Origin of the sequence: Dokdonella ginsengisoli, assembly GCF_042652785.1 — a bacterium.
Taxonomy (GTDB): domain Bacteria; phylum Pseudomonadota; class Gammaproteobacteria; order Xanthomonadales; family Rhodanobacteraceae; genus Dokdonella_A; species Dokdonella_A ginsengisoli.
Genome location: NZ_JBHSHD010000015.1, coordinates 1 through 112,406, shown reverse-complemented (window position 1 = coordinate 112,406; position 112,406 = coordinate 1). Strand labels below are relative to the sequence as shown.

Below are 112,406 nucleotides of genomic sequence, written 5' to 3'. Positions count from 1 at the left end.
CTGTACCCGAACGTCGATTTCTATTCCGGCATCATCTACAAGGCGCTCAAGCTGCCGACCGAGATGTTCACGGTGATGTTCGCGATCGCGCGCACCGCGGGCTGGGTCGCGCACTGGCTCGAGCAGCACCTGGATCCGGAAACCAAGATCGGCCGTCCGCGCCAGATCTACACCGGCTCGCCCAAGCGCGACTACGTCGCGATCGGCAAGCGCTGACGGCATCCGCACCGCGAAGCGGGGCTCAGGCGAGCCCCGCCGGCGTGGGTAGCGGCGGGGCTAGGGACGGTCGTCCAGCAGGGCCTGTACCGCGGCGAGCGCCGCGCGCTGCATCGGCTTCTCGCTGATGCGATCCAGCGGCGCCTGGCGCAGCCGATCGTAGGGCAGGACGGTCACGTCGATCGCACAGTCGTCGGCGCTGAACAGGAACACCGGAAAGTCGCCGCTCGCCTCGCGATCGAGCCGGAGCCGGCGCGTCTGCGTCTCGAACGGAATGCCCTGCTCGAGCAGGCGGGCCTCCACTTCCAGCAGCTGATCGCAGTACAGGTGCAGGCACACGGCCGAGTGCTCGTCGGCGGTCCCCTCCAGCACGGCGCCGACCAGCCGCGGCTCGAAGCGCGCGAAGAAACGCATCGCCTCGCGGGCGACCTCGCGCAGACGACGCAGGGTCTGCGCCTGATCCTCGGCGTGGAACAGGCGCTGGTGCTCGCGCAGCGCCTCCTCGATTTCGCGATTCCTGGGCAGGCTGGCCTCGTCGAAGATGCCCAAGCGCTCGGCAGCCTTGAGCTTGGCCTGGCGATAGTCGCGCAGGCCGCCTTCGCTGATCAGGCGTGCCGCCTCCACCGCGATGCGCCGCCGCTGTTCGTGAGTGCGGCCCTGCGCCTGGCTGGCATGCCGGCCGTTCATGTCAGAAGACGTCGTAGGCGGGCTGCTCGTTGCTCGAGTCTTCGGTCTGCGGCGGCTGCTCGGCCAGTCGCGTGGCGTCCTCGGTCTTCATGACCTCGAGGATCGCGCCGCCGTCTCCGGCACCGGCGAGATAGCCGCTGGCCGGATCGATGCGCACGCGCGTGACGCCGGGCGGCATGTCGAACGGCTGCTCGGGAACGTCCTTGAGCGCCGAACGCATGAAGTCGATCCAGATCGGCAGAGCCGCCTTCGCGCCGAACTCGCCGCGCCCCAGCGAACTGAAATCGTCGAAACCGACCCAGCAGCTGACCGCCAGCCTCGAATTGAAGCCGGTGAACCAGGCGTCGCGGTGATCGTTGGTCGAGCCCGTCTTGCCGGCGAGGTCGTTGCGCTTCAACACCATCGCGGCGGAGCCGGTACCGCGCCGGACCACGTCGCGCATCAGCGAAGCGACCAGATAGGCGTTGCGCGGATCGATCGCGCGCGGCGCGAGATGCGGCTGTCCGGGCGTCGCCGCGGTCGTCGTCGCATGCGCGCTGCCGATCGGATTCAGCGCGGACGTGGCCGAGGCCTGCGGCGGTGGCGCGGAAGCCGTGCCGGCGAGCTGGCGTTCGGCGCAGCTCGCGCAGGCCACGACGGGGTCGGCGCGGTAGACGACCTGGCCGTCGCGGTCGGCGATCTCGGTGATGTAGTAGGGATCGACCAGGTAGCCGCCGTTGGCGAACACGGCGAAGCCGCGCGCCATCGCCAGCGGCGCGACCGCGGCGGTACCGAGCGCCATCGACAGGTTCGGCGGAATCTGATCCGGCGTGAGGCCGAAGCGCGTGATGTATTCGCGCGCGTAGCGCACGCCGACCGCGTCGAGCAGGCGCACGGAGACGAGGTTGACCGACTTCACCAGCGCCTCGCGCAGCCGGATCGGTCCGCGGAAGGAGTCGTCGTCGTTCTTCGGCGTCCACATGCCGTCCGGCTTGGACGGGTCCGGGAACGATACCGGCGCGTCGTTGAGAACCGAGGCGGGCGTGAAGCCGTGGTCGAACGCGGCCGAATAGAGGAACGGCTTGAAGCCGGAGCCCGGTTGGCGCGCGCTCTGCGTGGCTCGATTGAATTTGCTGCGCAGGAAACTGAAGCCGCCGACCATGCTCTCGATCGCGCCGTCCTCGGGGTTCAGCGCGACGATCGCCGCTTCCACCGTCGGGATCTGGGCGAGCCTCCAGTTGCCCTCGCCGTCGCGCTGCAGGCGCACGACGTCGCCGCGCTTGAGCACGTCGGACACGCTCTTGGGCGCCGCGCCGCGGCGGTCCTCGTCGATGCGCGGACGCGCCCACTCGATCGTGTCGAGCGCGAGCGAGACGCTCTGGCCGTCGGCGAGCTGCAGCGTCGCGTGATCCTTGGCGGATTCCGTGACCAGGGCCGGCAGCAGGCCGGCGAGCGGCCGGTAGTCGACCAGCGCCTGGTCCCACTGCTCGCGCGCCGCGTCGGCGGCGAGATCGACGTGCGCCTCGGCGCCGCGCCAGCCGTGGCGGCGGTCGTAGCTCATCAGCGCTTCGCGCAGGGAGCGGTTGGCGGCTTCCTGGGACGGAGAGTTCAACGTGGTCCTGACCACGTAGCCGTCGGTCAGCGCGTTGTTGCCCAGCCGCTCGATCGCCTCCTGGCGCACCAGCTCGGCGAAATACGGTGCATCGACCTCGACGGGTGCCTCGTGGGCCTGCGCCAGGTCCGGCTCCTTCATCGCGGCCTCGTAGTCGGCCTGGCTGACGAAGCGATTCTCGATCATGCGGCCGAGCACGTAGCCGCGGCGCTCGAGGGCGCGCTGCGGGCGGCTGAGCGGATTGCCGGTGGAGGGGAATTTCGGAATCGAGGCGAGCATCGCGCACTCGGCCAGATCGAGCTGGTCGAGCGTCTTGCCGTAGTAGAACTCGGCGGCGGCGGCGATGCCGTAGGAGCGGTGGCCGAAGAACGCCTTGTTGAGATAGAGCTCGAGGATCTCGTCCTTGCTCAGCGCGTTTTCGATGCGGAAGGCGAGGAAGATTTCCGACAGCTTGCGCGTGTAGCTGACTTCCGGACTCAAGAAGAACATGCGCGCGACCTGCTGCGTGATCGTGCTGCCGCCGGCCACGTGCTTGCTGCCGGTGCTGAGTGTGAGCCAGACCGCGCGCAGGATGCCGCCGAGGTCGATGCCGCGGTGCGTGTAGAAGTCGGCGTCCTCGGCGGCGAGGAAGGCGAGCTTCAGGCGCTCGGGGACGTCCTGGATGCGAACCGGCGTGCGCTTGGTCTCGCCGAAGGTCGCAATCAATTTGTCGTCGGCAGACTTGATCCTGAGCGGCACCTGCAGGCGCACGTCCCTGAGCGTCTCGACGGAGGGCAGGCGCGGCGCGATCAGCCAGTAGGCGGTGCCGATCGCCAGTCCGCCGAGGAGGACGCCGGCCAGCGCCAGATAGAGCGCATAGCGCAGCAGGCGGAGGAAGAGGGTCATGCAGGGTTAAGGACTTGTGATGTCAGTCAAAGTAAGTGCGCTAAGTGCCGGAGTATAGATTGTATGTCTCTCGCGCGGACCGGCCCGCAAGGGCGATGGGAGCCATGTTCCACGAGAAGGCCACGGATTTCGCTCAATTTTGCCATACGTGACGGCGGTCGTTGAAAATTAGTTAACACTTGTATCTAATGTGGTAGCGCATCTTTCGCTCGTAAGCGCGCGTGGGAAGGGGGAAAAGTGGCCTTGTTCACACCGAAAGCGCCGCCGTTGATCGGCGTCGATATCAGCTCGACTGCGGTCAAATTGCTTCAACTGGGGCAAACGGGCCAGCGTTATCGCGTAGAGCACTACGCGGTCGAGCCGCTGCCGCCGAACGCCGTCGTCGAAAAGAACATCGTCGAAGTCGAGGCTGTCGGCGAAGCTATCCGGCGGGCCCTGAACCGTTCCGGTGCGAAGACCAAATTCGCCGCCGCCGCGGTCGCGGGATCGGCGGTGATCACCAAGATCATCCCCATGCCGGCCGACCTGTCGGAAGACGACATGGAGGCGCAGATCCAGGTCGAGGCGAACCAGTACATCCCGTATCCGATCGAGGAAGTCAGCCTCGATTTCGAGATCGTCGGTCCGATCAAGGACAACCCGGACATGGTCAACGTGCTGCTGGCGGCATCGCGCACGGAGAACGTGGACCTGCGCGTCGCGGCGCTGGATCTGGGCGGGCTGGGCGCCAAGGTCATGGACGTCGAGGCGTTCGCCATGGAGAACGCATTCCGCCTGATCGCCGACCAGCTGGCGGTGCCGAAGGACGCGGTCGTCGCCGTGGTCGACGTCGGCGCGACGATGACGACGCTGATCGTGCTGAAAAGCCAGCGCACGATCTATTCGCGCGAACAGGTTTTCGGCGGCAAGCAGCTGACCGACGAGGTCATGCGCCGCTACGGCCTCAGCTACGAGGAGGCGGGTCTGGCCAAGCGCCAGGGCGGCCTGCCCGAATCCTACGAGATCGAGGTGCTGGAGCCGTTCAAGGAGGCGATGGTCCAGCAGATCAGCCGCCTGCTGCAGTTCTTCTTCGCCGGCAGCGAGTACAGCCGCGTCGACCAGGTGGTGCTGGCCGGCGGCTGTGCCTCGATCCCCGGCGTGGCCTCGATGGTCGAAGAGCACCTGGGCGTGCCCTGCGTGGTGGCCAATCCGCTCGCCAACATGTCGCTGTCCAGCCGCGTGCAGGCGCAGACGCTGGCGCAGGACGCTCCGGCACTGATGATCGCCTGCGGGCTCGCGCTGCGGAGTTTCGGCTGATGGCAAAGATCAACCTACTGCCCTGGCGCGCCGACCGACGCAAGCTGCGCGAGCGCGAGTTCTACATGATGCTGCTCATGACCGCGGTCGCGGCGTTCGCCGTGCTGTTCGCGGCGATCTACTGGATGAGCCATCTGATCGAAAACCAGAACCAGCGCAACGCTTACCTGCAGGCCGAGATCAAGGGTCTCGACAAGAAGATCGAGGAGATCAAGGAACTCGACAAGACGCGCTCGCAGCTGCTGACGCGCAAGGAAATCATCGAGCAGCTGCAGTCGAACCGTTCGCAGATGGTGCATCTGTTCGACGAGCTGGTGAAGACGATTCCGGACGGCACGCGCCTGGCGACGATGAAGCAGGTCGGCGACACGCTCACGCTCGAAGGCATCGCTGAGTCCAACGCGCGCGTCGCCTCGTACATGCGCAACATCGATGCTTCGCCGTGGATGGGACGCACCGACCTGCGCAAGACCGAGAACAAGGCCGACGCGAAGGACGGCAACAAGAAGCTTCCCTACGCGTTCTCGCTCGACGTCAAGCTGCGCAAGCCCACCGACGCGCAGGGCGACGGCCAGAACAAGACCGACGACGCGACCAAGGCGGCGCCGGCGGCGGGCGAGAAGACGGGCGAAGAGAAGAAGCCGGCCGATCTCGGCGCGCAGCTGGACGCCGCCGCGTCCAAGCTGATGGACAAGCAGGCACCGGCCGCCGAGGGCGCGCCGAAGCAGGCTCCGACGTCTCCGGCTGCGGGAGACAAGAAATGAGTTTCTTCGACGATCTGCGCAACCTGGATCGCAACAACGTCGGCGGCTGGCCCAAGTCGGTCAAGATCTTCTTCGCCACGATCATCGTCGTGCTGATCCTGTTCTTCGGCTGGTATCTGAAGATCAGCGGCCAGCAGGACGAACTGGAAGGCCTGCGCAAGAAGGAAATCACGCTCAAGAAGGACTTCTCGGACAAGCAGGCGAAGGTCGTCAATCTCGAGGCCTATCGCAAGCAGCTCGACGACATGAAGGAGATGCTGCAGACGATGCTGCGGCAACTGCCGAGCAAGACCGAAATGCCGGACCTGCTGAACGACATCTCCGACGCCGCGCTGGGAGCCGGCATCGAGACGCAGCTGTTCCAGCCCGGCGGGGAGATCATGAAGGATTTCTACGCCGAGAAGCCGATCCAGCTGAAGATGCTCGGTACCTATCATCAGTTCGGCACGTTCATCAGCAGCGTCGCAGCGCTGCCGCGCGTGGTGATCCTCACCATGCACGACGTTTCCCTGCGCCCGATAAAGCCCGCCGCCGGTGCGACGAAGGCCGCGGCGGCCGCGGCGAAGGAAGTTTCGCCGGACCAGTTGATGCTGGAGGGTACGGTCAAGACGTACCGCTATCTCGACGACGAGGAAGCCGCGGCGATCCAGCGTGCGGCGGAAGCGGCCAAGCCCAAGCCGAAGGGCAAGCCGGCGGCGAAGAAGCCGGCGGAGGAGAAGTGACATGACGATCTCCACGCCAACATTTCGCATCGCCGTGACGCTCGTCTTCGCGGCCGCTTTCGCCGGCTGCACGCCTACCGACGACCTGCGCCAGTGGGTCACGCAGGAAAAAGCCAAGAAAGGTGCGCCGCTGCAGCCGCTTCCGGTGATCAAGACCTTCGAGACCTTCACCTACGACTCGCAAGATCGCCGCAATCCGTTCGACCTGAGTGCCGAGGAGCAGGAGCAGTCGGCGGCCAGCGGACCGCAGCCGGACCAGAACCGGACGCGCGAGCCGCTCGAGTCGTTTCCGCTCGACGGCCTGAAGATGTCCGGCACGCTGGGGCTTGCGAAATCGATGGAAGGCCTGGTGCGCGATCCGGACGGCGTCGTCCATCGCGTGCGCGTGGGCAATTATCTCGGACAGAACTACGGCCGCATCATCGCCATCGCCGAGGAAAAGATCGACCTGGTCGAACTGATCCCGAATGGCTCGGGCGGCTGGATGGAACGAGCGGCCACGATGGCCCTGGGCGACGGCAAGCAGTAGCGATCCAACGGGGGACCAGATCAGATGAGTACCAAAGTCATGACAAAGCCCGCGTCCGGATCGGTGCATGCGTCGATGCGGCCATGGTTGTTGCGCATCGCAGCCGTGTTCGGCTTCGCGCTGGCCGGCGCCGCGCAGGCGGAGAACGTACTGGAGGACATCAGCTACAGCGCCCTGCCGGGAGGCAAGGTGGAGCTGTCGCTGAAGTTCGCGCAACCGGTCGGCGCGCCGCAGGTGTTCTCGACGGAGGCTCCGCCGAGCATCGCATTGGACTTCCCCGATGTGCGCAACGGTCTCAGCAAGCGCCGCATCGACATCGGCGCCGGCGCCACCTCCGGCGTGTCGGCGATCGAATCCGCCGGGCGCACGCGCGTGGTCGTCGATCTGTTCCGCGTCGCCGGCTACGACACGCGGGCCAACGGAAACACGCTCGTCGTCTCGGTCAACAACGGCCTGATCGGCAACACCAGTGTCGCCGCTGCGGCCGGCAAGGCCGATCCGACCAAGGCCGTCCGCGCGGCGAACGAAGTCGAGGTTTCCAACGTCGACTTCCGCCGCGGCAAGAACGGCGAAGGGCGCGTCGTCGTGAGCTTCAGCGGCCCCGGTGCGGCGGCGAACCTCAAGCGCGAAGGCGGCACGATCCTGCTCGATCTCGTCAACGTGAAGCTGCCGCCCGCGCAGGCCAAGCGGCTCGACGTGCTCGATTTCGCCACGCCCGTGCAGTCGATCGACGCGCGCGTGCGCGGCGGCGGCGTGCGCATGGAAATCGTCGCCAAGCAGCCGTTCGAGCAGCTCGCCTACCAGACGGGCAACGAATACGTGGTCGAGGTCGCTCCGAAGAAGGACGACCCCAAGGTGAAAGGCAAGAACGCCGAGCCCGAGTACAGCGGCAGCCGTGTCACCTTCAACTTCCAGGACATTCCGGCGCGCTCCGTCCTGCAGCTGATTGCCGACGTGTCCGAGCTCAACATCGTCGTCGCCGACAGCGTGCAGGGCAACGTCACCCTGCGTCTGATCAACGTGCCCTGGGACCAGGCGCTCGACATCGTGCTGCAGGCCAAAGGCCTGGACAAGCGCAAACGCGGCAATGTGATCTGGGTGGCTCCGCAGAAGGAGATCGCCGAGCGTGAGGAAGCGATCGCCGACGCGCGCATGAAGCTCGAAGACAAGGAAGCGCTGGTCTCCGACTTCATTCCGATCAGCTACGGCAAGGCGAAGGACATCGCCGCGCTGCTGACCAAGGATGCGCAGACCAATCAGGCGGGAGGTGGCGCGGTAGGCGGTGGACAGGGGCAAAGCATGCAGCGGGGATTCCTGTCTCCGCGTGGCAGCGTGACCTTCGACGACCGCACCAACACCCTGCTGGTCAGCGACATTCCGTCCAAGATCCAGGAAATCCGCCAGCTCGTCGCGGTGCTCGACCGGCCAGTGCAGCAGGTGCTGATCGAGTCGCGCATCGTCATTGCTACCGACAGCTTCGCGCGCGAGCTCGGCGTCAAGTTCGGCGTCAGCGGCGGCTACCAGGACAATAACGGCAATGTGATCAGCACCGCGGGAACCGCGCGTGGTACCGATGCGATGAGCAACGTCGTGTTGAACAACCGGTTCAACGGTCCGAGCCGCGGTCTGCCGAACGTGGCGCCCGGCACGATCCCGAGAACGACGGGCTCGACCAGCGGCATCGCGGTGCCGAATCTGAACGATCGTCTCAACGTCAATATGCCGGTTACCAATCCGACCGGTAGTTTCGGCCTCGCAATTCTGGGCGCCGACTATCTGCTCGACCTGGAGCTCTCGGCGGCGCAGACCGAAGGTCGCGGTGAAGTGATCTCGAGCCCGCGTGTGATCACCGCGAACCAGCAGGAAGCCGACATCAAGCAGGGCCAGGAGGTCGGCTACGTGACGTACCAGAACTCCGGCGCCGGCGGACTCGGCACGGCCACGGTGCAGTTCAAGGAGGCCGTGCTCGAACTCAAGGTCACGCCGACGATCACCGCCGATGACCGCGTCGTGCTGAATCTCAACGTGAAGAAGGATGCGATCGCCGGATACATCGACAATCCAGGCGGCGGCCGCGTGCCGACCCTGGACAAGCGCGAGATCAGCACCGAGGTGCTGGTCGACAACGGTCAGACCGTCGTGCTCGGCGGCGTCTACGAGGTCGACAAGTCCGAATCGCTCGACAAGGTGCCGATGCTCGGCGACCTGCCGGTGCTCGGCAATCTGTTCAAGAGAAACGGCCGTAGGGACACCAAGGCGGAACTCCTGATCTTCGTCACGCCGCGGATCCTCAACGACAGCCTGAAATAGTTGTGAGCCAGCATGCCGTGCAGGCATGTCGGCGAGCGGAAAACCCAAGCGAACCCTGAATGCAGTCCTGGAGAACCTCATGAAAGTTTTTGGCAAGACCCTTGGGTTGCTGCTGGTCAGTCTTGCGCTGACCAGCTGCGGCGGCGGAGGCGGCAACGGCGGTTCGTATTCGCCGCCGCAGAGCGGATCGATCACGCTCAGCGCGACGACGACGAATCTGCCCGTGAACGTCTGGGGCTACGTTCCCACGCAGTACGGCAATCCCACGCAGGCCGAGGTCACGATCACCTGGCGCAATGCAGACGGGACGCTCGTCACCGGCAAGGACATCGCCGTCAGCATCGCACCGACCAATGTCGCGGCGCTCTCCTGCCTCGTCGACGGTGACGCCTGCCGCGATGGCAACGCACTGTTCGGCTCGATTCCGATCAAGGGCATCAACGGCCAGGCGACGATTTTCGTCAACGCCACCGATACGGCTGGAACGGCGAATTTCACCGTCTCCGCCGTCGATCCCACGACCAGCCGCACCGTCAGCGCAAGCCTCCAGTTCAAGGTCACCAGCGGCGTCGGTCCGCTTCCGGCCACGGTGACGCTGGCTCCGACGCCGTCGGCCGTGTATCTGCCGAGCTCCGGCGGCAGCAGCAACTCCGCGATCAGCGCGACGGTCAAGGACGGCTCCGGACAGCTCGTTCCCGATCCGGCCAGCGGCAACAACGGTTTCGACAACATCCAGTTCGACCTTGTCGGCGAGACGGGTGACGCCATCCTGAGCAGCAACTCCGTATCCGGCCCCTCGTCCGGCAAGTCGGTGACTTCGCACACGGTGCACGGTGTCGCCACGGCCTCGTTCCAGGCCGGAAACGCGACGCCGCAGGGTCCCGTGCAGGTTCGTGCCACGGTGGACCGCGCCGACAACAACGTGACGAACGGCGTCCAGGATCCGGTCACCTTCACCACCTCGGTCGTGGTGTCGGACGGCAAGCTCTACAGCCTCGAGCTCACCTCGCCGGTGTTCGCACCGAACCTGCCGGGCATCACGATCAACTCGGTGTCGGGCAACGTGAGCGCGGACGACCAATCGCAGATTCCGCCGGACCCGGATGCGACCCTGACGCTGACGATCACGGCGCTGGCCAAGGATCGCCAGGGCAACCCGCCGATCCCGGGCACGGCGATCCGCTTCGGCCTCGTTGACGAACCGGTCGGTGCGCCCGGCAGTGCGGACGACAACCGGTTCCTGCTGTCCGGCCTCGACGGAAATCCGAAAGAGGGCGGCAACCTGTTCACCGCGCCGACCGGGCAGTTCAGCACGGCTGGAGTAAACGGAGCCAATGCCGGTGACGCGCTGCTCGTATTCGGCCGCGCGGTCGAAGGCAACGCCGATCTCGAGAGCGCGGTGACGGTGACCTCGGTCAACGGTGCCACCAGCCTCAACGTGACGCCGACGTTCAACTACAACTATCGCAACGATGCTCCAATCGATACCGGCTCCATCCTGCCGTACCTGATCGGTCGCGCGATGCACGGCAACATCACCACCAGTGCGACGACCGACGAAAGAGGCATCGTCCACGCGAAGCTGAACTACACGGTCAACACCGTCGGCAACGTCCTGGCGATCTGGGCGCAGGGTGATGGCATCGACCGGGTGAACGACGGTCCGCGTCGCGTCACCGCCGCCGGAACGCTGGTCTATCCGGGTGTCGCGCCGGCGACGATCTCCGCTTCGCCCGATCCGATCATCGGCGACACGACGGACCAGGTCACGGTCTGCGTGGCTGACGCACTCGGCATCCCGCTGCGTGGCCTGCAGGTCTCGTTCCAGTTCGATCTGGCGGCGGGTACCGGCTCGGTCGACGGACAGAGCGGCAGCGGTACGTTCACCAATCTCACCGACCTCAACGGCTGCTCGACGGGCACCGTGGTGACGACCGGGGTGCCGGCGACGCCGGCGGACGGCCCGAACAGCAAGCTGAATCTGGGCGCGGCGGGACAGACCACCAGCGTCGGCATCGTGGTGGACGTCGCCACCTTGCAGGTCGCGCCGAACTCGGTTTCGGTTCCGACGGCAGGCCGCACCACCGTGATCACGGTCACCGCGCGGACGGCCGATGGAACGGCGGTGCCGGGCGCGGTCATCACGGGAACGTGCAGCGCATCGGGTGGTGATGGAGCCGCCATCGCGCTGTCGCCGGGAACCGCAACGACGGGCGGTGCCGGCACAGCCGCCTTCACGGCCGCGGCGACGAAGTTCGTCAAGCCGGGCGATCCGCCGGTAACGGGTACCGGCCAGTGCGTGTTCAGTGCCGAAGGCACGAACAACGCGACCGTCCAGTTCAATGGCGTGTCGACCTGCGAGGATGTCAGTCCGCCGGATCCCGCCTGCGGGACCTGATCACCTCCGGATGATCTGACGAAGGGCCGCAGTCATGCGGCCCTTCTTTTTTGTGTACGATCCGCGCGTTGCCGGATCGCAGCTTCCGCCGGCGCCGAGCGGATTCGGGGGAGTCGCGCCGTGCAGTCCTACAGCGTGCGGTTCAGGACCGGCGACATCGTCTTCGCCGAAGGGGATCCGCCGCACGGGGCATTCCTGATCGAATCCGGCCGCATCGAGATCAGCAGCTCGCAGTTCGGTGAACGGCGCGTCCTCAGCAACCTCGGCCCGGGCATGCTGCTCGGCGAAATGGCGGTCATCGACGATTCGCCGCGCACGGCGACGGCGCGCGCGCTGACCGATTGCACGCTGACGCCGATCGACGCGCGGCAGTTCGCCGAGCGGCTCGCCGCGGCCGACCCGATCGTGCGTGCGCTGCTGATGAGCCAGCTGTCGCGCTACCGGTCCACGCTCGCCACGCTGAGCGGCGACACTTCCCCGTCACGTCACGTCGCACCGGCCGCTTCCAGCGACGCTTTCGCGCTGGACAAGATCCGTCTCGAAAGCGAACTGCGCGCGGCGCTGGATCGCGGCGAGCTCGAGATGCGTCTGCAACCGATCGAGGAGATCGCCGGAGGGCGGGTGGCCGGTTACGAGGCACTGGTCAGGTGGCGGCACCTGCAGCGCGGCGACGTCGCGCCGGCGGAGTTCATCCGTCTGGCCGAGGAGACCTCGCTGATCGTCCCGATCGGTGACTACGTGCTCGAACGCGTATGCGAGATGCTGGCCGAACTGCGTCGGCGCGGCCGCGAACCGCTGCCGTTCATCGCGCTGAACCTGTCCTCGCGCCAGCTGGAGGATCCGCTGCTGGTCGACCGCATCCTCGCCCGTTTGCGCGCGCACGAACTTCCGCCCGACCGGCTGAAGCTGGAGATCACCGAGAGCCTCGTGCTCGATCACGTGCGCATCGCGGCGCTGCTGGCGCGTTGCCACGAAGAGGGCATGCACGTCGCACTCGACGACTTCGGCACCGGCTATTCGAACCTGGGCGCGCTGCTGACGCTGAATTTCGACCAGATCAAGCTCGACGGCAGCTTCGTCCGGGCCTTGGACACGTCGCGCGGTGTCGCTCTGGTCGGCGTCGTCGTGGCGACGGCCCGGGCGCTGAACTGCGATCTGGTCGCCGAAGGCGTGGAGACGCGCGCGCAGCGCGAGGTCCTGCAGCGCCTGGGCTGCGGCTATGCGCAGGGCTGGCTGGTCGGCAAGCCGCTGGCGCTCGCCGAGGTGCTGAACGGGAACTGAGACATCCTCCACGGCCGGACAGGCAGCTGTCGCGCCGCAACTTATCGCCTCCGCCGCGGTCCCAGAGCCCGCACTCCGGCGTGCGATCATTACCGCAAACCACGACCGACCCCCATGGACATGCCTGAACCTACCACGGCCTCGGCCGCTTTCTCCGCGCTGCGCAACGAACTGGGCCAGTGCATCGTCGGCCAGGAAGCGCTGATCGACCGTCTGCTGATCGCCCTGCTCGCCGACGGCCATTTGCTGGTCGAAGGGGCGCCGGGTCTGGCCAAGACCACCGCGATCAAGGAACTCGCCGCGCGCATCGAGGCGGATTTCCATCGCGTCCAGTTCACCCCGGACCTGCTGCCGGCCGATCTCACCGGCACCGAAATCTACCGCCCGCAGTCGGGCGCGTTCGAGTTCCAGCGCGGTCCGATCTTTCACAACCTGATCCTCGCCGACGAGGTCAATCGTGCGCCCGCCAAGGTGCAATCGGCGCTGCTCGAAGCGATGGGCGAGCGCCAGGTCACCGTCGGACGCGACACGTACGCGCTGCCGAAGCTGTTTCTGGTGATGGCGACGCAGAACCCGATCGAGCAGGAAGGCACCTATCCGCTGCCGGAGGCGCAGCTCGATCGCTTCCTGCTGCACGTGCGCGTCGACTACCCCAAGGCGGCGGCGGAAGCGGCGATCCTCAAACTCGCGCGCGAGCGCGCCCGCGATGCACTGGCCGTTCCACCTGCGCCGGTGCGTCTGTTGAGTCAGCAGCAGGTGTTCGCCGCGCGCAGCGAGGTGCTCGACCTGCATCTGGCGGCGCCCTTGGAGGAATATCTCGTGCAACTGGTGCTGGCGACGCGCGATCCGTCGGCCTACGGCAGCGAGCTGGTGCGCTACGTCGCGTTCGGCGCAAGTCCGCGTGCGACGATCGCCCTGGACCGCTGCGCGCGCGCACACGCCTGGCTGGCCGGACGCGACTACGTGACGCCGGAAGACGTGCACGCGATCGCGCCCGACGTACTGCGGCATCGCGTGCTGCTGAGCTACGAGGCCGAAGCCGAGGGTGTGGGCGCCGACAAGATCGTCGCGCTGCTGCTCGAGCGGGTGCCGTTGCCGTAATGAAGCCGGGAATCGGGAACCGGGAATCGAGGAGCGGACGCAGTCCGCGAGTCGACCGCAATCCCGTACACGGTTCCCGCCGCCGAATCAGGGATCGATGACGTTCATGGCCGCCCCCGTTTCCGCAAGCACCCGCGTCGCGCTCGACGAGCTGATCTCGCTCGCCGCGCTGGCGCACGGCGCAAGCCTCGCACGCAGCCGGCGCAGCCCGGCGCTGCGCTCGGGCGGGAATACGTCGCGGTGGCGTGGGCGCGGCGTGGATTTCCGCGAGTCGCGCATCTACCAGCCTGGCGACGAGATCCGTCACATGGACTGGCGCGTCACCGCGCGCAGCGGCAAGCCCCATACCAAGCTTTTCGAAGAAGAACGCGAGCAGGGGCTGCTGCTCGCGCTGGATCTCAATCCCGGCATGCGCTTCGGCACCCGTGTGCGCTTCAAGAGCGTGCAGGCGGCGCGCGCCGCCGCCTTGCTCGCCTGGATGGCCTCGGCCGCCGGCGATCGCGTCGGCGCGCTCGGCTTCGGCGGCGGCATCGACGGCGAGGTCAAGCCCGCCGGCGGCCGTCGCGGCGTGCTGCGTGTGCTGCGCGCCCTGCGTGACTGGGATACAGCCGCCGATGCCGCGACGCAGGAATCGCTGGGGCGCGGGCTGTCGCGCGTACGTCGCCTGCTGCGTCCGGGCATGCGGCTGGTCCTGCTGACCGACGGCTTCAGCACGGATGCCGAAGCGGCGCGGCTGATGCCGCAGCTCGCCGGCCGCCACGACATCGCGGTCGTCGTATTGCGCGACGCTCTCGAGCTGAGCGCGCCGCCGCCGGGGCGCTACGCACTGCACCTCGGCCCGACGCGGCGTGTCCTGGACTTCTCCGACGGCAAGGTGCGCAGCGCCTGGGCCGAGCGCTTCGCCACCTCGCGCGAACAGCTGCGCAACCTGTGCGCGAAGCTCGGCATCCGCGTGCTCGAGCTGGACGGTCACGCCGACCTGCGCCGCGCGCTCGGACCGCTGCTCGCGCGCAGCCTGCATTCTCCGGTGGTCACATGAATCCGTCCTCCGGTCCCGAGCTGCGCGACATCCATCTGCCGCCGGCGCCGTCGTGGTGGCCGCCGGCGCCGGGCTGGTGGCTGCTTGCCCTGATCGTTGGCGTGCTGGTGTTCCTGCTCGTGCGCTGGACGCTGCGGCGCGCGCGCGAGCGACGCTGGCGGCTCCGCGTCGAAGCTGAACTGGACCGCATCGCCTCGACGCACGCGGCGCAACCCGATCCGGTCCGGCTCGCCGCGGACGTGTCGCAGCTGCTGCGCCGGGTCGCGCGGCTGATCGAACCCGAGGCGGTCGCGCTGCGCGACGACGCCTGGCTCGGCTTCCTCGACCAGCGGCTGCCGCCGGCGCAGGCCGAGCAGGCGCCGTTCCGGCGCGGTGCGGGACGTGCGCTGATCGACGCACCGTACCGGCGCGCAGACGACCCGGCGACCTCGGCGCTGGACGCGCGAGCGCTGCTCGACCTTGCTCGCGAATGGCTCGCGCACGCGCTGCCGCGGAGGTCCGCGCGTGCTTGAACTCGCCTGGCCCTGGCTGTTCGCCTTGCTGCCGTTGCCGTTGCTTGCGGCGTGGTTGCTGCCGCGCGCGCGCGGATTGATCGGCGCGGCCTTGCACCTGCCGCATCTGGGCGTGGCCATGCCGCAGCAGGTCGAGGGTTCACCGGTACCGCGCGCGCGGCGCTGGTTCGCCTGGCTGGCCTGGGCGCTGCTCGTGCTCGCGGCGGCGCGACCGCAGTGGCTGGGTGCGCCCGAGGATGTGCCGCGCTCCGGCCGCGACCTGCTGCTGGCCGTCGACACGTCCGGCAGCATGAGCATCGAGGACATGCAGCTCGGCGGCGCGCCGGTGCCGCGTTTCGCCGCGATCCAGGCGATTGCCTCGGACTTCGTGCAACGCCGCGAGGGCGATCGCGTCGGCCTGATCCTGTTCGGTTCACGCGCGTATCTGATGGTGCCGCTGACGTTCGACCTGAAGACCGTCGGCACGCAGCTGATCGAGTCGGCGATCGGTCTGGCCGGGCGCGAGACCGCGATCGGCGACGCGATCGGTCTGGCCGTGAAGCGCCTGCGCGAAAGGCCGCAGCCGCAGCGCGTCGTGGTGCTGCTGACCGACGGCGTCAACACCGCCGGCGAGCTCGACCCGAAGAAGGCGACCGAGCTCGCCGTCGCCAATCAGGTGCGCGTCTACACGATCGGCGTCGGCGCCGATTCGATGCGGGTCAACAGCATGTTCGGCAGCCGGGTGGTCAATCCATCGGCCGATCTCGACGAGAAAATGCTGACCCTGATGGCCGAACAGACCGGCGGCCGCTACTTCCGTGCGCGCAACAGCGAGGAGCTGGCCGACATCTACCGCTCGATCGACAAGCTCGAGCCGGCCGCGGACGTGAAGCAGAGCCTGCGGCCGGTCGACGAGCTGTACTGGATGCCGCTCGGCGGTGCGCTCGCCGTCGGCGCGCTCGCGTTCCTGGTGCCGGGATGGCGCCTGCGTGCCTCGCGCGGGATCGCTCCGGCATGAACACACTGGGCGAATTCCACTTCCTGCGGCCGCTCGCGCTGCTGGCGCTGCTCCTGCTTCCGCTGTTCTGGTTCGTCTGGCGTGCGGCGCGCAGCGAGGCGGGAGCCTGGCGCGCCGTGGTCGACGCGCACCTGCTGCCGCATCTGCTCGAACGCGTGGACGGCGGGCCGGACCGATCCGCCTTCGCGCTCGCCGCCTTGCTCTGGACGCTGGCCTGCATCGCGCTGGCGGGGCCGGCGTGGGAACGCGAGCCGATGCCGCTCTATCACAACCAGGCGGCGCGCGTGCTGGCGATCGAGCTCGCGCCGACGATGTACGCGCAGGACGAAAAACCGAACCGGCTCGCGCGCGCGCGCTTCAAGCTCGACGACATCCTGGGGCGCAGCCGCGACCACCAGACCGCCTTGATCGGCTACGCCGGCGACGCGTTCGTCGCCGCGCCGCTGACCGACGACGTCGGTACCGTGCGCAATCTGATCGACGCGCTCGATCCCGGCACGATGCCGGTGACGGGCAACGACGCTGCGCGCGCGATCGAGGCCGGCGTCGACCTGATCGAGCAGGCGGGCCTGCACCGCGGCGAGATCGTCCTGCTCGCCGACGGCGTCGGACCCGAAGCGGTCGCCGCGGCGCGCAAGGCACTGGCGCAGGGCGTCACCGTCTCCGTGCTCGGCATCGGCAGTGCGGCGGGAGCGCCGGTGCCGCTGCCGCAAGGCGATTTCCTCAAGGACGACGACGGCAACATGGTCGTCGCGCGACTGGACGAAACGGCGCTGCGCGCGGTCGCCGAAGCCGGCGGCGGGCGCTACGCCACGCTCAGCGCCGATGCGCACGACCTCGATGCCCTGCTGCCCGACCGCGTCGACGTCGCCAAGAACGCGGACGCCGGCGGACAGACGGCCGAAAGCACGCGCTGGCGCGATCGCGGTCCGTGGCTGTTGCTCCTGCTGCTGCCGCTGGCGCTGCTCGGGTTCCGCCGCGGCTGGCTGATGTCGGTGGCCTTGGTGCTCGCCGTGCCCGCACAACCGGTTCGCGCCGCTTCGCTGGAGGATCTGTGGCGACGCCCGGACCAGCAGGCCGCGCGCGCGCTCGAGCAGGGCGATCCGCAGCGCGCGGCGAGCATCGCGGCCGCGCCGGAATGGCGTGCCGGCGCGGCCTATCGCGCCGGCGACTACGAGGCGGCGTTGCACGAATACGAACGGACGGCCGGCGCCGACGGCATCTACAACAAGGGCAACGCGCTGGCCAGGCTGGGTCGCTACGAGGAGGCGCTCTCGGCCTACGACGAAGCGCTCCGGCTTGCGCCGGACATGGCCGACGCCAAGACCAATCGCCAGGCGGTCGAGGAATTCCTCAAGCAGAAGCAGCAGGAGCAGAACTCGCCGTCGCCGCAGAACGGTTCGGGCCAGGATTCGAAGAAGTCCCAGCAGGGCGAGCAGAAATCACCGCCGTCGCAGCAGGAGCAGGATCGCCAGCAGGGTGGGCAGGGCGAGCAGGCTGAACAGCAGGACTCGCAGCAGGGCAAGGAAGAACAGCCGCAGTCGGGTGACGGCCAGCCGCGTGAAGGCGAGCCGGAGAAGAAGGACGGCGACGATTCCTCCACGCAGCGCAAATCCGAGCGGGGCGGCGACGAGCAGAAGCAGGGCGCGCAGCAGGGCGAGGCAGGCACGCCGGACGCCGAGCAGCGCAAGGCGCTGTCGAAGGAAATCGACCAGGCACTCGCCGATCCGTCGAAGAAGGCAGACGAGAACGCGGCGCCGCAAGGCGTTGCCGAAGAGGACGACGCCTCGCGCGAGAAGAAGCAGGCGCTGGAGCACTGGCTGCAGCGCGTGCCGGACGACCCGGGTGGCCTGCTCAGACGCAAGTTCCAACTCGAATACCAGCGCCGCCAGCAGCGCGGAGGAGACGGACCGTGAAACGGATGGCACTGATCGCGATGACGCTGGCGTTCGCGTGCGTGAGTGCATTCGCCGACACGCCGGCGGTGCGCGCCTGGCTCGACCGCGACACGATCCAGGTCGGCGAGACGGTCACCTTGAACGTCGAGGCGCAGGCCGGCGTCGGCACGCAGCCGGATTTCTCCGCGCTCAAGCAGGACTTCAATCTGCTCGGCACGCAGTCCAGCCAGCAGATCAGCATCGTCAACGGCGTCAGCCAGTCGAAGACGCTGTGGGCGGTGGGGCTCGAGCCCAAGCATGAGGGACGCGTCGAGATTCCGTCCTTCGCGGTCGGCAAGGCGACGACCGCGCCGCTGCAGCTGACCGTCCTTGCGCAGCAGGCAAGAGCGCAGGGCAAGGCCGGCGACGACGTCTTCCTGGAAACCAGTGCCGAGCCGCTGGCGCCGTACGTGCAGCAGCAGGTGCGCTACACCGTGAAGCTGTACTACGCCTTCGATCTGACCGACGGCAACCTCAACGAACCGCAGGCCGACGGAGTGGCCGTGCAGCGGCTCGGGCAGGACAAGTCCTACATCGCCACGATCGGCGCGCGCCGCTACCACGTCGTCGAACGTCACTACGCGCTGACGCCCGAACGCAGCGGGATCGTCGAGGTTCCGGCGCTGCTGTTCCGCGGCAACGCGCTCGACGCCGGCGATCCGACCGGATTCTTCAGTCGCGGCCGTGCGGTCGGCGCGCGTTCCGAAGCGGTGCAGCTGAACGTGAAGCCGCGGCCTGCGGAATGGACTGACCCGACGTGGCTGCCGGCCGCCTCGCTGCTGTTGAAGGACGAGGGCGAACTGCCGGGCGAAGTGCGCGTCGGCGATCCGGTCACGCGCACGATCCGGCTGCAGGCGCAGGGGCTGGGTTACGAGCAGTTGCCCGAGCTGGCGCTGAGCGCTCCGGCCGGCGCGGAGATCTACCCGGACAAGACCGACACGCGTACGCGCGACGACGGCGAATGGCTGTACGGCGAGCGCGTGCGGAAGTTCGCCTTCGTGCCGAATCGTCCGGGCACGCTGACGGTTCCCGGACTGAAGGTGCGCTGGTGGAACACGGCGCAGGACCGCGCCGAGACGGCCGAACTGCCGCCGCGCACGATCACCGTGCTGCCGGCCGCCGCCGGCGCGCCGTCGTCCGCACCGGCGGCGGGCCAGGTTCCCGCCGCGCCGGAACGGGCCACGCCCGCGCCCGCCGCGGCACCAGGGCCCGCCTTGCCGTCGCGGCAGGCTTCGACGTGGCCGTGGCGGATGCTGTCGGCGCTCGGCTTCGGCTTGTGGCTGCTGACTCTCGCCCTCTGGTGGTGGTCGCGTCGCCGGGCATCGCCGACCACGGCAGCACCGGTGCCGTCGAACGACGCGTCCGCGCAACGTGCGCAATTCCTGCGCTCCTGTTCGCTCGGCGAATTCGCCGGAGCCGAGCGCGCGCTGATCGCCTGGGCGCGGCGCGAACGTCCCGACGTGCGCAACCTGGGCGAGCTGGCCTCCCGGCTGGAGCCCGGAGCGCAACGGGAAGCCCTGGCCGACCTGCAGCGCGTGCGCTACGCCGGCGGCTCGACGCAAGGCCTGGCGATGCGTCTGCAGACGGCGTTCAAGAGCGGCCTGGCGTGGGCCGATCGCCCCGTGCGCCGGCCGCGCGAGGTGGCACTGCCGGCCCTGTATCCCGAGCGCGAGTAGTCCGGCTCCGGCGCGCGGAACGTTCTCCTGCGCAGCCAGTCTGCGACGCGTGAGCGTCGCGGGAGCGCTCGTGTACCATCGACCCTCGCCTTTGACCGGGGAGACGCTTCGATGAACGACAGCCGCCGACGCGGTTGCGCCGCGCAATGCCCGCGGCGACGCGGCACCGCTTCGACTTCCCCCAGGGGCATGTGTCCATGAGACGTCTCGCGCTGCACACGCGCGTGCTGATCGGTTTCGTTCTCGGCTCGGCCGCCGGCGCGCTCGCGTTCTGGTGGACGCAGCAGGGCGGCGACGCCGGCGCGGTCAACGGCTTCATCGACACGGTCGCACATCCCGCCGGCCTGCTGTTCCTGAAATTCCTCAAGATGCTCGTGCTGCCGCTGATGTTTTCGGCGCTGATCGTCGGCATCACCGAGATCGGCGACATCGCCAGCCTCGGTCGCGTCGGACTGCGCATGCTGCTCTACATCGTCGTGGTCACCAGCATCGCGATCGCGGTGGGCCTGTGCGTCATCAACCTGATACAGCCCGGCGTCGGCTTCGACCCGGCGATCCGCGACGGCTTGCTCGCCGCGCATTCGGCCGACGCCCAGGCGATCACCGCGACCAAGCCCACGCTCTCCGGAGTCAAGATCATTCTCGGGCTCGTGCCCGACAACCCGATCAAGGCCGCCGCCGACGGCGACTTCCTCGCCGTGATGTTCTTCGCCGTCATGCTCGGCATCGCACTGGTGCTGAGGCCGACGCCGGCGACGGCGGCGTTCAAGGCCACCGTCCAGGGCCTGCTGGAGCTGGTGATGAAGCTGATGGAGCTGGTCATCAAGCTCACGCCCTACGCGGTCGCCGCGCTGATGTTCACGCTGACGGCGCGATTCGGCACCGACATCCTCGGAAAGCTCGGCCTGTACGCGCTGTGCGTGATCCTCGCCATCGCGATCCACATGTTCGTCGTGCTGCCGCTGTGGGTGCGCGTGTTCGGCGGCATGAGCCCGGTCAAGTTCTTCAAGGGCAGCGAGGAGGCGATCCTGCTCGCCTTCTCGACGGCGTCGAGCACCGGCACGCTGCCGACCACGCTCAAGGTCGCCGAGCAGAACCTGAAACTGCCGCCGCAGATCGCGCGCTTCGTGCTGACCATCGGCGCCAGCGCCAATCACCACGGCACGGCGCTGTTCGAAGGACTGACCACGCTGTTCATCGCGCAATGCTTCGGTGTCGATCTGAGCCTGAGCCAGCAGCTGATGGTGGTCGGCCTGTGCATCATCGGCTCGATCGGCACGGCGGGGGTGCCGGCCGGCTCGCTGCCGGTGATCGCGGTGATCCTGGGCTACCTGAACCTGCCGCCCGAAGCGATCGGCATCATTCTCGGCGTCGACCGCTTCCTCGACATGTGCCGCACCTCGCTCAACGTCACCGGCGATCTGGCCACGGCGGTGGTCGTGTCGAAGCATTCGGACGATGCCGCGCTGCCGCCGGGGCACGAACGCGTGTCCTCTTCGCACGCCGCCTGAGCCGGGAAGGGCGGCTGCCGATCGCGGTCTGCCATCGCGCAGACGAGAAAAAACCCGATCTGCTTGCGCAGACCGGGTCGTCCCGGCGTCCTTGCCCTGCTGCTCCCGTTGGAGACGGGATGTCGCGTTGGATCAGAAGCGGTATTCGGCGCTGACCGAGACCAGGTCGGAATCGAGCTTGAGGCCGTTCTTCTCCGCCTTGTAGTAGTCGTAGTTCAGGCCGACGCTGACGTTGTTGTTGAAGTCGTAGCCGAAGCCCGCACCCGCGTACCACTTGCTGCTGTTGTCGTCGATGCGGGCGGGAACCACGCCTCCGGCCAGGTAGCCGCCCTTGAGATCGCCGCGGAAGAAGCCGCCGCGACCGCTGACGTACCAGTTGTCGGTGAGGTTCCAGTGACCGTTCAGGCCGAGCGTCCAGCCGCTGAGTTCGGCTTTGCCGAGCAGCGGGGAATAGCCGCGCTTGGCGGAAGCCTCGCCGAGGTCGACGTAACCGCCTTCGACGCCGAGCAGGAAATTGGGGGCGAGCGCCCAGCGGTAGCCGAGATTCACGCCATAGCCGGTGTCGTCGTCGTCGTAGTGGCCCTTGTCGAAGTTCGACTGGCCGATGTTGCCGTTGACGAAGAATCCGCTGTTCGCGGCGTGGCTGGCGATCGGGAGGGCGGCAAGACCGCCGGCCAGGGCAATAGCAAGAATTGTATTTTTCATGGTTTTCTACTCCAACTGCTTGGGGGTGGTGATGTCCTCGGCGGCGCTTCCGTACGTCGCCTTGCTTCGACTGTCGCCTCTGTGTCGGGTTCGACTCCGTGGCGGCGGGAGTTAGATGGGATTCACCTCCCCAATTTCAATACCGTTGAGTTTATAAATAGTTCAGCTAGCTGAATTCGCAGCTCCGGCGTGCCGAACGAGGGGCGCGACGTCCGTTCCGCGGCGTCTTGACAGAATCGTTTACGGATGTAATCTTGAGCTGTCGATTACATCGGTAAACGATCATGCGCATCAGCGAAGCCGAAAGTCAGGTCATGGAAGTGCTGTGGCAGCGCGCGCCGCAGAGCGCGGAGGACGTCGCCGCCGCGCTCGCCGATCGGCAGCCGTGGCAGGAAGCGACGATCAAGACCTTGCTGAACCGTCTGTTGAAGAAGCGCGCCGTCGCGGCGGCGCGCGACGGTCGACGCTATCTGTACCGGCCGCTGATCCGCCGCGGCGACTACGTGCTGGCCGAGAGCAAGAGTCTGCTCGACCGCCTCTACGGCGGCCGCGTCTCCGCGCTGGTGGCGCATTTCTCGCAGCGCGAGAAGCTGTCGAAGAAGGACATCGCCGAGATTCGCGCGCTGATCGAGGAGATCGACGATGAGCGTTGAGATCTTCGATTCCCTGGTTCGCCTGACGATGGTCGGTTCGGTGGCGATCCTCGTCGTGCTGGCATTGCGCGGAGTGTTGCGCCGCATGTTCGGTGCACAGCTCGCGTACGCGAGCTGGTCGCTGGTGCCGGCGATGACCGCCGTCATGCTGCTGCCGGCTCCGACGCGACCGATCGAAAGCTTCGACGGCGTGGCGCACATCGCGGCAGCCGCTTCGGCGGCTCAAGTACCGATACCCGAGGCCTTCGATCTGCGGCCGTTGCTGATGTCGGCCTGGTTGCTCGGCGCCTTGGTCACGGCGGCCGCGTTCGCTCTGCAGCAGCGCAGCTATCTGCGCGGTCTGGGGCGACTGAAGCCGTTCGACGGTGTGCGCATCGTGCAGTCGGAATCCGACCTCGGCGGTCCGGCACTGGTCGGTGCCTGGCTGCCGCGCATCGTGCTGCCGGCCGATTTCGGCCTGCGCTACACGGATGCGGAGCGCGAGCTGATCCTCGCGCACGAGCGCGTGCATCTTCGGCGCGGCGACGCCTGGATCAATGCCATCGTCGCCGCCGTGCGCTGCCTGAACTGGTTCAACCCGTTGCTGCACTACGCCGCCGTGAAATTCCGGTTCGACCAGGAACTGGCCTGCGACGCCGCGGTGATCGCGCGTTTTCCGGAAGCGCGCCGGCGATACGCCGGCGCGATGTTGAAGGTGCAGCTGGCCGGTCAGTCGCGGCAGGAGCTGCGGCTGCCGGTCGGCTGCCAGTGGCCGTCCAATCAGAATCTCAAGGAGCGAATTCTCATGTTGAAGCAGCCAAGGCCGCGGCGTGCGATGCGTGTCGCCGGTCTGTCCCTCCTCGCCGGAGCGACGTCGTTCTTCGCGTACGCCGCCTGGGCCAGCCAGTCGCCGCGCCCAGGAACTGTCGTCACCGACGACGGAGCCCCACAGGTGGAGGTCAATCTGCGCGTCGATGCCGGCGGCAAGCGCGGCAAACCTCTGCGATTGATCCAGTCGCTCGGCAAGAGCTTCGAGATCGCGGACGACGACGGCGCCGGTGCCTATCGCGCGCAATTTACGACGAGTGCGGCGACCGCGGACTCCATCACGCTCGAAGGCTCGATCCGCAGCGGCGACCGCATCCTGTCCACGCCCAATCTCGTATTGAAACCGGGCGAGCCGTTTTCCTTCGTGCTCAATGACGGCCCCCAGGGCCCCGCGATCGTACGCATCGAAGGAACTCTTGCTTTCGCCGGCAAGACACCGCCGAGGGAGGAGGGCGATCGGCCTTCGACGGAAGCTGCGGACGTAGAAGCGACCTATCGTTCGATGACCAATCCTCCCATCTATCCGTTGGAGGCGGCGAAGAACCGCGTCGAGGGCACGGTGTTCGTCGCGGCCGCCATCGCCGCGGACGGATCGGTGCAGGACGCTCAGGTGGATCACGTCGTACCGGAAACCTCGGCCGCCGCTCTGGGCGAGGCCGCCGTGACGTCGGTCAAGTCGTGGACGTTCAATCCCGCTCGCCGGAATGGACAGGCGACCACGGGCAAGGTCGTGGTTCCGGTCGAATTCTTCCTGCACGAAGCGGACGTGCGCAGGGTGCCGAACGGCGGTCCGGGCGCGCCTGACACCGTTTTCATTGCGGCCGACCGCAAGGACTGAGCTTTCCGGGCCGGAAAATTGGCCCCGGCCAACCGGCCCTGTGCGCCTGGCGCACGGGGCCGTTAAAATCCGCAGCCTCATTTCTTCCCGTTCCGAGGAGTTGTGTGATGGCTGTGAAAGTCGCGATCAATGGCTACGGCCGCATCGGCCGCAACGTGCTGCGCGCGCTGTACGAGGGCAAGCGCAACGGCGAGATCCAGATCGTCGCGGTCAACGACCTCGGCGACGCCGAGACGAACGCGCACCTGACCCAGTACGACACCGCGCACGGCAAGTTCCCGGGCGAGGTCGGCGTCGAGGGCGGCGATCTCGTCGTCAACGGCGACCGCATCAAGGTCTGCGCCGAACGCGATCCGTCCAAGCTGCCGTGGAAGGAGCTCGGCGTCGACATCGTGCTCGAGTCGACCGGCTTCTTCACCAGCAAGGAGAAGGCCGGCGCGCACATCGCCGCCGGCGCGAACAAGGTCATCATCTCCGCGCCCGGCGACAAGGACGTGGACGGCACCTTCGTCTACGGCGTCAACCACGACAAGATCAAGAGCAGCGACCGCGTCATCTCCAACGCATCCTGCACGACGAACTGCCTGGCGCCGCTGGCCAAGGTGCTGCACGAGGCGATCGGCATCGAGCACGGCCTGATGACGACGATCCACGCCTACACCAACGACCAGGTGCTGACCGACGTCTTCCACAAGGATCTGCGCCGCGCGCGCTCGGCGACGCATTCGCAGATTCCGACCAAGACCGGCGCCGCCGGCGCGGTCGGCCTGGTGCTGCCCGAACTCAACGGCAAGCTCGACGGATTCTCGATGCGCGTGCCGACGATCAACGTCTCGGTGGTCGACCTGTCCTTCGTCGCCAAGCGCGCGACCAGCAAGGAGGAGATCGACGCCGCGGTGAAGGCCGCCGCGGAAGGCGCGCTGAAGGGCGTCATCGGCGTCAACACCAAGCCGCTGGTGTCGATCGACTTCAACCACAACCCGCTGTCGTCGGTCTACGACGCGACGCAGACGCGCGTGATGGGCGGCACTCTGGTCAAGGTGCTGGCGTGGTACGACAACGAGTGGGGCTTCTCCAACCGCATGCTCGACATGACCCTCGCCTTCGCCAAGGCGTAAGCGGCTCTTCGAGGAAAGCGCGGCCACGGACGGCCGCATCCATTGCGGGCCGAAAGGCCTGCGCAAGGCAGTTGCCGGCGCCTGCGGCGATCGGTGACGATGGCGCGCACCTCATGCACACCTTCGCCGTCGCCAACTACCGCTCGCTGCGCGACCTCAAGCTCGCGCTGACGCCGCTGACCGTCGTCACCGGCGCCAACGGAAGCGGCAAGTCGAACCTGTATCGTGCGCTGCGCCTGCTCGCCCAGGCGGCCGACGGCCGGCTGGCCGAAGCCCTCGCACTGGAAGGCGGCATTCCTTCGGTGCAGTGGGCGGGGCCGGCCGACATCCGCCGGCAGGTCCGGCGCGGCGTGCCGATCCAGGGCACGGCGAAGAAGGCACCGCTGCGCGTGAGCTTCGGCTTCGCCGCCGCCGACGTCGCCTACGAGATCTCGCTCGGCCTGCCGACGCCGTCGACCTCGCGCTTCGCCTTCGACCCGGAAATCAAGACCGAGACCGTGTGGCAGAAGCCGCCGCGGCGTCCGTCCAACACCTGGCTCGAACGCGAGGGGCTGCACGTGCGCGCGCGCGAGCGCGACGGCTGGAGCCGGCTGGATTTCGCGCCGGCGACCAACCGTTCGGTGCTGGCGGAACTGGGCGAGCCGGAGCGCTTCCCCGAGTTGTTCGCGCTGCGCGAACGCCTGCGCGGCTGGCGCTTCTACGACGGCTTCCGCACCGACGCCGAAAGCCCGCTGCGCCAGCCGCGCATCGGCGTGCGCACCGGCGCGCTCGCGCACGACGGCCGCGATCTCGCCGCCGCGCTGCAGACGATCCTGGAGATCGGCGACGCGCCGGCGCTGCATGCGGCCGTCGAAGACGCGTTTCCCGGCTCCAGTTTGCAAGTTCTCGGCGCCGACGCGCAGCTGCAGGTCGGACTCGCCGTGGAAGGCCTGTTGCGTCCGCTGAGCGCGACGGAGCTTTCCGACGGCACGCTGCGTTACCTGTGCCTGCTGGCGGCGCTGGCCAGCCCGCGCCCGCCGGAACTGCTCGTGCTGAACGAGCCGGAACAAAGCCTGCATCCGGACCTGCTGCGCCCGCTGGCGCGACAGATCGCGCGCGCTGCCGGACGCAGCCGGATCTGGGTCATCACGCACGCCCGCGCGCTGGCCGATGCGCTGGAGGATCTCGTCGGCGCGCCGGCGGTGGAGCTGGCGCGCGAGTTCGGCGAGACGCGCATCGTCGGGCAGGGCCTGCTCGACGAACCGGTGTGGCCTTAAGGCGCCGGCGCGCTCGCGTAGTCCTTGCGCAGCAATCCGTACAGCGCGGTGTCCTGCACGCCGCCGCAGACACGCCAGCGTTCGCGCAGATAGCCTTCGCGCTGGAAGCCGGCGCGTTCGACCAGCGCGCACGAGGCGAGATTGAGCGGATCGATGTCGGCCTCGATGCGATTGAGCGCCAGCGCGTCGAAGGCGAAGTCGAGCGCCAGGCGCAGCATCTCGCCGGCCAGACCCTGGCCCCAGAACGGCGGGCGCAGCGCGTAGCCGATCACGCCGCGCAGGTGCTCGCGATGGATTCCGAACAGCGAGCAGGTTCCGATCAACTCGTCCTCGCCGCGCAGCGTCGCAACCCAGGGATAGAACTCCATCAGTTCGCGCTCGCGCGCCAGCCGCGCGATGTGCGCCACCGCCTGGTCGCGCTCGGTCCAGGCCGGAAAGCTCCAGTAGCGCATCACCTGCGGATCGGAGTGCAGCGCGAACAGTGCGTCGACGTCGCGTTCGTGCAGGGCGCGCAGGCGCAGCCGCGTGCCGTCGAGCGCGGGAATCGGCGGAAAGCTCGTCCCGTCCATCAATGCGCGACCAGCAGCGGAAGATCGCTGTGCTGGAACAGGTGCCGCGTGGTGCCGCCGAGCACCAGCTCGGTGATGCGCGAGTGGCCCCAGGCGCCCATCACGATCAGGTCGGCGCCTTCCTTGCGCGCGGCGTCGAGCAGCGCCGCGCCGCGTTCCTTGCCGCCGCTGAAGGGCCGGATCTCGGCGTCGACACGATGGCGTGCGAGCCAGGCGCGCAGGTCGAACTTGGGCAGGTAGCGCAGGCCGAACGGGTTCTCCACCAGGTCGCCTTCGAGCACGAGCACGCGTTCCGCGCGCGCCAGCAACGGCAGCGCGCCGCGGATCGCCAGCGTCGCTTCGCGGCTCTGGTTCCAGGCGACGACGATGCGCGTGGCGGCCGAATCCGGCCTGGCGCTTTCCGGCACGACCACGACCGGAGCCGACGCACCGAACACGGTGCGCGAGACCACGCCCCAGCCGGTCGGCGCGTCCGGCACCAGTTGCGGCCGCTCGACCACGAGCAGGTCGCACCAGCGCGAGGCGTGGCAGAGCGACTCGACGATGTCGCCCTGCGTGACCTGCCATTCGCCGGCGACGCCGTGACGCTCGAGCGATGCGCGCCATTGCGGCTCGTGCTCGAGCGCGGTGCGATAGAGGCTGTCGACCTCGCCGCTGTACATCGCCACCGCCTCGGGCGAGGCGAACGCCACCGGCGAGAGGGGCACCACGTGCAGGCCGGTCGCCCAGGCATCGAGCCGCCTGGCCAGCGTCAGGCCGACTTCGGAGGCCGGCGTCGCCGCGTCGGTGCGACGCAGATGGATCGCGACTTCGTAGCTGCATTCGCCGGAGTTCGTCATGGCCGTTCTCCTCGCTCGCTCGAGAGCTGCAAGCTTACGGCGATGTGAACGCCGCGTCGCCCACCGCTGTGAGCGTCACGCGAATGGGCGACAATCGCCGCGTTCAATGGCCCGTCCTGGAGACCCCGATGCGTCCGATCCTTCCCGCCGCCGTTGCCGTGCTGATCGCGCTGGCCGCACCTTCGCCGGCCCGCGCCGCGAAGGAACTCGACTGCCGCATGACGTTCTCGCTGGCCGGCTGGTCGGCGTTCTACAAGACCGCCTCCGGCAACGGTACGGTCAGTTGCTCGAACGGCCAGATGATGGATGTGACGATCGAGACCAAGGGCGGCGGCCTGACCTTCGGCAAGTCCGAGATCCGCGACGGCCAGGGCAAGTTCTCCGCGGTGTACGACATCGAGAACGTCCTCGGCTCCTACGCCACCGCCGGCGCGCACGCCGGTGCGGTGAACTCGGCCGAGGCGATGGTGGTGACCAAGGGGCCGGTGTCGCTGGCGTTGTCCGGCAAGGGGCAGGGCTGGGATCTGGGCGTCGCGTTCGGCAAGTTCACGATCAGCCGGCGCTGATCGCGCTCCTCGCCGGTCAGCGGCGGGAAGCGCGCCGTCCCAGGGCTGCGGCGACGACGATCAGCGCCGCCGCGACGAACAGGCGCGGACTCGCCGGCGCCTGCCCGGCCAGTACGAGCCAGGCGGTCGACAGCACGGGCGCCGCGTAGGCGGCAGCGCCGAGCAGGCCCAGATCGCCGCGCTTGGTCGCGCCGTCCCAGAGCAGGAACGCGCCGCCGACCGGCCCCAGGCCGAGTGCCGCGATCGACGCCCATTCGATCGCGTCCGGACCGATCCATGTTTCACTGCAGCCGTGCGCGACCAGGCCGGCCAGCGCCGTCAGCGCGCAGGCGGGAATCAGCGTCTCCGCCGGCAGCCCGGCGAAGCGCCGGTTCAGCAGCGAGTAGCCGGCCCAGACCAGCGCGCACGACGCGGCCAGCCCGTAGCCGAGCGCCGGATGCGTGCCGCCGTCGCCACGGCCGGCACCGATGACCAGCATCGTCGCGAGCAGTCCGAGGCCGGCCGCGAGCAGCCGTACGAGGCGCGCGCCGGGTTCGCGCCAGGCTGCGCCGAGTGCAATCAGCAACGGCCACAGGTACACGATCAGGCTGGCCGGTGCCGCCGGGGCCAGCTTCAGCGCATGGAAGTACAGCGCGTGAAAACCGAACAGCGCGAGGAAGCCGACAGCGAGTGCCCGCGGCGGTGCGGCGCAGCGTTGCAGTCCCGCGCGCACACCGTAACGCAGCAGCGTGACCGACAGGGTCGCCGCGACGCCGATCGCGAAGCTGAGTGCCAGCAGCTGATAGGCCGGAATGCGCGCGGCGCCGCGGCTGAGCAGCGCGAGCGTCGACCACAGCGCGATGGCGCCGAATCCGGCGAACGTGGCACGGCGCGAAGCGGACATGCGAAACACGATTCCTGGACGGGTCGGTCCAGGCTAGCCGGCACGTCTGCGTCGGGCTTGACCGCGCGTCTCATTCGCCGCGCAGGCGGCGCGGTGGCTGGCCATAGGCGCGGCGCAGCGCACGCGTCAGGGCGCTGTGCTCGGAATAGCCGACCTCGCAGGCGACGCGCGCGATCGGTTCGTCGGCGTCGCGCAGGCGTGCCAGCGCCAGGGCGAGACGGCAGCGCCGTTGCAGCGTCGCCGGTGCTTCGCCGTGCAGCGCGGTGAAGCGGCGATAGAACTGGGCGCGGCCGAGTCCGCACAGGCGCGCCAGCCAGGCGATGTCGTGGCGGCGCTCCGGCTCGGCTTCGATCAGCCGGCGTGCGTCATGCAGTCCGCCGAGGGCGGGCCGCTCGCGATGCAGGGCGTCGAGCAGCAGGCGCGACCAGACTTCCGCCGCTTCCGGCCGCTGCGGCGGAACGTCGGCGAGGCCGTCGAGCAGCAGTTCGGTCCGTCCGTCCATGACGAGGAATCCGCGCTCGAGCAAGGCTTCGTCGCGCGGCTCGATCCACGCCGCCGGCAGGTCGACGACGACGAAGCGGTTCGCTCCGCGCGCTTCGAACGCGTGCCGTTCGCCGGCTCCGACGAACGCGGCACGTCCGCGCTCGACGCGTCCGCCGCGGCCCTCGATCTCCATCTCCAGCACGCCGGCTCGCGGCAGCACCAGCTGATGGAACGCATGCCGGTGCGCGGCGGCCTCGGCGTGGTAGGTGCGCAGGCTGAACATCGCGCTCAGACCACGTGCGCGAAAGCGAAGATGCCGAGCATCGCGAAGCACACGCCGAGCTTGACCACGGTTCCCACGACGAAGCCGATCCACGCGCCGACACCGACCTCGGTCGCCTTGTGCAAGGTTCCGCCGGCAGCGAGTTCGCCGACCAGCGCGCCGGCGAACGGGCCGAGCAGCAGGCCCGGCAGTCCGAAGAAGATGCCGACCACGGTGCCGACGGCGGCGCCGATCACCGCGTAGCGGCTCGCGCCGACGCGTTTCGCGCCGAGCACGCCGGCGATGAAATCGACCACCAGCGCGAACACGGTCAGCACACCGAGTACCGTCAGCGTGAAGGTGCCGACGTGGCGGAAATCGGCGGCCCACGCCGCCAGCAACAGTCCCGCGAACACCAGCGGCACGCCGGGCAGCGCCGGCAGCACGGTGCCGACGATGCCGGCGATGACGAGCGCGGCGGACAGCAGGTACCACAGGTTGTGCGGATCGAGCAGCGTCCTCAGTTCTTCCACGCGCACTCCGGCCATGGCGCGCAGCGGGCGCGCGTCGGCGTCTACTCTACCGGACGCGCGCCGCTTGGATCGGCGCGTTCCTCAGGCGCGATCAAGCCGGAACTCGATCGGCACCAGGCCCCAGGCCGGCGTCGGCGTGCCGGCGCTCAGCACCGGCTTGAAGCGCGCCTTCATCACCGCGTCGCGCGCCGCGGCGTCGAGCTTGGGATGGCCGGAGCTGCGCGCGACTTCCACGCGTTCGACGCGGCCTTGCGCATCGACCAGCACGCGCAGCACGACCGTGCCCTGTTCGTGTGCGCGCAGCGAGGCGGCCGGATAGCGCGTTTGCAGCTGGCCGTCGTAGGCGAGCCTGCGCGTTTCACCGGCCGGTGCCGGCTGCGTCGACGGCATGGGATCGACGGCGACGGGCGGCGTCGGGATCGTCGCGACGGGCGCCTGTACCGGGCTCGGCGCCTGCGCAACCGCGACCGTCACGGGCGGCTGCGGTGGCGAGGGCCGCGGCGGGGCCGCCGTCGGACGCGGCGGCTTGCGCAGCGGCTCCGGCTCGGGCGGCGGCGGAATCTTCGGCGGTGGCGGCGGCGCCTCGACGAAGGTCACCTCGATGCTTCGCTGCAGGCTGCGCTCGATCGGCGCGGCGAGCGGCATCAGGATCAGCGCGAGCGCCGCGCCGTGGGCGGCGAGGGTGGTGCTGAAAGCGCCGACCCGGCGCCAGTCGAACGTCGCGGAGGGAAAACGGAGGAGGTGCGCGGCCATGGTCTGCTCCCGGTGAAAACCGCAGGCTGCAACGCGGCGGGAGCGCGTCCGGGGTTGCGGCACTTCGTGCGGAGGCATTCGGCTGCAAGCAGCCGAACTTCGGGCTGCATTGCAGCACTGGATTCCGGCGGGCCGCGGCTATGATCGGCAGCGCACGCGTCTTCGACGAAGCGGGGTCGGATGCCGAATCGCGACAGGATCAGCCAGCGCCGTCCTCGTTCGCCGCGCCGTGTGTCGCGCGCCGCTCTTCGTGGCGCGCTGCTCGTGCTGTGCGCCGTGTCCGCCGCGTGCGCGCGCTACGAACCTCGCCCGATCGATCCGGCGACCACCGCGCAGGCATTCGCCGCGCGGCGGCTGGACGCGCCGGAACTGCGCGAAGCGGTGCGCGACGTGGCGCCGCAGCTCGCTGCGAACTGGCCGCCGCCGTCGTGGAGCCGCGCCGATCTCCTGGCCGCCGCCCTGGTGCAGAACTCGAAGCTTGCGCTCGCTCGCGCGCAGACGCAGGCCGCGTGGGCAAGGCAGGTCGGCGCCGGCGCGACGCCCAATCCCGACCTGAACCTGCAATCGGAATACGCGCGCGACGAAACGCGGCCGTGGCTGTACGGGATCGCCTTCGATTTCGCGCTGCGCACGCCGTCGCGGCGCCGCCTCGACATCGACGTCGCCCGGCTCGCCACGACGAGTGCGCGCTGGCAACTGGTCGAACAGACCTGGGGCGTGCGGCGCGCGCTGGTCGATGCGCTGGGCGAGGGCGAACTCGCGCGGCGCCGGGTGGAAACGCTCGACCGGCTGCTGCAGCTGCAGCGCCAATGGCTTTCCGCGCAGCAGCGGCGCGTCGAACTCGGCGCGGAGGCACCCGGCACGCTGGCGAACCTGCGCATGGCCGTGCTCGAACTCGAGCAGCAGCGCGCGGAGGCCGGGCGCGACGCCGCCGGCGCGCAAGCAGCGCTGGCCGCGGTGCTGGGCCTGCCGGCGCAGGCGCTCGACGACGTGCAGGTCGACTGGTCCGACTGGGGTACGCCGCCGGAGGCGGCGGCCGCAGGCGAAGCCGGCGAACGCGCGCTGCTGGCGCGCGCCGATCTGGCCGCCGCGATCGCCGACTACGCGGGTGCGGAAAAGCAGCTCGAACGGGCCGTGGCGAGGCAGTACCCGCAATTCCATCTGCGGCCCGGCTACTACTGGGATCACGGCATCGCGAAATGGCCGCTCGACGTCGGCTTCGAGCTGCCGTTGTTCCAGCGCAACGAAGGCGAAATTGCCGACGCGCGCGCCGCGCGCGAAGTCGCCGGTCAGCGCCTGCTCGCAGTGCAGGCCGGGATCCAGGGCGAGATCGAAGCCGCCCGGCGTGCGGACGCGGCGGCGGTGACGAACGTGAACGCGGCGCAGCGGCGCCTGGACGAGGCGCGCAGGCAGGCGCAGCACGCCGAGTTCGGCCTCGGCCTCGGCGCGATCGATCGCGCCGAACGGCTCGGTGCACAAACCCTCGCCGTACGCGCGGAGCTGGACCTGCTGCAGGCGCGCGCGCAGGCGCAGCTGGCGCGCAACGCGCTGGAGGACGCGCTGCGCGAACCGCTGTCCGGTCCGGAGCTCGCGCTGCAATCCGCGCTGCACCGCGACGCGCCCGCGACGAATTCCGCTTCCACTGACGGGGATCGGCCGTGAACCGACGCTCGAACTGGCTTCTCGCTTTCGCCTTCGCGCTGGTCGGCGCCGCGGCGTCGTTCGCGCAGGACGACGATGACGACAAGGCCGCCGCGGCGAAGCCGGGCGCGGCGGCTCCCGGCGCGCAGCCGGTCCTGGCGCAGGAGCAGCACAGTGCGTCGGGCATCGTCGTCGGCCATCCGCGCGCGGCGCGGAGCGAACCGTCGGTGGCCGCCTTCGGGCAGGTGCTCGATCCGTCCACGCTGGTCGCCGACGCCGGCCAGCTCGACGCGGCGCGCGCAAGCGAGCGCGCGGCAAGCGCGGAAGTCGCGCGCCTGCAGGCCCTATATCGCGGCGAGGCGAATGCGTCGCTGAAGATGGTGCAGGCCGCACAGGCCGAGCAGGTGCGGGCGCGGGCGCAGCTCGACGCGGCTGCCGTCGCGTTCGCCACGCGCTGGGGCGCGCTGGCGAAGATGCCGGAGGCGAAGCGGCGGCTGCTGCTCGACGAGGTCGCCGCCGGCCACAGCCTGCTGGTGCGCGCCGATCTGCTCGGGCGGCGCAGTCTGGGCGAGCTGCCGCAGGCGGCGCGGCTCGACGTCGACGGCGCGCTGCTGCCCGCGCGCGTGCTCGGCACCGTGGCGCAGGCGGCGGAGACGCAGGGAGCCGGCCTGCTGCTGCAGGTCGAACGCCCTCCGCCGGGATTCGGACCTGGTGCGCGCGTACCCGTCGCGCTGGAAAGCGAGTCGCGCAGCGGCACGCTGGTGCCGGCGAGCGCGCTGATCCACGCCGAGGACGGTACCCACGTCTACCGCCAGCTGCCGGAGAAGGGCGCCGACGGCAGCTGGCGCTACGAAGCAGTGAAGGTGGACCTGCTGCAGCCGCGCGATGACGCGTGGCTGGTCGGCGGACTCGACGACGACGATCTGGTCGTCGTGCACGGTGCCGGCGTGCTGTGGTCGCTGCAGGGCCTCGACGCGGCGGCGTCGGACGACGACGACTGAAGGGAACGCCTGATGCTCGCCGCGATCGTCCGCGCCTCGCTCGCCCGTCCGCGCATCCTCACCGCGCTGTCGCTGCTGATCGCCGTCCTCGGCGCCGCGGCGCTGTTCACCGTGCGCTTCGACGTGTTTCCGGACTTCGCGCCGCCGTTCGTGCTCGTGCAGACCGAGGCCCCCGGCCTGGACGCAGGCCAGGTCGAGGCGCTGGTCACCCATCCGCTGGAAGGACTGCTCGCCGGCACCGAGAACGTCAAGACGGTGCGCTCGATCTCCAGCCAGGGCCTGTCCGCGATCCAGGTCGTGTTCGAGCGCGGCGGCGATCCGTACCGCCGCCGCCAGCTGGTCACCGAGCGCCTGGCCGAGGCGGCCGGCCAGCTGCCGCAGGGCGTGCGCGCGCCGCAGCTGTCGCCGCTGTCCTCGTCGATGGAGTACCTCGTCCACTTCGGCTACACCAGCCGCACGCTGTCGCCGATGGAGCTGCGCGACGTCGTGCAGTGGACGGTCAAGCCGCAGATTCTCGCCGTGCCGGGCGTGGCGCAGGCGCAGCTGTTCGGCGGCGACGTGCGCGAGCGGCAGATCCTGGTCGATCCGCTCAAGCTCGCCGCGAGCGGCGTGTCGCTGGAGGAAGTCGCGGCGGCGGCCGGCCGCGCGACCGAGCGGGTCGGCGGTGGTTATCTCGAAACCGCGACGCAGCGCATCGTGCTGCAGGCGCAGGCCGCCGGAGCGACGCCGGAGGCGATGGCGGCGGCGGTGGTCGCCACGCGCGCTGGCGTGCCGGTGCGGCTGCGCGACGTCGCGACGATCCGCGACGGCGCGCAACCGCGCTTCGGCGGCGCGATGATCGGCGGCGTACCCGGCATCCTCGTCGAGACCTCGACGCAGTACGGCGCGAACACGCTCGAGGTCACGCGCGCGCTCGAAGCGCGCCTGGACGCGCTGGCGCCGGCGCTGGCCAAGCAGGGCGTGGACTACCATCCGGCGTTGCTGCGGCCGGCGAGTTTCATCGAGAGCGCGATCGGCAAGCTGCGCAATTCGCTGCTGATCGGCGCCGCGCTGGTGGTCGCGCTGCTGCTGGTGGGGCTGCGCGACTGGCGCGGTGCGCTGGTTTCCTTCAGCGCGATCCCGCTGTCGCTGCTGACCACGGTGTGGATCCTGGAGACGTTCGGGCTCAGCCTCAACACGATGACCCTCGGCGGGCTCGTCGTCGCGCTCGGCGTGGTCGTCGACGATGCGGTCATCGACGTGGAGAACATCCTGCGCCGGCGGCGCCTGGCCGGGCCGGACGCGGACGTCGGCACGCTGTTCGCCGCGGCGTCGCTGGAGGTGCGGCGCCCGGTGTTCTACGCCACGCTGGCGGTCGCGGTGGCGTTCCTGCCGATCCTGATGATGAGCGGCATCCAGGGCGCGTTCTTCCGGCCGCTGTCGATCGCCTTCCTGATCGCGGTCGGCATTTCCCTGCTGGTGGCGATGAGCGCGACGCCGGCGTTGTGCGCGATCGTCATGCGCGGGCATCGGCCGCGCGAGGAGGCGGCCTTCCTGCGCAGCCTCAAGCGCCGGCAGCGCGAGGCGATCGAGCGGCTGCATCGCCATCCGCGCGTCGCCTGGGCCGCGCTGGCGCTGACCGGCGTCGCCGGCCTGGTGCTGCTGCCGCTGCTCGGCGCGCGCCTGCTGCCGGATTTCCGCGAGAACTACCTGATCGCGCACGCCTCGCTGCGGCCGGGCATCTCGATCGAGGAAACGCTGCGCATCGGCGAGCGCATTTCCGAGCGCCTGCTGAGGATTCCCGGCGTCAAGAGCGTGGCCGAGCAGATCGGACGCGCCGAGAACGGTCAGGATCCGGACACGCCGAACAAGAGCGAGTTCGAGGTGCAGATCGATCCCGGCCGCGGCCGCACGGCCGCGCAGATCGACGCCGACATCCGCGACGTGTTCGACGACTTCCCCAACCAGCTGGTCGAGATCTACTCGGTGCTCGCCGAGCGCATCGGCGAGACGCTTTCCGGCGAAAGCGCGCCATTCTTCGTCAACGTGTTCGGCACCGATCTGGAGGCCAACGACCGCGTCGCGGCGGAAATCGCCGAAACGCTGGAGAAGCTGCCGCATGCCGCGGGTGTCCGCCTGGTGGTACCGCCGCGCCAGCCCGAGCTGAGCCTGCGCCTGAAGCCCGACGCGCTCGCCTTTCACGGCCTGCAGGCGGCCGAGGTGCTGGAGGCCGTCAACGCGGCGTACCACGGCACCACGGTCGCCACCATCAGCCAGGCCGACCGCAGCCTGCCGGTCGCCCTGCGCATCGCCGGCGCCGGCGCGACGCCGCAGGAGGTCGGCGACCTGCTGCTGCGTACGCGTGACGGCATGCTGGTCCGGCTTGCCCAAGTTGCTGCGTTCGAACTCGTCTCCGGCCGCAGCCAGATCAACCATCAGGACGGCCTGCGGCGGCAGATCGTGGTGGCCACGCCGACGACCTCGGACCAGGCCGGTTTCGCCGCCGCGGCGAGGAAGGCGATCGAGCAGAAGGTGACGCTGCCTCCGGGCGTCTACCTCGACTACGGCGGCGCGGCGACCGAACAGGCCGCCGCCGCGCGTGAGCTGCTGCTGCATTCGGCGGCGGCGTTCGTGCTGATCGTTCTGCTGCTCGCCGTCGCGTTCGGCGACGCGCGCCAGGTGGTCCTCGTGCTGCTCGCCCTGCCGAGCGCGCTGATCGGCGGCGTCGCGGCGGTCTGGCTCAGCGGTGGAACCCTGACGATCGGCGCGATGGTCGGTTTCGTCGCCCTGTTCGGCATGGCCGCGCGCAACACGATCCTGCTCGTTTCTCACTACGACCACCTCGTGCGCGAGGAGGGCATGGCCTGGAACCTCGCCACGGCCCTGCGCGGCGCCGAGGAGCGCCTGACGCCGGTCTTGCTGACCGCGCTGCTGACCGCCTTCGCGCTGCTGCCCGTGGCGCTGCAGCTGCGTGAACCCGGTCACGAAATCGAGGGGCCGATGGCCGTGGTGATCCTGGGTGGCCTGATCTCGTCGACTCTGGTCAGCCTGTTGCTGATTCCGCCGCTGGCGGTACACTGGCTGGGCCGTTCTGAAACGGGCCTCAAGGATGGAAAATCCTTTTCCGGCAATGAGTTGCGCGGTGGATGAGGTTTGCGGGCGGCGGTTTGTGGTCCGCCCTAGGGTTTCCCCGGATACTGCCTTCCGGCGATCGGACTAGAATCGTCACATCTCCGAAACCTCTGGTCGAAGCCATGAGCATCAGAGCCCCGGACCTGCCGGGCCTCACATCGCTGAATCTCCCGCAAGGCGCCGGTGTTGCGCAGGGCGGAGTTGCGGGCCTTGGTGACGTACGTGGAGTGGATGCCTCCGCGGCATCCGCAGCCTTCGACGGAGAGGCCGTGCTGGCGGCGGACGTCTGGGAAGGCGGCGCCTCGCGCACCCTGCCGCAGAGCAGCCCTTCGGCCTATGCGCATGGTCCCGACCTGATCGCCAACGTCGAGCGCGATGTAAACTACATTCTCGCGGCGTTGCCCTGATCCATCGACGGGTCGGTTCCGTTGCGCGACGCCGGTTCGCGAACGGTGAGTCATGTCGACCGAACTCTATACGCCCTCCCGCTTGCGTGAAACCGCAGCCCGCCTCGCCGGCGCGCTGCGCAGCGAGCGCAGTCCGGAATACCGGCTGGCGATCCTGAAGCGGCTGGCGCGGCGCATCGGCGACGGCGCGTATCCGGTATTCCTCAAGCTGCTGTCGATCATTGCCGAGAGCGACGACGACGTCGCCAAGACGGCGGTCGCCGACGCCCTGGTCCTGGCCCTGAACCGAATGGACCTGCCGAGCGGGCAGATCACCTCCTGGGGCGGTTCCAACCTGCGTACCGGCGAAAGTGAGGGCAGTGAGCCCGCGCCGTCCACCTCGCCGCGCCGCCAGCTCGGCCCGATCGAGTTCCTGACCGCCTGGTACGCGCAGCGCACGCAGCTGCCGCAGCTCGACGAAAAGCACTACGCCCAGACGCTGTCGCTGCTGATCGAGCTGTGCAACCACAGCGTCGAACTGCGCCGCCTGTATCCGGCCAAGCTCGATGCCGACAGCCGCAGCGAGCTGGAAGGCGCCTACACCCGCGTGACGCGCGACGCGCTGGCCGCGATCGCCAAGTCGTGGAGCGGCGACGCGGCGCCGGACGAGGTCGCGCGCGTGGCGACGGCCCACGAGGCCGGACTGCAGGCCATCCCGCGCGGCTGGATCCTGCGCGATCTCTGACCCCCGGAGCCCGTCTGGGCACCGTTTCTCCCCGCTTCGACCTCTTGGGGAAAACCCTAAGCTAGGGTTCGACCTAGTTACCTGAACGCGCGTACAGCGGCAAAGTCAGCGCCGAAGACGAAAGTGGTTTGTGGAAGGGAGGCGGTGGTACGCATCCCGAAGTCGACGGCGAACAGGCCGGCTCCCCAGCAAAGTCCTGTTTGCAGAACTCAACATCACACGAGGAGACGGTCATGGGTAATGCAATTGGCGGCGGTGGTGGACTCCTGAGCGCGATCGGCGGCATCGTCGGTACGGTCTTCGGCGGTCCGATCGGAGCGATGATCGGCCAGATGATCGGCGGCGTTCTGGATCAGGCGCTCAGCGGCGCGATGAACAACAACGGCATCGACCAGAACACGCAGGATCAGGCGCAGACGGCCTATCGCGATGCGTTCCGCCAGGCGTCCGGCGGTCTGGATCCGACGGGCGGCAGCGGCTCGCTGCGCGATCAGGTCGACCAGTTCGCCGATGCGACCAACGCGTCGCCGGCCGATCGCGGTCGCCTGCAGCAGCTCACCGACGAACTGCAGCAGCTCGTCAACGACGCCGTGGCCCGCGGTTCGGCCGAAGCGGCCGGCGGCCAGGAAGCTCGCGACACCAAGGGCGGCAAGGGCGAAGGCGGCAGCTGGCTGATGGCGATCGCGAAGGCTCTCGGCGGCACGGCCGGTCAGGCCGCGGCGCGCATGGTCAAGCTGTCCGACGAGTTGGCCGAGCTCGGCGACAAGAAGGCTGGCCTGGCCGATTCCAAGGACACGAAGGCGAAGGAACAGGCGGCTTCCGACTACAACCAGAAGCAGGTCGAGTTCCAGGGCGCTTCGCAGGAATTCACCCTGCTGATGAACACCATCTCGACCGCGATCAAGTCGCTCGGCGAGAGTCTGACCACGATGGCTCGCAAGCAGTAAGAGCGAGTCTCGAAGGAACGCCCGCGAGCCGGTACGGTCGCGGGCTTTTCCGTCTGTGCGTTTTCGAAATCCTAACGCCGCGTCGCGAATTCGCGCGCCGAACGCAGGCGAGGCGTCAATGCCGCGTGGTAGGGTACGGGGCATCTCGTTCCTTGCCCCTGCACACTGGTTGGAGGCGACGATGCTCGCACATCGCAGTTCATTCTCCCGCGCTCCCTGGCTGATCCTCGCCGTGCTGCCGATGGCGGCTGGCGCGCAGATCTTCGACACGCAGTTCAGCGGCATGATGCTGGATACGACCATCCAGAGCATGACCTCCTACAACACGATGCAGACCACGATCGAGGACACGCGCCGGCACGATCGCGAGGTCTATCTGCGCAATGCGCGGCCCTCCATGCGCGGCGCTCCGCCTGCGCTCGACACGGTGGACTTCTCCGTCGGACACGATCCGGCGATTTCGTCCGAGGCACGCCGGACCTTCCTCAATTCGATCCGCCGGACCAACAGCGAGCGGGTGGTCGGCGCGATCGCCGCCGAATTCGACCGCAAGGACGTGCGCAGCGCGTTCCGCGACGAAGCCGGCCCGTACGGATTGCGGGTCGACGACTACGGCGACGTGTTCACGGCCTACATGGTCACCATGTGGTTGATCGCCAATCAGGCTCCCCTGCCGGACGTCGCTTCCGTGCGGGCGGTCAACGAGCAGTCGCATGCCGTACTGGCCAGCGGCGGCCTGCAAGGCAGCCGGCGCGACCGCCAGCTCACGGCCGAGGGCATGATGTACGAGCTGATATCGGCGATCTATGCCCGGCAGGAGGCCGAGCGCGTCGGCGACGGCGCGACCCTCGACCGGATGGCGGGCCTCGCGCGGAAGAAGTTCCTGCGTTCGGGAATGGATCTGCAGGCGATGGTCATCAGCGACATCGGCCTCGTGCGCCGCTGACGGAAGTCCCGCCGGCCGCCATCCGCCCTCGACCATGCACAATCCGCACGATTTCGAAGGCGCCGAGTTCCTGCGCACGCGCCGTCTGGTACTGCGCGGCCTGCGCATGGCCGACATTCCCGCCTTCATGGCGCTCAATGCCGACGAGGAAGTGTCGCGCTGGTCGCTCGAGCCGTGTCCGAAGGACTATTTCGGAGTGGCCAAGATGGTCATCCGGGCCAACGAGTCTTACCTGCTGCAGCCCGGGCGCGGCGCCTGGCACGCCAGCGACGTCGACGGGCGCTTCGTCGGCCTGTTCACGCTGGTGGCGCGCGACGAGGGCGGTCCGGTCGAGATCGGCACCCGCCTGCATCCATCGGTGTGGGGACGCCTGTATCCGGTCGAAGGCGGACGGGCGCTGTGCGAACATGCGTTCGCGACGTTGAACCTGCCGCAGGTGGTCGGATTGTGCCATCCGCAGAACGCCGCGGTACTGGCCATACTCCGTCGACTCGGCTTCTCGGCGGACGGCGAGACGGACGACTATTTCGGCAGTCGCGCGCTGCGCTACGTCCTGCGTCGCGACGACTGGCTGACCCGCGAATCCGGGCGTCGCTCGCGACGCGATTCCGCTCAATCGATGGAGGGATGAACGATGGGAACGAGCAGCAACGGCAACGGCGTCTCCGCCCCGCATCCGTTCGCGATCGGCGCCGATCCGGCATTGTCGGCTCGCGTGCGCAAGGAGTTGATCGACACGCTGTATGCGCGCACGAACTTCGATCCGGCACAAGCCGAGCGCGAGCTCGATCAGCACGACATTCCCGAAGAGTTCGCGCTGGAGTTCGGCGACCTCGGGCTCGATCCGGACAATCTGCCCGATCTCCTGGCCGCGCACCTGATCGCGATGTGGTGCGTCGTGCACGATGCTCCATTGCCCGGCCGCGACGTGGCCACTGGCCTGAAGCGCCAGTTCACCGGCACGATCGCCATGAGTCCGCAGGCAGCCGATCCGGCCACGCGGCAGATGATGGGCGAAGCCCTGCGCTACGAGGCCGTGCTGACCCTGCAGGCGCGCCGCGCCGCGCGCGACGCCGGCGACAAGGCCAAGCTGCGGGAAATGGCCGAATCCGCGCAGGGCAACATCCTCAGGCAGCGCGGCATCAACCTGCGCAAGACGCGCCTGACGGCGTCCGGCATGTTTCGCGCCTGAGCGGCGCGATTCGTCCGTATCCGTGAACAGGTGTCATGGCTGAAGAAAACGATACCGGCAACCGAACCGAGAAGCCGACTCCGCAGCGCCTGAAGAAGGCGCGCAAGGAAGGCGACGTCAGCAAGAGCAAGGAGCTGACCAGTACGGTGCTGGTCATGCTCTGGCTGGTGATGATCTGGCTGATGCTGCCGGGGATCAACCAGCGCCTGGGCTCCCTCATCGACAAGACGATGCTCGCCCTCGGCCAGCCGTTCTCGATTGCCGGGCCGGCCCTGGGCTGGGAGGCGCTTTCGGTCGGTCTGTGGATCTGCCTGCCGATGCTGTTCGGCGCGGTGTTCATCGCCACGCTGACGGACTTCATGCAGGGCGGTCCGGTGCTCGCACCGAAGAAGGCCAAGCCCGACCTCAAGAACATCAACCCGATCTCCGGCGTCAAGAAGATCTTCTCCAAGGACAACCTCGTCGAGGTCGCCAAGGCGATCATCAAGAGCAGTGCCCTGATCGGCATCTTCGTCGCCGTGCTGTTCGCCTTCCTGCCGCAGATGGCGGCGTTGCCGTTCGGCCAGCCGATCGCGGTCGGCGAGCTGCTCTGGTCGAGCGTCACCCGCATCGGCATCTGGGTCATTTTCGTGTTCTTCTTCATTTCCGTGCTGGACGCGTTCTACCAGCGCTTCTCGTTCATGAAGAAGATGCGCATGAGCATCCGCGACATCCGCCAGGAGTCGAAGGAGAACGAGGGCGATCCGTACATCAAGGGCCGCCGCAGACAGTTGCATCAGGAATGGGCGCAGCAGAACATGCTGTCCTCCGTTCGCCGCTCGAGCGTGGTCGTGACCAACCCCACCCATCTCGCCATCGCCATCCTCTACGAGCCCGGCGAGACCGAACTGCCGATGATCGTCGCCAAGGGCGAGGACTACGAAGCGAAGCTGATCCGCGAGGCGGCCGAGGAGGCCGGCGTGCCGATCATGCAGAACGTCGATCTCGCGCGCGGCCTGTATGAACGCGCCGAGCTCGACGACTACCTGCCCGGCGAGTTCTTCGAAGCCGTCGCCGAACTGCTGCGCTGGGCCGAGAGCGTGCGCGAGCAGCGCGACGGGAAGTGAGCCGGGCCCGGACGGGCCGCGGCGCAATCACAGCATGCGGGTGAGCGAGTCGAGCAGGGTCGCGTTGCGGGCGATCGTGCGCACGACCATCTCGACGATCGCCGCCAGCGAGAGCAGCAGCATCCAGGTGGCGAGCCAGGCCTTGATCGGCATCGACAGCGAGAACACGTTGAGCTGCTGTGCGTAGCGGTTGACCAGTCCGAGGGCGATGTCGAGCAGGCTGGTGATGATCAGCGCCGGCGCGGAGAACATCAGCACGGCGGTCATCAGGTAGTTGAACTGGCTGGCGAAATAGCCGATGCCGCCGCTATGCAACGGCGGCATCGCGTTGCCGACCGGCCACAGCTTGTAGCTCGACAGCAGGATGTCGAGGAACATCGTGAAGGCGCCGGTGGCCATGAACAGCCACATGCCGAACTGCGACAGGAACAGGCCGGTCAGCGAGGTCTGGTGGCCGGAGATCGGGTCCATCACGTTCGCCATCGACGAGCCGACCTTGACGTCGATGACGTTGCCGGCCGCGCCGAGCGCCCAGAATATGGCGCCGAAGCTGAAGCCGATCACCGTGCCGACGAAGATCTCCTTCAGCACGATCAGCGCCCAGGTGCTCTGCATCATTGCCGCGCCCGGGCCGGCCGCGGCAGCGATCGGATAGGCGACGATGGCGAGGCTGACGAAGAAGCTGTTGCGCACCAGCGCCGGCACGGTTTCCTGCGTCATCAGCGGCAGGATCAGGAACGCGGCTGCGATGCGCGGCAGCGTCAGCGCCACCGCCAGCATCTGGCTCTGCAAATGCTCAAAGACCGGCATGCGCGCGGTACTCCTGGGGTGTGGGCCGGACGGTTGCGCGCATCAGCGGATCAATGTCGCGAAATTGCTGAACAGGTTGTCGGAGTAGTTGTACAGCGTGCCGCCGAGCACGGTTGCGGTGGCGAACAGCGCGAGCACGACGGCGACGAACTTCACCGCGTACGGAAACGTCTGCTCCTGCAGCTGGGTCACCGCTTGCAGGAACGCGACGAGCAGGCCGACCACCGCGGCGGCCAGGATCGGCGGCGCCGACAGCAGCAGGACCAGCCAGAGGGCTTCGCGGGCGAGCTGGATCTCGTTCTGGTACATGTCACTGATACGTCGCGACGAGGCCGTGGATGAGCTTGGCCCAGCCACTGAGGATCACGAACAGCAGCAGCTTGAACGGCAGCGAGACCATCGTCGGCGACAGCATCATCATGCCCAGCGCCAGCAGGATGTTCGACACGATCAGGTCGATGACGACGAACGGCAGGAACAGCAGGAAGCCGATCTGGAACGCCTCCGTCAGTTCGCTGACCGTGAACGCCGGCATCACCACGATGAAGTCGTCCGCCGTGAGGCCGGCCTGCTGCGCGGGCGGCAGCAGGCGCTTGGCGCTCTCGAGGAAGAACTTGCGCTCGTTCTCGTGCGAATGCTTGATCAGGAACTTGCGCAGCGGTTCCTTGCCGGAATTGATCATCTGGCCGAGGCGGTCGACGGTCATGCGGTCGGAATCGCCGCCCAGTCCCTGCGCCTGCCTCGCGGCGGTAGCCGCGTTGACGTTGTCGAGCGTGTCCAGGATGACCGGATACATCACGTAGATCGACAGGATGATGGCCAGGCCGTTGATGACGACGTTCGGCGGCGTCTGCTGCAGGCCGAGCGCGTTGCGCAGCAGGCTGATGACGACCACGATCTTGGTGAACGAGGTCACCATGACCGCGACGAACGGCGCCAGCGCGAGGCTGACGACCGTGGTGATGACTAGGGCAGGCGAAAAACTACTGAAGTCCACGGTCGTCACCGATCCTTGTGACCTTGACGCCGAGCGTCTCGCCCAGCGAAACCAGCTCTCCGCTGCCGAACACCTTCCCGTTCGCGCGCAGCTCCACGCGCGCGCCTTCCACCGGCTGGCGCAGCTCGAGGATCTGCCCGGCACCGACGCGGCCGAGCTCGCCCAGGCTGAGGTGGAGCGTGTCGAGCAGCAGGTCGACGCGGACCGGAATCGCGTCGCGGAAATCGGGCGTACCGTCGCCCGCGTCCGCGGCGGGGATTTCGGGGCTTTCGTTCATCGTGAGGTTCCTGAATTCGGCGGCGCTCAACGGGCGCGTGATCGAGATGCCGCCTTCGGCCGCGGCGGCGAGCCAGGCGTAGCGGGCGTCGAGGGCGGGCTGGCCGGTGCTGGCGCACAGGCGCAGGGTGGCGGTGACGATGGAGCGCGAGCCGAGCAGGATCACGTCGTCGGCGACGAGTTCACGCAAGGTCCCGGCGGTCAGGTCCGGAATCGGCAGCAGCAGCCGGCACGGCAGCGGGATGTCGTCGCGTTCCACGCGTTCGTCGGCGTCGGCGGGATGCCAGCCGGGAGCGGCGGCGAGCGCGTCGAGCGTGGCGCGATCCAGGCCGATCAGGCCGCGGCAGTCCTCGCCTTCGCCCTGGCCGTAGCGGAATTCGACCCAGTGCCAGACGTCGGCCGACCGGTTCGGTGCCGCGCGCAGTTCGGCCGGGAGCAGGGACGTGCCGACGAGCTCGGAGAGGCGCGTCAGCAGCGGCTCGTAGGCGAGGGTCCAGGCCAGCAGCCGCGCGTCGCCGGTGAAATCCTGCCAGCTGCGCTCGCCGATCGTGGCGACGCGATGTTCGGCGGTGAGCACGAGGCTGATGCGGCCGTTCGCGTGGCCGAGTTCGACCGTGGTGGCGTGCGGCGCTTCCTGCGCGACGTCGCTGCGCAGTTCCAGGCGCGAGCCGGCCGCCTCGACGAGCAGGCGGCTGCCGCCGGCCAGCAGGTGCGTGACGGCCGCGGCGCGTTCCGGCGGAATCGCGCGCAGGCGGTCGCCGATCGGCTGCGCCGACGGCGGGGGAATGTCCACGACGGGGGCTGCCGTCATCGTATGTTCGCTCCGTGCGGTTGTTCGTGGCCGAGCGCGATGCGGATCACCTCGGCGACGTTGCGTGCGCCCAGCTTCTGCATCAGGTTCGAGCGGTGCAGTTCGACGGTCTTGATGCTGATGCCGAGCACGTCGGCGATCGTCTTGTTGAGCTTGCCGGCGACCACCAGTTCGAGCACCTGGCGTTCGCGCGGGGTGAGCTTTTCGGTCACCAGCGGGTTCGCGCTGATCGCCGCGGCATGGTCGGTGGCGGTGCGCAGCGCGTGCACCAGCATCGTCGGATCGAATGGCTTCTCGATGAAATTCACCGCGCCGTTGCGCATCGCTTCCACCGCCAGGGGCACGTCGGCGTGCGCAGTCACGAAGATCAGCGGCAGCTCGACGCCGCGGCGCTTGAGCTCCTGCTGCAGTTCGATGCCGCTCATGCGCGGCATGCGCACGTCGCTGACGATGCAGGCCGGTACGCCGTTGGCGGGCGTGCGGTCGAGGTCCTCGAGCAGGGCGGCGCCGCTGGCGAAGGCGCTGACGACGAAGCCGGCGTCCTCGAGCAGCCAGCGCGTGGATTCGCGGAACTCGTCGTTGTCGTCGACGAGCAGGACGTGTGCGGCTTGGGCATCGGACATCATGCGTTCTCCGCCGGCAGGGTGAAGATGAAGCTGCTGCCGCCGTCCGGGTTCGGCTCGGCGAACAGGCGGCCTTCGTGGAACTCCATGATCGAGCGGCAGATCGCCAGGCCCATGCCGAGCCCGTCGGACTTGGTGCTGAACATCGGCGCGAACATCCGCTCGGCGAAGTCGGGGCCGATGCCGGGACCGCGGTCGCGCACGCGCACCTCGATCATGCCGTCCAGGTCGCGTCGTGCCTCGATCGTGATCTCGCGCTGCGCCGCCGCCGTCTCGCGCATCGCGTCGATCGCGTTCTTGACCAGGTTCAGCAGCACCTGCTCGATCATGACGCGATCGGCGACCACGCGCGGCAGGGATTTCGGCAACTGGGTCAGGATGCGCACCTGGTGCTGTTCCGCCTCCAGGCGGAGCAGCTCGACCACGGTCTGCGCCAGGGCGTCGAGCGGATGCAGCTCGCGCTGCGGGTTGCGGGTGCGCACGAACTCGCGCAGGCGCGCGATCACCGCGCTGGCATGCTCGGCCTGGTTGCGCGCCAGGGCAATGCCCTGGCGCAGGCGCGGATTGGCGTGGTCGCCCCTGGCGATCATGCCGTCGCAGCTGCTGAGGTAGTTGATGATCGCGCCGAGCGGCTGGTTCAGCTCGTGGGCCAGGGTGGTGGCCATTTCCCCCACGCTGAGCATGCGCGAGGTGAACAGCAGCTGCTCCTGCTGCGCCTTGTGCTGGCGCAGCGCTTCGATCTCGTCGCTGATGCTGCTGACGAACACCGCGTCGCAGCGCGCGGCGCGCGCCCAGGGCAGATCGCGCCAGACCAGGCGATACCACCGGCGCGTCTGCGGCGCATAGCATTCGATGCCGTCCTCCCCCTCGCTGAGCGAATCGAATCCTGCTTCGAAGTGCATACGGTCGGGTACGGATTCGGGAGGGCCGAATTCGTGCGCGAACGCACTGTTGGCGAGCACGACCCGGCCGTCGGATTGGCGGAACAGCGCGCAGGGAAGCGGCAAGGCCTCCACCAGCACCTGTAGCATGTCGCCGGCCTGACCCGGCGCGGGCGGAGAATCAATGCGGACAGGCTCGCAACGGGTCGTCGACATCGTCGTTATCCTAGGTCCGTGTCACGCCCCCTTCGTGACAACGTAACGGCCGGAGCCGGTAGAGAAAGCCTTATTTATGAGACGCAGTTCACATTACGTCATCCCTTCCCTCATGCTTTCGTGGAGCGCCGTGGCGCTCGCCCAGCCGGCCGAGCAGGCACCGGACGCCTCGCTGCTGGGGCTGGTGCTGCCGCTGCTGGTGGTCGTGTTCGCCCTGGCCGCGCTGTGGTGGGTCATGCGCCGGCAAGGAGGGCGCGGCAGTGCAGCCGGACCTGCCCGCATCGTGCAGGTCATGGCAGTCGGGCCGCGTGAACGCATCCTCATCGTCGATCACGACACGCAGCGACTCATGCTCGGAGTCACCCCCACGGCGATCAGCCTCCTCGCGCATCTGGAGCCGAAGGATGCCGCAAAGAATCCCGCGAATGCCAGCGCTTCACCGAACGAAAACGTGACCGCAACGTCATATTAACGACGAGTCGACAGTTGACTTAGGGTTTTCCCTAGGTCAGAACGAACCGTCATCTCATTCTGCTAGTCTGCCGATCTCAGGGGTGTTCAGTTTCAGATTCAGCACAAGCAGCCGTACTCGTCGTCCGGCCGTTTAGACGGCCGAGAAGGATGCCAAAACTTCTTGTGGACATGGCCATGTACAAGGACATCAGGGAAAGTTCGCAGACGCGCCTCCGCGGCCGCTGCGTACAGACGACGCGGGAAGCGCCGGCCACGGCCTCCACGGTGATGAGCGCATGAACGCCGTCGCCTCCCTGTTCAAGTTCGGCAGCGGTTCGCGCAGCTACAGCGACATCGTGCTGGTGTTCGGCGTCATCGCGATCGTCGCGCTGATGATCCTGCCGCTGCCGATGGCGGTCATCGACACGCTGGTCGCGATCAACATCCTGATCGGCGTCGGCCTGCTGCTGATCGCGATCTACATTCCCACGCCGACCGCGTTCTCGAGCTTCCCCAGCGTGCTGATGCTGACCACGCTGTTCCGCCTCGCGCTGTCGATCGCGATCACGCGCTCGATCCTGCAGCGCGCCGACGCCGGCCACATCATCGACACGTTCGGCAACTTCGTCGTGTCCGGCAACCTCGTGATCGGCCTGGTGATCTTCCTGATCATCACCGTCGTGCAGTTCATCGTGGTGGCCAAGGGCGCGGAGCGCGTGGCCGAGGTCGCCGCCCGCTTCTCGCTCGACGCGATGCCGGGCAAGCAGCTGTCCATCGACTCGGATCTGCGCTCGGGCATCCTCGACAAGGACGAAGCCAAGCGCAAACGCCGTCTGCTCGAAGTGGAAAGCCAGCTGCACGGCAGCCTCGACGGCGCCATGAAGTTCGTGAAGGGCGACGCGATCGCCGGCATCGTCATCATCATCATCAACCTGCTCGGCGGCCTCGCGGTCGGCATGCTGCAGCACGGTATGAGTCTCGGTGACGCGGTTCACACCTACAGCATCCTGACCATCGGCGACGGCTTGGTTTCGCAGATTCCGGCACTGCTGGCGTCGATGTCGGCCGGCCTGATCGTGACGCGCACGGCGAGCGACGGCGAGGACAAGCATCTGGGCGCGGCGATCGCGGGACAGATCTCCAACGAGCCGCGCGTGATCCTCGTCACAGGTTTGATCGCACTCCTGCTCATGAGCGTGCCGGGTTTCCCGGTTTTCGTCTTCCTGCTGCTCGGCATCGTCTTCGTCGGCATCGGCGCGTGGCGTTTCCGTCACAGCGTCGGCTTCCTGCGCAAGCTGTTCCGGGTCTCCGACAGCAAGGAACTGCTGCCGCTGGACGTCGTCGCCAGCGACGAACTGTCGGCGCCGCCCGCGCTGCTGCTCGAAATGGATATGCAGACCCTGCAGCAGCTCGGTCCGGCCAACGTGCGCAACGTGCTGCGCGAGACGGTCGGCACGCTGCGCGAGGAATACGGCGTGCCGATGCCGGCGCCCGCGCTGCGCGCCGGGCAGAACCTGCCGGCGAATGCCTATCGGGTGTTCGTCCATGGCGTACGCGTCGGCAATGGGCGTCTGCATCCGGGCGCGCGTTTCCTGCCGGCGCCGCGCGTCGGCAGCCGCGCGGCCCTGCCGGCACCGGCCGGCGGCGATCTCGAAGCGCAGGTCTACCTGCCGGCGTTCCCGGGCGAATGGCGCGAGACGGCCGAAGGGGCGTCGGGCGAAGGGGCGATCGGCGCGCTCGAGGTACTGCGCCGCCATCTGCGCGACGCCTTCGAGCAGCACCTGAACCTGTTCGTCGGCATCCAGGAAACCTCGAACCTGTTCAACGGCCTCAGCCGCGACTATCCGGATCTGGTGCGTGAAATGCTGCGCGTGGTCTCGCCGCAGCGCGTGGCCGACATCCTCAAGCGCCTGGTCGAGGAGCGCATTCCCGTGCGTCACCTGCGCGACGTGTTCGAGGCGGTCACCGACGCCGCCAGTCGCGAGAAGGACATCGTGCTGGTCGCCGAATACGTCCGCGTCGCGCTGCGCCGGCACATCAGCGACCGCTACGCCGGCGCGAGCCGCACCCTGCACGTGATGGTCGCCCATCCGGAGCTGGAAGACAGGCTGCGCCGGTCCGTGCACGTCAGCGGCGGCAGCGCCCAGCTGGCGGTGGAGCCGCAGCTGGCCGAGAGCCTGCTGCAGCAGGTCCACTCGCGGGTGCGGGCCAGTGCCGAGGGAAACATCGTATTGCTGTGCTCGATGGACGTGCGCCGTCATCTGCGCAAGCTCACCGAGATCGAGTTCCCGGCGCTGCCGGTACTGTCGTACCAGGAGCTGGTGCCGGACGTGAAGCTGGTGCCGTTGGGGCAGCTGACCGCCGCCTGATGTCGTGGCGAGAGGTCGGAAAGCGGGTTTCGTGGAAACTTTCAGTCAGGGGTAGCGGATGCGAGTAGCGGGAGTGGGGACGAACAACGCGCGGGTCGGGATCTGGGTCATGACGCTGCTGATGGCGACGATGCTGGTTGGCGGAACCGTGGCGAATGCCGCGCCGATTCCGTTCAAGCGCACGGAGGTCAGCTACAGCCCGCAAGGGCAGCCTCTGACCGAGTTCCTGACCGAGTTCTTCAACGACCAGGGCCTGTCGGTCATCACCAGCTCGCAGGTGCGCGCGCGCGCCGCTGCGGTCAGCGGTCCGCGTGGCGGCAGCCCGGCGAAGGTGTTCGCCTCGATCTGCGCCGCCAACGACCTGATCAGCTACTACGACGGGTCGGCGGTGTACGTGTACCTGTCGCAGGAGCGCACCACCCGCTACGCGAACCTGCCGCCCGCACGCGTGGAGGACTTCGTCGGCGCGTTCCAGAAGATGAAGCTCGGCGACGACAGCAACACCTTCACCGCGACCAGCGGCAACGGCCTGGTGATGATCACCGGCGCGCCGCGCTTCGTCGAGCAGGTGCAGCAGCTGGCCGACGCGATCAACGGGCAGAGCCCGAGCAACGCGACCGTCTTCAAGTACTACAAGCTGCGCTACGCCTGGGCCGCGGACATGACCATGACGATCGGCAACCGCCAGCAGGTCGTTCCGGGCGTCGCCTCGCTGCTGCGCGAGCTGGTCAGCCCCACCGCGCAGTCGGCGTACGTGGCGCAGGATCGCCTGCTGCCGCGCAGCGGCAACAAGCTGCGCGGCACGGGCCTGGCCAGCGTCGGCAAGCCGCCGCTGATCCCGCCGGGCGCGGAAGGCGACGCACGCCAGGACGAAGGCGACATTCCGCCGCCGGTGCAGCAGCCGCTCTCGACGGCGGCGGTCGACGCCACGCCGAACGCGCGCATCGTCGCCGACACCTTCCGCAACGCGGTCATCGTGCGCGACGCGCCGGATCGCATCGGCATGTACGACCGTCTCGTGCAGGCGCTCGACGTCGAGCCGCAGATGGTCGAGATCGAAGCGACGATCATCGACATCAACAAGGGCAAGGCGAAGAAGTACGGCATCGACTGGCGCTGGCAGAACGCGCGCACGGCGGTCAACTTCGGCCGCAGCGGCGTCGATCCGCGCGGTCGCACGCTGACCGACGCACTGGGCGCGAACAACATCAGCCTGCTGAACCAGCTCGACGGCTTCCAGATCGGCGCCATCGTCGGCGATGCCGGCAAGTTCATCGCGCGCATCAACGCGCTGGCGACCGACGACATCACCAACATCGTTGCGCGCCCGCAGGTGATGACGCTGAACGACACCGAGGCGGTGATCGAGAACAGCCAGACCGTCTACGTGCCGGTGGCCGGCGCGTACGACGTCGACCTGTTCAACGTCGTCGCCGGCACCGTGCTGCGCGTGACCCCGCATCTGGTCTACGAGAACGGCCGCCGCCGCATCCGCACGATCGTGCAGATCGAGGACGGCAGCGTCAACGTGAACCAGACCAACCTGGCCGGACAGGTCGTCAACGTCCCGCTGGTCGCGCGCAAGGCGGTCAACACGCAGGCGCTGATCGACGAAGGCCAGAGCCTGCTGCTCGGCGGCCTGATCACCGACCAGAACGAGAAGCACGACGGCAAGATCCCGCTGCTCGGCGACATTCCGCTGCTGGGCAATCTGTTCCGTCAGGTCGAGAAGGATCGCCAGCGCTTCGAGCGCCTGTTCCTGATCACGCCGCGCCTGGTGGCGGCCAACCGCATCACGGACCAGCAGGTGCCCAGTTCGCCCGACGTCACCGTCGAGCAGATCCGCGCCGATCAGGACGCGCGCGATCACGCCGAGCTTCCGTGGGCGTCGAAGGAAGAGAAGGCGCGCTACGGAATTCCGGCCGACTCCTCGCACCGGGCGCCGGCGCAGCCGGCTGCCGAAACGGTGCCGTCCGCCGCGCCCGCGCCGGTCCAGCCGGCCGCCGCCCAACCCGCCACCGGAGGAACGCCCTGATGCAGGTCTGGTCCACGCGCAAGCGCCCCGTCGAGGAGGCGCCCACGTCCGCGGCGAAGGGCGGCGGACAGTCCGTCGCCGACGTGTGGGCGTTGCGCGTGCTCGCCGGCGTGCACGCCGGCGCCGAGCGCAAGCTGCAGGAGCGCAGCTTCCTGATGATCGGCAGCAGCGACGACTGCGACCTGATCTTCAGCGACGCCGGCGTCGCCCCGCACCACTGCATCGTCACGCGCAGCGGCGGCGAGATGTCGGTGCGCGCGGTCGACGCGGAAGTGCGCATCGACGACCACGTACTCCATCCGGGTGATCCGCAGGACATCAAGCCGTTCACCCTGGTGCGGATCGGCGGGGCGTGTTTCGCCCTGGGTCCGCACTGGAGCGACCGCTGGCAGAGCCTGCTGTCGCAGATCGAGCCGACGCCGCGGCCGGCGGCCTCCGCCGAGCAGACGCCGCCGCGCCAGCGCAGCAACCGCATCGTCACGGTGATGGTGGCGCTGGTGTTGATGGGCGCCAGTGCCGGCGCGCTGCTGCTCGCGCAGCGCAACGCCAAGCCGCCGCCGGCGCCTGCCCCGGCCGCGTCGCGCGACGGCGAACTGCGCGGTCTGATCAACTCGCTCGGCTACTCCGGACTCAAGGTTACCGCGCGCAGCGACGGCAAGCTTCTCGTCTCCGGCTACAGCGAGCGCGGCGAGGACCTGGCGAATCTGCGCACGCAGCTCGACCAGCGCGGCATCAAGGCCGAATTCGAGGCGAAGAGCGGTCCGCGCATCGCCGAGGACGTCGCCGAACAGTTCCGCATGGCGAACATGCATGCGAAGAAAACCGAATGGATGGGCAAGGGACACGTGCTCGTCAGCGGTCGCTTCGGTGACAGCAAGGCGGTCGAGACCTTGCTGGCTTCGCGCTCGATCAAGGACCTCAACGAGAAGCTGAACCTGATCATCGATCTGCAGAATCTCGATTCGCCGCCGCCCGAAGCCAAGGCGGTGCCGGAAGGCAAGCGCATCCGCAAGATCGAGGGCGGCACCGATCCCTATATGGTGTCGGTCGACAAGTCGGTGTTCTACGTCGGCGCGAAATTGCCGATGGGCGGTACCTTCGAAGGTCTCGAAGACGACAAAGTTCTTGTCCGCGATGAAGCGGGCAACATCCAGCGTCTGTCGCGCGAAAGCGTGATCGACGCTTCACCCTAGAGAGAGGAGCACGACGATGAGCAACAATCTTCCGAACATGATGTTGGGTGGTGGTGCGCCGGCGCCGGTGGCCAATCCGAGTGGTTCGTTCAACCCGCCGGGCAACACGCTGCCGGGACCGGTGTCCAACACGGAAGCCAAGAGCTGGTACCAGGCGATGGCGAAGGCGTGGGGCAAGGTGCTCGACAAGCAGGCGACCGAGATCACGGACCTGTCCTCGCAGATCGGCGAGAACGGCCAGGATCAGCCGTCGACCGTGACCCTGCTGACCGCCGCATCGCTGAAGATGCAGTTCCTGTCGACCAACTCGGCGACCTCGAACAATGCGGTCGGTCAGGCGCTGGAAACCCTCGGTCGCAAGCAGTAAGCCGCTCGCGGCGCCGGCGTCGAGCCGGTCCGCGCGACGAGAGCGATTCCGCTCCCAAATCCGCGGCCCCGGGCGGGGCCGCTGCGGCCCGAACGGGACGCAGCCGACGGAGGAGCGGTACGATCGTCCGCGGTCCCTCGTGCCGGCGCGTGACGGTTCTCATCAGGAGATGCTTACATGACACCCATCCAGTCGATCGATATCGCGGCCCTGACGGCGACTCCGCAAGTCGCCGGCCCGCAGACTCAGGTCATGCCCTACGACGTCGCCCGCTTCCAGGAGGCGTACGCGAACGCCGCTCCGGCCCAGGTCGCGGCGCCGCCGTCGATCGAGCCGGTCTCGCCGGGGTTCCAGGCGGTGCTGCAGAACTTCGAGTCGCTCAACGGTCGCGTCGGCAACATCAACGAGATCACGGCGAACCTCGAGGCCGGTGCCGAGCCGACGCCGGGCGAGATGATGCAGCTGACCGTGAAGTGCCACGAGTTCCTGTTCCACGCCGAGATGACCTCGAACGTCGCCAACCGCACGTCCGACGGCGTGCAGCAGTTGTTCCGCCAGCAATCGTAGAGATCGCCGCCATGCCTCCGGCCCGCAAGCAATACTCCGTCCGATCCGAACCGCGCGCGGCCGGATCGCGCTTCGTCCTGCGTGCCCTGATCGTGACGATGCTCACGTTGGGGCTCGCCGGCTGCATGGGCGACTGGCAGGTGCTTTATTCCAACCTCGACGAGACGCAGGCGAACGAAGTCTCGGCGGCCCTGCTGCGCGCGGGCATCGACATCGACAAGAGCAAGGCCGATCGCGGTACCGAGTGGACGGTCAAGGTCGAAAAGAAGGATCTGCCGGCGGCGATGGCGATCCTCGACGCCAACGGGCTGCCGCGCAATTCGCATCCGTCGATGGGCGAGGTGTTCAAGAAGGAAGGTTTCGTCGCCTCGCCGACGGAGGACAAGGCGCGTTACCTGTACGCGCTCAGCGAAGAGCTCTCCGACACGCTGCAGCGACTGGACGGCGTGATCAAGGCCCGCGTGCACGTGGCACTGCCGGACCGCGACCTGATCGGCGGCAAGACCGATTCGGCCTCGGCCTCCGTCGTGCTGGTGGTCGCGCCCGGCGCTCACGTGCAGGAGCGTGAGACCGACATCAAGGCCATCGTCAAGGATGCCGTCGAAGGCCTGGACAACCCCGATCGCGTGACGGTGAAGTTCTTCACGCGCGCGGCGTTCCAGGAAGCCGAAACGCCGACCGCCTCGGGCACGAGCGTGCCCGCCGGCAAGGATGCGCCGAACGACCTGCTGCGCTTCGCCACGCGCAGCGACGTGACGCGCGGACTGCTGATCGCCTTCGCCGGACTGACCCTGCTGGCAGCCCTGCTGCTGCTGTGGCGCAGCCGCGCCGCACTGGTTGCGTTCCTGAGCGGCCGTTCGGCCGACCAGAGCCGCCGCGATGGCCATTGATGCGAACTGGGCGGCGCTGCTGAAGTCCACCCTGGACGGCGCGCACGCGACCCGGTTCGGCGACGCACCGCCGGCGCTGGTCGAGCGCGCGCGCACGTCTGCGCTCGGCCGGCGCATGCTCGCGCTGCGTCTGGAGCAGACCTCGCCGACCCTGTTCGACCTCGCCGCGGCCAACGAGTCAGGCTGGGTCGACGAACACCCGGCCGCCCTGTTTTCCGGCGAACGCCTGCGCGGAGCCGCGATGGATCTCGGCGCCCTGGCGTTCTCGCCCGCCCTGCGCGCCCGCGTCGAACGCAGCGAGGTGCTGCGTCTGCGCGAAGCCATCGGCGCCGCGCGCGTGTCGTTCGCTCTGAGCACCGATCCCTGGCGCGGTGCGATCCCCGATGGCGTGCGTCACTGCGCGATGGCCGGCCTCGCCCGCGTGATCGACAGCGTCGAGGCGGTCACCGAGCTGCTGCGCCAGCGCGGTCGCGTGGAACTGTTCACCTATGCGGCGAACCAGCATCCGCTGCTCGCCGAACGCATCAAGCTCGCCTTTCCTCCGGCCTCCGCCGGCGAGCGTCGCGACGCCTGGCTGCCGCCGGAGACCGTCGCCCAGTACCTGGGAGCGGCGCGCGAAAGCGCGGCCGTCGCACACCTGTGAACGCCGCCTTCGTCGACCTGAAGGAGCGCTACGCGCTGGGCATCGGCGGACGCGTGATCCCGGCCGCCGCCTGGCTGCCGCTGACGCGCGTGCAGGAACTCGTCGACCAGGCCAACCGCGCCGTGCAGGCGCTCGACGCCGAACTCGCGGCCGAGCGTGCCGCCGCGCGCGCGCAAGGGCTGGCCGAAGGCCGGCGCGATGCGCTGGACCAGTTCGCGGCGGCGACCAACGCCTTGCACGTCGCGCGCGAACAGCTGGCCGAGCGCATGCGCGGGCAGATCACCGAACTCGCGGTCGCCGTGGTCGAGCGCATCGCGCCGGCGCTCGGCGCCGACCGGCTCGTGCCGATGCTGGTCGGCGAGGCGGTGCGTCAGCTCGCCTTCGAACCGAGCCTGGTCGTGCGCGTGCATCCCGACGTCGCCGAGGCGACGCGCGAGCGCCTGGCCGGCGACGGCCTCGGCCTCAGCGGCACGCCGACCACCGAGATCGTCGCGACGCCGGAATTCGGCGAATTCGACTGCGTCATCGAAACCGAAGGCGGTGTCGTGCGGGCCGGCCTGCGCGAACAGCTCGATCAGGTGCGCACGATCCTGGCGATGGCGCGCGAACAGGCGCCGCATCCGGTCTTCGCCGCGCCGAACGATTCGAAACCGGCGGGCGACGCGGCCGCCGCGATGGACACGGGCGATGCCTCTGACTGACGACACGACTGCCGCTTCCGACGCGATCGCCGCCACGGCGCCGCAGCCGCTGCTGCGCGCGCTGGCCAGCGGCGAGACGCTGCAGCGCGTCGGTCGGGTCGCCGAAGCCTACGGTACGCTCGTGCGGGTGACCGGTATCAACGCCGCCATCGGCGAGCTGTGCCTGCTCGAACAGGCCGACAGCGGCTTCGTGCTGCCGGCCGAAGTGGTCGGCATCTCGCGCAACCACACCCTGCTGACGCCGCTCGGCCCACTCGAGGGCATCTCCGCGGCGACCACGGTCACCGCCACCGGCCGCCAGGCCAGCGTGCCGGTCGGCCACGGTCTGCTCGGCCGCATCCTCGACGCGCACGGCGATCCGCTCGACGACCTCGGTCCGCTCGACGCGCGCCAGCGCGCCTCGGTCTACGCGCCGTCGCCCAATCCGCTCAAGCGCCGCCTGATCGATCGCCCGCTGCCGACCGGCGTGCGCGCGATCGACGGCATGCTCAGCGTCGGCGAAGGCCAGCGCCTGGGCATCTTCGCCACCGCCGGCGGCGGCAAGAGCACCCTGCTCGGCATGCTCGCGCGCGGCGCGCAGAGCGACGTCAACGTGATCGTGCTGGTCGGCGAGCGCGGCCGCGAGGTGCGCGAGTTCATGGAGGACAGCCTCGGCCCCGAAGGGCTGCGGCGCAGCGTCGTCGTCGTCGCCACCTCGGATCGCCCCGCGCTCGAGCGCAGCCGCGTCGCCTACGTCGGCACCGCGATCGCGGAGTATTTCCGCGACCAGGGCCTGCGCGTGATGCTGATGATGGATTCGGTCACGCGCTTCGCGCGCGCGCTGCGCGACGTGGGCCTGGCGATGGGCGAGCCGCCGACGCGGCGCGGCTTCACCCCGTCGGTGTTCTCGGCGCTGCCGCGCCTGTTCGAGCGCGCCGGCAACAACGACCGCGGCACCATCACGGCGTTCTACACCGTGCTGATCGAGGAAGAGGAAGGCGGCGATCCGGTCGGCGAGGAAGTGCGCTCGATCCTCGACGGCCATATCTACCTGTCCAAGAAGCTCGCCGCCGCCAACCACTATCCGGCGATCGACATTCTTTCCAGCGCCAGCCGCGTGATGCCGCGCGTGACCTCGCCCGAGCACCAGCAGGCGGCCGGCCTGCTGCGCCGCTACCTGTCCAAGTACCGCGAGATCGAACTGCTGCTGCAGCTCGGCGAATTCCGCGCCGGCAACGACCCCGAGGCCGACGTCGCGGTGGCGAAGATCGGCGACATCAACGCTTTCCTGCGCCAGCCGTCCGAGAGCCTCAGCGGCTACGACGACGCCGTCGTGCGCCTGATCGGGATGTTCAGATGAAGCGCTTTCCGCTCGAACCGCTCACCCGCGTACGCGACCTGCGCCTGGAAGCCGTGCAGAAGCGCGTCACCGAATGCCGCGCCGAAGTGGCGCGCATGGAACACAAGCGCGACGCCGCCAAGCAGGCGCGCTCCGACGTCGGCGACCGCCGCCGCGCGCACCAGCTGGCATGCCAGAACGCGGTCGACGATCCGCACAAGCTCGCGCCGGACTGGCTGGAGCGTGCGGAACGGCATCGCCAGTGGCTCGACGTCGAGATCGTCAAGAGCGACGCCGCGGTGGCCGCGGCCGAGAGGGAAGTCGCGCAGGCGCAGGCGAAGCTGCAGGAAGAAATCACCCAGCTGCGCCGCGCTCAGGCCAAGGTCGATGCGCTGGAGAATTTCCGCGGCGACTGGACGCGCAAGCAGCAAGCCGATGAAGAGCGTCGCGAGGAGCAGGACGGGGAAGAACTGCACCGCTCGCCCGCGCATGCGATGAGGTAGACCATGCTGATCAACAACGACGTACAGTCCAGCCAGGCCGCGCACCGTCAGCGCCGTCTCGCCGCCGACGAGAAGCTGCGCACCGACCGTGCCTCGAACGAGGCCGTCGCCCGCGAAGGTGCGGCGCGCCAGGCCGGCGAGGCCCCCACGCGCGAGGAAGTCGCGCAGTTCCGCGGTCTCATGCAGGGAAACCCCAGCCAGCGGCCGGCCGAGACCGGCAAGCCGCAGGCGCGCGACGCGCAGGCCACCGCGCAGGCTGGCGAGACGCCGAAGTTCGATGGCGAACTGGCCGGGTTGAGCACGGCCGAGCGCTTCCGCACGCTGATGCAGCGCGCTTTCGCGCAGGTCGGCGAGCAGGGTGCGAACGAAGCCGGAAAGGGCGAACAGCCCGCCTCGCCGCCGCGCGAGACGCGCACGGCCGAGCCGGAACGCCGCGACGCGGCGCCGAACGCGGCGCAGTCGCAAAATCCGGACGCGCAGCGTACGGCCGGGGCGGATCGCCAGCGCCCGGCGACCGGCGCCGAAACGCCGGTTCCGCGCGACGGGGCCAAGTCCGCCTCCAGCGACGGCACGGCAGTGGACGGCAAGCCGCGCGCCGGCGAGCACAAGCGTACCGCCGATTCCGGCGACGCCGAATCGGCGCAGACGCTCGCGCGCAAGGCCGCGGACGGCGAGGCGCAGGTCGGCGCCGCCGCGCGCAGCGCACGCAGCAGCGGCGGTTCCGAGGACGGCGAAGGCCTGGATGCGGGAACGGCGCAGGCCGGCCCCGGCAGCACGCCGACGCCGATGCCGACCGAGATGGCGTCCGCGCCGACCCAGCCGCAGACCCTGACCGGCGCGCCGCAGCAGGCGGCCGCCGCGTCGGCGAACCTCGCTCCGGCGCTGGCCGAGCTGGTGCAGAAGCACGTCCGGCAGATGCTGGTCAGCGATCCGCGCGGCGGACGCGGCGGGCGTTCGCGCGAGGTGCTGCTGCGCATGCAGAACGACGTCCTGCCGGGCACCGACCTGTGGTTGACGCAGACCGAGAACGGCTGGCAGCTGCGCGCCGACGTACGCTCGCGCGATGCCTACGACACCCTGCTGGCGAACCAGGAGGAGCTCGTGCAGCGCTTCGCCGAAGGCTCGCTCGGCAAGCTGACGATCGAACCGGTCTTCCACGCCTAGCCGCGGGTTCTTCCGCCTCGATGCCGGGCGCGCGATCCGCCGCGTGCCCGGTGTCGCTTCCGTGGCCGCTGCGGCGGCCGTTTCCGGGCCTTTTTCACGACGTTTTTCGCCAAGGGTAATCCCTAGCTAGGGATAGTCCCGGCTGTTGAAGCCGCGCCGAAATTTGCAGACTCGCACCCGGTACTTCTCACCCAACAAGCAAGGGGACAGTCATGACGACGATTTCCGGAGGTTTTGTCGAAAACGCGCAATTCCGCGGTGGCGTGGACGGCTCGCTGAGCCGCGTCGACGCGAGCGCTGGCGCGGACCGCGTGCGCTCGGCGCTGGATTCGGTCAATTCGGGCCAGCTGTCGACGCAGGAGAAAAACGTCCTGATGTCGACCATCGACAACCTCGCTGCCGATGGCTACATCAGCGATTCCGACGCCAACACCGTCGTCGGCATGATCAAGGGCTTCGAGTCGACCGGCCGCGTGTTCGACACGATCTTCGGCGGCAACTCCGGGCAGCTCAACGTGCCGCAGGGCCACCAGGGCTGGACGCCGACCGATTCGCTGCGCGGTTCGCTCGGCGGTGCGTTCGGCGGCTGGAACCCGTCGTCCGTCGCGCAGGCGGCCAGCCAGTTCCCGTCCAACCCGCTGTTCGGCGGCCTGCTCGGCTTCGCCGTCGACAAGGTCGTGCAGACGTTCAAGGACGCGCTGTTCACCGGCGCCGGCCAGGGCATGCTCGGCACCTGCGACGGCAGCGAGAACCAGCAGGCGCTCAGCAAGGCGCTCGAAAGCGCCGACCTGTCCAAGCTCGACCCGCAGGAACGCGCGGAAATCCTGTCGCAGATCGGCTTCGCCGCGCTCGACGGTCACGTCAGCGGCGTCGAATCGCGCGCGATCATCGACACGCTCAACAACGCGCAGGACATCCGCCCGCAGCAGGCCGGCGGCTGGGAAGTGAAGCAGGACGGCGGCAAGGCCTCGATCGATCTGGGCAACTACATGCTCGACATGAACGAGGGCAACTCCGAGTTCACGCTGACCAACAAGGAAACCGGCGAGAAGATGCGCATCTGGGGCGACCCGCACGTGGAAATCGACGGCAAGGCCGTGGGCGATTTCTACGACACGATGACGCTGAACCTCGAGGACGGCACCAAGATCACGATCCACACCACGCCGTACGACAAGAACAACAACATGACCCTGTCGACGGAGCTGGTCATCACCAAGGGCGACCAGGCGATGGTCGTGCAGGGTCTGGACCAGAACACGCTGGGCGACCTCAAGATCGGCCAGGTGCAGACCGGCGGCAAGCTGGTCGACTGGGCCAACGACGACGGCGTTAGCATCTACGAGAACGGCGACGGTGCCGGCTGGCTGCGCATGAACGAAGGCGGCTACATGACGCAGGTGGACGGCGCCTTCCTGAGCACCATCCGCGGCGACGGCAACCCCTCGCAGGACGGCAACGGCACGCCGATCCACACCGGCGGAAACCAGAACGGCGGCGGCTTCTTCATCACGCCGGTCTTCAATCCGATCAACCTGTTCGGCGGCGACAACGGCGGCAACAACGACGTGACCCGCAACGCGGAGCCGCGTGGCGTGCCGCGCGAGCGTCCGCCGATTCGCTGAGGCAGGGCACTCCCACGCCGGGGCTTCCCAACGGGAGCCCCGGCGTTTTTTTGTCCGCGATTCCGGTCCTGGATGGCCCGGCCCGTTCGCCGGGTGCGCGGCACATCCGGTCCGCGCACCCGCCTTCGAAGCGGTGAAGCAGGCGCCGGGCGGCGCTCCGGTCAGAAGATCCGGCTGAACAGCCAGTACAGCGAGCCCGACAGCGCGATCGCGACCGGCAGGGTCAGCACCCAGGCCATCGCCAGGTTGCGCACCGTCGACAGCTGCAGCCCGGAGCGGTTGGCCACCATCGTGCCGGCAACGCCCGAGGACAGCACGTGGGTGGTCGACACCGGCAGGCCGAACATGTCCGCCGCGCCGATCGTCGTCATCGCCACCAGCTCTGCCGAGGCGCCCTGCGCGTAGGTCAGGTGGGTCTTGCCGATCTTCTCGCCGACCGTCACCACGATGCGCTTCCAGCCGACCATCGTGCCGAGGCCGAGCGCGATCGCGACGGCGATCTTCACCCACAGCGGGATGAACTTGGTCGCGTCGTCGATCTGCTGCTTGAACGCGCCGAGGTTCTTCTTCGCATCGACATTCAGGCCGTTGCCGGAATCCTTGCCGATGAAGCGGATCGCCTCCGAGGTGAGATACATGTCGTTGCGCACGTTGGCGACGGCTTCGGCCGGCACCTTCGCCAGCGTGCCGTGATCCTTCACCTGCCGGCCGATGTCGCCGACCACGGCGGCCAGCGACGGCACCACCTCCGCCTTCAGCTCGTGCGTGCGCACGTATTCGCCCAGCGCCTTGCGCGGGTCGGCGGCCGGCGGCGCCTTCGACGCCTCCGTCAGCGACTGCTGCGTCGCGCTCGCCATCGCCACGAACGGCACCATCTGGTCGGCCGGCATCGCGCGGTTCAGCGCGTAGGCCATCGGCACCGTGCCGACCAGGATCAGCATGATCAGGCCCATGCCCTTCTGGCCGTCGTTGGAGCCGTGGGCGAAGGAAACGCCGGTGCAGGTCAGGATCAGCAGGCCGCGGATCCACCACGGCGGCGGCGTGTTGCCCTTCGGCTCGCGATACAGCGCCGGGTTCTTAACCAGCGAACGCAGCGCGATGAGCAGCAGCGCGGCGAGACCGAAGCCGATCAGCGGCGACAGCAGCAGCGAATAGCCCACCTTGATGGCCTGCGCCCAGTCGACGCCGCTGGTGCCGTCACGGCCGTGCATCAGCGCGTTGGCCACGCCCACGCCGATGATCGAGCCGATCAGCGTGTGCGAGGAAGACGCCGGCAGGCCGAACCACCAGGTGCCGAGGTTCCACAGGATCGCCGCGATCAGCAGGGCGAACACCATCGCGAAACCGGCCGACGATCCGACCTGCAGGATCAGCTCCACCGGCAGCAGCGAGATGATGCCGAACGCGACCGCGCCGCTGGACACCAGCACGCCGACGAAGTTGAAGAAACCCGACCACATCACCGCGACGTTGGCCGGCAGCGAATGCGTGTAGATCACGGTCGCGACCGCGTTGGCGGTGTCGTGGAAGCCGTTGACGAACTCGAAGCCGAGCGCGATCAGCAGCGCCACGCCGAGCAGCACGTACGGCAGCCACGTGGTCCTGACCGCGCCGGCATTCGCGCTGTCGATGTCGGAGATCAGGCTCCAGGCGCTGAAGGCGAGGCCGGCGGCGAGCAGGCCGACGAACAGGAGACCGATCAGCGGGTTCGGCTTGTGGTCGAGATCCGGGCGCGGCGAGGCGCGCTCGATGCTCAGGCTGGGCGACGACATGGACGACTCCTCAGGGGGCGGGGCGACGAGGATCGTCCTGTCGCATGCCAGATTTGTGACAATCGCCATCGGCCCGTCATGCGATGCTGTGAGCCTGGGGTGAAGTCCATCGCATTTCGAGGAACCCGCATGAAGCTGTCCGAAGTCCGCGAACGCGCGTTCGCGATGCCGCTGACGAATCCCTCGTACCCGCCGGCGCCGTACCGGTTCCGCGACCGCGAATACGTCATCGTCACCTACCGCACCGATCCGGACGCGCTCGCCGCGGTCGTGCCCGAGCCGCTGGAGATCGTCGAGCCGGTGGTGAAGTACGAATTCATCCGCATGCCCGATTCGACCGGCTTCGGCGACTACACCGAGTCGGGGCAGGTCATCCCGGTGCGCTACCGCGGCGAGGAGGGCGTCTACGTGCACTCGATGTACCTGGACGACGACGCACCGATCGCCGGCGGCCGCGAGATCTGGGGTTTTCCCAAGAAGCTGGCGAGTCCGAAGATCGTGCACGAAGGCGACGTCATCGTCGGCACGCTGCACTACGGCAGCCAGCTCTGCGCCACCGGCACGATGGGCTACAAGCATCGCGAGGTCGACCACGCGGGCGTGCTGAAGGCGCTGGCGGTGCCGAATTTCCTGCTCAAGATCATTCCGCACGTCGACGGCAGCCCGCGCATCCTCGAACTGGTGCGCTATTTCCTCACCGACGTCACGCTGAAAGGCGCATGGACCGCGCCGGCCGCGCTGCAGCTGTACGCGCACGCGATCGCCGACGTGGCGCGGCTGCCGGTGCTGGAGGTGAAGTCGGCGCTGCACTTCGTCGCCGACCTGACCCTCGGCCCGGGCGAGGTCGTGCACGACTACCTGGCCGGGACGTAAGGCCACGTTCGGGAGTCGGCGTCATTCCTGCGCAAGCGGGAATCCATCTTCCACGGCGTTCCAGAGCGACTGGCATCGCGAGCCGACACTCCAGCCTCGACGTCATTCCCGCGAAAGCGGGAATCCATGTTCGTGGCCGCCCGAGAGCGAAATGGATGCCCGCTTTCGCGGGCATGACGTCGGTGCGGGTTTGGGGCGGTACGTCTTCGGGGAGACCAAAGACGTCGTGATCCAGAAGCCGCCCCGCCGGCTCGAGCCCGAAATCGCCCCCGACCCTGCCGTCCGGCCCATGCGTGCACCGCCGCCGGCGTCCTAGCATCGCGCCGCCAACCGTCGCGAGGGGAGCATCGCCATGTCCGGTCTACGAATTCTGCGCGCCCGTGTGGTCGCCGCCTGCCTGTTCGCCACCGCCGGGCCGGTCTGGGCCGTGCACGGCATCGATCCGTCCGACATCGACCGCAACGCCGACGCCTGCACCGACTTCTTCCAGTACGCCAACGGCGCCTGGCGCGCGAACCATCCGATCCCGCAGTACATGGACCGCTGGAGCAAGCGCTGGGAGTCGGGCGAGCTCAACAAGGAACGCGTGCGCGACCTGCTCGCCGACATGGCGGCCAGACGCGACTGGCCGGCCGGCAGTCCCGAGCAGCTGTCGGGCGATTTCTACGCCGCCTGCATGGACGAAAGCCACGTTGACGAACTCGGCCTGAAGCCGGCGCAGCCGCTGCTCGACGAGATTGCCGCGATCAAGGCGCGTGCCGACGTGCAGCGCACGATCGGCCGCCTGCACGAGATCGGCGTCGGCGTGCCGTTCAAGATCGTCGTGGCGCAGGACCTGCACGACCCGACCCGCGTCATCGCGCACGTCGACGCCGGCGGCCTGGGCATGCCGGACCGCGACTACTACCTCAAGACCGACCAGCGCTTCGTCGAAGCACGCGACAAGTACCGCACGCACGTGGCGAAGATGTTCGAGCTCGCCGGCGCCAGGCCGGCCATGGCGAAGCAGGACGCCGCCGTCGTGTTCGCGTTCGAGAAGCGCCTGGCCGAGGCATCGCTGGACAACGTCGCGCTGCGCGATCCGCACAACGAAGACCACAGGACGAACTTCGCCGGCCTGGTCGCACAGGCGCCCGCGTTCGACTGGGCCGCGTACTTCGACGCCGCCAGGATCCCGCGCGAGGATCTGAACGTGACGCAGCCGAAGTTCCTGCAGCGCTTCGCCGCGGAGCTGAAGTCCACGCCCGTCGCGCAGTGGCAAACCTACCTGCGCTGGCAGGTGCTCAACGCCGCGGCCGATGCGCTGTCGACACCGTTCGTCGAGGAGAACTTCGCCTTCAACGGCCGCTACCTCGCCGGCACCACGCAGATGAAGCCGCGCTGGAAGCGCTGCGCCGAGGCCACCGACCGACAGCTCGGCGAAGCGCTCGGGCGCAAGTACGTGGAGAAGTATTTCCCGCCGGAAGCCAAGGCGCGCATGCAGGAGATGGTGCGCAACATCCTGCTGGCGATGAAGGACACCATTGGCGGCCTGGACTGGATGGGCGAGGAGACCAAAAAGAAGGCGCTGGAAAAACTCGCCACCTTCAACCCGAAGATCGGCTATCCGGACACGTGGAAGGACTATCGCGGCCTCACCGTCGCCCGCGCCAGCCATTGGGACAACACCGTCGCCGCCTCGCGCTGGAACACCGCCGACGAGCGCGCGCAGATCGGCAAGCCGGTCGACCGCGGCCGCTGGGGCATGACGCCGCCGACCTCGAATGCGTACTACAACCCGATGTTGAACGAGATCGTCTTCCCGGCCGGCATCCTGCAGCCGCCGGCGTTCGACGTGAACGCCACCGACGCGGTCAACTACGGCGCGATCGGCGTCATCATCGGCCACGAGATCAGCCACGGCTTCGACGACCAGGGCGCGCAGTTCGACGCGCAGGGCCGCCTGGCCAACTGGTGGACGCCGGAAGACGAGAAGAAATTCCAGGCGCGCGGGCAGTGCGTGGTGGACCAGTTCGAAGGTTACTTCATCGAGCCGGGCATACATCACAACGGCAAGCTCGTGCTCGGCGAATCGATCGGCGACCTGGGCGGCGCCAAGCTGGCCTGGCTGGCCTACCGCAAGTCGCGCGAAGGCAAGGAAGCCGAACCCACCCTCGACGGCTTCACGCCCGAGCAGCAGTTCTTCCTCGCCTGGGGCCAGGTGCGCGGCGACGAGACGCGGCCGGAAACGCAGCGCACGATGGTGCAGGGCGATCCGCATCCGGTCGCCAAGTACCGCGTCAACGGCCCGCTGTCGAACCTGCCGGCGTTCCGCGCCGCGTTCCAGTGCAAGGCCGACGCGCCGATGGTGCGGCCGGACAAGGATCGCTGCGAGGTCTGGTGAGCGCGGTGGCGCCGCGGCGCAAGGCCGCGGCGTCCTGACATCGTCATCCGCGTCCGCTAGGCTGCCGTCGGGCGGAACTGCGCCGCGAGGCCTTGCGATGGGCGGGAACGAAGTCGTCGTCGAATCCGGCACGGTCGTCGTGCTGCGCCATTTCGACATCGCCTACTCGATCGACCTCGCGCGCGCGGAAGGCCTGTGCGCGGCGCATTCCAGCGCGGCGAGCCGCCGCGGCCGCCTCGGCTCGGTGCCGGAGAAGGCGCTCGCCTTCGGCGTGCCGCCGGTGCAGCTGCCGCTGGCCCCGCTCGCGCTCGACATCGGCGGCTGCAGCCGCGACGTCGGCGTCACCGCGCGCCTCTACGATTTCGGCGTCGTCGTGCTGGCCGTGCGCGTGCCGGTGGCGCACTGCGCGTGGAGCGACTTCGTCGCGCTGGCGCAGGCCGCCGACCAGGCGATCGGCCCGGCGGCGCGCAGCCGATTCTGGGAAGAACGGCTCGACGAGGTGCGCGCGGTCATCGCGCCGGCGCTGCTGCGGCCTTCCGAGGTGACGCTCGAGGAGGATTACCTGCTCGCCGTCGTGCACGCCTTCGGCGAGCCGCTGACGGCAACCGCGCTGCTCGACCGCGTGGACCTCGTGCCGCTGCTGTCCGGCGAGACGCGGCGCCTGTCCGAATCGGCGCGGCGCGACCTGCTGCGGCAGAGCCATTCCTACTACGAGGACGACCTCGTCGTGCTGACCTGGGACCGCGCCTTCATCTACGAGCCGCGCGGGGATTCCGACGTCGCCGACGTGCTCGAGGTGGCCAACGCGCAGCTGCTCGAACTGCGCTACTACGACGAGCTGCTCGACGCGGAGCTGCCGCGCATGTACGACCTGGTCGAGGAAGCGCGCGGCGCAGCCTCGCTGCGCGCCGCGCGCCGCTTCGCGCACCTCGCGCGCCGGCTGTACACGCTGGTGGCCGAGGTCACCGAGCTGACCGAGAAGGTCGACAACGCGCTGCAGGTCACCGAGGACGTCTACCTCGCGCGCATCTACGCCTCCGCCCTCGACCTGTTCCGCGTGCCCAAGCTCGGCGCCGCGGTCGACCGCAAGCTGGCGATCGTGCGCGACACCTACACGGCGCTGTACGACGAGGCCTCGAGCCGCCGCGCCGAGCTGCTGGAAATCGCCATCGTGCTGCTGATCGTGATCGAGGTCGTGCTGGCGCTGGTGCGGCACTGACGCGGCAGGGGAGGCCTCGCGGGCTCCCGGATGGCTTCGTCATCCCCGCGAACGCGCAGATCCACGTTGATTCTCGTCCCGCGAAATCGAAAGCCCGATGGATTCCCGCGTCCGCGGGAATGACGTTGGTAGGGTTTGAAAGGGCCTCGACTGGCGTCATCCCCGCCAACGCGGGGATCCACGTTGATTCTCGCCCCACGACATCGAAAGCCACATGGATTCCCGCGTCCGCGGGAATGACGTCGGCGGGGTTTGGATGAGTCTCGACTGGCGTCATCCCCGCCAACGCGGGGATCCACGTTGATTCTCGCCCCGCGAAATCGAAAGCCCGATGGATTCCCGCGTCCGCGGGAATGACGTCGGTGACGTTTGGATGAGTCTCGATTGCCGTCATCCCCGCGAACGCGGGGATCCACGTTGATTCTCGTCGCACGACATCGAAAGCGCGATGGATTCCCGCGTCCGCGGGAATGACGTCGGGAAGGTTCGAGGCAATCTCCAGTGTCGTTGGCGTTCTCGAAACACCGACTCAGCCTATCGGCTTCGTCCGCGCAACCGCGCCACGCACCAGGCGCGCGAGCACGCGCTCGCGCCAGGACAGGTCGCCGCGTGCGAAATCCAGCCGCGCGAGCACCGCCGGCACCTCTTCCGCAGAACCGGGCGCGAGCAAGGCGCCGAGCAGGGCAGGCCAGCGCCGCGGATCGGTCGCGCAGGATTTCAGCCACAGCAGCGCCGGCAGCACGCGGCGCTCGACGGTATCGAAGTCGCTGCCGAACGGAAACGTCGGCAGCAGGCCGCGGTCGGAGAACGGCCGCAGCCGCGCGCGCAGCGCCTCGGGCGTGTTCGCGCGCCAGGCGTCGGGCACGCGGAAGTCGCGCGGCAGCTTGCCGGCGCGCACCGCGTCGGCGGCGAGCGCGTCGACGAAGCGCGCGTCGCTGATCGCCAGCATCGCGCGCACGCAGGCCTCGTCGGACCTGCCGCGCAGGTCGGCCACGCCGTATTCGGTCACGTAGAGGTCGCGCAGGTGGCGCGGAATCGTCGTGTGGCCGTAGTTCCAGCGCAGGTTCGATTCGATGCGCCGGCCGCTCTTGCGCGTGGCGCGCAGCAGCAGCGCCGAGCGGCCGCCGTCGAGCGCGTGCGCCATCGCGACGAAGTTGTACTGGCCGCCGACGCCGCTGACGACGCGGCCGTCCTCCAGCGCGTCGGAGGTCGCCGCACCGAGCAGGCTCGCCATCATGCAGGTGTTGAAGAAGCGCGCGTCGCGGCGCTGCAGCGCGTCGAGCTGCTCGCGCCCGCCGTACAGCTGGTTGACGTCGGACACGCGGCACATCGCCAGGCCCGCGTAGTCCTCGCCGTCGAGCGTGCGCAGCCAGTCGTAGAAATCCCTGCTGCCGAGATAGAACGCGCCCTTGAGGTAGTGGCCGCCCGGCGCCTGCGCGCCGGCGTCGACGGCGCGCTGCACGTCCGCGTCGTCGTGCACGCGCCGCACCAGGATGCCGGCGCGGCGCAGGTGCATGAAGCCGTCCATGATCATCTCGCTGGCGCCGTACAGGCCGCGCGCGAACGGCGCGAGGCCGCCGATGCGCGCGATCAGTCCGTCCTTCTCCGGCTCGTCGCCGCGCAGCGCGCGCAACGCGCCGAGATAGTCCGCATTGGCGCGATGGCGCAGCAGCAGCGCGTATACGATCGCGTCGGACAAGGCACCGATGCCGATCTGCAAGGTGCCGCCGTCGCGCACCAGCGCGCTGGCGTGCAGGCCGATCGCGTACTCGGCGGCGTCGACCGAGCCGCGCGGCAGCGCGAACAGCGGCTGCGCCGCTTCGGTTTCCTCCACCAGCGCATCGAACAGCTCCGCGCCGACTTCGGCATCGCCGCCCAGGAACGGCAGCCCCGCGTGCACCACGCCGATCACCAGCGGCCGCGGCCGGCCGCGCGCGGCCAGCGCGTCGAGCACGTCCAGGGTCACGTCGGGATTGCACGACAGGCTGTAGCGCGCCTCGGCGCCTTCGCCGCGCCGCGCCACCAGCTGCACGATCGCGTCGAGCCCTTCCTCGGCCAGGTCGCGCGCGACGTGCGTGTAGTTGATGCTGGCGTAGTCGCGCTGCGCCTGCGCCGAGCCGAGCATCGCGCCGGACTGGAAGTAGAACTCCTGCACGCGCACGTTCGCCGGCAGGCGGCCGGCTTTCAGGTCCGCCACGTAGTCCAGGCGCGGATAGCCGGCGCCGAACTGGCGCGCCAGGAAGGGTTCGAGAAAGCGCCGTTCCAGCTCGCTGCCGGGTTCGGGCGGGTCCAGCGACAGCGCCGTGTACAAGGTCATGCGCCGCGCCGGATCGGCCTTGACGCGCGCGTACAGCGCGTTGAGCAGCCGGTTCGGCTTGCCCAGGCCGAGCGGCGCGGCGACGGCCAGGTGCGGTACGCCGCGCGCGAGCAGCAGGTCGATCGCGGCCTCCGGCGAAAGGCGGGGCGGGGTCGGGCGCATGCGAAGGTCCCGGCGGCAGAGAGTCGAAGCATTCTGCCAGCCTCGTGCCGCGTTCGCCGATGTCGGCAATCGGCCCGAATTGGCGTATCCCCGTGTGGAAGGGACCTCCGCGCCGCGAGGCGCCGGCCAGGGACGGCGAGGGGCAAGCGAACCGAAGTCGAACGGCCGTGCGCGCCGCCCGCGGAAGGCGGCGTCGCGCGCGGCGATGCGCAGGCGGCGAGCGCCGCCGAGGAGCACAGCATGAGCACGACGATCGTCGAAGGCCGGGCCGCCGCGAGTCCGCCCGCTGAAAGTCCCCCTGCTGCCGCCGCGCCCGCCGCGGACGGCAAGCCGGTCAAGTGGTGGCAGTGGATCATCGTCTACCCGGCGCTGGCGATGTCGCTGTCGGGCAACGTGCCGGCCCTGGTGCGCCAGGCCGAGGCCTGGCTGAAGGACGCCCCGGCCGACCGCATCACGCAGCTGCAGACCCAGCTGCGGCTGCTGAAGGAGAACCTGCCGTGCACGCAGGAGGCGATGAACCACGCCTCGAAGATGCGCAACTCGGAAATCGCCATCGGCACTGCCGTGTGCGAGCGCGGCGACGTGGCGATCGTGGCGCAGAGCCCGGACGCAGGCGCTTATCCGCTGCCGGTGATCGTGCCGTTCGACCAGCTGCTGCCGCGCGCGGAAGCGAAGGCGAGCGCGTGGAACCTGGTGCTGCCGATCTCGACCGCGCACGCGCAGGCGTTTTCCCCGCCGTCCGCGCAGCTCGCCACCGTGATCTGCCAGCGCCCGCCCGACGCCGGCGGCAACTTCCTGCGCCGCATCAAGAAGCCGGACGGGCAGTGCGTGGACGTCATCACCAACGTCTACAACGGCCGGGTCGTCAGCGAGACGCCGGCACCGTGCGAGCCGACCTGCTGAGTTTTTCGCGCACGCGGCATCCGCCGCTGCGCATCGATCGAGGCGAATTCGAGGACGAGGACCATGCGATGAATCGCGAGATCAGCAACGCGGCCTGGCTGGCCCTGGCCAAGCAACTGGGCATCGAAGTCGCCACGCTGCGCGCGGTGGCCGAGGTGGAATCCAACGGCGCCGGCTTCCTGCCGCCGCCGTCGGAGCGGCCCAAGGTGCTGTTCGAGGGGCACGTGTTCCATCGCCTCACGCAAGGGCGCTACGACGCCGCGCACCCGAACCTCAGCTACCGCGTGTGGGATCGCACGCAGTACTCCGGCTCGCTCGCCGGCGAGTGGGCGCGCCTGGACGCCGCCTGCGCACTCGACCGCACCGCCGCGCTGCAATCGGCCAGCTGGGGCATGTTCCAGATCATGGGCTTCAACTACGCCGCCTGCGGCTGCGCCGACGTCGACGCCTTCGTCGCCGCGCAGTCGGCCGGCGCCGATCCGCAGCTCGCCCTGTTCGCGCGCTTCGTCGCGCGCGCGCCGTTCGTCGCCGCGCTGCGCGCCAAGGACTGGGCCGGCTTCGCCCGCGCCTACAACGGCAGCGGCTACCGGCAGAACGCCTACGACACCAAGCTGCGCGAGGCCTACCGCCGCTTCAGCGCAGCGCCGCCCGCCGCGGCCGCAACAGCCAGGCCGGCGGCGAAGAAGAAATCCGCCGCGCGCACGAAGGCGCTCAAGCCCTCCGTGCTGCCGCCCGGCCGCGCCAGCTTCACCACCGTGTCGCCGCAGCGGTTTCCCGCGCGCCGCGCGCCGGTGCGCCCGGACTCGGTCGACCTGCGCGACTGGCTGTACCGGCCCAGCATCGCCGTCAGCCCGCGCGCCTGGATGCTGCCCAACGACCCGCGCGCGGTGAAGGACCAGAAGCAATCCAACGCCTGCACCGGCTTCGCACTGGCGACCGTGATCGAAACCCTGCTCGCGCGCGGCGACCGGCCGGCCGAGCAGATCTCCGGCTACATGCTCTACAGCATGGCGCGCCGCTACGACGAATGGAGCGACAACGACGAAGCCGACGCCGGCTCCTCGCTGCGCGGCGCGCTCAAGGGTTGGACGCGCCACGGCGGCAGCCTCGCGCGGCTGTGGAAGAACCCGGCCATGCCGGCGGCGACCAACGATCCCAACACCGACTGGTGGCTCGACGCGGTCAAGCGCCCGCTCGGCACCTACTACCGCATCGCGCCGAAGGAGATCCGCGACATCCACGTCGCCCTCGCCGAAGCCGGCGTGGTCTACGCCAGCGCGATGATCCACGACGGCTGGTCCGCGCTGGCCAACGGCGAGCCGACCGAACCGCCGACGCAGATCACCCAGCTGCGCCGCATCGCGCCCGCGCGCGGCACCGCCGGCCACGCCTTCGCCATCGTCGGCTACAGCGACGCCGGCTTCGTCGTGCAGAACTCGTGGGGCCCCAGCTGGGGCCACGGCGGCTTCGCCATCCTCACCTACGACGACTGGCTGCAGAACGCGATGGACTGCTGGGTCGTGCAGCTGGGCGTGGTCACCAGCGAGCACGAGAAGGTGGCCGAGAACGCCACCCTGCAGCCGAAGGCCGCCGGCCAGCCCGTGGCGCTGGCCACCGACCCGACCCTGGCCGATCACCAGATCGGCCCGTTCGTCGTCGACATGGAGAACAACGGCGAGCTGAGCCAGCGCGGCCGCTTCCGCACCAACCCGGACGACCTCGTGCAGCTGCTCGACTTCCACCTGCGCAAGGCCTGCGAGGAATGGAAGCTCGGCACCGGCGACACCGTCGACGTCGCCATCTACGCGCACGGCGGCCTGGTCGACGAGGACGCCGCCGCGCAGACCGCGCGCACCTGGATTCCGCTGCTGCGCTCCAACGGCATCTTCCCGATCTTCCTGATGTGGGAGACCGGCGCGTTCAAGACGCTCACCAACCTGCTGGAAGACTTCGCCGCCGAGCAGGACAAGGCCGCGCGCGACACCGCCGGCGGCTGGTGGGACCGCTTCAAGGACGCCGTGGAAGACTGGAAGAACGAGCGCATCGAAAGCTTCGCGCGCTGGCCCGGCGGCAAGCTGTGGGGCGAGATGAAGCAGAACGCCGACGCGCTCTCGCGCGCGCAGCGCGCCGGCGTGGTGCAGCTGTTCAAGCTGTTCCGCCAGCGCGAGAAGACCCTGCCGAAAGTGCGCCTGCACCTGATCGGCCACTCCGCCGGCGCCATCGTGCACTGCCACCTCGGCCAGCGCGCCGCGCAGCAGGGCCTGAACATCGCCACGCTCAGCTTCCTCGCCCCCGCCGCGACCATCGAGCTGTTCGACACCTGCCTCGGCGAACTCGTCGCCAGGACGCCGATCCGCAGCCTGTTCGCCAACCTCACCGACGCCGCCGAACGCGCCGACCCCACCTGCAGCCCCTACGGCCACTCACTGCTCTATCTGCTCGCGCAATCGCTCGAAGGCGGCCAGGACGTGCCGATCCTCGGCATGGACAAATTCCTCGTGCCGGCGGTGGTCACGCATGCGTGGGGAGAGCGCATCGGCCGCCTCGCCAGCCCCGGCGGCGTGTTCGCCCCCGGCGCCGCGGCGACCAAGTCGACCACGCACGGCGGCATGGACGACGATGCCGCCGTGCAGGATGCGGTGATCCGGCACATCAAGGGGGTGGGGTGGAGTGGGCCGGTGGTCAGGGCGGTGGGGTTGTGAGGGGAGGGCAGCGCAGACAAGTGTCGAGGGCGAATGGAAGTGGCTGATTTCGACCCATAGCGGGCATCAGGCTGCACGCGAGCGTACTTGGCGCCTCTCGCGGGCGTAGCCACTCGGCGACCGACCAACGTAGCGGGCGAAGGCGGTGCTGAACGCGCTAGCCGACGAATAGCCCACGCGCTCGGCGACCTTTTCCATCACCAGATCCTGGCGATCGAGGATGTCTTTCGCGATCGCCATGCGCCAGGCGAGCAGATATTCCATCGGCGGCATGCCAACCGCGCGGATGAAGCGCTGGAAGTAGGCCGACCTCGACAGTGCCGCGACCTTCGCCAGTTGCTCCACCGTCCACGCGCGCGACGGGTCGCAATGCATTTCCCGGATCGACAGGGCAAGACGTTCGTCCGCCAGGCCGCGCAGCAGGCCGACCGGTGCAGCATCGCCCGGTGCCGCCCGCAAGGCCTCTATGAGCAGGACCTCGACCAGCCGGGTCAGGATGAGGTCGCGCCCCGACTTCGATTGCATGGCTTCCTCGCGCACGAGACGCACCAGCATGCCGAAACGATCCTCGCCGCGGACGTGGACGACGGGTGGAAGCAGCGCCACCAGCAGCGCCGTGTCTGGCGAATCGAAGACGAAGTAACCGCCCAGCATGCGCACGTCGGGCTCGCCTTCGAGCGAACCATGGCGCAATTCATGGCCCTGGTCTGCGATGGTGGCGGGATCGACGTGCTGCGGATCGACCCGTTCGAACCCCGACAGAACAAATCCCGGCGTTGCGGGCAGGAACACGAAGTCGCCTGCCTTCAAGTGCAGCGGAGGCGCGCCGTCGACCTGCAGGAGACAGGCGCCGTCGGTCACCACGCAAAAGCCCGGGTGCCCGAACGGCGCGTAGCGGACGCCCCACTTTCCCGCGCCGGAAATGCTTTTTCCCATGACTTTGTTGGGTCGAAGCAGGGTGATCAGCTCAGCCAGCGGATCGGCCATTCCAGGACTCCAGCCAATGTTTACTGGACTCTAGAGCATCGATAGTCCTTTGTCGCAGGCCTATCGTAGCTGCACCTACCCACCACGGAGTTCCCGCAATGAAGACCGTTCTCATCACTGGCAGTTCTTCCGGCTACGGGCTCGAAACCGCCCGTTACTTCCACGATCGCGGCTGGAATGTCGTCGCCACGATGCGTCGGCCGGGCCCCGGCCTCTTGCCCGCGTCCGACCGCATGCGGCTGGTCGCGCTGGACGTCACCAACGCCGACAGCATCGCGCGCGCCGTTGCCGAGGCCGGCCCGATCGATGTACTCGTCAACAACGCCGGCATTGGCGTTGTCGGCGCCTTCGAGGCTACCTCGATGCAATCCGTGCGCGAAGTGTTCGAGACCAACACATTCGGCACGATGGCGATGGTGCAGGCCGTGATTCCGCAGATGCGCGCGCGCCGGGCCGGCACGATCGTGAATGTCACTTCGAGCGTCACCCTGGCCAGCATGCCGCTCGCCGCCGCCTACACGGGCAGCAAGACCGCAGTCGAAGGCTTCACCGGTTCGCTGGCGCATGAACTTGGTGCGTTCGACATCCGGGTCAAACTGGTCGAACCCGGTTACTGCCCGACCACGCGGTTCGCCGAGAACGGGGCCGAGCGCATGAACGGCCTTATCCCGGATACCTATGCGGACTATGCCCGGCCGATCTTCGAAGCCTTCGCCCGTCCCCAGGCGATGACGCAACCTCAGGATGTGGCCGAAGCAGTTTGGCGGGCCGTGCACGACGGTTCCGACCAGTTCCATTTCCCCGCCGGTGCCGATGCCGTCGCATTGGCAGGGCCGCGGTGAGCGCGCGGAAACGGGGTCAGGTTCAATCGCGAGTGGGCCGCAGGGAATCAGCCAGAAGCAGCAACCAGAAATAGCGGCAGGTTCACTTGCCAATGGCAGCAAAGAATCGAGGCACTCTGATTCATTCTCACCGCATCCGCGAACTCACCCAAAACGGGACCAGGTTCACTTCGCTCATGCCGAGATCCTCGGAAGTGAACCTGACGCCGTTTCACCAGCCTCGGCGGCGTGTTCGTCCCCGGTGCCGCGGCGACCAAGTCGACCACGCATGGCGGCATGGACGACGATGCGGCCGTGCAGGATGCGGTGATCCGGCACATCAAGGGGGCGGGGTGGGGTGGGCCGGTGGTTAGGGCGGTGGTGTTGTGAGGGGGCGGCGCAGATAGTGTGTCGAGGGTGAATGGGGGTGGCTGATTTCGACCCAAAGCGGACATGATGAGCAGATCGAAAAAGTCCGGCGACTCACTCGGGCTCCACTGGTACTTCCGAGTGATCTCGCAGAAATCGATCAAAAAACGCACCGCGGTAGCCGATGAAGCGCAGTACAATCCGATCCAAAAAACGGAGCATCCAAAAGTATTCTTCAGCGGCTGTTTTGAACGGCCAATCCTCTGGTGGCGCATCCATTTGGCAGACGAATCGCGCTTCATGAATCAACTGATTGCGCGAATGGGCGAACTGCTTGATTTCGGTGTCACTGACGTTGATGCTGATGGCTTGGCACACCTGCTTAATGGCATTGCGAAACGTAGGTCGCAATATATCTCCCGCCTTCGCGCCGATCGCGCGAGCCAGGGCATCCTTCGCGTCATTGGTCAAGTCTTCCTTGAGGAGGGGAGGAAGTTCGGTCGCGACAAAGACGCGGAATCGCTCGACGAACTCTCTACGGGCAGCATTGGACTGAAACGGCAACGCGTCGATCTTATTCCCAGTGACGATCGTGACGACGGCATCGATAGTCATGCCCAGTTTCGCGCCCCTTAGCTCTGTGAAGTCGTCGTCAGTTGTCGCGTTTGTAAGAAGTCCGAGCAGGCGACGGGCCGAGGCACGGTTCTCCGAGCGAAAACGTGCATAAGGTTGCCACGTCTGCTCAATAAACGGCCACATCGCCTCAGCACCGATGAGGACCAAGGGAACGTACGGTCCACTGATTGGATTTCCGATGAACAGCGAAACGACACTGCCTTCAGCATCGAGCCCCTCGACATAGGCCCAAGACACCCGGCATCCGCGTGAATAGCTTGCGAGTTCGCACGCTATGTCTGCGATTGCCGACGCCTGTGCTTGATCGGCCTTGGCGATGGTGAGTGTCGCAGTTATCGCGTGGCGATGCAGAGTGCGCAACTCGGCAGCAGCATTCTCGTAGTCGTCAACCGAGCGCCAAGACAACCTAGTTCCTGCGCACTGTTGATCGACATCGAATACCTCACTCAGTACGAGGTTCGTCAGTGCAAAGCGGTGTGTGGTCGCGACGGCATCTTTTCGCGCACGCTCGGCATTGTCTGCAGAGATCGTCAGCCATCCTTCGTCGGTCGCTTTCGGGTGCGCGCTTCGTACCCAATCGCGAAGGGTCACCCGCGTCGACCAGCGATCGTCGTGGGCCAACAGTTTCTTCGGGCTTTCACCGACAAACGGCATGATCTGGAGGTCTGGCTGACCAAGCTCAGTTGTGCCATTTCCGCGCACCAGAACGAAAAGATTGCCGGATCGCGTCTGAACAAGCTGCCAGTCGACGCCGATTTGCATGTGCTCAAACTCGACGACGCCTTGTCCGCTTTCGTGAAATACGAAACGGTCCAACCATTCGCGATGGATCGTGTGATTGATGCCCCAAATCATTCGCTGTATACGACGAACAACGAGCGCGAACACCGTTCGAACCTTGATCGCGATGTGCTTGAAGGGAAAGCCATACAAAGGACTGCCTCTCGGTTGCCGAAGGCGGTAGGCCGAGACACGCTTGAACCGTGTTGTAGGGCCGCCTGTTAGTAGGTGAATGCTAGATGGCAGATTCAATCGACGCTAGCATCAAGAAGATCCGCATTACGATTGAGAGTTCTTGGAGCAATATCAACGCCGATTCGCAGCGTTCCACTTGACGGAATGGTTAGTCATCAAATGCGATGAGCCCCCGCTGCCGCTTGCCGTAAGCCGTAACCAAGAGATTGGCGAGCTCGGAAACTGTAAATATGCACTTGTATGGAACGAACAGTGTGGGCGAGTCTCGATGTGTTCCATGCTCGTCTCGCAGCCTGTTCGGCATGAACGGGATGAAATATTCAAGGAGAAACCCTTCCAGCAAGAAGAGAACGGAATAGCCAATGCTGGATGGCTCTCTGGCGATAGGCGAGACGATCAAATTTTTTAACGTTTCCGGCGAAAAAGCACCTTCCGCTCCTGAATTGTCAACCAAACGAGCGAGGCGAACTCCGAACTTTGCGGGGGACTGCGCCTCGCCATTGAGTAGGGATTGACGCGCGGCTTCAATCGCCTCTACAGGCGCATGCACGTTGTGGAATGTCTCCTGCTTAGAGACTGCGGCTCTCCAGACAATTGAGGTGAGAAATAGCTTGAACAGCTTGTACGAATGGTTCCGAAAAGTGATGCCTTCGTCGTGCTTGGAAAATTGAATGCTAGCGCCGCCTCGGATGAGCTTGAGGCCATAAGTTTCGTAGTCCCGAATCTTGCCCTCGCACTTCTGGCAAAGAAGGTATTCCCACCAGGACTCCTGTGACCGAACAATTTTGGAGCTGGGGTGATCATTAAACGTGATAAGATTTCCGGTCTTTTGACGTTTCTTGATTCGACGGAATAGTGCGTTCGGAATGATGTGCGACTCGCATAACTGCGAATCGACAAGACATAGCGAACAGCAACCTTGGATCACGATGAATTCCGAATAGTCAAATACAGATCGACCGCACTGGGGCGTTGCGCGTATGGTCAGCGGACAAGTGCCTCCGTCAAGCATCTCAGCACGTACCAAACGCATCGACGAATGGCGGCTTTTCGGTTTGATCTTGTGCGGGCCAACGTCCGCTTCTGGCCAATAGCGGACCCTCAGTCCGCCAAGTCTACCCAGATATCTCAAGCGCATAGTCCCCCCCCCGACTCCAGGCAATAAAGGGCTCGCTATGGTCGTCCCAGTGTAGCCCCGTGCTCGCCGCGTCAAGGCCAAGCCCTTCGGGCGCGCTCCGCGCGGCCTTGACCCGCCTGCGCGCGGGGCTTGAAGGGTATCGCCCACAGCGACCCCTCCCGGATCGCGGGCGAACCGGAGAACAGCCATGCGCAATGCACCTCGCGATCACAACGCCCCCGACGCCCTCGCTCTACAAATCGCCGAACTCAACTACGCCCTCTCGTGCCACATCCCCGCCATGAAGCGCCGCGTGCGCATCTACACCGGCTACGGCTCGGTCGAGTTCTACGGCACGCAGGCGCGCAGGATCGCCGCGATGTGCGAAGGCATCCTGCAGCGGCGCTTGCAGCGCCTCGAACGCCAGAGCGGCTTGCCGCGCTGAGGCGTCGCGCCGGGCGGCGTTGCGCCGCCCGGCGTTTTCCTCACGCGCGCGCGGGGCGGCGTGCGGGTCGTCGGGGCTTTCGCGTGGGGCACGGGCCGGTTCCGGCCGCGGAACCGGCGCCGGTCACTGCGGCGCGGCGTCCGTGGGGGCCGAGTCCATCCACACCATCGCCCACACGTGGCCGTCGGGGTCGGCCAGGTCGCGCGAGTACATGAAGCCGTGGTCCTCGGGCGGGTTCACGTCGGCCTGCCCGCCGTGCGCGGCGGCGGCGCGGTTCATCGCGTCGACCGCGTCGCGGGTGTCCATCGACAGCGACAGCATGTGTCCGGCCGATTCGGCCGGCGGCAGCGGGCGCTGGGTGAAAGTGCGCCATTTGGCGTGGGTCAGCAGCATCACGTAGATGGCCTCGCTCCACACCATGCAGGCGCCGCCGTCGTCGCTGAATTGCGGGTTCTGCTCGAATCCCAGCGCCTGGTAGAACGCGATCGAGGCCTTCAGGTCGGCGATCGGCAGGCTGATGAAGATCATCTTGGTCATGGGGGCTTTCCTGTGGAGGGGCGGAGGTGCGAAGGCTCCGCGCGATTGTGCGCGGCTTCCTTCCCACGACGAGCGATCGCCGCCGGAATCGACACGGCCGGATCTTCCGCTTCGCTGGACCGTTGCGCCAAGCGAGCCGGTGCGTTCCTCACCCGTCCGTCGACACGGTGAGCGCTTCCCAGGCGCGGAACTCGTCCGCCAGGGCGGCCAGCTTGCCGCGCACCAGCGCGAGCGCGTCGCTGCCCAGCAGCAGGTGGGCCGGCGGACGCTCCGCCGCGATCGCCGCCAGCATCGCCCGCGCCGCCTTGGCCGGATCGCCGGGCTGCCTGCCGCTTTTTTCCTCGCGCGCCTGGCGGATGGGATCGAAGATGGCGTCGTAGTCGGGGATCGAGCGCGGCGTGCGCGTCATCGAGCGCCCGGCCCAGTCGGTGCGGAACGAGCCCGGCGCCACCGCCGTTACCGCGATGCCGAAGGGCTCCACCTCCTTGCCGAGGCTTTCGGAGATCCCTTCGAGCGCGAACTTGCTGCCGCAGTAGTAGGCGATGCCCGGCATCGTGATGTGCCCGCCCATCGAGGTCACGTTGAGGATGTGGCCGCGCCGGCGCGCGCGCATGAAGGGCAGCACGGCTTTCATCATCGCCACCGCGCCGAACACGTTCACGTCGAACTGCCGGCGCAGCTCCGCCAGCGGCGATTCCTCCAGCAGGCCTTCGTGGCCGTAGCCGGCGTTGTTGACCAGCACGTCGATGGGGCCGACGCGGTTCTCGATCTCCGACACCACGCCGTCGATGCGCTCGAAATCGGTCACGTCGAGCACGTGCGCGAACGCCGCGGTGGCGGACAGGGATTGGAATTCCCGTTTCGCTGGTTCGCTTCTCACCGTGCCGACGACGGTGTGGCCGGCGGCCAGCGCTTCGTGCGCGAGCGCGCGGCCGAAGCCGCTGCTGACGCCGGTGACGAGCAGGATCTTGCTGGAGGTCATGGGGCTTTTCCCGGGTGGTTGCGAAGGCTGCATGCTAGTCTTGCGCAAAGGCGCCATCGAGCCGGAATCCGCTGCTTTTCTTGCCCAAAACTATGAAGCCGAAGACCGCTTCCGTCCGACGCCCCGAGCCGCCTCCCGACGCGCGGGCGCAGCGGATCGCACTGCTGCGCGCCCTGGCGCCGCAGGAGGGCTACAACCTGACGGCGCTGCCGAGCGTGCGCATCCTGCGTTCCGACCGCGCGCTGTCGCGCACGCCGGTGCTGTACGACCCCGGCCTCGTCATCGTCTGCCAGGGCCGCAAGCGCGGCTATTTCGGCGGCCAGCTTTACCTGTACGACGAGGATCACTACCTCGCCGTCTCCGTGCCCGTTCCCTTCAGCATGGAGACCGACGCGACGCCGCAGCGCCCGCTGCTCGCGCTGTACCTGCACCTGGATTTCGCGATGGCCGCCGAGCTGGCCGCGCAGATCGACCGCGAAGGCACGGCGCCGCGCGCGCCCGCGCCACGCAGCCTGATGTCCACGCCGATGGACGAGGCGATGCGCGCCTCGGTGCTGCGTTTTCTGCAGGCCCTGCACCAGCCGCTGGAAGCTGCCGTGCTGGGGCCGGGCCTGCTGCGCGAGCTGTACTTCCGCGTGCTCACCGGCGCGCAGGGCAACGCGATGCGCGAGGCGCTGGCGATGCGCGGGCCGTTCGGCCGCATCGGCCGCTCGCTACGCCGCGTGCACGCCGGCTACGCGCAGCCGCTCGACGTAGCCCAGCTGGCCGGCGAAGCGGGCATGAGCGTGCCGAGCTTCCACAGCCACTTCAAGGCGGTCACCGGCGTGTCGCCGATGCAGTACGTGAAGTCGACGCGCCTGCACCAGGCGCGATTGCTGATGGTGCGCCAGGACCTGACCGCCGAGTCGGCCAGCCACGCCGTCGGCTACACCAGCGCCTCGCAGTTCAGCCGCGAGTTCAAGCGGCTGTTCGGCCTCACGCCCGCCGCCGAGGCGCGGCGCATGCGCGAGAGCTTCGCCCTTCCGCCGGCGTTCGCGGACGCGGCGTACGTGTCCTCGCACTGAGGCTGCTGGCCGCGTGCCGGAGCGGATGCGGGGATCCGGCCTCGTCGCGAAGCACTCCCATCCGTGAACGGCGACGGGCGCAATCGCGCCGGAATCGCGCCACTGTTGGCGCGATTCCGGCGCGATTCCAATCCAGTGACGTAGCCGGCACGGGAGGCCGTCGAGATTTCAACTTGTCCCGAAGATCCTTCCAAAAGGCGTGCTTGGCAGCGGATGTCTCCGATAGGGAGATCTGACCTGCGCCTTGGACGGATTCGGTGACGTCTGCCTTGGTCGGAACGGTCGTGCACGGCCGTTCCCGCCGTATGCGAGTTCAGGCCCCACCGCGCAATGATGCGGACCATGCGCTGGCGCATCCATCGACCCAGCAGGGTTCCATCGCCATTTCCAGGCGGCAACATGGCGATCACGGCGATACCCACGCGTTACAAGGGGTACCCCTTTCGCAGTCGTCTGGTGGCCAGATGGGCTGTCTTTTTTCGACGCGGCTGGGGGTCAAGTGGGAGTACGGGCCTGTGGCGATGAGATCGGGCTGCAGGTTCTTCACCCGTCTGATGCGAAGGGCTTGCCGCGCTACCGCATGGGGATCGCGTCGTCATCAAAATGAGGTCCATGGCAGCATGAAGGGCGGTTGCTCCTGCGGGGACGAGCACGCGCGGCTGAGGCCCTTGTCCGGCGCATTGGCGGCGGCCAGGGCCGCTCGCTTCGACCATCGCGCTTGAGGGGTCGACAAGCTCTTCCTGGAGCCTTCGCGATTCGTGTGGCCATAAATCCTCTCGTCCATGAGGATTTCGCCTCCTGGAGGCGGCACCGAGCAGCAATCCTCACGATCGAAAGGATTTTGTGTATGATGCGTTCCTTGCCCTGAAAATCCTTTCGATCGCGAGGATTGCACGATGAAGATAACGATCCAAAGCGCCGAGCAGTTGGGGCCGCTGGTGCGGGCGGTTCGCAAGGCTCAAGGTATCCGCCAGGACGATGCGGCGGGCAGCATCGGTGTCAGCGAGAACTTCCTGGGCAAGATCGAGCGTGGGGGCGCCACAGTCCAGTGGGGCAAGCTGTTCGGCGTGCTCAGGGACCTGGGCATCCATGTCCTCGTCGACGTACCGGACGAAATCGCCACCAAGGTGCAGGTGGCGCGGGTGAAGGGGCGCGCCGGATGACCGGGCGGTCCCTGATCGCCTGGGCCGACGAAACCCCGATCGGCACGCTGGAAGAGGCGTCGGGCATCTGGCGCTTCCAGTATCAGCCCACGTGGCTGGAGACCCCGACCGCCTATGCCTTGAGCCCGTCGATGCCGCTGCAGGCGGATCCGATCCAGGACGGCGGGTCGCAGCGGCCGGTGCAGTGGTACTTCGATAACCTGCTGCCGGAAGAGGGGCAAAGGCGGTTGTTGGCGAAGGACGCCAGCATGGATGTAGCCGATGCGTTCGGGTTGCTGGGGTACTACGGCGCCGAGTCGGCAGGCTCGGTGAGCCTGTTGCCGCCTGGGACGTCGCCGGGGACAGGGGAAGGATTCGTGCCCCTCTCCGACGAAGACCTGTCAGCGCGAATCCGGAAGTTGCCCATCGTTCCGCTGGTGCATGGAGCGGTGAAGCGAATGTCCCTCGCCGGTGCACAGCACAAGCTGGCGGTCGTGATCAGGGATGGCGCGTTGTTCGAACCGGTGGGGTCGGAGCCGTCCAGGCACATCCTGAAACCGGATCATCCGGACCCGGATTATCCGCATAGCGTGGTCAACGAGTGGTTCGTGATGACGTTGGCTCGTCGGATGGGGCTGGATGTGCCTGCCGTCGAGCGTCGCTACGTGCCGGAGCCGGTGTACCTGATCGAGCGCTTCGACCGATGGATGGATGGGCACAGTTGTCGGCGACGGCACGCGATCGACGCCTGCCAGTTGTTGGGCGTGGATCGCAGCTTCAAGTACACGCAAGGCAGCATGGAGAGCTTGGCCAGGATCGCCGAGGCCTGCCGCAACAAGGCCCAGGCTCGCGTGCGGCTTTACAACTGGCTGGTCTTCAACGTGCTGACCGGTAACAACGACGCGCACCTGAAGAACCTGAGCTTTCTGGTCGACGCAAATGGAGTGCAACTGGCGCCACACTACGATCTGCTGTGCACGGCGTGCTATGAAGCGTCGCTATTCGACAAGCATGGCTGGCCAGCCCAGACGCAAATGGCCTGGCCGATCCTGGGCATCACGCATTTCTCGGACGTCAGTCATGCCTTGCTGCTGGAGGCGGGCGGGGTGCTTGGCATACGTCCTTCACAGGCGCGACGCCTGCTCCAGGTGCAACGCGACAGGATCGTCGACGAGGCCACCCGGCTGCTTGCGGAGGTGGAGGCCGACGTCGAGGAACTGGCGCGGCAACGCCCTGATCTGGCGCCGACGCTCACCGGCGAACTCCGCTGCCTGCGCGGCATGCTTCACGTGGTCATTCGTGAAATGGCGCAGCAGCTGCAAGCAGCCTGAAGCAGCTGCCATGATGGATTCTGCCGGAGCGGGATTTAATTCCCTTGTGCGGCAGCGTGCGGTCGGCGCAGGACCTTGCCGGCTTCTCGCATGTCTTCCAGATTGGTCGGGTCCACGTCGGCCTGCTTCAGGGGTGCCTCGCCAAGATCGATCTGCCGCTCGGTTGCCGTCGCCCACCTCCGGGCGTCTTCATGGCGCAGGAAGGTCTCGCTCGCATAGGATTGCTTGCGCCTGACCTGGACTCGCCGTCGACCCCGATGGAAGTTGGAGAATCGTCGCCATGTCGTGTGCGCTATGCGTGCACTGGACCGTCGTAGCTGGGCGAAATCGGGCGAAAACCAGTGCACGCGAGCGTGTTCCCGGGGCTGTCCACGTTGCCGATTGTTCGAGATAAGCGATTGATATACAGCGATAAAATTTTCTCCGTCGCGCCGATGATGGACTGGACCGACCGCCACTGCCGGTATTTCCATCGCCTGCTCGCGCCCAATGCGCGGCTTTACACGGAGATGGTCACCGCGCCGGCGGTGATTCACGGCGATCGCGAGCGGCTGCTGGGCTTCGACGCGAGCGAGCATCCGGTGGCGCTGCAGCTGGGCGGTTCCGAGCCGGCCGAGCTGGCGCAGGCGGCGCGCATCGGCGCCGGGCTGGGCTACGACGAGATCAACCTCAACGTCGGCTGTCCGTCGGACCGCGTGCAGTCCGGGCGTTTCGGCGCCTGTCTGATGCGCGAGCCGGCGCTGGTGGCCGAGTGCGTGGCGGCGATGCGCGCGGCGGTGTCCGGTTCCGAAAGGCACGTTCCGGTCACGGTGAAGTGCCGCATCGGCGTGGACGAGCAGGACGAGTACACCGCGCTGGCGGACTTCGTCGACCGCGTGCACGCGGTGGGCTGCGACACCTTCGTCGTGCACGCGCGCAAGGCGTGGCTGCAGGGCCTGTCGCCGAAGGAGAACCGCGAGGTGCCGCCGCTGAACTACGAGCGCGTGTACCGCCTGAAGCGCGAGCATCCGCAGCTGAGCGTGGTCATCAACGGCGGCATCGCGCAGGTTTCGCAGGTGCACGAGCACCTGCGCCACGTCGACGGCGTGATGCTCGGCCGCACCGCGTACCACGAGCCGTATCGCCTCGCCGAACTCGAACACGCGCTGTTCGGCACGCCGCTGCCGGATCGCGACGACGTGCTGCGGCGCCTGCGCCCTTACGTCGAGGCGCATCTGGCGCGCGGCGACCGCCTGCAGCACATCAGCCGGCATGTGCTGGGCCTGTACCAGGGCCTGCCGGGCGCGCGCGCGTTCCGCCGCGTGCTCAGCGAGGAGGCGCATCGCGCCCACGCGGGCTGGGACGTGGTCGAGCGCGCGATCGATGCGCGCAGCGGCGAGCGGCGCGCGCGCGCCGCCTAGGTCCGGCGCGGCGCGCGGCGCTTCTTCGCGCCGGCGGCCGGCGCCTGCGCGACCGGGCGCAGGATCTCCTCGACGAAATCGACGAAGGCGCGCACCTTGGCCGGGATGAAGCGGTTGCCGGGGTAGATCGCGAAGATGCCCTGTTCGGCCGCGGTCCAGCTCGGCAGCACGCGCACCAGCCGCCCGGCCTCGAGGTCGGCGCCGACGATGAACTGCGGCAGCAGGGCGATGCCGACGCCGGCGCGGCAGGCGTCGAGCAGGGCCAGCGCGTGGTTGGAGCGCAGGCGCGTGCGCACGCGCACGGTGGCATCCGCGCCGCGCCGCTGCAGCACCCAGCGCGAGGTCATCGTGCCGACTTCGAGCACCAGGGCGGCGTGCGCGGCGAGATCGTCCGGACGCCGCGGCGTGCCTTGCGCGTCGAGATAGGCGGGCGCGGCGACCAGCAGGCGGCGGCTGTCGCCGAGGCGGCGCGCGACCAGGCGCGAGTCGGACAGGGCGCCGATGCGGATGGCGAGGTCGAAGCCTTCCTCGACCAGGTCGACGTTGCGGTTGGACAGGTGCAGGTCCAGGTCCAGCTGCGGATGGCGTTCGAGGAAGCGCGGCAGCAGCGGCGTCAGGTGGGTCAGGCCCAGGCCGCTGCCGGCGCTCACGCGCAGCGTGCCGCGCAGGGCGCCGCCGAGCGCGCTGGCCGCCGACTCGGCCTCCTGCAGCTCGGCCAGCACCGCCTCGCAGCGCAGGAAGTGCGCGCGTCCGGCCTCGGTCAGGCCGACCCGCCGCGTGGTCCGCTGCAGCAGGCGCACGCCGAGGCGGCCTTCCAGCGCGTTCACCGCGCGGCTGACCGCCGAGACGTGCACGTCGAGCTGCTCGGCCGCGCGCACGAAGCTGAGCCGGCGTCCGACCTCGACGAAGGCGGCGATCTCGTTCAGCCGCATCTGGATCATTGTTGCGTTCTCCGCAAAGATGACTTGACCGGGGTCGAGTTTATCGCGATCGCCGCCGCGCCTAGGCTTGCACCCTTCGGATGCGATGCCCGACCGGGCGGAGTCGACGCATGGATGGTTCGAACGCAAAAGTGCCGGTCGCCGCTCCGGCGGCGGTAGCGAAAGCGCAGGGCGGGCTGCACGCGCACGCGATGGCGGCCGCATTCCTGCTGCTGTGGTGCTCGGGCTACCCGGCCGGCAAGCTGGCCGTGCTGCACGGCGGGCCGTTCACCGTGCTGTTCCTGCGCTTCGCCGCCGCCGCGGCGATCTTTGCCGCGCTGGCGCTGGCGGCGCGCGTGGCCTGGCCGGGCCGGCGCGCGCTGGCGCACAGCGCGGTGGTCGGCGTGCTGTCGCTGGCGCTGTCGTTCGGCGGCGTCTACGAGGGCTTGCGGCTGGGCGTGTCGACCGGCGTCTCGGCGCTGTTCATCGGCGCCGTGCCGCTGGCGACGGCGCTGTTCGCCAGCTTCGCCGGGCAGCGCCTGGGACGCTGGCAGTGGGGCGGGCTGGCGCTCGGCTTCGTCGGCGTGCTGATGGTGCTGGGCGGCCGCCTGGACACCACCGGGGGCAGCGCGGCCGGCTACTTCGCCAGCCTGCTCGGGCTGCTCGGCCTCAGCCTCGGCACGCTGTACCAGAAGCGCCATTCCTCGACCATCGACCTGCGCGTCGGCCTCGCCGTCCAGCACGCCGTCGCCGCGGTGGCGATGGCGCCGCTGGCGCTGCTGGTGGAGCGTTTCCAATCCGACTGGAGTCCGACCTACCTCGGCGCGGTCGGCTGGATCGCGCTGGTCAATTCAGTCGGCGGCTTCGCCCTGCTGTTCGCGCTGATCCGGCGCGGCGCGGCGACCGACGTCGCGGCACTGTTCTACCTGGTGCCGCCGATCACCGCGGTGATGGGCTACGCCGTGCTCGGCGAGCGCCTGGCGCTGCCGATGCTGCCGGGTTTTGCCCTGGTCGCGTTCGGCATCTGGCTGGGCACGCGGCGCGAAGCGGTGTCCTGAGGAGGCCGCGCACGGCAGAATAGGCGACCCGCCGCCGTCCGATGCCGCATGTCCCTCGTCCAACTCGCCAACGTCGACTACTCGGTCGGCGGCCCCCTGCTGCTGGAAAACGTCGACCTCACGATCGAATCGCGCGAGCGCGTGTGCATCGTCGGCCGCAACGGCGCCGGCAAGTCCACGCTGCTGAAGCTGATCGCGGGCGACCTCGTCCCCGACGACGGCGAGGTGCGCGTGCAGTCCGGCGCGCGCGTCGCGCGGCTGACGCAGGAGGTGCCGCACGCGCTGCAGGGCACGGTGTTCGACGTCGTCGCCGGCGCGCTCGGCGATCTCGGCGCGCTGCTGGCCGAGTTCCATCGCCTCACCCACCATCTGGACGAGCCCGGCAACGCGGCGGCGATGGCCGGCGTGCAGGCGCGCATCGACGCCGGCGACGGCTGGAATCTCGACCAGCGCGTGACGCGCGTGCTGGCACGGCTGGAGCTGGACGAGGCGGCCGAGTTCTCCGCGCTCTCCGGCGGCATGAAGCGCCGCGTGCTGCTGGCGCGCGCGCTGGTGCTCGAACCCGACCTGCTCCTGCTCGACGAGCCGACCAACCACCTCGACATCGAGGCGATCGCCTGGCTCGAGCAGCTGCTGCTCGATTTTGCCGGCAGCGTGGTCTTCGTCACCCACGACCGCCGCTTTCTGCGCGCGCTGGCCACGCGCATCGTCGAGATCGACCGCGGCCAGGTGACGAGCTGGCCGGGCGACTACGCCAACTACCTGCGCCGCCGCGAGGAGCGCCTGCACGCGCAGGCGCAGGCGAACGCGCTGTTCGACAAGAAGCTGGCGCAGGAAGAGGTGTGGATCCGGCAGGGCATCAAGGCCCGCCGCACGCGCAACGAGGGCCGCGTGCGCGCGCTCGAGGCGATGCGCCGCGAACGCTCGCAGCGCCGGGAACTGGGCGGCCGCGCGAGGCTGGCGACCGAGGTCGCCGCGCCGTCCGGACGGCGCGTCGTCGACGTCGACGACGTCCGCTTCGCCTACGGCGCGCAGGCGATCGTCGACGGCCTGACCACCACCATCCAGCGCGGCGACCGCGTCGGCCTGATCGGCCCGAACGGCTCGGGCAAGACCACCCTGCTCAAGCTCCTGCTCGGCGAACTCGCGCCGCAGGTCGGCGAGGTGCGGCTCGGCACCAACCTGGAAATCGCCTACTTCGACCAGCACCGCGCGCACCTGCGCGAGGACCGCAACGCGCTGGACAACGTGTCCGAAGGCGCCGAGTTCATCACGATCAACGGTGCGCGCAAGCACGCGCTGGGCTACCTGCAGGACTTCCTGTTCTCGCCCGAGCGCGCGCGTGCGCCGATCACCGCGCTGTCCGGCGGCGAGCGCAACCGCCTGCTGCTGGCCAAGCTGTTCGCCAGGCCGTCGAACCTGCTGGTCATGGACGAGCCGACCAACGATCTGGACGTGGAGACGCTGGAACTGCTGGAGGAACTGCTGGCCGGCTACCAGGGCACCTTGCTGCTGGTCTCGCACGACCGCGAGTTCCTCGACAACGTGGTGACCAGCTCGCTGGTGCTCGAAGGCGAGGGGCGCGTGGGCGAATACGTCGGCGGCTACACCGACTGGCTGCGGCAGAGCGAGGCTTCGCGCACCCGCGCAGCGGCGGCGGCTGCGACGCCTGCGACGGCGGCGAAGGCCGAGGCGCCGCCGGCCGCGGCCGCGCCGGCAAAGCGCAAGCTGAGCTACCGCGAAACGCGCGAGCTGGAAGAACTGCCGCTGCGCATCGAGCGCCTGGAAACGCGCATCGCCGAACTCGGCGCCGCGATGCAGGAGCCGGCGTTCTACGGCCAGGACAGTTCCGCGATCGTCGCCGCCAACGACGAGCTGTCGGCGCTGCAGGCGGAACTGGACGCAGCCTACGAGCGCTGGCAGGCGCTCGAGGCGGGGTGACGCGAGCTCAGGTTTCCGCAGGCGGCGCCTTCGGCGCGGGCAGCGCGGGCGGAGGCGTCGGCGGCGTGCGCGGCGGCCGCGCCGGCGGAGCGGGCGGCAGCGGCGGCATCGGCATCGCGCTGAAGATCGACTTGTACTCGGGCGCCTTGACGTTGAGCGTCAGCGTCTTGCGCTCGCGCAGCACCTTGAACGGAATGTCCTTGCCGGCCGGCTGGTCGCGCAGCGCGCGCAGCGCGTCGCCCGGATCGTCCACGCGCTCGCCGGCGACCTCGACGATCACGTCGCCGCCGCGCAGGCCGGACGGCGAGCCTTCGGATGCGGACAGCACCAGCGCGCCTTCCTCGGCGCCGAAGTAGCGGCCCAGCTCCGGATTGAGCGGCACCAGGTTCAGGCCCCACCACGGCATGATGCGGCGCATCGCCGCCTGCGCATCGGCGGTGGCGCGCGCGACGTCGGCGCCGATGCGGTCGTAGTCGACCGATGCGGCCGCCTCGCGCGCGCGCTCGACCTGCTCGCGCACGCTTTTCTCCAGGTCCTTCATGCGCACCACTTCGGCGTCGCCGACCACCACCTGCGGCCAGTTGTAGGCTTCGCGGCGCGCGGCCTTCAACTTCAGCTCGGGCTGCGCCTTGCCGCCGCGCTCGTAGGCGATGCGCACTTCCTGGCCGTCCTTGAGTTCGCCGAGCAGTTCGCGCGCCTCGCGCAGGCCTTCCTCCGGCGCCGCCGCGTCGGCGAAGCGCTTGCCGTCGATCGCCACGACGACGTCGCCGTCGCGCAGCCCGGCGCGCGCGGCCGGTCCGTCCGGCGTGACCGCGCTGATGCGCGCGCCCTTCGGTTCCGGGCTCAGCACGACGCCGACCACGGCGCGGTCCGGATCGCCGAGGTAGCGATAGGCGTAGGCGCGCGGGCCGACGTCGCCCAGTTCGGTGGAGAGCCGGGACATCCGGCCGGAGAGTTCCTTCATCTGCGCGCGCAGTTCGGCCAGTTCGGCGCGGGCGGAGGCGGCGCGGGCATCGCTCTCGGCGCGCGCGGCGTCGTCGTCGGCCCTGGCCGGAGCCGGTTCGGCCGCCGTCGCGCTGCCCAGGCAGAGCATCAGGGCGGTGAGCAGGAGGGTGCGCTTCATCGGTGTTCCTCGCATGAAAAGGGGCCGCTAGTTCGCGGCGATCGCGTAGCGGTTGACGCGGATGGTGGCCAGGTCTTCGAGCAGCGCGACGCGCTGGCGCCACAGCGGCAGCGCGTCGGCGTCGCCGCGCGTGGCGCCGAGCTGCACGTCGACCAGGCCGATCAGGTCCTCGACCTCGACCGCGGCCATCAGGTCGCGGCTGTCGAGCGGCGCGACGGTGGCCGTCGCGATCCAGCGTTCGAGCGCCTGCGAGCGTTCGTGCAGCGCGGACAGTTCGCTTGCCGCCGATGGCGTCGCCGCCGCCTGCGTCGCCGTTTCGGGCGGCGTCGCGGGAGCGCCGGAGCCGGTCGTCGTCAGCCGCGGCGCCAGCGCGAACAGCGCGATGGCGGCGGCGAGCGCGGCGGGCAGGGCGTAGCGCCAGGGACGGCGCTGCCGCGCGCGCAGCGAGCGGGCGAGGTCGGGCCACAGGTCCGGCTGCGCTTCCGCCTGCGGCAGCGCACGCAGCGCGTCGGCGAGGGAGAGGGGGGAATTCATGCCGTCGCGGTCATGCATGGCGCGGCCTCCGGGTTCGCTTCGGACAGGGCGGGGTCGAGCAGGTCGCGCAGGCGCACGCTGCCCCGCGCGACCTGCGACTTGGAGAAGCTCACCGACTTGCCGGTCATCTCGGCGATCTCCTGATGCGTGTATTCCTCGACGTGGTACAGCCACAGCACGCTGCGCGTCAGCGCCGGCAGGCGTGCCATGGCGCGTTCCAGGTGCTTGAGGTCGGCCAGCATCCACGGCGCCGGCTCGGCGCTGGGCGCGTCGTCGTCGTCGGGCAGCGCCTCGAACTTCACGCCGCGTTCGCGGCGCAGCCTCATCAGCGCCTCGTTGACGACGATCTGGCGCAGCCAGCCCCAGAACGGCGCGTCGCCGCGGAACTGGCCGATGCGTTCGAGCAGATGCAGCATCGCGTCGTGCACGACCTCGCGCGCGCTGTCGACGTTGCCGAGCATGCGCAGCGCCAGCGTGTAGGCCGGCCGCTCGAACGCGCGGTAGATCTGCTCCAGCGCGCGCAGGTCGCCGCGGCGCGCTCGCGCCAGCGTGGTCTGGGGGACGTCGATCTGGAAACTGGTGGCGCTCACGAACGGGTCGGATGCGGCAGCGCGCGATTGGGTCGCAGTCATTTTCGCGCGGCGGGCGCCGCCGTGCCGCCGGCGCCGTTGTCCGGCGCCTGTCCGGGGCTGCTGCGGACACTGTCCGCGGCTCCTGTCCGCGGGGTGATCTTCTTGGATTTCAGAAAGTTATCGGGTGGCACGCTCGTTGCTTCAACGGGTCAGCCACTACCAGGGAAGCCGAACCCCCATGATCCGCGACACCTCCGCCCAGGACCGCAAGATCGCGCCGCCGCGCAACCGCAAGAAGCTTTTCGTCTGGGGCGGCGTCGCCGCGGCCGTGCTCGTCGCGGGCGCACTCGTGCTGCCGGTCGCTGCGCGGCTGATGTCGGCCGATTCCTCGGCCAGCTCGGCGCGTCTGCGCATCGCCGAGGTCAAGCGCGGCACGCTCACCCGCGACGTCTCGGTGCAGGGCAAGGTCGTCGCGGCGATCAGCCCGACCCTGTACGCGCGCAGCGCCGGCACGGTCACGCTGGACATCCAGGCCGGCGACAAGGTGAAGAAGGGCGACGTGCTGGCCGAGATCGACTCGCCGGAGCTGACCAACAAGCTCAAGCAGGAGCAGGCCACGCTCGACAGCCTGGGCCTGGAGGTGGAGCGCGCCACGATCGCCAACCGCAAGCTCGAGGCGGCGACCAAGATGGCCTACGAGCAGGCGGTCATCGACCGCCAGACCGCCGAGCGCGAGCTGGAGCGCAACACCAAGGCGTTCGAGCGCGGCGCGCAGCCGGAGATGGAAGTGCTGCGCGCGAAGGACGCGCTGGCCAAGACCCGTCTGAGTGAATCGAACGCGCAGCAGAACATGCAGCTGGACCGCGACACGCTCGCCTTCGAGTTGAAGACCAAGCGCTTCGCGCTGGACCGGCAGAAGCTGCTGGTCGAGGACCTGACGCGCCAGGTCGACGAGCTGAAGATGCGCTCGCCGGTCGACGGCCAGGTCGGCCAGCTGCTGGTGCAGCAGCGCGCCAACGTCGCCGCCAGCGCCGCCGTGCTGACCGTGGTCGACCTGAGCGCGTTCGAGATCGAGGTGCAGGTGCCGGAAGTGTTCGCGCACGATCTGGGCCCCGGCATGGGCGCCGAGATCCAGGACGCCAGCGGCAAGTACGCCGGCGAAGTCAGCGCGATCTCGCCCGAGGTCGTCGACGGCCAGGTCACCGGCCGCATCCGCTTCGCCGACAAGAAGCCTGACGGCCTGCGCCAGAACCAGCGCCTGACCACGCGCATCCTGATGGACGAACACCCGGACGTGCTGATGGTCGAGCGCGGCCCGTTCGTCGACACCGGCGCCGGCCGCGTCGCCTACGTGGTGCGCGGCGGCATGGCCGAGCGCACCACGATCCAGGTCGGCGCGACCAGCCTGAACGCGGTGGAGATCGTCTCCGGCGTGAAGGAAGGCGACCGCATCGTGATCTCCGGCACCGACCAGTTCAACGGTGCGCAGCGTGTGGCATTGAACTAGGGCTGAGAGCCGAGGGCTGAGGGCTGCAAAGCGCTTGCGCGCGAGTCCGTGGCGTCGGCATCACCCACCTTCTCACTCTCACGCAACCAGCCCCCAGCCCCCAGTACAGCCCTCAGCCCTCAGCCCCCAGCTCTCAGCCCTCAAAGAGAACGCCATGCTCAAGATGACCCACCTGCAGAAGGTCTACCGCACGCACCTGATCGAAACCTACGCGCTGCGCGATTTCTCCATCAATGTGCGCGAAGGCGAGTTCGTGGCGGTGACCGGACCGTCCGGTTCGGGCAAGACCACGTTCCTGAACATCTGCGGCCTGCTGGAGGAGTTCACCGGCGGCGAGTACTGGCTCGACGGCGTCGACGTGCGCGGTCTGGACGACAACGCGCGTTCGCGCCTGCGCAACGAGAAGATCGGCTTCATCTTCCAGAGCTTCAACCTGATTCCGGACCTGAACCTGTACGACAACGTCGACGTGCCGCTGCGCTATCGCGGCTTCGCCGCGGCCGACCGCAAGCAGCGCATCGAGGAATCGCTCAGCCGCGTCGGCCTCGCCTCGCGCGTGAAGCACTATCCGTCGGAGCTGTCCGGCGGCCAGCAGCAGCGCGTGGCGATCGCGCGCGCGCTGGCCGGTTCGCCGCGCCTGCTGCTCGCCGACGAACCGACCGGAAACCTCGATTCGCTGATGGCGCGCGGCGTGATGGAGCTCTTGGAGGAGATCAACCGCCAGGGCACGACCATCGTGATGGTCACGCACGATCCCGAACTTGCCGCGCGCGCGCACCGCAACGTGCACGTGATCGACGGCCAGGTCACCGATTTCGACAGCGAGCCCGCGCTGCGCGCGTCCTCGCGGGAATCGGGAATGGGCAATCGGGAATCGGCGCAGGCCGAACCCGTCTCGCCCTAGGCCTCGAGCTTCGCACCGCCTCCGCTTCGACGACTCCCCATTCCCGGTTGCCCATTCCCATGCTGACTTACTACTTGCAACTCGGCCTGCGCAGCCTCAAGCGCAACCCGATCCTGACCGCGCTGATGGTGGTCGGCATCGCGCTCGGCATCGCCGCCAGCATGACCACGCTGACGGTCATGCACCTGATGGGCAGCGATCCGATTCCGTGGAAGAGCGACAAGCTGCACTACGTGCAGATCGACGGCTGGGATCCGGACAACGCCTTCCGCGACGACGGCCGCCCGCCGGACCAGGTCACCTATCGCGACGCGGTCGCGCTGGTGGAGGCCGGCAAGGCCGACAAGCAGACGGCGATGTTCAAGCTGATGCTGCCGGTGCAGCCGGAGAACCCCGAGATCAAGCCGTTCCAGTCGCTGGTGCGCGTGACCTACGCCGACTTCTTCGGCATGTTCGAGCCGCAGTTCAAGTACGGCGGCCCGTGGGACCGCAAGCAGGACACCGAGCACGCGCGCGTCGTGGTGCTCGGAAAGGACGTCAACGAGAAGCTGTTCGGCGGCCAGGACAGCGTCGGCAAGAGCGTGCGCATGAACGGCATCGACTACACGGTGACCGGCGTGCTCGACGACTGGAAGCTGCGCTCGAAGTACTACGACCTGACCAACGGCGCGTTCAGCGAGCCGGACGAGATGTTCATGCCGTTCACCACGGCGGTCGACCTCAAGCAGCGCGGCTCGGGCAACAACAGCTGCTGGAAGGCGCCCGGCAGCGGCTGGGAGTCGTATCTGAATTCCGAGTGCATCTGGATCCAGATGTGGGTGCAGCTCGATTCGCCGGCGCGGCTGGCCGAGTACAAGTCCTTCCTCGACAACTACGTCAGCGAGCAGAAGAAGCTCGGCCGCTTCCCGCGCCCGCTGAACAACCGCCTGCCCGACGTCAACGCGTGGATGCAGGACCAGCGCGTGGTCTCCGACGACGTGCAGGTGCAGACCGGCCTGGGCTTCGCCTTCCTCGCCGTGTGCCTGGTCAACACGATCGGCCTGCTGCTGGCCAAGTTCACGCGCAAGGCCGGCGAGGTCGGCCTGCGCCGCGCGCTCGGCGCGAGCCGGCGCGAGGTGTTCAAGCAGTTCCTGATCGAGTCCGGCGTGATCGGCCTCAGCGGCGGCCTGCTCGGCCTGGTGCTGACCGGCCTGGGCCTGGTCGCGGTGCGCGCGCTGTACGCCGAGTACAAGACCGTCGCCTCGCTCGACTGGACGATGGTGCTGATGACGATCGTGCTGGCCGTCGTATCCGCGCTGCTGGCCGGCCTGTATCCGACCTGGCGCGCCTGCCGCGTGCAGCCGGCGGCGCAGTTGAAGGTGTGAAGAGCCGGGAATCGGGGACAGGGAATCGGGAATGGGAAGAGCACGCGCTCGAACCTGCCGAAACCCTTCTCCGATTCCCGATTCCCCATTCTCCATTCCCGGACAAAAAGCCATGGAAATCCGCCCCATCTTCTCCGCGCTGATGCGCAGCAAGGTCTCGATGATCCTGATCGGCCTGCAGGTCGCGCTGACCCTGGCGATCGTCTGCAACGCGCTGTTCATCATCAGCGAGCGCATCGACCGCATGAACCGCCCCAGCGGCATGAACGAGGCCGACACGTTCACCTTCGGCAGCACCGGCTTCGGCCAGGGCTTCGACGTCAAGAGCGTGCAGCAGGCCGACTTGCAGCTGCTGCGGCAGATTCCCGGCGTCGCCGCGGCGACCAGCGCGAACTCGGTGCCGATGAGCCAGGGCGGCTGGAGCACCGGCATCAACCTGCAGCGCAACCAGCGCAACTCGACCGCGAGCACGGCGATCTACATGGTCGATTCGCACGGGATGGATGCGTTCGGGCTCAAGCTCGTCGGCGGCCGCAACTTCAAGCCGGAGGAAGTCGGCTTCCGCACGATGAACGACCGCGGTTTCCCGAGCGTGATCATCGTCACGCGCACGCTGGCGGAAAGGCTGTTCCCCGACGGCAACGCGGTTGGCAAGGAAGTCTATTTCGGCGAGGGCGAGGAGGAGCAGCCGTCGACGATCGTCGGCATCGTCGAGCGCGCGCAGACGCCGTGGATGGACGCCGACTTCATCGAGAACTCGACCTTCGCACCGACCTACATCCCGTACGGCACCTACACGCGCTTCCTGGTCCGCGCCGAGCCGGGCCGCCGCGACGAAGTCATGAAGGCGGTCGAGCAGAAGATGATCGAGGCCAACTCCAGCCGCATCATCGGCAAGATGCGCACGATCGAGCAGGTGCGCCGCGACGCCTACGCGGGCGACCGCGCGATGGCGATCATCCTCGGCGCGGTGATCGTCGCGCTGCTCGCCATCACCGCGCTGGGCATCGTCGGCATGGCCAGCTTCTGGGTGGCGCAGCGCACCAAGCAGATCGGCACGCGCCGCGCGCTGGGCGCGACGAAGTTCGACATCCTGCGCTACTTCCAGACCGAGAACTTCATCATCACCACGCTCGGCCTGATCGTCGGCGGCGTGCTCGCCTACGCGCTGAGCCTGTGGCTGATGCACGCCTACCAGTCGCCGCGCCTGCCGTGGCACTACGTGCCGGTCGGCTTCCTGTGCCTGTGGCTGCTCGGCCAGCTGGCCGTGCTCGGCCCGGCGCTGCGCGCCTCGCGCGTGCCGCCGGCGGTGGCCACGCGCAGCGTCTGACCATTCCCGCGCACAAGGACGACGGATGAAGGCTTTCTTCCACCGCGCGGCTCCGGCCTGTGCGCTCGCCGCCGCGATGCCGGCGGCCGGCGCGCCGCGCGATCGCGGCGGCGCGATGAGCACCGACGTCCGCACCGCGGCCGCGCACGTGCGTTCCGCTAAACTCGCGCAACCCTTTCGCGCGCCCCTGCATCCAAGCGGGGGATGCGCATCGACCCAGACAAAAGTGAAAACATGCGCACGGTCCTGGTGATCGACGACAACCCGGCGGTCGGCACCGCACTGGACCTGCTGCTTTCGCTGCGCGAGATCCGCACCGTGGTCGCGCATTCGCCCGAAGCCGGGCTCGCCGCGCTGGCGCGCGAGGACATCGACCTGGTCATCCAGGACATGAACTTCACCGCCGACACCACCTCCGGCGAGGAGGGCGTGGCGCTGTTCCGCGCGATCCGCGCCGAGCACGCGGATCTGCCGATCATGCTGCTGACCGCGTGGACGCGCCTGGAGACGGCGGTCGAGCTGGTCAAGGCCGGCGCTGCCGACTACCTGGCCAAGCCGTGGGACGACCACAAGCTGCTGGCGACGGTGGAGAACCTGCTGGAGCTTTCCGAAGCGACGCGCGAAGTGTCGCGCGTGCGCGACGAGCGCCGCCGCCGGCGCAAGGCGCTGGACGAGAAGTACGACCTGCGCGGCCTGGTGTTCGCCTCGCCCGCGACGCTGCGCGTGGTGGAGCTGGCCGCCCAGGTCGCGCGCGCCGACATCCCGGTGCTGATCACCGGCCCGAACGGCGCCGGCAAGGAACGCATCGCCGAGATCGTGCAGGCGAACTCGGCGGTCAAGTCCGGTCCGTTCGTCACCGTCAACTGCGGCGCGCTGCCGTCCGAGCTGATCGAGGCCGAGCTGTTCGGTGCCGAGGCCGGCGCCTACACCGGCGCGACGAACAAGCCGCGCGAGGGCCGCTTCGAGGTCGCCGACGGCGGCACGCTGTTCCTCGACGAGATCGGCAACCTGCCGCTGGCCGGACAGGCCAAGCTGCTGCGCGTGCTGGAGAGCGGCCAGTTCGAGCGGATCGGTTCCAGCCGCACGCGCCAGGTGAAGGTGCGCGTGATCAGCGCGACCAACGCCGACCTGCCGGCGATGATCCGCGACGGCCGCTTCCGCGAAGACCTCTACTACCGCCTCAACGTGATCGAGCTGCGCCTGCCGCCGCTGGCCGAGCGCAGCGAGGACATCGTGCCGCTGGCCGAGCACTTCCTCGCCGGACAGGCGCAGTTCGACGAAGGCGCGCGCACCGCGCTGGCCAGGCACACCTGGCCGGGCAACGTGCGCGAACTCAAGAACGCGATCCAGCGCGCCGCGCTGCTGTGCCAGGACGGCGTGATCACCGCGACGGACCTGGGCCTGGCCGCACTGCGCGGCGGCAACGGCCGCGTGGCGTCGGAGGCCGAGCCTGATCGCGAAGCGATCGAGGCCGCGTTGAAGAGTGCGCGCGGCGTGATCAGCCAGGCGGCGAGCGATCTGGGTCTGTCGCGCCAGGCGCTGTACCGGCGCATGGAGAAGATGGGAATCGGGAACGGGGAATAGGAAATCGTCGGCGGCGAAGCCGCAACGATCCTTCCCGGTCCGAGTGGTTCGCGTCGTTCGCGACGGCGCTCCTTGCCGGCGTGCAGGGCTCCTTGTGCCGCGACGGTGGAAGGCCGTCGCGAGAGCAATCGCAACCCGATGCCGCGACCTGGCTTCCCCGCGCCTGCGGTGCGGCCCCGGATCGAGTCCCGGCGGGTTCTCTCCTGCCCGCGGAAGAGGTGATAGCTTTCCCCGACTCCCGACTCCCGACTCCCGACTCCCGACTCCCGACTCCCGACTCCCGACTCCCGACTCCCATCCATGCGTCTGCTCTCGCTCGAAGGAAAACTCGCCGCCGCGCTCGCCGCCGCCGTCGTCGCGGCGGCCGTGCTGGGCGCGTGGGCGACGATCTGGCTGGCGTCGCCGTGGCTGGGCGTGGGCGCGACCCTGCTTGCGCTGGCGCTGCCCGCGCTGGTGTTCGCCCACCTGCTGGCGCGGCCCGTCGCGGCGCTGATCCGCGCGCTGTCGGGCAGCGTGGTGGCGTTCCGCGACGGCGACTTCAGCTTCTCGATCAAGGGCGGCCGCGGCGACGAGGTCGGCGAGCTGGTCAGCGCGCACAACGAACTCGGCCGCGTGCTGCGCGAGGAACGCCAGCATCTCTTCCAGCGCGAACTGCTGCTCGACACGGTGGTGCAGAACACGCCGACCGCGCTGGTCCTGGTCGAGGACGGCGGCCACGTCGTCTACGCCAACCTCGCCGCGCGGCAGTTGCTCAACGGCGGCCGTTCGCTCAACGGCGAGCGCTTCGACGAGATCGTCGCCAGCGCGCCGGCACCGTTGGCGCGCGCGATCGCCAGCGGCGGCGACGGCCTGTTCAGCGTGCCGTTCGAGCACGAGGACGAGACCTTCCATCTCTCGCAGCGCGTGTTCAAGCTGCAGGGCAAGCCGCACCGGCTGTACCAGCTGAAGCGGCTGACGCGCGAACTCGCGCGCCAGGAGGTGGCGACCTGGAAGAAGGTCATCCGCGTGATCAGCCACGAGCTCAACAACTCGCTGGCGCCGATCCGCTCGCTGTCGCATTCGGGCCGCGAACTGGTCCAGCGCAACGACGCCGCGCGCCTGCGCATCGTGTTCGACACCATCGAGGAGCGCACGCGCCACCTGGAGAATTTCATCCAAGGCTACGCGCGCTTCGCCAAGCTGCCGACCCCGCAGCCGGAGGCGGTCGCGTGGGGGCCGTTCCTGGAAGGCCTTTCGCGCCACTATCCGTTCCGCATCGCCGGCGCGCCGCCGGCGACGACCGCGCAGTTCGACCGCGGCCAGGTCGAGCAGGTGGTGATCAACCTGCTCAAGAACGCGCACGAATCCGGCGGCCCCGCCGACGCGATCGAGGTGGCGGTGGCACAGAGCGCACGCGAGGCGCGCATCGACGTCAGCGACCGCGGCACCGGCATGAGCGAGACGGTGCTGGCGAACGCGCTGCTGCCGTTCTATTCGACCAAGCGCAGCGGCTCGGGCCTCGGCCTTGCGCTGGCGCGCGAGATCGCCGAGGCGCACGGCGGCCGCGTGCAGCTGGCCAACCGTGATGGCGGCGGGCTGACGGTCACCTTCGTGCTGCCGCAGCGCGGATAGTCAGCGCGCCTGGCGCATCGACGCTTCGTCGAGCAGCTCGATCCAGTGCCGCAGCGGCCGCGCGCTGCCGGCGGCCAGGTGCAGCTGGCAGCCGATGTTGGCGGTGGCGATCAGTTCCGGTGCGCCGGCTTCGAGCGCGGCGAGCTTGCGCTCGCGCAGCGCGTCGGCGAGTTCCGGCTGCAGGATCGAGTAGCTGCCGGCGGAGCCGCAGCACAGGTGCGCGTCGGCGACCGGCGTCAGCTCGTAGCCGGCTTCGCGCAGCAGGGTCTGCGCCGGCAGGTGCCGCGGCGCGCCGCGCTGCAGGCTGCACGGCGCATGGAAGGCGACGCGCCGTCCGCGGCCGAGCCCGCCGATCCAGTCGTGCGCCTGCGCGGCCAGGATTTCCGCCGGATCGCGCGCGAGCGCGGCGATGCGCTGCGCCTTCGCCGCGTAGCCGGCGTCGTGCCGCAGCAGGTGGCCGTAGTCGCGCACGGTGGCGCCGCAGCCGCTGGCGGCGACGACGATCGCCTCGATCTCGCCGCTCTCCACGCGCGGCCACCACGCGTCGACGTTGCGGCGCATCGCGGCGAGCCCGTCGTCGTGGCGGCCCAGGTGATGCGCGAGCGCGCCGCAGCAGCCCGCGGCCGCTGCGCTTTCGAGCGCGATGCCGCAACGCGCGAACACGCGCCGCAGCGCGGCCTGCGTGTTCGGCGTGGCGCTTTCGGCGCAGGCATCCAGCACGAGCATGCGCCGCGTCGCCGGCTCGGGCACCGTGGCGACGGCGGGTGCGGGTGCGGGAATCCGCGCGCGCAGCGCCGCCGGCAGCCACGGCCTCAGCGCGCGGCCGAGGCGCAGCAGCCGATCGAACCGCGCGCGTGAGGGAACGATGCGCAACAGCGCCGCGCGCAAGACGCGCTGATGCAGCGGCCGCCGCATCTGCCGTTCGACGACGCCGCGGCCGTAGTCGAGCAGGGCGCCGTAGCGCACGCCCGACGGACACGTGGTCTCGCAGGCGCGGCAGCCCAGGCAACGGTCCAGATGCGTGCGCGTCGTCGCGTTCGCCGGTTCGCCTTCGAGCAGCTGCTGGATCAGCACGATGCGTCCGCGTGGACTGTCGCGCTCGTCGCCGAGCAATTGGTAGGTGGGGCAGGTGGCGAGGCAGAAGCCGCAGTGCACGCAGCGCTGCACGATGGCTTGCGCGTCGAGTGCTTCGGGCGAATCCTGCAGGGCGTCGGCGAGGCGCGTATGCATGCACTACAGCTCCGGGTACAGGCGGCCGCGGTTGAACAGGCCGTGCGGATCGAACTCCGCCTTGAGGCGCCGGTGCAGGGCCAGCATCGGCGGCGGCAGCGGATGGAACACGTGTTCGACGGCGGTGCCGTCGGCGCCGGCACGGAAGCGCGTGGCGTGACCGCCGCCCGCTGCGGCCGCGGCGCGCAGGCGCGCCGGATCGGCATCGGATGTCAGCCAGCGCTGCGCGCCCTGCCATTCGACCAGCTGCGGGCCGCCGAGATCCGCGAGCGGCGTCGCCGGAGCGACCGACAGCCGCCACAGCGGCCGCGGGTCGGCGAAGAACGCATGCGTCTGCTCGCGCAGTGAGTGCCAAAGGCGCGCGCCGTCGCCGACCGTCTCGCCGCCGATCTCGCTCGCGGCGGCGCGCACGGCGGCGTCGGCGCCGGAAAGACGCAGGTGCAGCCGGCCGCCGTCGATCGCCGAGGCCGAGATGGGCAACGGGCGCTGCGACCAGTCGCGCAGGCGCTCGAGCGCGGCATCCGCGTCGAGTTCGAGCGCCAGCGTGCGTTCCGCGCGCGGCCGGGGCACCAGCCGCAGGCTCGCCTCGAGGATCGCGCCGAGCGTGCCGAATGCGCCGACCATCAGGCGCGCGACGTCGTAGCCGGCGACGTTCTTGATCACCTCGCCGCCGAAGCGCAGCACCTGGCCGCGGCCGTCGAGGACGCGCACGCCGAGCACGAAGTCACGCGCCGCGCCGGCGCTGGCGCGGCGCGGCCCGGACAAGCCGGCGGCGAGCGTGCCGCCGAGGGTGGCGCCGGCGCCGTGGTGCGGCGGCTCGAAGCCGAGCATCTGGCCGTGCTCGGCCAGCGCGGCCTCGATCTGCGCCAGCGGCGTGCCGGCGCGCGCGGTCAGCACCAGCTCGTCCGGCGCGTAGCGCACGATGCCGGCGTGGTCGCGCAGGTCCAGCGGCACGCCGTTCGCGGCATGGCCGAGGAAGTCCTTGCTGCCCGAGCCGCGCAGCTGCAGCGCCGTCGCGTCGGCGATCGCCTCGCGCACGCGTTCGGCGAGCACCGCGCTGCGGTCGGCGTCGCCCATCAATAGCGCTCCAGGTGCGCGAACGGCAGCGCGCCGCGATGCACGTGCATGCGGCCGAATTCGGCGCAGCGACGCGGCGTCGGCACTGCCTTGCCGGGATTGAGCAGCCCGTGCGGATCGAACGCGTGCTTGATGCGATGGAACTGCTCGATTTCCGGAGCGAGGAACTGCGCGCACATCGCATCCAGCTTCTCGACGCCGACGCCGTGCTCGCCGGTCACGCTGCCGCCGGCCTCCACGCACAGGGCGAGGATCGCCGTGCCCAGGCGCTCGGTGCGATCGCGCGCGCCGGCGTCGGCGGCATCGTAGAGGATGATCGGATGCAGGTTGCCGTCGCCGGCGTGGAACACGTTGGCGACGGCGAGGCCGTACTCGCGCGACAGCGCGGCGATGCCGCGCAGCACGTCCGGAAGCCGGCCGCGCGGAATGCTGCCGTCGATGCAGTAGTAGTCCGGCGCGAGGCGGCCGAGCGCCGGGAACGCGGCCTTGCGTCCGGACCAGACCGCGGCGCGCTCCTCGGCCGAGACGGCGACGCGGACCGAGTCGGCGCCGGCTTCGCGCAGGATCGCTTCGGCGTGCGCGGCTTCCTCGAGCACTTCGGCGTCCACGCCGTCCAGTTCGCACAGCAGCACGGCTTGCGCATCGGCCGGATAGCCGCAGGGCGCGTAGGCTTCGACCGCGGCGATCGCCGGGCGGTCCATCATCTCCAGCCCTCCGGGCACGAGGCCGGCGCGGATGATGCGGGCGACCGCGTTCGCCGCCGCGTCGACGCTGGCGAACGCGGCGAGCAGCAGGCGCGCGTCTTGCGGCTTGGGCAGCAACTTCACGGTGACCTCGACGACGACGCCGAGCAGCCCTTCCGACCCGGTCATCAGGGCGAGCAGGTCGTAGCCGGGCGCGTCGAGCGCGTCGCTGCCGAAGGTCAGGCGTTCGCCGTCGATCGTGATCACGTCGATCTTCAGGAGGTTGTGCGTGGTCAGCCCGTACTTCAGGCAATGCAGGCCGCCGGCATTCTCGGCGACGTTGCCGCCGATCGTGCAGGCGATCTGCGAGGACGGATCGGGCGCGTAGAACAGGCCGTACGGCGCGGCCGCCTGCGAGATCGCCAGATTGGTGACGCCGGGCTGCACGCGCGCCAGCCGGTTGCGCGGATCGATTTCGAGGATGCGGTTCAGGCGCGCCAGGCCGAGCACGACGCCGTCGGCCAGCGGCAGTGCACCGCCGGAAAGTCCGGTGCCGGCGCCGCGCGCGACGACCGGGACGCGGTGCTGCGCGCAGGTGCGCAGCACCGCCTCGATCTGCGCCACCGTGCGCGGCAGCGCCACCGCCAGCGGCAGGCTGCGGAACGCGGTCAGGCCGTCGCATTCGTAGGGCTTGAGGTCGGCGCGCTCGTGCAGAAGCGCATCGGCGGGCAGCACGCGCGCCAGCGCCGCGAGCAGGTCGCCGCGGGAGCCGGTCCCGGCATCGGGTCGCGCATTCATCGATGTCCGCCTGCGTCGCCGCCGTTCGCGCCAGCGTAGCGCACTCGCCGGAGCGCGCGTCATGCGACTTGCTTATACTCGGCCATCGTCATCCAGGAGGGGAGAACATCATGGGTCTGAGCGGCATCGTCACGATCGCGGTCTTCGCGGTGATCCTGATCGGCCTGTCCAAGCTCGTGCGCATCGTGCCGCAGGGCTACGAATGGACGGTCGAGCGCTGGGGCAAGTACACGCACACGCTGACGCCGGGCTTCCATCTGCTGGTTCCTTTCATGCAGAACGTCGGCCGCAAGATGAACATGATGGAGCAGGTGCTCGACGTGCCGTCGCAGGACGTCATCACCAAGGACAACGCCGTGGTCAAGGTCGACGGCATCGTGTTCTTCCAGGTGCTCGACGCGGCCAAGGCGGCCTACGAGGTCGCGCAGCTGGAGCTGGCCATCATCAACCTGGTGATGACCAACATCCGCACCGTGCTCGGCGGCCTCGATCTCGACGAATCCTTGAGCAAGCGCGACCAGATCAACGCCGCGCTGCTCAAGGTCGTCGACGAGGCGACGCATCCGTGGGGACTGAAGGTGACGCGCATCGAGCTGAAGGACATCCAGCCGCCGCGCGACCTGGTCGATTCGATGGCGCGGCAGATGAAGGCCGAGCGCGAGAAGCGCGCCAACATCCTCGAGGCCGAGGGTTTCCGCCAGGCGGCGATCCTGAAGGCCGAGGGCGAGAAGCAGTCGGCGATCCTCGCCGCCGAGGGCCAGAAGGAAGCCGCCTTCCGCGAGGCCGAGGCGCGCGAGCGTCTGGCCGCCGCCGAAGCGAAGGCGACCGAGGTCGTCTCGCAGGCGATCGCCGGCGGCGACGTCAACGCGCTGAACTACTTCGTCGCGAACAAGTACGTCGAGGCGCTGAAGGCGATGGCCGATTCGCCGAACCAGAAGATGCTGCTGCTGCCGGTCGAGGCGACCGGCGTGATCGGCTCGCTGGCCGGCATCGCCGAGCTGGCGAAGAACGCGCTGTCCGATCAGGAAACCAAGCGCGCGGCCGCACCGCGCGGACCGGCCCCGCCGCAGGTGCGCTGAGCGAACCACGCCGAGGCGAAATCGCATGGACAACCTCGTGAACAATTACGGCTGGTGGCTGCTGGCGCTGGTGCTGATCGCGGCGGAGATGCTCGCTCCGGGCTATTTCCTGCTGTGGATCGGCATCGCCGCCGGCGTGATGGGGCTGGTCACGCTGGTCGTGCCGGGACTGCCCGGCATCGCGCAGGCGGTGCTGTTCGGCCTGCTCGCGATCGCGGCCTGCCTGGTCTACTGGAAGTTCATCCGTCCGGTCGCCGAGCAGCGTGACGACCAGCCGCTGCTGAACCGGCGCGGCGCGCAGCTCGTCGGCCAGCGCTTCGTGCTGGCCGAGGCGATCGTCAACGGTCGCGGACGGGTCAAGGTCGGCGACAGCGAATGGCTGGCCGAAGGCCCGGACCTGCCGGTCGGCAGCGAAGTCGAGGTCGTTTCCGTTTCCGGCACGACCCTGCGCGTGGAATCGCGCAACGGATGACGCCGGTCCGCCTCGACTACGTCGCCGACGACTACGTCGCGGCGATGAAGCTGCACGGTCGATGGTCGACGCGGCGGTTGCTGGTCAGCGTCGGCACCGGCGCCGTCGCGGCGATCGCGCTGTTCTTCCTGCCGCCGGCTTGGCCCGCGGTCGCCGCTGCCGGCGTGCTCGGCGGGGCGATCGGCATGCTGGTCTGCTACGCGCTGTCGTGGCTGTTCTACCTGCCGTGGAAGGCGCGCCGCATGTTCGGCCAGCAGAAGTCGCTGCACGAAACCTACGAGCTGGCGTGGGACGACGAAGGAATGTCCATCCGCGGACGCCTCGGGCAGGGCACGACGCCCTGGGATTCCTACCTGAAGAAGAAGGAGAACGAGCGCATCGTTCTCCTCTACCAGTCCGACCTGCTGTTCCAGATGCTGCCCAGGCGTGCGTTCACCGCCGTGCAGATGCAGGCGCTGCAGCCGTATCTCGAGCGCGTCGGCCGCGCGGCGTAGATCGTTTCCGGTCGTCGCCGCGCCGGGCGATCCGGCGTCCCCTCCGTGGAGGACGCCGCGCCGTTTCGTCAAAGGCGATGCGGCGCGTGCCTTCCGCGCCGCATCGCGCCACCGCTCAGGGCTGCTTGTAGATGTACACGGTGCCCTGGCCGCTGTTGTTCAAACCCTGCGGAGAGCCGATCAGCACGGCTCCGGCACCGGCGATGGCGATCCTGGCTCCGAATCCGTCATTGGCCGTGCCGTCGCTGGCTTCCAGTTTCTGGATCTCGCTCCAGCTGCCGTTGCTCAGCGAGAACGCGTAGGCCGCGCCTTTCGAGGCGGTCGGCCAGCCGACGCCGGTCGCGCCGACGATCGCAGTGGTCCCGTTGAGCGCGATCGAGGCGCCGAAGCGCCAGTTGCGATACGAATCACTGGCCAGCAGCTGCTGCGTCTGCACCCAGCGGCCATCGGTCTGGGTGAACGCGTACACCGCGCCGGAGGTCAGCTGGAGCGGCAGGCCCTCGTCTCCGGTGAGTGCCCATTGCGCGCCGACCAGCAGGGTCGTGCCGTCGAACGCGAGCGCGCCGCCGAACTCCATGCCCGTCGAGGTGGGGCTTCCGATCAGCTTCTGCTCCTCCCGCCAGGCCGGATTGCAGCGGCCGTCGGGGAAGCACTGCTTCTTGTAGACGTACACCGCGCCGACGCCGTAGTAGCCGAACTGGAACGCGCTGGAGGCACCGATCATCGCCGTGTCCGCGGTGATCGCCACGGCGCCGCCGAAGCTCTCGGCGAAGCCGCCGTCGCTGGCGACGATCTTCTGCGCGATCGTCCACACGCCGTCGGTGCCCCTGCGGTAGCGATAGACCGCGCCGTGGCCGTTGAGAACGTAGTTGGTGCCGCTGCAGAACGGCGCGCCGACCAGGGCGTCGTCGCCGGCGACGGCCACCGACCTGCCGAAGCAGTCCTCCGGCTGGCCGTCCGGAGCGACCAGCTTCTGCACCTGTCCGAACGTGCGCGTGTCGCCGCGCGAGAAGACGTAGACGGCGCCGCGGTTCAGCTGTCCGTCGACGGTCGCCGCCCCCGCGCCGACGAAGGCGGTGGTGCCGTCGAACGCGACCGCGCCGCCGAACTGCGAATAGGGCGCGGCGTCGCCGGCCACCAGCCGTTGCTTCTGCTCCCACGCGCACACGCCCGCGATGCTGCACAGGCTCGAGCGCTGGTACACGTAGGCGACGCCCTGGTAGCTGCTCGTCGACGGCGCACCGATGAAGACGATGTTTCCCGACGCGGCGATCGCGGCGCCGAAGGCCGTGCCGTCGGTGACGCGGATCGCCTGCTCGTTCCAGGCGAACGGAACCAGCGGCGAATCGGTGGCGGTGCGATCCTGGCCGGCGGCTTTCGGAGCGGCGCTCTGGTCGCCGAGATAGCTCTGGCGAGTGCTTTCGCGCATCGCCTGCGCCGCCTCGGCGGACGAGGCGGACAACGACGCCGGAGCGGCGGGGGAGTCGCCCGCGGCGTGCGCCGCGGCGACGAGGGAGAACGAAAACGCGAGACAGACATAGCGGAACGTCATGACCATGCTCCCGTTGCGATTGCAGAGGAAGTTCTGCGTCGGCGCTTATAGCGCAGTCTCGCGACAGGGGTCTGCTCGCCGGTTCGCATTGCCGCACCGGCGCGGCCGTGGGCGACAAAAGGTGGTCCTTCCGAGGATAATGCGACCCCTTTTTCCGCAAGCGCCCGACCGATGACGCAGAAGACCATCCTCAACGACAGCCACCGCGCGCTCGGCGCCAAGATGGTCGACTTCGGCGGCTGGGACATGCCGCTGAACTACGGCTCGCAGATCGAGGAGCATCATGCGGTGCGGCGCGACGCCGGCATGTTCGACGTCTCGCACATGACCGTCGTCGACCTGCGCGGTGCGCGCACGCGCGAGTTCCTGCGCCACCTGCTGGCCAACAGCGTCGACAAGCTCAAGGTTCCGGGCAAGGCCCTGTACTCGTGCATGTTGAACGCCAGCGGCGGCGTGATCGACGACCTGATCGTCTATTTCCTCGCCGAGGATTTCTTCCGCGTCGTCGTCAACGCGGCGACGCGCGAGAAGGACCTGGCGTGGATCCAGGAGCAGGCGCGCGCGTTCGAGGTGGATGTCGCCGAGCGGTCGGAACTGGCGATGATCGCGGTGCAGGGCCCCAACGCGCGCGCGAAGGTGTTCGGCCTGCTGTCGCCGCAGACCCGTGCCAAGGCGGAGAAGGTCGGCAAATTCGCGGCGGTCGAAGGCGACGGCCTGTTCATCGCGCGCACCGGCTACACCGGCGAGGACGGTTTCGAGATCGTCGTGCCGGAAGCGCAGGCGGTCGACCTGTGGAGCCGCCTGAAGGACGCCGGCGTCGCTCCGGCCGGGCTCGGCGCGCGCGACACGCTGCGCCTGGAAGCCGGCATGAACCTCTACGGCCAGGACATGGACGAAGCGGTGATGCCCTGGGAGGCGAACCTCGGCTGGACGGTCGCCCTCGACGAAGGCCGCGACTTCATCGGCCGCGATGCGCTCGAGAAGCAGAAGGCCGCCGGCGGTCACGCCGTCATGGTCGGCCTGGTCATGGACGAGAAGGGCGTCCTGCGCCACGGCCAGCGCGTCGTCACGCCGGCGGGCGACGGCGAGATCCTGTCCGGCAGCTTCTCGCCGACGCTCGGCAAGTCGATCGCGTTCGCGCGCGTGCCGGCCGGCGCGAGCGGAACGCTGCAGGCGGACATCCGCGGCAAGCTCGTGCCGGTGCGCGTCGTGAAGTACCCGTTCGTGCGCGACGGCAAGGCGATCGAAGGCATCTGACCGGCCGCGATCCTTCCCGGATCGCCGCGCCCCGGACGTCCGCAGCGCCTGCGGACGTCCGTTCCGGAAGATCCCCCGCGGCCGTCCATCGCCGCGCTTCTCAAGATAGAATCCGCGCCGAGCGGCGCAGCCGAACCCAAGGACCCCAGCCATGCAAGAGATTCCCGGCGATCTGAAATTCATGAAGTCCCACGAGTGGGCGCGCGTCGAAGACAAGGGCACCGTCACGGTCGGCATCTCCGACCACGCGCAGGGCCTGCTCGGCGACCTCGTCTACGTCGAACTGCCCAGCGTTGGCGACACGGTCAAGGCCGGCAACGCGGTCGCCGTCGTCGAATCGGTCAAGGCCGCTTCCGACGTCTACGCGCCGGTGTCGGGCGAGATCGTCGCGGTCAACGATGCGCTGCCGGACAAGCCCGAGACGATCAACGAGGACGCCTACGGCGACGGCTGGATCTTCGTGATCAAGCCGGACAACCTCGCCGAGGAGCAGGAAGAACTGCTCGATCCGGACGCCTACGCCGAGCTGATCGAAAACGAAGATCACTGATCCGCCCGCTGCACGGCGGTGACGAAGGGCGCGCCTCGGCGCGCCCTTTCGTTTGTGCATGATCACGCACGCAGCGGTCGGCGCGTCTCGCGCGCAGCGACGTGCAGACGCCCGTATCGCGAGCGCATGCGCGACGACCCGCGTCCCCTTCCTCGTCGTCGTCGCGAAGGCGTCGTTGCGATCGACGCGAACGCGAGACGTGCTTCGTCGTCGATCGAAATCCGTCGACGCGGCGATCGTTCCGATCTCCGGTTTTGCGCGAGCGACGAGGCGGCGAAGGCGAGGTCCGTCCGGGCGGATTTTCCGGCGAGCGCGATCGCGCGCCGGTCCGCCGGCAAGATTTTTTTCTTTCGTTTATTCGCCGTTGCGGAACCGCCGGCGCCTCCGCCGTGAGGTGCCCCGTCGCGACTTCGATCACGCGATCCGTCGCGATCGCGTTCGCGCGCGTGCATTCGCCGATGCTGGAGGGAAGTCCGGAAAACCGCGCCAGGACTGGGTTTTTCGGGGGTTTTGCCGATTCATGTCAATGAATCTATTTGGACGTCCATACGTCTAAACGTCCCGGGATAGGGTCCCGGCTGAAGTGGTTCCGGAGGGGCCGGGAAGGGCATTTTCGGACCGCTAGCAGTCACGTAGGAACTGCTTGTTTCCCCTCAGAAATTTGTTGACACGCGCGAACGACAGTAATAGCTTCTGCGCCGGCGTGACAAACGAATAAAGGAATCATGACTGCAACTCGCTTCATCGACCCTTACATTGAGCACGGCACCAAAGCCGGGGCGGTGAAGAAGATTACGGTGTCGGTTCCTTTCCACGTGTTGAAACTTTTGTCCGACGAACGGACCCGGCGCCAGGTAGCAAATCTGCGCCACGCCACCAACAGCGATCTGCTGTGCGAAGCATTCCTTCACGCTTTTACTGGGCAACCACTGCCAACTGACGAGGAGCTAAGACGCGATATGGCTATGAAGAAAGCAGCTGCAAAGAAGAAACCCGCCGCCAAGAAAGCCGCCAAGAAGGTGGTGAAGAAGACGACGGCCAAGGCGAAGACCGCCACCGCTCGCAAGACGGGCGCCGCGAAGAAGCCGGCCGCCAAGAAGGCTGCCAAGAAGGTCGTCAAGAAGGCTGCCAAGAAGGCCAAGTAAGGCCTGCCTTCGAATCGGCCACGTCGTTGGTGCGCCGATGATCGCTGCGGCTCCGCCCCGGAGTCTGGTGCGGAGCCGACAGCAGCAAGCAATGCCGTAACACGTTTCAATCGAGCAATACGTAGTCGCTTCACTCAAGCAACACGTAGTCCGCAATCCGAATTTCTCTCCCTGCGGTTGCCCAGCGCAGGGAGAGTATTTCGCTCCCGCCGCGGCTTCCTCTCCCCGAAATCCCCTTCCGAACGAATCCGTCGAGCGCGTGCGCCCGGCGCGGTCAGCGCGTGCGCGTCGCGGCGTCGGGATCCGCGTCGTCGGGCCGGCGCTCGATGTGTCGTGTCGCCGCCTGGATCAGCATCGCGCCGAGCGGCGAGCGCAGCGCCAGCGCCGCCGCCCCGTTGAGCAGCCGCCACGCGCTGGCCATGCCGCGCAGCGGCAGCAGGCCGGCGACGAAGCCGGCACCGAAACCGCCGCCAAGCAGCCAGGCTTCGCGATGGCGCGCGACGCGTTCGCGCAACGCCTGCGTGCGCGAGCTCCAGCGGTCGCGCGCCGATTGCAGTTCGCGTTCGGCGCGCGCGGCCGCGCGCCGGCGTTCAAGCAGACTCATGTCGCCGATCCGTCAGTTGGCCGAGCACGCGGCGCGTGCGCGGCATGGTCAGGTCGCGCCAGCAGCCGCGCATCGCGAGCAGGACCAGCGCGATGCCGATCAGATTGGCGAGCGCGACGCTGCCGATGCCGTAGAACAGGTTGCCGGTGAGTTCGTAGACGCCGGCGGCGATCGCCGCACTGGTCGCGAGCCAGGCGCCCACGCCCAGGAACACCAGGGCGAACCCGAGCCAGACCAGTGCGAGCGCGCTGCTGCGTGCGAGCCGCAGCTCGGCACGCAGCAGCGCCAGCGCCGCTTCCGCGACGCGCATCGCCTCGGCGAACGCGCCGCTCGCCGCGGTCAGCACGTCCGGCTGCGGCGGCGGCGCCTGGGCCGCCGCGGGATCCGCAGCGTCCGGGGCGTCCATCAGCGACTGCGCAGCAGGCGCGAAATCACGATGCCCGCGGCGAACGCGACGCCGAACGCGGCGAGCGGATGTTCGCGGATCTGCTCGGCGGCGGCGGCGCCGAACTGCTTGGCTCCACCGGCGAGGCGATCGCCGGCATCGCGCAGTTCGTCTTCCAGACGCGCGCCGTTCGCGCGCAGCTTCTCGCGCAGGCGATGCAGCTCGCCGCGCAGATGTTCGACGTCTTCCTTCGCGGCGTCGACGGCGTCGGCGCCGGCTTCGTCCAGCTTCTGCTTCACTTCGCGTACGCTAGCCATGGACTCCTCCTCGATCGTGATGGCGGAACTCGAACCCTTGGCGCCGTCGCTGCCCGAGAAACACGGGCTCGCACAGGCGGCGCCGAATCGAGCTTAGTCGCGCCAGTCTGAACAATCACTTCCCTCATTCGCCCCGGAGCCGGCCGCCCGCCGCAGGCAGACCTGCTGCGCTTTGTGTGATCTGCGTTATATTTCTGTGACCGAACGGGGGCGTCGTGCCGATATACATCCAGCCACAGGGGGCGAAAGATGTCGGGGAGCAGCAACAAGCCGTTTGAATCGCAGAAGCGGGGGAAAGGGGCGGATTTCGATCGTGGCCGCATGCGCGGTGCCATTTCGGCGCTGCAGGCGGTGCTGATCCTGATTCTCGCGGCCTTGATCGCCGCCGGCGCATGGTGGGTCATCCAGCAGCGGGGGGCATCGCAGTTTTCGCCGGCGACGGCTCCGGCCACTCCGGAGGCGGCGGCGAGCGGCGACACCGTCGCGCCGGTCGCGGCCGAACTCAGCGTCGACCAGCTCTACCGTGCGGCGCGCGGTGCGATGAGCGAAAACCGCATGGTCGCGCCGCCGGGCAACAACGCGCTGGAGTTCTATCTGGCCATCATGGCCAAGCAGCCCGACGACACCGGCGCGATCGAGGCGGTGCGCGAGCTGTTCCCGTTCGCCACCGGCAGCGCCGAGGATCAGATCAACCAGGGCAACTACGACGAGGCCGGCCGCATCATCGGCCTGCTCGCCAAGGCCGATCCGAGCAACTACAGCCTGACGATCCTGCGCAGCAAGCTGGACGCGAAGAAGAAGCAGGTCGAGCGCGAGCAGCAGCTGCAGGCGCAGCAGCAGGCGGCCGCGGCAGCGCGCACGCAGACTCGGGCGGCACCGGCAGCAGCGGCCACGCCGGCGGCGGGAACGACGCCGCCGGCCGCCACCGCGCCGGCCGCGGCGCC

At 68.7% G+C, this 112,406-nt stretch carries 102 protein-coding genes and 1 pseudogene (1 of these 103 running past the window's edge); 70 read left to right on the top strand and 33 right to left on the bottom strand.

Annotated elements, in window-relative coordinates:
• Positions 1-216 carry the final stretch of a citrate synthase gene (locus ACFO6Q_RS17755; RefSeq protein ID WP_380022458.1) on the top strand. It extends 1,077 nt beyond the left edge of the window, so only the last 216 of its 1,293 coding nucleotides appear in the window; its start codon lies beyond the left edge, outside the window; its stop codon occupies positions 214-216.
• A 60-nt stretch (positions 217-276) separates the two neighbouring features.
• Here ACFO6Q_RS17755 and ACFO6Q_RS17750 read toward each other — a convergent pair whose 3' ends face one another.
• Positions 277-903 (bottom strand): hypothetical protein, encoded by a 627-nt coding sequence (locus ACFO6Q_RS17750; protein ID WP_380022457.1) that lies wholly within the window; start codon positions 901-903, stop codon positions 277-279.
• A 1-nt stretch (position 904) separates the two neighbouring features.
• A complete protein-coding gene (locus ACFO6Q_RS17745) occupies positions 905-3,379 on the bottom strand; it encodes a penicillin-binding protein 1A (RefSeq protein WP_380022456.1) in 2,475 nt (824 codons plus the stop codon).
• Positions 3,380-3,616: 237 nt separating this feature from the next.
• Here ACFO6Q_RS17745 and ACFO6Q_RS17740 point away from each other — a divergent pair, with 237 nt between their 5' ends.
• From ACFO6Q_RS17740 to ACFO6Q_RS17675, 14 genes are all read left to right on the top strand, one after another.
• A complete protein-coding gene (locus tag ACFO6Q_RS17740) occupies positions 3,617-4,675 on the top strand; it encodes a pilus assembly protein PilM (RefSeq protein ID WP_380022455.1) in 1,059 nt (352 codons plus the stop codon).
• The gene (locus ACFO6Q_RS17735) at positions 4,675-5,439 is read left to right on the top strand and encodes a PilN domain-containing protein (protein WP_380022454.1); all 765 of its coding nucleotides are present in this window, start codon (positions 4,675-4,677) and stop codon (positions 5,437-5,439) included. Before ACFO6Q_RS17740 ends, ACFO6Q_RS17735 begins: the two co-directional genes overlap by 1 nt.
• On the top strand, positions 5,436-6,161 hold the full coding sequence (locus tag ACFO6Q_RS17730) for a type IV pilus inner membrane component PilO (protein WP_380022453.1): 726 nt from the start codon (positions 5,436-5,438) through the stop codon (positions 6,159-6,161). Before ACFO6Q_RS17735 ends, ACFO6Q_RS17730 begins: the two co-directional genes overlap by 4 nt.
• Before the next feature lies 1 nt (position 6,162).
• Entirely contained in the window at positions 6,163-6,690 is a 528-nt protein-coding gene (locus tag ACFO6Q_RS17725; RefSeq protein ID WP_380022452.1) for a pilus assembly protein PilP, read from the top strand.
• A gap of 90 nt (positions 6,691-6,780) precedes the next feature.
• Entirely contained in the window at positions 6,781-9,000 is a 2,220-nt protein-coding gene (gene pilQ / locus ACFO6Q_RS17720; RefSeq protein ID WP_380022451.1) for a type IV pilus secretin PilQ, read from the top strand.
• A gap of 79 nt (positions 9,001-9,079) precedes the next feature.
• Complete coding sequence (locus ACFO6Q_RS17715; protein ID WP_380022450.1) at positions 9,080-11,398, top strand: hypothetical protein; 2,319 nt, start codon at positions 9,080-9,082, stop codon at positions 11,396-11,398.
• Between the two features lie 120 nt (positions 11,399-11,518).
• Positions 11,519-12,679 carry an EAL domain-containing protein gene (locus ACFO6Q_RS17710; protein WP_380022449.1) on the top strand — a complete coding sequence of 387 codons (1,161 nt, stop codon included), beginning with the start codon at positions 11,519-11,521 and terminating at the stop codon, positions 12,677-12,679.
• A gap of 114 nt (positions 12,680-12,793) precedes the next feature.
• Complete coding sequence (locus tag ACFO6Q_RS17705) at positions 12,794-13,780, top strand: AAA family ATPase (RefSeq protein WP_380022448.1); 987 nt, start codon at positions 12,794-12,796, stop codon at positions 13,778-13,780.
• Positions 13,781-13,886: 106 nt separating this feature from the next.
• Entirely contained in the window at positions 13,887-14,819 is a 933-nt protein-coding gene (locus tag ACFO6Q_RS17700; protein ID WP_380022447.1) for a DUF58 domain-containing protein, read from the top strand.
• Positions 14,816-15,331, top strand: coding sequence for a DUF4381 domain-containing protein (locus ACFO6Q_RS17695; protein ID WP_380022446.1), 516 nt, complete (start codon positions 14,816-14,818; stop codon positions 15,329-15,331). The genes ACFO6Q_RS17700 and ACFO6Q_RS17695 overlap by 4 nt, the downstream gene beginning before the upstream one ends.
• Entirely contained in the window at positions 15,324-16,328 is a 1,005-nt protein-coding gene (locus ACFO6Q_RS17690) for a vWA domain-containing protein (protein ID WP_380022445.1), read from the top strand. Before ACFO6Q_RS17695 ends, ACFO6Q_RS17690 begins: the two co-directional genes overlap by 8 nt.
• Positions 16,325-18,244: a VWA domain-containing protein gene (locus ACFO6Q_RS17685; protein ID WP_380022444.1), complete on the top strand. Its 1,920-nt coding sequence runs from the start codon at positions 16,325-16,327 to the stop codon at positions 18,242-18,244. The genes ACFO6Q_RS17690 and ACFO6Q_RS17685 overlap by 4 nt, the downstream gene beginning before the upstream one ends.
• A gap of 5 nt (positions 18,245-18,249) precedes the next feature.
• Positions 18,250-19,941: a BatD family protein gene (locus tag ACFO6Q_RS17680; protein WP_380022476.1), complete on the top strand. Its 1,692-nt coding sequence runs from the start codon at positions 18,250-18,252 to the stop codon at positions 19,939-19,941.
• A 197-nt stretch (positions 19,942-20,138) separates the two neighbouring features.
• Positions 20,139-21,452 carry a dicarboxylate/amino acid:cation symporter gene (locus ACFO6Q_RS17675; RefSeq protein WP_380022443.1) on the top strand — a complete coding sequence of 438 codons (1,314 nt, stop codon included), beginning with the start codon at positions 20,139-20,141 and terminating at the stop codon, positions 21,450-21,452.
• Between the two features lie 132 nt (positions 21,453-21,584).
• Here the strand turns inward: ACFO6Q_RS17675 and ACFO6Q_RS17670 are convergent, their stop codons facing one another.
• Positions 21,585-22,157: an outer membrane protein gene (locus tag ACFO6Q_RS17670; RefSeq protein ID WP_380022442.1), complete on the bottom strand. Its 573-nt coding sequence runs from the start codon at positions 22,155-22,157 to the stop codon at positions 21,585-21,587.
• A gap of 284 nt (positions 22,158-22,441) precedes the next feature.
• Here ACFO6Q_RS17670 and ACFO6Q_RS17665 point away from each other — a divergent pair, with 284 nt between their 5' ends.
• The 4 genes from ACFO6Q_RS17665 (at position 22,442) to ACFO6Q_RS17650 (ending at position 26,829) form a co-directional block, all read left to right on the top strand.
• On the top strand, positions 22,442-22,810 hold the full coding sequence (locus ACFO6Q_RS17665) for a BlaI/MecI/CopY family transcriptional regulator (RefSeq protein ID WP_380022441.1): 369 nt from the start codon (positions 22,442-22,444) through the stop codon (positions 22,808-22,810).
• Positions 22,800-24,455, top strand: coding sequence for a TonB family protein (locus ACFO6Q_RS17660; RefSeq protein ID WP_380022440.1), 1,656 nt, complete (start codon positions 22,800-22,802; stop codon positions 24,453-24,455). The genes ACFO6Q_RS17665 and ACFO6Q_RS17660 overlap by 11 nt, the downstream gene beginning before the upstream one ends.
• Before the next feature lie 107 nt (positions 24,456-24,562).
• Positions 24,563-25,573, top strand: coding sequence for a type I glyceraldehyde-3-phosphate dehydrogenase (gene gap, locus ACFO6Q_RS17655; protein WP_380022439.1), 1,011 nt, complete (start codon positions 24,563-24,565; stop codon positions 25,571-25,573).
• Positions 25,574-25,686: 113 nt separating this feature from the next.
• Positions 25,687-26,829, top strand: a complete 1,143-nt coding sequence (locus tag ACFO6Q_RS17650; protein ID WP_380022438.1) for an AAA family ATPase — start codon at positions 25,687-25,689, stop codon at positions 26,827-26,829.
• On the opposite strand, the gene ACFO6Q_RS17645 is transcribed toward ACFO6Q_RS17650, so the two are convergent.
• Positions 26,826-27,398 (bottom strand): GNAT family N-acetyltransferase, encoded by a 573-nt coding sequence (locus ACFO6Q_RS17645; RefSeq protein WP_380022437.1) that lies wholly within the window; start codon positions 27,396-27,398, stop codon positions 26,826-26,828. The two genes, ACFO6Q_RS17650 and ACFO6Q_RS17645, sit on opposite strands and share 4 nt — an antisense overlap.
• Positions 27,398-28,237: a universal stress protein gene (locus tag ACFO6Q_RS17640; protein ID WP_380022436.1), complete on the bottom strand. Its 840-nt coding sequence runs from the start codon at positions 28,235-28,237 to the stop codon at positions 27,398-27,400. The genes ACFO6Q_RS17645 and ACFO6Q_RS17640 overlap by 1 nt, the downstream gene beginning before the upstream one ends.
• 128 nt (positions 28,238-28,365) lie before the next feature.
• On the opposite strand from ACFO6Q_RS17640, the gene ACFO6Q_RS17635 reads away from it, so the two are divergent.
• Positions 28,366-28,803: a DUF2057 domain-containing protein gene (locus ACFO6Q_RS17635; RefSeq protein WP_380022435.1), complete on the top strand. Its 438-nt coding sequence runs from the start codon at positions 28,366-28,368 to the stop codon at positions 28,801-28,803.
• Between the two features lie 16 nt (positions 28,804-28,819).
• Here ACFO6Q_RS17635 and ACFO6Q_RS17630 read toward each other — a convergent pair whose 3' ends face one another.
• From ACFO6Q_RS17630 to ACFO6Q_RS17615, 4 genes are all read right to left on the bottom strand, one after another.
• Positions 28,820-29,686: a DMT family transporter gene (locus ACFO6Q_RS17630; protein WP_380022434.1), complete on the bottom strand. Its 867-nt coding sequence runs from the start codon at positions 29,684-29,686 to the stop codon at positions 28,820-28,822.
• Between the two features lie 70 nt (positions 29,687-29,756).
• A complete protein-coding gene (locus ACFO6Q_RS17625; RefSeq protein WP_380022433.1) occupies positions 29,757-30,452 on the bottom strand; it encodes a helix-turn-helix domain-containing protein in 696 nt (231 codons plus the stop codon).
• A 5-nt stretch (positions 30,453-30,457) separates the two neighbouring features.
• Positions 30,458-30,964, bottom strand: a complete 507-nt coding sequence (locus ACFO6Q_RS17620) for a DUF456 domain-containing protein (protein ID WP_380022432.1) — start codon at positions 30,962-30,964, stop codon at positions 30,458-30,460.
• 81 nt (positions 30,965-31,045) lie between these two features.
• Positions 31,046-31,717: an energy transducer TonB gene (locus ACFO6Q_RS17615; RefSeq protein WP_380022431.1), complete on the bottom strand. Its 672-nt coding sequence runs from the start codon at positions 31,715-31,717 to the stop codon at positions 31,046-31,048.
• Positions 31,718-31,993: 276 nt separating this feature from the next.
• On the opposite strand from ACFO6Q_RS17615, the gene ACFO6Q_RS17610 reads away from it, so the two are divergent.
• The 10 genes from ACFO6Q_RS17610 (at position 31,994) to sctU (ending at position 42,792) form a co-directional block, all read left to right on the top strand.
• Positions 31,994-33,379 carry a TolC family protein gene (locus tag ACFO6Q_RS17610; protein WP_380022430.1) on the top strand — a complete coding sequence of 462 codons (1,386 nt, stop codon included), beginning with the start codon at positions 31,994-31,996 and terminating at the stop codon, positions 33,377-33,379.
• Positions 33,376-34,359, top strand: coding sequence for an efflux RND transporter periplasmic adaptor subunit (locus ACFO6Q_RS17605; RefSeq protein ID WP_380022429.1), 984 nt, complete (start codon positions 33,376-33,378; stop codon positions 34,357-34,359). Before ACFO6Q_RS17610 ends, ACFO6Q_RS17605 begins: the two co-directional genes overlap by 4 nt.
• Before the next feature lie 12 nt (positions 34,360-34,371).
• A complete protein-coding gene (locus ACFO6Q_RS17600; protein ID WP_380022428.1) occupies positions 34,372-37,488 on the top strand; it encodes an efflux RND transporter permease subunit in 3,117 nt (1,038 codons plus the stop codon).
• 104 nt (positions 37,489-37,592) lie between these two features.
• Positions 37,593-37,877, top strand: a complete 285-nt coding sequence (locus tag ACFO6Q_RS17595) for a hypothetical protein (protein WP_380022427.1) — start codon at positions 37,593-37,595, stop codon at positions 37,875-37,877.
• A 52-nt stretch (positions 37,878-37,929) separates the two neighbouring features.
• Positions 37,930-38,601, top strand: coding sequence for a hypothetical protein (locus ACFO6Q_RS17590; protein WP_380022426.1), 672 nt, complete (start codon positions 37,930-37,932; stop codon positions 38,599-38,601).
• 233 nt (positions 38,602-38,834) lie between these two features.
• Positions 38,835-39,548, top strand: a complete 714-nt coding sequence (locus ACFO6Q_RS17585) for a hypothetical protein (protein WP_380022425.1) — start codon at positions 38,835-38,837, stop codon at positions 39,546-39,548.
• A gap of 55 nt (positions 39,549-39,603) precedes the next feature.
• Positions 39,604-40,494, top strand: a complete 891-nt coding sequence (locus tag ACFO6Q_RS17580; protein ID WP_380022424.1) for a hypothetical protein — start codon at positions 39,604-39,606, stop codon at positions 40,492-40,494.
• 34 nt (positions 40,495-40,528) lie between these two features.
• Positions 40,529-41,125 (top strand): GNAT family N-acetyltransferase, encoded by a 597-nt coding sequence (locus tag ACFO6Q_RS17575; protein ID WP_380022423.1) that lies wholly within the window; start codon positions 40,529-40,531, stop codon positions 41,123-41,125.
• Positions 41,126-41,128: 3 nt separating this feature from the next.
• A complete protein-coding gene (locus tag ACFO6Q_RS17570) occupies positions 41,129-41,686 on the top strand; it encodes a hypothetical protein (RefSeq protein WP_380022422.1) in 558 nt (185 codons plus the stop codon).
• A gap of 35 nt (positions 41,687-41,721) precedes the next feature.
• Positions 41,722-42,792: a type III secretion system export apparatus subunit SctU gene (gene sctU, locus ACFO6Q_RS17565; protein WP_380022421.1), complete on the top strand. Its 1,071-nt coding sequence runs from the start codon at positions 41,722-41,724 to the stop codon at positions 42,790-42,792.
• A gap of 27 nt (positions 42,793-42,819) precedes the next feature.
• Here the strand turns inward: sctU and sctT are convergent, their stop codons facing one another.
• The 6 genes from sctT to ACFO6Q_RS17535 are packed head-to-tail and all read right to left on the bottom strand — an operon-like array spanning position 42,820 to position 47,340.
• On the bottom strand, positions 42,820-43,602 hold the full coding sequence (gene sctT / locus ACFO6Q_RS17560; protein ID WP_380022420.1) for a type III secretion system export apparatus subunit SctT: 783 nt from the start codon (positions 43,600-43,602) through the stop codon (positions 42,820-42,822).
• A gap of 42 nt (positions 43,603-43,644) precedes the next feature.
• Positions 43,645-43,911: a type III secretion system export apparatus subunit SctS gene (sctS, locus tag ACFO6Q_RS17555; protein ID WP_380022419.1), complete on the bottom strand. Its 267-nt coding sequence runs from the start codon at positions 43,909-43,911 to the stop codon at positions 43,645-43,647.
• Position 43,912: 1 nt separating this feature from the next.
• Positions 43,913-44,599 carry a type III secretion system export apparatus subunit SctR gene (sctR, locus tag ACFO6Q_RS17550; RefSeq protein ID WP_380022418.1) on the bottom strand — a complete coding sequence of 229 codons (687 nt, stop codon included), beginning with the start codon at positions 44,597-44,599 and terminating at the stop codon, positions 43,913-43,915.
• On the bottom strand, positions 44,586-45,686 hold the full coding sequence (locus ACFO6Q_RS17545; RefSeq protein WP_380022417.1) for a FliM/FliN family flagellar motor switch protein: 1,101 nt from the start codon (positions 45,684-45,686) through the stop codon (positions 44,586-44,588). Before ACFO6Q_RS17545 ends, sctR begins: the two co-directional genes overlap by 14 nt.
• The gene (locus ACFO6Q_RS17540) at positions 45,683-46,309 is read right to left on the bottom strand and encodes a response regulator transcription factor (protein WP_380022416.1); all 627 of its coding nucleotides are present in this window, start codon (positions 46,307-46,309) and stop codon (positions 45,683-45,685) included. Before ACFO6Q_RS17540 ends, ACFO6Q_RS17545 begins: the two co-directional genes overlap by 4 nt.
• Positions 46,309-47,340 carry a sensor histidine kinase gene (locus ACFO6Q_RS17535; protein ID WP_380022415.1) on the bottom strand — a complete coding sequence of 344 codons (1,032 nt, stop codon included), beginning with the start codon at positions 47,338-47,340 and terminating at the stop codon, positions 46,309-46,311. The genes ACFO6Q_RS17540 and ACFO6Q_RS17535 overlap by 1 nt, the downstream gene beginning before the upstream one ends.
• 196 nt (positions 47,341-47,536) lie before the next feature.
• Between ACFO6Q_RS17535 and ACFO6Q_RS17530 the strand changes: the two genes are divergently transcribed.
• The 13 genes from ACFO6Q_RS17530 to ACFO6Q_RS17470 all read left to right on the top strand — a co-directional run bounded on the left by ACFO6Q_RS17530 (position 47,537) and on the right by ACFO6Q_RS17470 (position 61,234).
• A complete protein-coding gene (locus ACFO6Q_RS17530; RefSeq protein WP_380022414.1) occupies positions 47,537-47,878 on the top strand; it encodes a FliO/MopB family protein in 342 nt (113 codons plus the stop codon).
• Between the two features lie 277 nt (positions 47,879-48,155).
• On the top strand, positions 48,156-50,228 hold the full coding sequence (gene sctV / locus ACFO6Q_RS17525) for a type III secretion system export apparatus subunit SctV (RefSeq protein WP_380022413.1): 2,073 nt from the start codon (positions 48,156-48,158) through the stop codon (positions 50,226-50,228).
• A 109-nt stretch (positions 50,229-50,337) separates the two neighbouring features.
• Positions 50,338-52,263 (top strand): type III secretion system outer membrane ring subunit SctC, encoded by a 1,926-nt coding sequence (gene sctC / locus ACFO6Q_RS17520; RefSeq protein ID WP_380022412.1) that lies wholly within the window; start codon positions 50,338-50,340, stop codon positions 52,261-52,263.
• Positions 52,263-53,456, top strand: a complete 1,194-nt coding sequence (locus ACFO6Q_RS17515; protein ID WP_380022411.1) for an FHA domain-containing protein — start codon at positions 52,263-52,265, stop codon at positions 53,454-53,456. The genes sctC and ACFO6Q_RS17515 overlap by 1 nt, the downstream gene beginning before the upstream one ends.
• Positions 53,457-53,472: 16 nt before the next feature.
• Positions 53,473-53,823: a hypothetical protein gene (locus ACFO6Q_RS17510; RefSeq protein WP_380022410.1), complete on the top strand. Its 351-nt coding sequence runs from the start codon at positions 53,473-53,475 to the stop codon at positions 53,821-53,823.
• Positions 53,824-54,000: 177 nt separating this feature from the next.
• Positions 54,001-54,390 (top strand): hypothetical protein, encoded by a 390-nt coding sequence (locus ACFO6Q_RS17505; RefSeq protein WP_380022409.1) that lies wholly within the window; start codon positions 54,001-54,003, stop codon positions 54,388-54,390.
• An 11-nt stretch (positions 54,391-54,401) separates the two neighbouring features.
• Positions 54,402-55,280 (top strand): type III secretion system inner membrane ring lipoprotein SctJ, encoded by an 879-nt coding sequence (gene sctJ, locus ACFO6Q_RS17500; RefSeq protein ID WP_380022408.1) that lies wholly within the window; start codon positions 54,402-54,404, stop codon positions 55,278-55,280.
• Complete coding sequence (locus ACFO6Q_RS17495; protein WP_380022407.1) at positions 55,270-55,923, top strand: hypothetical protein; 654 nt, start codon at positions 55,270-55,272, stop codon at positions 55,921-55,923. Before sctJ ends, ACFO6Q_RS17495 begins: the two co-directional genes overlap by 11 nt.
• Entirely contained in the window at positions 55,920-56,624 is a 705-nt protein-coding gene (locus tag ACFO6Q_RS17490) for a FliH/SctL family protein (RefSeq protein ID WP_380022406.1), read from the top strand. Before ACFO6Q_RS17495 ends, ACFO6Q_RS17490 begins: the two co-directional genes overlap by 4 nt.
• Entirely contained in the window at positions 56,611-57,963 is a 1,353-nt protein-coding gene (locus tag ACFO6Q_RS17485) for a FliI/YscN family ATPase (protein ID WP_380022405.1), read from the top strand. Before ACFO6Q_RS17490 ends, ACFO6Q_RS17485 begins: the two co-directional genes overlap by 14 nt.
• Positions 57,960-58,445: a hypothetical protein gene (locus ACFO6Q_RS17480; protein WP_380022404.1), complete on the top strand. Its 486-nt coding sequence runs from the start codon at positions 57,960-57,962 to the stop codon at positions 58,443-58,445. The genes ACFO6Q_RS17485 and ACFO6Q_RS17480 overlap by 4 nt, the downstream gene beginning before the upstream one ends.
• Before the next feature lie 3 nt (positions 58,446-58,448).
• A complete protein-coding gene (locus tag ACFO6Q_RS17475; protein ID WP_380022403.1) occupies positions 58,449-59,609 on the top strand; it encodes a type III secretion HpaP family protein in 1,161 nt (386 codons plus the stop codon).
• Positions 59,610-59,821: 212 nt separating this feature from the next.
• Positions 59,822-61,234 carry a DUF1521 domain-containing protein gene (locus ACFO6Q_RS17470; protein WP_380022402.1) on the top strand — a complete coding sequence of 471 codons (1,413 nt, stop codon included), beginning with the start codon at positions 59,822-59,824 and terminating at the stop codon, positions 61,232-61,234.
• Between the two features lie 161 nt (positions 61,235-61,395).
• Here the strand turns inward: ACFO6Q_RS17470 and ACFO6Q_RS17465 are convergent, their stop codons facing one another.
• Positions 61,396-63,006 (bottom strand): inorganic phosphate transporter, encoded by a 1,611-nt coding sequence (locus tag ACFO6Q_RS17465; protein WP_380022401.1) that lies wholly within the window; start codon positions 63,004-63,006, stop codon positions 61,396-61,398.
• Positions 63,007-63,135: 129 nt separating this feature from the next.
• Between ACFO6Q_RS17465 and ACFO6Q_RS17460 the strand changes: the two genes are divergently transcribed.
• From ACFO6Q_RS17460 to ACFO6Q_RS17450, 3 genes are all read left to right on the top strand, one after another.
• On the top strand, positions 63,136-63,879 hold the full coding sequence (locus ACFO6Q_RS17460; protein WP_380022400.1) for an acetoacetate decarboxylase: 744 nt from the start codon (positions 63,136-63,138) through the stop codon (positions 63,877-63,879).
• 352 nt (positions 63,880-64,231) lie between these two features.
• The gene (locus ACFO6Q_RS17455) at positions 64,232-66,262 is read left to right on the top strand and encodes a M13 family metallopeptidase (RefSeq protein WP_380022399.1); all 2,031 of its coding nucleotides are present in this window, start codon (positions 64,232-64,234) and stop codon (positions 66,260-66,262) included.
• A gap of 97 nt (positions 66,263-66,359) precedes the next feature.
• Positions 66,360-67,481: an RMD1 family protein gene (locus tag ACFO6Q_RS17450; protein ID WP_380022398.1), complete on the top strand. Its 1,122-nt coding sequence runs from the start codon at positions 66,360-66,362 to the stop codon at positions 67,479-67,481.
• Positions 67,482-68,010: 529 nt separating this feature from the next.
• Here ACFO6Q_RS17450 and ACFO6Q_RS17445 read toward each other — a convergent pair.
• Positions 68,011-69,960: an acetyl-CoA hydrolase/transferase C-terminal domain-containing protein gene (locus ACFO6Q_RS17445; protein WP_380022397.1), complete on the bottom strand. Its 1,950-nt coding sequence runs from the start codon at positions 69,958-69,960 to the stop codon at positions 68,011-68,013.
• Positions 69,961-70,200: 240 nt separating this feature from the next.
• Between ACFO6Q_RS17445 and ACFO6Q_RS17440 the strand changes: the two genes are divergently transcribed.
• Together ACFO6Q_RS17440 and ACFO6Q_RS17435 are read left to right on the top strand one after the other, a co-directional pair.
• Positions 70,201-70,863 (top strand): hypothetical protein, encoded by a 663-nt coding sequence (locus ACFO6Q_RS17440; protein ID WP_380022396.1) that lies wholly within the window; start codon positions 70,201-70,203, stop codon positions 70,861-70,863.
• On the top strand, positions 70,845-73,565 hold the full coding sequence (locus ACFO6Q_RS17435) for an N-acetylmuramidase domain-containing protein (RefSeq protein ID WP_380022395.1): 2,721 nt from the start codon (positions 70,845-70,847) through the stop codon (positions 73,563-73,565). The genes ACFO6Q_RS17440 and ACFO6Q_RS17435 overlap by 19 nt, the downstream gene beginning before the upstream one ends.
• Before the next feature lie 66 nt (positions 73,566-73,631).
• On the opposite strand, the gene ACFO6Q_RS17430 is transcribed toward ACFO6Q_RS17435, so the two are convergent.
• The gene (locus ACFO6Q_RS17430) at positions 73,632-74,552 is read right to left on the bottom strand and encodes an AraC family transcriptional regulator (RefSeq protein WP_380022394.1); all 921 of its coding nucleotides are present in this window, start codon (positions 74,550-74,552) and stop codon (positions 73,632-73,634) included.
• A gap of 98 nt (positions 74,553-74,650) precedes the next feature.
• Between ACFO6Q_RS17430 and ACFO6Q_RS17425 the strand changes: the two genes are divergently transcribed.
• Positions 74,651-75,394, top strand: coding sequence for an SDR family oxidoreductase (locus ACFO6Q_RS17425; RefSeq protein WP_380022393.1), 744 nt, complete (start codon positions 74,651-74,653; stop codon positions 75,392-75,394).
• Positions 75,395-75,856: 462 nt separating this feature from the next.
• On the opposite strand, the gene ACFO6Q_RS17420 is transcribed toward ACFO6Q_RS17425, so the two are convergent.
• Together ACFO6Q_RS17420 and ACFO6Q_RS17415 are read right to left on the bottom strand one after the other, a co-directional pair.
• Positions 75,857-77,311: a hypothetical protein gene (locus ACFO6Q_RS17420; RefSeq protein WP_380022392.1), complete on the bottom strand. Its 1,455-nt coding sequence runs from the start codon at positions 77,309-77,311 to the stop codon at positions 75,857-75,859.
• A 190-nt stretch (positions 77,312-77,501) separates the two neighbouring features.
• Entirely contained in the window at positions 77,502-78,281 is a 780-nt protein-coding gene (locus ACFO6Q_RS17415) for a hypothetical protein (RefSeq protein ID WP_380022391.1), read from the bottom strand.
• Positions 78,282-78,678: 397 nt separating this feature from the next.
• Here ACFO6Q_RS17415 and ACFO6Q_RS17410 point away from each other — a divergent pair, with 397 nt between their 5' ends.
• Positions 78,679-78,915, top strand: coding sequence for a hypothetical protein (locus tag ACFO6Q_RS17410; protein WP_380022390.1), 237 nt, complete (start codon positions 78,679-78,681; stop codon positions 78,913-78,915).
• Between the two features lie 123 nt (positions 78,916-79,038).
• Here ACFO6Q_RS17410 and ACFO6Q_RS17405 read toward each other — a convergent pair whose 3' ends face one another.
• The gene (locus tag ACFO6Q_RS17405) at positions 79,039-79,452 is read right to left on the bottom strand and encodes a VOC family protein (protein WP_380022389.1); all 414 of its coding nucleotides are present in this window, start codon (positions 79,450-79,452) and stop codon (positions 79,039-79,041) included.
• 148 nt (positions 79,453-79,600) lie between these two features.
• A complete protein-coding gene (locus ACFO6Q_RS17400) occupies positions 79,601-80,434 on the bottom strand; it encodes an oxidoreductase (RefSeq protein ID WP_380022388.1) in 834 nt (277 codons plus the stop codon).
• An 80-nt stretch (positions 80,435-80,514) separates the two neighbouring features.
• Here ACFO6Q_RS17400 and ACFO6Q_RS17395 point away from each other — a divergent pair, with 80 nt between their 5' ends.
• The 4 genes from ACFO6Q_RS17395 to dusA all read left to right on the top strand — a co-directional run bounded on the left by ACFO6Q_RS17395 (position 80,515) and on the right by dusA (position 85,371).
• Entirely contained in the window at positions 80,515-81,498 is a 984-nt protein-coding gene (locus ACFO6Q_RS17395; RefSeq protein WP_380022387.1) for an AraC family transcriptional regulator, read from the top strand.
• A gap of 896 nt (positions 81,499-82,394) precedes the next feature.
• On the top strand, positions 82,395-82,661 hold the full coding sequence (locus ACFO6Q_RS17390; protein ID WP_380022386.1) for a helix-turn-helix domain-containing protein: 267 nt from the start codon (positions 82,395-82,397) through the stop codon (positions 82,659-82,661).
• Positions 82,658-83,971, top strand: a complete 1,314-nt coding sequence (locus tag ACFO6Q_RS17385; protein ID WP_380022385.1) for a HipA domain-containing protein — start codon at positions 82,658-82,660, stop codon at positions 83,969-83,971. Before ACFO6Q_RS17390 ends, ACFO6Q_RS17385 begins: the two co-directional genes overlap by 4 nt.
• Before the next feature lie 374 nt (positions 83,972-84,345).
• The gene (gene dusA / locus ACFO6Q_RS17380) at positions 84,346-85,371 is read left to right on the top strand and encodes a tRNA dihydrouridine(20/20a) synthase DusA (RefSeq protein WP_380022475.1); all 1,026 of its coding nucleotides are present in this window, start codon (positions 84,346-84,348) and stop codon (positions 85,369-85,371) included.
• Here the strand turns inward: dusA and ACFO6Q_RS17375 are convergent.
• A complete protein-coding gene (locus tag ACFO6Q_RS17375; protein ID WP_380022384.1) occupies positions 85,368-86,312 on the bottom strand; it encodes a LysR family transcriptional regulator in 945 nt (314 codons plus the stop codon). The genes dusA and ACFO6Q_RS17375 overlap by 4 nt on opposite strands.
• A gap of 110 nt (positions 86,313-86,422) precedes the next feature.
• Between ACFO6Q_RS17375 and ACFO6Q_RS17370 the strand changes: the two genes are divergently transcribed.
• Positions 86,423-87,349, top strand: a complete 927-nt coding sequence (locus tag ACFO6Q_RS17370) for a DMT family transporter (protein WP_380022383.1) — start codon at positions 86,423-86,425, stop codon at positions 87,347-87,349.
• Between the two features lie 48 nt (positions 87,350-87,397).
• A complete protein-coding gene (locus ACFO6Q_RS17365; protein WP_380022382.1) occupies positions 87,398-89,290 on the top strand; it encodes an ATP-binding cassette domain-containing protein in 1,893 nt (630 codons plus the stop codon).
• 7 nt (positions 89,291-89,297) lie between these two features.
• On the opposite strand, the gene ACFO6Q_RS17360 is transcribed toward ACFO6Q_RS17365, so the two are convergent.
• The 3 genes from ACFO6Q_RS17360 to ACFO6Q_RS17350 are packed head-to-tail and all read right to left on the bottom strand — an operon-like array spanning position 89,298 to position 91,537.
• A complete protein-coding gene (locus tag ACFO6Q_RS17360; RefSeq protein WP_380022381.1) occupies positions 89,298-90,413 on the bottom strand; it encodes a PDZ domain-containing protein in 1,116 nt (371 codons plus the stop codon).
• A gap of 27 nt (positions 90,414-90,440) precedes the next feature.
• Positions 90,441-90,947 (bottom strand): hypothetical protein, encoded by a 507-nt coding sequence (locus ACFO6Q_RS17355; protein WP_380022380.1) that lies wholly within the window; start codon positions 90,945-90,947, stop codon positions 90,441-90,443.
• Positions 90,944-91,537 (bottom strand): RNA polymerase sigma factor, encoded by a 594-nt coding sequence (locus ACFO6Q_RS17350; RefSeq protein WP_380022379.1) that lies wholly within the window; start codon positions 91,535-91,537, stop codon positions 90,944-90,946. The genes ACFO6Q_RS17355 and ACFO6Q_RS17350 overlap by 4 nt, the downstream gene beginning before the upstream one ends.
• A gap of 220 nt (positions 91,538-91,757) precedes the next feature.
• On the opposite strand from ACFO6Q_RS17350, the gene ACFO6Q_RS17345 reads away from it, so the two are divergent.
• From ACFO6Q_RS17345 to ACFO6Q_RS17320, 6 genes are all read left to right on the top strand, one after another.
• Complete coding sequence (locus ACFO6Q_RS17345) at positions 91,758-93,026, top strand: efflux RND transporter periplasmic adaptor subunit (RefSeq protein ID WP_380022378.1); 1,269 nt, start codon at positions 91,758-91,760, stop codon at positions 93,024-93,026.
• A 154-nt stretch (positions 93,027-93,180) separates the two neighbouring features.
• On the top strand, positions 93,181-93,930 hold the full coding sequence (locus tag ACFO6Q_RS17340) for an ABC transporter ATP-binding protein (RefSeq protein WP_380022377.1): 750 nt from the start codon (positions 93,181-93,183) through the stop codon (positions 93,928-93,930).
• Positions 93,931-93,989: 59 nt separating this feature from the next.
• Positions 93,990-95,294 (top strand): ABC transporter permease, encoded by a 1,305-nt coding sequence (locus ACFO6Q_RS17335; protein ID WP_380022376.1) that lies wholly within the window; start codon positions 93,990-93,992, stop codon positions 95,292-95,294.
• Positions 95,295-95,406: 112 nt separating this feature from the next.
• Complete coding sequence (locus ACFO6Q_RS17330; RefSeq protein ID WP_380022375.1) at positions 95,407-96,624, top strand: ABC transporter permease; 1,218 nt, start codon at positions 95,407-95,409, stop codon at positions 96,622-96,624.
• Positions 96,625-96,858: 234 nt separating this feature from the next.
• On the top strand, positions 96,859-98,208 hold the full coding sequence (locus tag ACFO6Q_RS17325; protein WP_380022374.1) for a sigma-54-dependent transcriptional regulator: 1,350 nt from the start codon (positions 96,859-96,861) through the stop codon (positions 98,206-98,208).
• A gap of 300 nt (positions 98,209-98,508) precedes the next feature.
• On the top strand, positions 98,509-99,819 hold the full coding sequence (locus ACFO6Q_RS17320; RefSeq protein ID WP_380022373.1) for a sensor histidine kinase: 1,311 nt from the start codon (positions 98,509-98,511) through the stop codon (positions 99,817-99,819).
• Here the strand turns inward: ACFO6Q_RS17320 and glcF are convergent, their stop codons facing one another.
• From glcF to ACFO6Q_RS17305, 3 genes are read right to left on the bottom strand one after another with little or no spacing between them, the layout of a single operon-like run.
• Positions 99,820-101,049 carry a glycolate oxidase subunit GlcF gene (glcF, locus tag ACFO6Q_RS17315; protein WP_380022372.1) on the bottom strand — a complete coding sequence of 410 codons (1,230 nt, stop codon included), beginning with the start codon at positions 101,047-101,049 and terminating at the stop codon, positions 99,820-99,822.
• 3 nt (positions 101,050-101,052) lie between these two features.
• Positions 101,053-102,126, bottom strand: coding sequence for a glycolate oxidase subunit GlcE (glcE, locus tag ACFO6Q_RS17310; protein WP_380022371.1), 1,074 nt, complete (start codon positions 102,124-102,126; stop codon positions 101,053-101,055).
• A complete protein-coding gene (locus ACFO6Q_RS17305) occupies positions 102,126-103,607 on the bottom strand; it encodes an FAD-linked oxidase C-terminal domain-containing protein (protein ID WP_380022370.1) in 1,482 nt (493 codons plus the stop codon). The genes glcE and ACFO6Q_RS17305 overlap by 1 nt, the downstream gene beginning before the upstream one ends.
• Positions 103,608-103,717: 110 nt before the next feature.
• Here ACFO6Q_RS17305 and ACFO6Q_RS17300 point away from each other — a divergent pair, with 110 nt between their 5' ends.
• The 3 genes from ACFO6Q_RS17300 to ACFO6Q_RS17290 are packed head-to-tail and all read left to right on the top strand — an operon-like array spanning position 103,718 to position 105,652.
• The gene (locus ACFO6Q_RS17300; RefSeq protein WP_380022369.1) at positions 103,718-104,686 is read left to right on the top strand and encodes an SPFH domain-containing protein; all 969 of its coding nucleotides are present in this window, start codon (positions 103,718-103,720) and stop codon (positions 104,684-104,686) included.
• Between the two features lie 25 nt (positions 104,687-104,711).
• Positions 104,712-105,158, top strand: a complete 447-nt coding sequence (locus tag ACFO6Q_RS17295) for an NfeD family protein (protein ID WP_380022368.1) — start codon at positions 104,712-104,714, stop codon at positions 105,156-105,158.
• Positions 105,155-105,652: a YcxB family protein gene (locus tag ACFO6Q_RS17290; protein ID WP_380022367.1), complete on the top strand. Its 498-nt coding sequence runs from the start codon at positions 105,155-105,157 to the stop codon at positions 105,650-105,652. Before ACFO6Q_RS17295 ends, ACFO6Q_RS17290 begins: the two co-directional genes overlap by 4 nt.
• 115 nt (positions 105,653-105,767) lie before the next feature.
• Here the strand turns inward: ACFO6Q_RS17290 and ACFO6Q_RS17285 are convergent, their stop codons facing one another.
• Positions 105,768-107,204, bottom strand: coding sequence for an FG-GAP repeat protein (locus ACFO6Q_RS17285; protein ID WP_380022366.1), 1,437 nt, complete (start codon positions 107,202-107,204; stop codon positions 105,768-105,770).
• 171 nt (positions 107,205-107,375) lie between these two features.
• Between ACFO6Q_RS17285 and gcvT the strand changes: the two genes are divergently transcribed.
• The 4 genes from gcvT (at position 107,376) to metJ (ending at position 110,156) form a co-directional block, all read left to right on the top strand.
• Positions 107,376-108,461: a glycine cleavage system aminomethyltransferase GcvT gene (gene gcvT / locus ACFO6Q_RS17280; protein WP_380022365.1), complete on the top strand. Its 1,086-nt coding sequence runs from the start codon at positions 107,376-107,378 to the stop codon at positions 108,459-108,461.
• Between the two features lie 151 nt (positions 108,462-108,612).
• Positions 108,613-109,011 (top strand): glycine cleavage system protein GcvH, encoded by a 399-nt coding sequence (gcvH, locus tag ACFO6Q_RS17275; protein WP_380022364.1) that lies wholly within the window; start codon positions 108,613-108,615, stop codon positions 109,009-109,011.
• Between the two features lie 126 nt (positions 109,012-109,137).
• The gene (locus tag ACFO6Q_RS17270; protein WP_380022363.1) at positions 109,138-109,404 is read left to right on the top strand and encodes a hypothetical protein; all 267 of its coding nucleotides are present in this window, start codon (positions 109,138-109,140) and stop codon (positions 109,402-109,404) included.
• A 332-nt stretch (positions 109,405-109,736) separates the two neighbouring features.
• Positions 109,737-110,156 (top strand): met regulon transcriptional regulator MetJ, encoded by a 420-nt coding sequence (gene metJ, locus ACFO6Q_RS20100; RefSeq protein WP_380022362.1) that lies wholly within the window; start codon positions 109,737-109,739, stop codon positions 110,154-110,156.
• Positions 110,157-110,430: 274 nt separating this feature from the next.
• On the opposite strand, the gene ACFO6Q_RS17260 is transcribed toward metJ, so the two are convergent.
• The 3 genes from ACFO6Q_RS17260 to ACFO6Q_RS17250 are packed head-to-tail and all read right to left on the bottom strand — an operon-like array spanning position 110,431 to position 111,462.
• Positions 110,431-110,760 (bottom strand): hypothetical protein, encoded by a 330-nt coding sequence (locus tag ACFO6Q_RS17260; protein ID WP_380022361.1) that lies wholly within the window; start codon positions 110,758-110,760, stop codon positions 110,431-110,433.
• Positions 110,747-111,166, bottom strand: a complete 420-nt coding sequence (locus ACFO6Q_RS17255) for a hypothetical protein (protein ID WP_380022360.1) — start codon at positions 111,164-111,166, stop codon at positions 110,747-110,749. The genes ACFO6Q_RS17260 and ACFO6Q_RS17255 overlap by 14 nt, the downstream gene beginning before the upstream one ends.
• A complete protein-coding gene (locus tag ACFO6Q_RS17250) occupies positions 111,166-111,462 on the bottom strand; it encodes a hypothetical protein (RefSeq protein ID WP_380022359.1) in 297 nt (98 codons plus the stop codon). The genes ACFO6Q_RS17255 and ACFO6Q_RS17250 overlap by 1 nt, the downstream gene beginning before the upstream one ends.
• Before the next feature lie 321 nt (positions 111,463-111,783).
• Here ACFO6Q_RS17250 and ACFO6Q_RS17245 point away from each other — a divergent pair.
• Positions 111,784-112,406 (top strand): annotated as a pseudogene (locus ACFO6Q_RS17245) (energy transducer TonB); the annotation flags it as partial.

Coding starts and splice junctions, on each gene's coding strand:
- ACFO6Q_RS17320 (WP_380022373.1), top strand. CDS start 98,509: ATGCGTCTGCTCTCGCTCGAAGGAAAACTCGCCGCCGCGCTCGCCGCC.
- ACFO6Q_RS17330 (WP_380022375.1), top strand. CDS start 95,407: ATGGAAATCCGCCCCATCTTCTCCGCGCTGATGCGCAGCAAGGTCTCG.
- sctT (WP_380022420.1), bottom strand. CDS start 43,602: ATGCCGGTCTTTGAGCATTTGCAGAGCCAGATGCTGGCGGTGGCGCTG.
- ACFO6Q_RS17625 (WP_380022433.1), bottom strand. CDS start 30,452: ATGTTCAGCCTGCGCACCTACCACGCCGAGGCCGCCGCGCACCGGCAT.
- ACFO6Q_RS17465 (WP_380022401.1), bottom strand. CDS start 63,006: ATGTCGTCGCCCAGCCTGAGCATCGAGCGCGCCTCGCCGCGCCCGGAT.
- ACFO6Q_RS17285 (WP_380022366.1), bottom strand. CDS start 107,204: ATGACGTTCCGCTATGTCTGTCTCGCGTTTTCGTTCTCCCTCGTCGCC.
- ACFO6Q_RS17585 (WP_380022425.1), top strand. CDS start 38,835: ATGGGTAATGCAATTGGCGGCGGTGGTGGACTCCTGAGCGCGATCGGC.
- ACFO6Q_RS17260 (WP_380022361.1), bottom strand. CDS start 110,760: ATGAGTCTGCTTGAACGCCGGCGCGCGGCCGCGCGCGCCGAACGCGAA.
- glcE (WP_380022371.1), bottom strand. CDS start 102,126: ATGGGCGACGCCGACCGCAGCGCGGTGCTCGCCGAACGCGTGCGCGAG.
- gcvT (WP_380022365.1), top strand. CDS start 107,376: ATGACGCAGAAGACCATCCTCAACGACAGCCACCGCGCGCTCGGCGCC.
- ACFO6Q_RS17725 (WP_380022452.1), top strand. CDS start 6,163: ATGACGATCTCCACGCCAACATTTCGCATCGCCGTGACGCTCGTCTTC.
- ACFO6Q_RS17360 (WP_380022381.1), bottom strand. CDS start 90,413: ATGAAGCGCACCCTCCTGCTCACCGCCCTGATGCTCTGCCTGGGCAGC.
- ACFO6Q_RS17615 (WP_380022431.1), bottom strand. CDS start 31,717: ATGGCCGCGCACCTCCTCCGTTTTCCCTCCGCGACGTTCGACTGGCGC.
- ACFO6Q_RS17425 (WP_380022393.1), top strand. CDS start 74,651: ATGAAGACCGTTCTCATCACTGGCAGTTCTTCCGGCTACGGGCTCGAA.
- ACFO6Q_RS17645 (WP_380022437.1), bottom strand. CDS start 27,398: ATGGACGGGACGAGCTTTCCGCCGATTCCCGCGCTCGACGGCACGCGG.
- ACFO6Q_RS17365 (WP_380022382.1), top strand. CDS start 87,398: ATGTCCCTCGTCCAACTCGCCAACGTCGACTACTCGGTCGGCGGCCCC.
- sctC (WP_380022412.1), top strand. CDS start 50,338: ATGACGCTGCTGATGGCGACGATGCTGGTTGGCGGAACCGTGGCGAAT.
- ACFO6Q_RS17410 (WP_380022390.1), top strand. CDS start 78,679: ATGCGCAATGCACCTCGCGATCACAACGCCCCCGACGCCCTCGCTCTA.
- ACFO6Q_RS17685 (WP_380022444.1), top strand. CDS start 16,325: ATGAACACACTGGGCGAATTCCACTTCCTGCGGCCGCTCGCGCTGCTG.
- ACFO6Q_RS17535 (WP_380022415.1), bottom strand. CDS start 47,340: ATGCTACAGGTGCTGGTGGAGGCCTTGCCGCTTCCCTGCGCGCTGTTC.
- ACFO6Q_RS17675 (WP_380022443.1), top strand. CDS start 20,139: ATGAGACGTCTCGCGCTGCACACGCGCGTGCTGATCGGTTTCGTTCTC.
- ACFO6Q_RS17680 (WP_380022476.1), top strand. CDS start 18,250: ATGGCACTGATCGCGATGACGCTGGCGTTCGCGTGCGTGAGTGCATTC.
- ACFO6Q_RS17325 (WP_380022374.1), top strand. CDS start 96,859: ATGCGCACGGTCCTGGTGATCGACGACAACCCGGCGGTCGGCACCGCA.
- ACFO6Q_RS17660 (WP_380022440.1), top strand. CDS start 22,800: ATGAGCGTTGAGATCTTCGATTCCCTGGTTCGCCTGACGATGGTCGGT.
- ACFO6Q_RS17340 (WP_380022377.1), top strand. CDS start 93,181: ATGCTCAAGATGACCCACCTGCAGAAGGTCTACCGCACGCACCTGATC.
- sctS (WP_380022419.1), bottom strand. CDS start 43,911: ATGTACCAGAACGAGATCCAGCTCGCCCGCGAAGCCCTCTGGCTGGTC.
- ACFO6Q_RS17430 (WP_380022394.1), bottom strand. CDS start 74,552: ATGGCCGATCCGCTGGCTGAGCTGATCACCCTGCTTCGACCCAACAAA.
- ACFO6Q_RS17650 (WP_380022438.1), top strand. CDS start 25,687: ATGCACACCTTCGCCGTCGCCAACTACCGCTCGCTGCGCGACCTCAAG.
- ACFO6Q_RS17670 (WP_380022442.1), bottom strand. CDS start 22,157: ATGAAAAATACAATTCTTGCTATTGCCCTGGCCGGCGGTCTTGCCGCC.
- ACFO6Q_RS17470 (WP_380022402.1), top strand. CDS start 59,822: ATGACGACGATTTCCGGAGGTTTTGTCGAAAACGCGCAATTCCGCGGT.
- ACFO6Q_RS17370 (WP_380022383.1), top strand. CDS start 86,423: ATGGATGGTTCGAACGCAAAAGTGCCGGTCGCCGCTCCGGCGGCGGTA.
- ACFO6Q_RS17255 (WP_380022360.1), bottom strand. CDS start 111,166: ATGGACGCCCCGGACGCTGCGGATCCCGCGGCGGCCCAGGCGCCGCCG.
- ACFO6Q_RS17700 (WP_380022447.1), top strand. CDS start 13,887: ATGGCCGCCCCCGTTTCCGCAAGCACCCGCGTCGCGCTCGACGAGCTG.
- ACFO6Q_RS17335 (WP_380022376.1), top strand. CDS start 93,990: ATGCTGACTTACTACTTGCAACTCGGCCTGCGCAGCCTCAAGCGCAAC.
- ACFO6Q_RS17405 (WP_380022389.1), bottom strand. CDS start 79,452: ATGACCAAGATGATCTTCATCAGCCTGCCGATCGCCGACCTGAAGGCC.
- sctJ (WP_380022408.1), top strand. CDS start 54,402: ATGCCTCCGGCCCGCAAGCAATACTCCGTCCGATCCGAACCGCGCGCG.
- ACFO6Q_RS17495 (WP_380022407.1), top strand. CDS start 55,270: ATGGCCATTGATGCGAACTGGGCGGCGCTGCTGAAGTCCACCCTGGAC.
- ACFO6Q_RS17455 (WP_380022399.1), top strand. CDS start 64,232: ATGTCCGGTCTACGAATTCTGCGCGCCCGTGTGGTCGCCGCCTGCCTG.
- ACFO6Q_RS17630 (WP_380022434.1), bottom strand. CDS start 29,686: ATGTCCGCTTCGCGCCGTGCCACGTTCGCCGGATTCGGCGCCATCGCG.
- ACFO6Q_RS17590 (WP_380022426.1), top strand. CDS start 37,930: ATGTCGACCGAACTCTATACGCCCTCCCGCTTGCGTGAAACCGCAGCC.
- ACFO6Q_RS17460 (WP_380022400.1), top strand. CDS start 63,136: ATGAAGCTGTCCGAAGTCCGCGAACGCGCGTTCGCGATGCCGCTGACG.
- ACFO6Q_RS17595 (WP_380022427.1), top strand. CDS start 37,593: ATGAGCATCAGAGCCCCGGACCTGCCGGGCCTCACATCGCTGAATCTC.
- ACFO6Q_RS17730 (WP_380022453.1), top strand. CDS start 5,436: ATGAGTTTCTTCGACGATCTGCGCAACCTGGATCGCAACAACGTCGGC.
- ACFO6Q_RS17305 (WP_380022370.1), bottom strand. CDS start 103,607: ATGAATGCGCGACCCGATGCCGGGACCGGCTCCCGCGGCGACCTGCTC.
- sctV (WP_380022413.1), top strand. CDS start 48,156: ATGAACGCCGTCGCCTCCCTGTTCAAGTTCGGCAGCGGTTCGCGCAGC.
- sctU (WP_380022421.1), top strand. CDS start 41,722: ATGGCTGAAGAAAACGATACCGGCAACCGAACCGAGAAGCCGACTCCG.
- ACFO6Q_RS17540 (WP_380022416.1), bottom strand. CDS start 46,309: ATGTCCGATGCCCAAGCCGCACACGTCCTGCTCGTCGACGACAACGAC.
- ACFO6Q_RS17390 (WP_380022386.1), top strand. CDS start 82,395: ATGAAGATAACGATCCAAAGCGCCGAGCAGTTGGGGCCGCTGGTGCGG.
- ACFO6Q_RS17545 (WP_380022417.1), bottom strand. CDS start 45,686: ATGACGGCAGCCCCCGTCGTGGACATTCCCCCGCCGTCGGCGCAGCCG.
- ACFO6Q_RS17295 (WP_380022368.1), top strand. CDS start 104,712: ATGGACAACCTCGTGAACAATTACGGCTGGTGGCTGCTGGCGCTGGTG.
- ACFO6Q_RS17440 (WP_380022396.1), top strand. CDS start 70,201: ATGAGCACGACGATCGTCGAAGGCCGGGCCGCCGCGAGTCCGCCCGCT.
- ACFO6Q_RS17250 (WP_380022359.1), bottom strand. CDS start 111,462: ATGGCTAGCGTACGCGAAGTGAAGCAGAAGCTGGACGAAGCCGGCGCC.
- ACFO6Q_RS17640 (WP_380022436.1), bottom strand. CDS start 28,237: ATGACGAACTCCGGCGAATGCAGCTACGAAGTCGCGATCCATCTGCGT.
- ACFO6Q_RS17270 (WP_380022363.1), top strand. CDS start 109,138: ATGCGCGACGACCCGCGTCCCCTTCCTCGTCGTCGTCGCGAAGGCGTC.
- ACFO6Q_RS17375 (WP_380022384.1), bottom strand. CDS start 86,312: ATGATCCAGATGCGGCTGAACGAGATCGCCGCCTTCGTCGAGGTCGGA.
- ACFO6Q_RS17600 (WP_380022428.1), top strand. CDS start 34,372: ATGCTCGCCGCGATCGTCCGCGCCTCGCTCGCCCGTCCGCGCATCCTC.
- ACFO6Q_RS17570 (WP_380022422.1), top strand. CDS start 41,129: ATGGGAACGAGCAGCAACGGCAACGGCGTCTCCGCCCCGCATCCGTTC.
- glcF (WP_380022372.1), bottom strand. CDS start 101,049: ATGCATACGCGCCTCGCCGACGCCCTGCAGGATTCGCCCGAAGCACTC.
- ACFO6Q_RS17290 (WP_380022367.1), top strand. CDS start 105,155: ATGACGCCGGTCCGCCTCGACTACGTCGCCGACGACTACGTCGCGGCG.
- ACFO6Q_RS17515 (WP_380022411.1), top strand. CDS start 52,263: ATGCAGGTCTGGTCCACGCGCAAGCGCCCCGTCGAGGAGGCGCCCACG.
- ACFO6Q_RS17575 (WP_380022423.1), top strand. CDS start 40,529: ATGCACAATCCGCACGATTTCGAAGGCGCCGAGTTCCTGCGCACGCGC.
- ACFO6Q_RS17345 (WP_380022378.1), top strand. CDS start 91,758: ATGATCCGCGACACCTCCGCCCAGGACCGCAAGATCGCGCCGCCGCGC.
- ACFO6Q_RS17400 (WP_380022388.1), bottom strand. CDS start 80,434: ATGACCTCCAGCAAGATCCTGCTCGTCACCGGCGTCAGCAGCGGCTTC.
- ACFO6Q_RS17735 (WP_380022454.1), top strand. CDS start 4,675: ATGGCAAAGATCAACCTACTGCCCTGGCGCGCCGACCGACGCAAGCTG.
- ACFO6Q_RS17355 (WP_380022380.1), bottom strand. CDS start 90,947: ATGAATTCCCCCCTCTCCCTCGCCGACGCGCTGCGTGCGCTGCCGCAG.
- ACFO6Q_RS17445 (WP_380022397.1), bottom strand. CDS start 69,960: ATGCGCCCGACCCCGCCCCGCCTTTCGCCGGAGGCCGCGATCGACCTG.
- ACFO6Q_RS17750 (WP_380022457.1), bottom strand. CDS start 903: ATGAACGGCCGGCATGCCAGCCAGGCGCAGGGCCGCACTCACGAACAG.
- ACFO6Q_RS17695 (WP_380022446.1), top strand. CDS start 14,816: ATGAATCCGTCCTCCGGTCCCGAGCTGCGCGACATCCATCTGCCGCCG.
- ACFO6Q_RS17450 (WP_380022398.1), top strand. CDS start 66,360: ATGGGCGGGAACGAAGTCGTCGTCGAATCCGGCACGGTCGTCGTGCTG.
- ACFO6Q_RS17385 (WP_380022385.1), top strand. CDS start 82,658: ATGACCGGGCGGTCCCTGATCGCCTGGGCCGACGAAACCCCGATCGGC.
- ACFO6Q_RS17510 (WP_380022410.1), top strand. CDS start 53,473: ATGAGCAACAATCTTCCGAACATGATGTTGGGTGGTGGTGCGCCGGCG.
- gap (WP_380022439.1), top strand. CDS start 24,563: ATGGCTGTGAAAGTCGCGATCAATGGCTACGGCCGCATCGGCCGCAAC.
- ACFO6Q_RS17480 (WP_380022404.1), top strand. CDS start 57,960: ATGAAGCGCTTTCCGCTCGAACCGCTCACCCGCGTACGCGACCTGCGC.
- metJ (WP_380022362.1), top strand. CDS start 109,737: ATGACTGCAACTCGCTTCATCGACCCTTACATTGAGCACGGCACCAAA.
- gcvH (WP_380022364.1), top strand. CDS start 108,613: ATGCAAGAGATTCCCGGCGATCTGAAATTCATGAAGTCCCACGAGTGG.
- ACFO6Q_RS17665 (WP_380022441.1), top strand. CDS start 22,442: ATGCGCATCAGCGAAGCCGAAAGTCAGGTCATGGAAGTGCTGTGGCAG.
- ACFO6Q_RS17635 (WP_380022435.1), top strand. CDS start 28,366: ATGCGTCCGATCCTTCCCGCCGCCGTTGCCGTGCTGATCGCGCTGGCC.
- ACFO6Q_RS17475 (WP_380022403.1), top strand. CDS start 58,449: ATGCTGATCAACAACGACGTACAGTCCAGCCAGGCCGCGCACCGTCAG.
- ACFO6Q_RS17705 (WP_380022448.1), top strand. CDS start 12,794: ATGGACATGCCTGAACCTACCACGGCCTCGGCCGCTTTCTCCGCGCTG.
- ACFO6Q_RS17505 (WP_380022409.1), top strand. CDS start 54,001: ATGACACCCATCCAGTCGATCGATATCGCGGCCCTGACGGCGACTCCG.
- ACFO6Q_RS17300 (WP_380022369.1), top strand. CDS start 103,718: ATGGGTCTGAGCGGCATCGTCACGATCGCGGTCTTCGCGGTGATCCTG.
- ACFO6Q_RS17715 (WP_380022450.1), top strand. CDS start 9,080: ATGAAAGTTTTTGGCAAGACCCTTGGGTTGCTGCTGGTCAGTCTTGCG.
- ACFO6Q_RS17745 (WP_380022456.1), bottom strand. CDS start 3,379: ATGACCCTCTTCCTCCGCCTGCTGCGCTATGCGCTCTATCTGGCGCTG.
- ACFO6Q_RS17485 (WP_380022405.1), top strand. CDS start 56,611: ATGCCTCTGACTGACGACACGACTGCCGCTTCCGACGCGATCGCCGCC.